Consider the following 111,395-nt stretch of genomic DNA (forward strand, 5'->3'; position numbering starts at 1 on the left):
TGTGGGGGGTGGTGGGGGGCCCCCCGCCCGGCCACCGGGTGCACGCCACGGCCGCGCTGGTGGGTGTGGCTCGCTTTGCGCCCCCCCCCCCCCCCCCCCCGGGGGCCCCCCCCCCCCCCCCCGCCGCCCCACAGCGGTGAGTAGGAGAACACCTCGGGCAGATCGGCGTCGAGGTAGGCCAGGAAGGACTTCACGTCCTCCACGGTGAACCCGCAGGACAGAAGCTCACGGATGTTGCGGACCCTGCGTACCGCGTCGGGCTCGTACCGGCGATAACCCGCCGGCGTACGGTCGGACTCCAGTAGGCCCTGCTCCTCGTAGTAACGCAGGGCACGGGTCGTGGTCCCGGCCTCCGCGGCCAGTTCACCGATCAGCATTGCAGCCACCTCCGAGTCCGACCGTACGGATTCACGCACACGTCAAGGTCAACTCCCCAGCCGGACCACCGTCTTCCCGGTGTACGCGCCGTTCACGAGATCGAGGAGGGACCGCGGTGCGTTGGCCAGCCCATCGATCACCGTCTCGTCGTAGACGATCGCGCCCTCCCGCAGCCAGGTGCGGAACTGCGCGCCGAACTCCGGAGCGCGCTCAAGGTGATCGCCCACGGTGAAGCCGCGGATGGTGAGGCGTTTGCCCAGGACACTGAGGAGGTCGCCAGGCCCGTCGTCGGGACCGGCCTTGCTCTGCCGGTTCAGGGCTCCGCACACGGCGATGCGTCCATGCGGGTTCATGAGCTCGATCGCCGCGCGCAACTGTTCCCCACCCACGTTGTCGAAATAGACGTCGATGCCTCCGGGCGCGGCCTCGCGCAGCCGGTCCGTGATCGGGCCGTCGTGATAGTCGAAGGCCGCGTCGAACCCGAGTTTCCCGGTCAGATAGGCGGCCTTGTCCCGCGATCCGGCGCTGCCGATCACCCGGGCCGCTCCCTTGAGCCGGGCGATCTGGCCGGCCATGCTTCCGGTCGCCCCCGCCGCGCTGGAGACGAAGACGGTGTCGCCGGGCCGTAGTTCCGCCGCGTCCATGAGCCCGACGTAGGCGACCAGTCCGAAACCGAGGTAGGTGGAGGGCGTCGGGTAGGCATCCCGGTCGACGCGGCGGAACAGCCCTGCCTGCGCCACGGCGTACTCGCGCCAGCCGAGCCGGTGCATCACCAGGTCGCCCTCGCGAAGTGACGGATCCGCGGAGGCGGCCACCTCACCGACGGCATCGCCGTACATCACCTCGCCGACCTCGTAGCGGGGCATCGGCAGGCCGGGCTCGCCCGCGATCAGCATGAGCATGCCGGGGTCGAGCGACATGAACAGATTGCGGACCAGGACCTGACCCGGTGCGGGATCGGGGACAGCGACCTCGGTGATCTCGAAGTCGCCTGGAGTGGGCAGGCCCTTGGGCCGTGCGACGAGCCGGACCTCCCGGCCGGTGCGGTGGGTGCCGGAGCGGCCGGAGAATGCTGTGCTCTTCGAAGATGCGTCCATGCCGACGACGCTAGGGATTGACCCATGCGTGAAGGTCAAGCCGTTCGGCCGGTGGCGGCCGGGGCAGGGCCTGCAGGCAGACCCCTGCGGCGTCACATCGACGCTTGACCTCAACCAAACTTGAGCTTCTAGGTTCCTTGTAGAGCCGCAGGAACCGACCCGCGGTGCCTTTCAAGGAGGTTCGCCATGACCGAGCGCACAGCCCACATCGAGATCCCCGACCGGTATCGCTATGCCGTGATCCCGCACATCATGGTCGACGACGCGGCCGCGGCGATCGATTTCTACCAGCGGGCGTTCGGCGCCCGTGAGGACTTCAGGATCGACGCTCCGGGAGGCGGGATTCTGCACGCCGAGATCACTATCGGACGGTCGGTCCTGATGCTGGGCGACGCAAGCGTGGACGAGGCGGAGGCCGCCTCCTTCGCCGCGCCGGCCTCGCTCGGCGGAGGCACGTCCGTCACGCTGCATGTCTTCGTGCCGGACGTCGACAGCCTGGCGGAGCGCGCGGAGGCAGCCGGCGCCGAGATCCTCCAGCCGCCGAAGGACATGTTCCACGGTGACCGCACCGTCATCCTCAAGGACCCTTCGGGTCACATGTGGGTATTTCTGACCCACATGGAAGACGTCTCGGAAGGGGAACTTCGGCGCCGCCTGGCCGCCGCCGGGTGACCGGTCGCCGTGCGCGCGGTGGCCGGACCGAACGCTCAGCCGGGACGCGCGGGTGAGGATCGCCCGTCGGCGCAGCACCGTCAGGAAAACCGCTGCCGGAGCTTGTACTTCAGCACCTTCCGCAAGGTGTCGTTACGCGGCAACGCGGCCACCACCTCCAGCTGCTCCGGCAGTTTGTGCACCGACAACCCCCGCCCCCGCAAGTACGCCGTAACAGCTTCGAGCCTCAACTCCTCCGCCCCCTCGACCTGTTCCACCACCGCACACACCCGCTCCCCCCTCTCCTCGTCCGGCAGCCCGATCACCGCCACATCCGCCACCCCCGCGTGCTCGTGCAGCAGGTCCTCGATCTCCTTCGCCGAGATGTTCTCGCCCTTGCGGATGATCACGTCCTTGAGCCGTCCCGTCAGGACCAGGTGGCCCGACTCGGTCACTTGCCCCAGGTCGCCGGTGATGAAGAAGCCCTCCCCGTCGAACGCTTCTGCCGTCTGGGCCGGATCCAGATAGCCCTGGCACACCGCCTCGCCGCGCAGCCGTACCTCTCCTTCGACGATGCGGATCTCCATGCCCGCAGGCGGCCGCCCCTCCGTCGTGGCCAGGTTCGCCGCCGTGTCGTCGGGCGCGCCCATGGTGATCATGGGTACTTCGGTCATGCCGTAGCCGTGGGTGAGCCGGCAGCCCATCTCGCGTACGACGGCGTGGTAGATCTCCGGCGGCTTGGGCGCCCCGCCCCCGGCCAGCAGCCGCAGACTGGGAATCAGCCGTTGGTCCGGCTGCTTGCGCTGCTCGGTGAGGAACATCGAGTAGAACGCGGTCGAGCCGCCCGCCACCGTCACCCCGTGCCTGCGATACCCCTCCAGCGCATCCGGCAGCGCGAAGTGCTCGAACATCACCGCCGGGAAGCCGTACAGCAGCAGCATCACCGTGTAGTCGGGCCCCGCGATGTGCGCGAAGGGGAAGGCCATCGAGCCGACATCGTCGGCCGACAGATGCAGTGCGTGTGCCAGGCACGCCCCGCCCGCGATCAGGGAACGGTCCGTGTGCAGCACGCCCTTGGGGTCCGATGTGGTGCCCGAGGTCCAGTAGATCCAGCGCACGTCCGTCCCCGACGCGGGCGGCGGCGGCAGCACCGCGGGATCGCCGTCCGGCAGTGTGTCGTAGGCGTCGAGGACCAGCGGCGGTTCCGGCAGCTCCATCGCCAGCCGGTGCGCCATGCCCGCGTGGTCGAAGCCTCGCCAGGTGCCGGGCACGGCGAAGAACGACGCCTTCGACTCCCGTAGCGCGAAGCCGACCTCGCGGTCCCGGTAGAACGGAATGACCGGCGACTGTACGGCTCCGATGCGGGCCAGCGCGAAGGAGAGCAGCGCCGTCTCGATCCGGGTCGGCAGCTGCCAGGCCACCACGCTGCCGGGCCGCACGCCCAGCTCGTAGAGCCCGGCCGCGACCCGCTCGGAGCGCTCCCGCAGCGCGCCGAAGGTGAGACTGCGGTCGTCCTGGATGAACACCGGCCGGTCCGGGGTGAGCGCCGCCCTGCGCTGGACGAGTTCCCAGAGCGTGCGCGATTCGCCCAGGGCGTGTGCGGTCTCGCTCATGCCGTACCCCCTCGTTGCTGACGGACAGTCAGATCGTGCCGAGAGCGTAGGGCTCACCGCCTTGTCGGTCCAGGGGTGCGGAGCTAGCCTGATTTCTGACGGGTCATCAGATTCACTCATCGGATTCAGCACCGGTTCAGCTTCAGATTCAGCACTGGTTCAGCACCGGTTCAGCTTCGGATTCAGCTTCGGATTCAGGGCACGGCGGAGGGGACACCATGACCGAACTTCCTCGGATCGTCAGCGTCGACGACCATGTGATCGAGCCGGCCCACCTCTTCGAGACCTGGCTGCCGGCGAAGTACCGGGACCGCGGCCCCAAGCCGCTCACCGCCGGAATCGGCGAGCTCGCCTACGTCGCCGGCAAGTACCGGATCACGATGGACCCCGACGGCCCGCCCACCGACTGGTGGATCTACGAGGACCTCACGTTCCCGTACAAGCGCAACATCGCCGCCGTCGGCTTCGACCGCGACGACATGACGCTCGAAGGCATCACCCGCGCCGAGATGCGGCCCGGCTGCTGGGACCCCAAGGAACGCCTCAAGGACATGGACCTCAACCATGTCGAGGCGAGCCTCTGCTTCCCCACCTTCCCGCGCTTTTGCGGGCAGACCTTCGCCGAGGCCCACGACAAGGAGGTCGCCCTCGCCTGCGTACGCGCCTACAACGACTGGATGGTCGAGGAGTGGTGCGGCGACAGCGGCGGCCGGCTCATACCGCTGTGCATCATCCCGCTCTGGGACATCGGCCTGGCGGTCGCCGAAATCAGGCGCAACGCCGAGCGCGGCGTGCGGGCCGTGACCTTCAGCGAGATCCCGACCCATCTCGGGCTGCCTTCGATCCACTCCGGGTACTGGGACCCGTTCTTCGCGGTCTGCCAGGAGACCGGCACCGTCGTCAACATGCACATCGGGTCCAGCTCCCAGATGCCCGCCGCATCACCGGACGCGCCGCCCGCCGTGCAGGCCGCGCTCAGCTTCAACAACGCCATGGCCTCGATGATGGACTTCCTGTTCAGCGGTGTGCTGGTGAAGTTCCCGCGGCTGAAGCTGGCGTACAGCGAGGGCCAGATGGGCTGGATCCCGTACGCCCTGGAGCGCGCCGACGACGTGTGGGACGAGCACCGGGCCTGGGGCGGGGTGCGCGATCTGATCCCCGAGCCGCCGTCCACGTACTACTACCGGCAGATGTTCTGCTGCTTCTTCCGCGACAAGCACGGCGTGGCCTCGCTGGACGTCGTAGGCCGCGACAACGCCACCTTCGAGACCGACTATCCGCATGTCGACTCGACCTTCCCGCACACCAGGGAAGTCGCCCTCGACCATGTCAAGGGCCTCGACGACGAGACCGTCTACAAGCTGATGCGCGGCAACGCGATCCGGATGCTCGATCTCGGCCTGGACCGTTGATGGACCTCACGTACACCGAGGAGGAAGAGGACTTCCGGGCGCGGCTGCGCGAGTGGCTGGCCCTCTCGCTGCCGAAGCTGCCCGCGCGGCCCGACCCGCTCGACTGGCCGGGCCGCCGGGCGTACGACACCGGCTGGCAGCGCATGCTGTACGACGCCGGGTACGCGGACGTCCACTGGGAGGCGGCCCCGACCCAGCGGCTGATCTTCCTGGAGGAGACCGAGCGGGCGGGCGCGCCCTACGTCGGCGCGAACTTCGTCGGTCTGCTGCACGCGGGCCCGACCATCGCCGCCGAGGGCACGCCCGAGCAGCGCGGGCGCTGGCTGGACCCGATCCTGCGCGGCGACGAGATCTGGTGTCAGGGCTTCAGCGAGCCGGACGCGGGCTCGGACCTGGCGTCGCTGTGTACGAAGGCCGTGCGGGACGGGGATGCATATGTCGTCACCGGTGCCAAGATCTGGACCTCGCACGCCGAGGTCGCGGACTGGTGCGAGTTGCTGGTGCGTACGGACCCGGATGCGCCGAGGCACCGCGGCATCTCCTGGCTCGCCATGCCGATGGACGCGCCCGGCGTCACCGTCCGGCCACTGCGCACGCTCGCCGGGTCGGCGGAGTTCGCCGAGATGTTCCTGGACGAGGTCCGGGTGCCGGTCGCCAACCGGGTCGGCGCGGAGAACGACGGCTGGCGCGTCACCATGGTCACCCTCTCCTTCGAGCGCGGCACGGCCTTCGTCGGAGAGGTCGTCGCCTGCCGACGCACGCTCGGCGAACTGGCCGCGGCCGCCCGCGAGAACGGCACCTGGGACGACCCGGTGCTGCGCCGGGGGCTGGGCCGTCTGCACGCCGAGTTCTCCGCGCTGTGGCGGCTGATCCAGTGGAATGTCAGCGAGTCCCAGCAGACGGGCTCGGTGCCCGGCGTCGGCGCCTCGGTCTTCAAGCTCCGCTACTCGCACGCCCGCCAGGAGCTGTACGAGGCGGCCGCCGAAGTGCTCGGGCCCGATGCCTTCGACCTGGACCGGCAGTGGGCCGCGGACCGGCTCTCCTCGCTCTCGTACACCATCGCCGCGGGCACCTCGCAGATCCAGCAGAACATCGTCGCCGAGCGGATACTCGGCCTGCCCAAGGGGCGCTGATGGACTTCCGGTTGACCGACGACCAGCGCGCGCTGCAGAGGGGCGTACGGGAGCTGCTGGGCGGGCGCTTCGGGCGGGACGCCCTGCGGGCCGCCGTGGACCGTGAGGGAACGGTGGACCGGCAGCTGTGGCGGGAGCTCGGCGAGGCCGGGTTCTTCTCGCTGCGGCTGCCCGAGGAGAGGGGCGGAGCGGGGCTCGGCCTGCCCGAGGCGGTCCTGGTCTTCGAGGAGGCGGGCCGGGCGCTGCTGAACGGCCCGCTGGTGGCGACCCATGTGGCCGCCGAGTGGATGCCGGAGGCGGCTGACGGCACGTATGTGGTCACCTGTGCGACCCAACTGCGCGCCTTGATACCGCACTTCGCGGACGCGGACGCCGCCCTGGTGATCCATGACACTGGGATGCGCAGGCGAAATCCGAAGGACCTGCCCCATGCCCGGCCGGTGCGTTCCGTGGACCCGCTCACCCCGCTGCACCGAATCTCGCCCGGGCCGAAGGCGCCGCCGCGTCCGGACACGATCCTCCTCACCGCCGCCGAGCAGCTCGGCAGTGCCGCCCGCACCACCGAGACGGCCGTGCGGTACGCCAAGGAGCGCGAACAGTTCGGGCAGCCGATCGGCGCCTTCCAGGCGGTCAAGCATCTGTGTGCCCAGATGCTCGTACGCACGGAGGTGGCCCGCAGTGCCGTCTACGCCGCGGCCGTCACCGAGGACTTCACCGAGATCGCCGGCGCCAAGCTGCTCGCCGACGAGGCGGCCGTCCGCAATGCGCGCGACTGCCTCCAGGTGTACGGAGGAATGGGCTTCACCTGGGAGGCGGACGTCCATCTGCATCTCAAGCGGGCGTGGCTGCGTGGGCAGATGTGGCTGACCGCGGCGGAGGCGGAGGAGATTCAGGCAGATGCCTTGGCCTCAGCACTCTGAAGCGTCACTGTGCGTCGATACCGGGTTGTGTCCTTCGAGCGACTTGTCACGGCCCGGAGTCGGGGCAGTGCTCCGGTACTCTCCGTGGGATGCGAGTGGTTCCGAAGCAGGGTGCTCACGATGTTGCCTGTGCGGCAGCTCCAGGCCCGGGAGAGCGTGCTGTTCGCGCCCGGGGCGTACGGGTTCCGAGCATCGGTTCGACTCCCCGCAACATGCGTCGCACAGTATGCACCACGGGTACTCCTTCGCGCTGGAATATGCCCGAAGCGCTTGTTGCGGTGACTGTACGTCAACCATGCTGTCTCGCAAAGAAGTCACGTTCGGTGACCTGGTCGAGGACCTTGTCGAGGCGCGAGGCGATGTGTCCGCCGGTTCGGATGGTGTGAGCGGTGCAGGTGCTTCAGGTTCAGTTGGAGGTCGGGCCCGACCCGGCAGAGGTGGGACGCGCTCGGAGGTGGGCCCGTTCACGGCTCCTCGGGTCAGGGATAGGGGACGACGAGCCGCTGGCCGACACGCTGATCCTGCTGATTTCGGAACTGGTCACCAACGCGGTCGTGCACACCGGCTGTCCGGCAGTGCTGCGGATGCTGTTCGGCGCGGGGGTGGCGGAGGCCGGGACCGTCCGGGTGGAGGTCGCCGACATCAGCGCCTGCCCGCCCAGGCCGCGGCACGCGGAGGGCGACGACACCAACGGCCGAGGACTTGAGCTCGTCGACGGACTCGCCGACCGGTGGGGCTGGCAGCCGGAGGGCGCGGGCAAGTCCATCTGGTGCGAGGTGGACAGGGGCGCGCCGGAGGTTGTGTACGAGCGAGCGGTGCGCGGTTTCGCCACCGCGCCGTAGGACGCTTCGCCACTGCATCGCAGGACGGTTTTGCCACCGCACCGTAGGGCGGTGCGCCCTCAAAGGATCGCGACCGGGGCAACGGGGGTTCCGGTTCCACCGACGAACGGCTCGGGCATCGCGGACAGCAGGAACGCGTACCGTTTCTCCTGTGCACAGGCTGTGGACAAGTTCTCCAGATTCCAGTTCTGGCCCTGGAGCATCCCCATCTCGACGAGGTCGAGGGCGTGCACGGGCAGCCAGAGGTCCTCGATCTCGGGCGGGAAGATCTCGAAGGTGAGGGTGTCGTTGGCGACGGCGGCGACATCATGGGCATGGAACCACTCGGGGGTACGGACGGACAGCCCCGGGGACGGATATCCGTAGCCGTGTTTGTCGCCGGCGATGCAGACCTGGACCTGTCCGGTCCGTACGAGAACGATGTCGCCGGACCTGATGGTCAGACCGGCGAACTCCGCTGCCTCGTCCAGATCCTCGGGCGTCACCGCATGGTCGCCGGGCAGCCGGTCGAGCCCCTTGGCGCGTGCGACATCGAGCAGCACACCGCGCGAGACGACGTACGGGGCCTTGTCGATGCCGCTGAACCGGGCGCGGGTGTGCGGCGTGATGGTGTCGGCGGGGCGGCCGTTGTAGATCTTCCCCGAGTGCGAGACATGGGTCAGGGCGTCCCAGTGGGTGGCGGCCTGCAGTCCCATGGTCACGGCGTCGTCGCTGGTGGCGACGGTGCCGGGCCCGAAGAGCTCCTGGTTGATCTGGACCATGGTGTGGAGGGGATTGACCCGGCCGGGGATCAGGCCGGTCTGGATGCCGTCCTGGTGGAGGGGCAGCGCGAGGGGTACGCGGCGCCCGCTCCGTACGCAGCCTGCGGCGTCCTTGACCACCGCGTCGGTGATCAGGTTCAGCGTCCCCATCTCGTCGTCCGCGCCCCAACGCCCCCAGTTGTTCACGCGTTTGGCGATCTCGTGGAACTCGGCCGGGAGTGACATCGGGCCTCCTGGGGCTTGTGCTCGAGTATCTGACTGACCGTAGAATCTAACGGTCCGTCAGAAACTGCGGGAAGGGGCCGGGCGTGGGGAACTTCTTGGCAGGCAAGGTCGTCGCCGTGACGGGTGCCGGCCGCGGCATCGGCCGGGCGGTGGCACTGGCGGCAGCGGCACAGGGTGCGCGGGTCGTGGTCAACGACTACGGCGTCTCCATCGAGGGCGGTGAGCCGACGTCGGAGGTCGCGTCGGCGGTCGTCAAGGAGATCGTCGCGGCGGGCGGCGAGGCGGTGGCGGTGGCCGACGACATCTCCACGATGGCCGGCGGCCAGCGTCTGGTGGACGTCGCGCTCGCGGAGTACGGGCGGATCGACGGGGTCGTGTGCGTGGCCGGCATCCTGCGCGAGCGGATGCTCTTCAACATGTCGGAGGAGGAGTGGGACCCGGTGGTCGCCACCCATCTGAAGGGCACGTTCACGGTCTTCCGCGCGGCGTCGGCAGTGATGCGCAAACAGGGCGGCGGAACGCTGATCGGCTTCACCAGCGGGAATCATCAGGGATCGGTCGCGCAGGCCAACTACTCCGCCGCGAAGGGCGGAATCATCTCGCTGGTCCGCAGCGCGGCGCTGGGCCTGAACAAATACGGCGTAACGGCGAACGCGGTCGCGCCGGTGGCCCGTACGCGCATGTCCGCGAACGTCCCGATGGAACTGAAGGAGATCGGCGACCCGGAGGACGTGGCGGCGCTGGTGGTCTATCTGCTCTCCGACCGGGCTCGCGAGGAGCGGATCACGGGCCAGGTGTACACGATCGCGGGCCCGAAGATCGCGGTGTGGGCACAGCCGAGGGAACTGCGGGCGGGCTACGCGGAGGGCGCATGGACCCCGGAGAAGATCGCGGACTTCTTGCCGGGGACGGTGGGGGTGGACCCGATGCCGATGCTGGAACGCCTGGAGGAAATGGCCCGCGCGGCGTCGTCGTCGGACCGCCCCAACGCTTAGCCGGGGCTCCACCCCGTACCCCGGACGGGGACTCCGCCCCCGAACCCGCCCCGACGCCCTGCGGGCGTGGGGGACCCCCAGCGCCTCGAACGCCGGCGGGGCTTGATTTGTTCGGCGGGCCGGATAGTTCGGCCGGCTTACGCCCTGCCCTGGGGCTCCGCCCCAGACCCCGCGCCTCAATCGCCGGCGGGGCTTGATTTTGGCCCCGCTGCCGTTTCGGACTGACCCGAGCAAATCAAGCCCGTCCGGCGATTGAGGACACGCCCGGAGGGCGTCCCGGGGCCTGGGGCGAAGCCCCAGTTACGGGAAGGGGGAACTTCAACTCCTTGGAGGAGACGTGGACTTCGCTTTCGGCCCGTTGGACGAAGCGTTCCGCACGGACGCCCGCGCATGGCTCGACGAACACCTCGGCGGGACCCACGCCGAAGCCGACCGGCCCGGCGGCCCCCGCAGCGAGCTCGAGCGCGGCGCCACCCCCCGCGCCTGGGAGCGCGAACTCGGCGCCGCCGGATGGATCGGGATCGGCTGGGCCGAGCCCGGCTACGGCAACCGGCAAGCCGGCCTCACCCAACAGGTCGTCTGGGCCGAAGAGTATTCCCGCGCCGGCGCCCCCTCCCGCGTCGGGCACATCGGCGAGAACCTCCTCGCGCCCACCCTCATCGCTCACGGCACCACCGCGCAGAAGGACCGCTTCCTGCCCGCCGTCGCGCGCGGCGACGAACTCTGGTGCCAGGGCTACAGCGAACCCGGCGCCGGGTCCGACCTCGCCGGGATCAGGACCGCCGCGGTGCGCGACGGCGACACGTACCGGATCAGCGGGCAGAAGATCTGGACCTCCCTCGCGCAGGACGCCGACTGGTGCTTCGTGCTGGCGCGCACCGAGCCCGGCTCGCAGCGCCACCACGGCCTCTCCTTCCTCCTCGTACCCATGGACCAGCCGGGCCGTGTCGACGTACGGCCCATCCGCCAGATGACCGGCACCAGTGAGTTCAACGAGGTCTTCTTCGACGGTGCCGAGGCCCGCGCCGAGCATCTCGTCGGCGGCGAGGGTAACGGCTGGCGCGTCGCCATGAGCCTGCTCGCCTTCGAGCGCGGGGTGTCCACCCTCGCCCAACAGATCGGTTTCGCCGAGGAGTTGAGCCGGGTGATCGGCCTGGCCGTGGCGAACGGCGCCGCCGACGACCCGGTACTCGAGGAACGCCTCGTCCGCCAGTGGGCCGAACTCCGCACCATGCGCTGGAACGCCCTGCGCACCCTGGGCGGAACCGCCGACCCCGGCGCCCCCAGCGTCGCCAAACTGCTCTGGGGCGGCTGGCACCAGCGCCTCGGCGAGCTCGCCATGGCCGTACGCGGTGCGCGCGCGGCTGTCGGCCCCTGCGACTGGAGCAGCGAGAAGCCGTACGAACTCGACGCCCTCCAGCGCCTGTTCCTCTTCACCCGCGCCGACACGATCTACGGCGGCTCGGACGAAATCCAGCGCAACATCATCGCCGAGCGGGTGCTCGGCCTACCGAGGGAGCCGAGATGAGAGGCGTCGTCTTCGACGGCACACAGCCCCAGGTGGTCGACGATCTGGAGATACGGGACCCGGGACCCGGCGAGGTCCTGGTCGCCGTCGCCGCCGCCGGGCTGTGCCACAGCGATCTGTCCGTGATCGACGGCACGATCCCCTTCCCCGTCCCGGTCGTCCTCGGGCACGAGGGCGCGGGCATCGTCGAGGCGGTCGGCGCGGGCGTCCGCCATGTCGCGCCCGGCGACCATGTCTCGCTCTCCACCCTTGCCAACTGCGGCGCGTGCGCGGACTGCGACCGCGGCCGCCCCACCATGTGCCGCAAGGCGATCGGCCGGCCCGGACAGCCCTTCTCCCGCGGCGGCGAACCGCTGTTCCAGTTCGCCGCCAACTCCGCGTTCGCGGAACGCACCGTCGTCAAGGCGGTCCAGGCCGTGAAGATCCCCGCCGATCTGCCGCTGACCTCCGCCGCGTTGATCGGCTGTGGTGTGCTGACGGGTGTCGGAGCGGTACTGAACCGCGCGAAGGTCGACCGCGGCGAGAGTGTCGTCGTCATCGGGACGGGCGGCATCGGCCTGAACGTCCTGCAGGGCGCCAGGATCGCGGGCGCGTCCACGATCGTCGCCGTCGACTCCAACCAGACGAAGGAGGCGCTGGCGCGGCAGTTCGGGGCCACGGACTTCCTTGGGTCGGCGGAGGGCGTACGGGAGATCCTGCCGACCGGCGCCGACCATGTCTTCGAGTGTGTCGGGCACGTCGCTCTGATCCGGCAGGCGATCGAACTGCTCGACCGGCACGGGCAGGCGATCCTGCTCGGCATGCCTTCGGCGACGGCCGAGGCGTCCTTCGTGCCCGCGGCCATGTTCCTGGACAAGTCCATCCTCGGCTGCCGCTACGGCTCCTCGCGCCCGCAGCACGACATCGCGCTCTACGCCCAGCTGTACGGGCAAGGCCAGCTGCTGCTGGACGAACTGGTCACCGAGACCTACCCGATCGAGGACTTCGCGAAGGCGGCGGCCGACGCGCACCACGGGCGGGTGGCGCGCGGCGTCCTCACCTTCTGACCATCCGTCACGAATTCCCGCTGCCGGTACGGAAGGTGCGCCGGTAGACCGTCGGCGGGACACCGAGCGCCGCCTGGAGATGCTGACGCATCGACTGCGCGGTGCCGAAGCCCGAGTCCCGGGCCACCAGATCGACCGAGAGGTCGCTCGACTCCAGCAGGTGCCGGGCCCGCTCCACGCGCTGCTGCACCAGCCACTGCCCGGGGCTGACGCCGACCTCCTCGCGGAAGCGGCGCGTGAACGTCCGTACGCTCATCGACTCCTGCTCGGCCATGTCGCGCAGCTGGATCGGCTCGTTCAGGCGCCCCAGAGCCCAGGCCCGTGCGGTGGCCGTGGTCGCCAACTGCGGTTCGGGGACGGGCCGGTGGATGTACTGCGCCTGCCCGCCGTCCCGGTGCGGCGGTACGACCGTACGGCGCGCGACCTCGTTGGCGACGGCCGTGCCGTGGTCCCGGCGCACGATGTGCAGGCACAGGTCGATCCCGGCCGCGACGCCCGCCGAGGTGAGCACGTCGCCGTCGTCGATGAACAGGACGTCCGCGTCGACCCTGACGGACGGGAAGAGCCGCTGGAAGTGCTCGGCGGACGACCAGTGGGTGGTGGCGGGGCGGCCGTCGAGGTAGCCGGCGGCGGCCAGGACGTAGCCGCCGGTGCAGATGGCGACCATGCGGGTGCCGGGCCGGATGTGGGCGAGCGCGGCGGCCAGCTCGTCGGTGAGCCGGCCCTCCTCGAAGACGGGGCCCAGCTCGTAGGAGGCGGGGACGACGACGGTGTCCGCGGTGGCCAGCACCTCAGGCCCGTGCTCGACGTGGATGTCGAAGTCGGCGTCCGTACGGACGGGGCCGGGCCGGACCGAACAGGTGACGATCTCGTACAGGGGGTTGCCGTCCGCGTCCTTGGCGCGGCCGAAGATCCGGTGCGGGATGCCCAGCTCGAAGGGGAGCAGCCCGGTCAGCGCCAGCACGACGACTCGATGTCTTACGCCCTCACCCATGGCCCGATCCTATCGAACGCTGTCTCTCGGGCCACTCGCCCGGCGTGAACACGCCACTGGATGCTGTGTGGCGTGACGCAGACAACCGGACTCCCCGCTCAGGAACCCGCCAGGGAACCCGCCCAGGACCCTGCTCAGGACAGCACTCCGATCGCCCCCCGCCGTCACCCCGGCCGGGTCCACCGTGCGTGGTTCGTCGCCGCCGTGGCCTTTGTGACGATCATCGGCGCGGCCGCGTTCCGCTCCCTGCCGGGTCTGCTGATCGACCCGCTGCACAGCGAGTTCCACTGGTCGCGCGGCACGATCGGCCTCGCGGTCTCGGTGAATCTCGCGCTCTACGGCCTGACGGCGCCGTTCGCCGCCGCGCTGATGGACCGCTTCGGCATCCGCCGCGTCGTCGCCGTCGCCCTCACGGTGATCGCCCTGGGCTCTGGCCTGACCGTCTTCATGTCCTCGTCCTGGCAGCTCATCCTCTACTGGGGCCTGCTGGTCGGCCTCGGCAGCGGCTCTATGGCGCTCGCCTTCGCGGCGACGGTCACCAACCGGTGGTTCACCGAACGCCGCGGCCTGGTCACCGGCATCCTCACGGCCGCGTCCGCCTCCGGCCAGCTGATCTTCCTGCCACTGCTGTCCTGGCTGGTGGAGCAGCACGGCTGGCGCCCGGCGTCGATCACGGTCGCCCTCGCCGCGCTCACCGTCGTGCCGTTCGTCTGGCTGCTGCTGCGTGACCACCCGGCGGACGTGGGGCTCGCCCCGTACGGCGCGAAGGAGTTCACCCCGAAGCCCGTACCGGTGCCGGGCGCGGCCCGCCGCGCCGTGACGGTGCTCTTCTCGGCCGCCCGCACGGGCCCCTTCTGGCTGCTGGCGGGCACCTTCGCGATCTGCGGCGCCTCGACGAACGGCCTGATCCAGACCCACTTCGTGCCCGCGGCCCACGACCACGGCATGCCGATCACGGCGGCCGCATCACTCCTCGCGGTGATCGGCGTCTTCGATGTCGTCGGCACGGTCGCATCCGGTTGGTTCACGGACCGCATCTCGCCGCGCCGTCTGCTGGCGGTCTACTACGCCCTGCGTGGCATCAGCCTGCTCTTCCTGCCGATGCTGCTGGCTCCTTCCGTCCACCCGCCGATGGTCTTCTTCATCGTCTTCTACGGCCTGGACTGGGTGGCGACTGTCCCGCCGACGATCGCCCTGTGCCGCGAGCACTACGGCGACGACAGCGCGATCGTCTTCGGCTGGGTGCTGGCCTCGCACCAGGTGGGCGCCGCGCTGGTGGCTTTCGCCGGTGGCCTGGCGCGGGACGTGTTCGGCTCGTACGACATGGTCTGGTACGCATCGGGCGCACTGTGCGCGGCGGCGGCGCTGATGGCGCTGGTGATCCGCCGCCGGCCCGAGTTCCCGTCGCCCGCGGCGGCCGTCTGACCGCGGCCGGGAGGCAACCTGGGGCAGCTTGATCCCCTCTTGCACGCAAGGGGGTGCTTCGATGAGGACGAAGTCGATGACGCGGGCCGTCGCACAGGTGGCGGTGGCCGGACTGTGCTGCGCGGTTCTGGCGGGGTGCGGTACTCAGCAGGCGGCTGGCCGGACGTCCGAGGGGGCGGCGGCGCCCCCGTCCGTGTCCTCGTCCGCCGGGCCGGACTGCACGACGGACGACACGAGTGACGACGAGTGGGACGCGCCGCAGGTGCCGACGGACGAGGACACGGGCGTACCGGAGGAGACCACGGACGAGGACACCGGCGAGCCGCAGGTGCCGACGGACGAGGACACCGGTGTACCGGAGGAGACCACCGACGAGGACGCCGGTGAGCAGCCCGACCGTACGACGGACGACACCGCCGATGACCCCTGCTCGTCCGCGACATGGTTCGTCATGACCCGTGACTTCCGCGATCATCTCGCCGCCCATGGCACCAAGGCGGACGACGGCCTGGCGTTCGACGTGGTGAAGGTCCGCAAGGTGGGAGCGGTCAACCAGGCCGTGGTCACCGTCTCCTACACGGCGGACGACACGCAGAGCGGTCACCGGGTGGCCACCGCGTTCGCGGCCTGGCGCCACGCCGCGTACGGGGACAGGGGCACGCTACGGATCGAGACCGAGGGCGGCCGGCTGATCACCACGGAGGACTGGTAGCCGTACGCCGCCGCCCACGACCAGATCCGGCGGAGGCCGGAGCCGTTGGCGTTGGATTCCCTTGCTCAAGGAACGGGCCGAACCGATTGCTCGACCAGCTGCTCAGCTTGCTCGGTCGAGCGGCTCGAAGCCGATGCTGAGCCGCATACCGAGTGCCGAGGCGAGGCGCTCCAGGAGAGGCAAGGTGGGCACGTCCCGCCCGCCTCGAAGCGCGCGACGGTGGGCTGCTGAAGGCCGGTAGTCTCGGCGAGCTGGGCCTGGGTCATCCCGACGCACGGCCGGCCGGGTCTGCCTGGACCGCTGGGCACGCCCGGTCCGCCGGGCACGCGGGCGGTGGCACACCTCACGGCGCGGGGGTCAGTCCGCCAAGCGCCCGAACTTCCCGCGGTGGAAGAGCAGCGGCGCGCCCTCGTCGACCGCGCCCAGCGCCGCCACCCGGCCCACCACGATCAGATGGTCGCCGCCCGTGTGCACGTTCTGGATCGTGCAGTCGATCCAGGCCGGTGCGGAGTCGAGGCGCGGCGCCCCGGTGACCGGCGCGCGGTCGTACATGACCCCCGTGAACTTGTCCGCACCGCTGACCGCGAAGCCCCGGCACAGCTCGCCCTGTTCCGCGCCCAGGACGTTGACGCAGAAGGCCCCTGCGCGGGCGATGCGCGGCCAGGTCGTCGACGTGCGGGCGACCATGAAGGCGATCAGCGGCGGGTCGAGGGAGAGGGAGGCGAAGGACTGGCACGCGAATCCGGCCGGCCCGTGGTCGTCGTACGCCGTGACGACGGTGACCCCGGTCGCGAAGTGCCCCAGCACACGACGGAATTCGCCCGGCTCGACCGGCAGCCGCTCGTCGTCCCCAACGGCCCGCAGATCGGGCCGCGGGTGGGGGTACCTCCCAGCGGTAGCCGGGGGAGGTTCGAACGGCTCGGTGGCCGCGGGGGCCCCGACCGAGCGGAGGTATCGGACGGCGGTGGCGGCCATCCCTGCGTGTCCCATCACGCCATCCATTGAACCTGACGGTTCGTCAGATTGGAAGGGATGGACCGCTCTGGACACCTGCGGACACCCCCTAGCGCCCCCGGTACTCGGGCGTGCGGTGTTCCACGAAGCTCGCCACCCCCTCATTCGCGTCCCGCGTCGTCATATTGATCTCCTGCGCCGCCGCCTCCGCCGCGAACGCCGTGGTCCGGTCCGCGTCCAGCGACGCGTTCACCAGCTGCTTGGTGAGGGCGATCGCGCGCGTCGGCCCGGCCGCCAGCCGGTCCGCCCACTCGCGCGCCGTCTTCGCCAAGTCGTCGGCCGGGACGACCCGGTTGACGAGACCGAGCAGCTCGGCATCGGACGCCGGCAGCGAGTCGCCGAAGAACATCAGCTCCTTCGCGCGCTGCGGCCCCACCAGCCGCGGCAGCAGGTACGCGCCGCCGCCGTCCGGGACGAGCCCCCGGCGTACGAACACCTCGATGAACGAGGCAGGTTCCGCGGCCAGTACGAGGTCGCAGGCGAAGGCCAGATGCGCGCCGATGCCGGCCGCCGTGCCGTTGACCGCCGCGATCACCGGCTTTTCGCAGTCCAGGACGGCGGAGATCAGCCGCTGCGCGCCGAGCCGGATCGTACGGGCGACGTCTCCCGCCACGCGTTCACCGGCCACCGGCGTCCCACGCAGATCCGCGCCCGCGCAGAAGCCCTTGCCGGTGGCGGTGATCACGACCGCCCGCACGGAGGGGTCCGCGGAGGCGTCCGCGAGCAGCGCGATGATCCGCTCCTGCTGGTCCCGGGTCACCGCGTTCATCGCCTCGGGCCGGTTGAGCGTGATCCACGAGACGCCGTTCTCCACGCGGTGGAGTACGTCCGAACTCATCGGCACACCGCCAGCGCGTCCAGCGCCACCGCGCCCTGCCCCCGCGGCAGCACCATCAAGGGGTTGATGTCCAGCTCGGACAGCTCGTCGCCCAGCTCCAGAGCCATCCGCTGGACCCGCAGTACGACCTCCACCAGCGCGTCCACATCCACCGGCGGCCCGCCCCTGACCCCGTCGAGCAGGGCGCGGCCACGCAGTTCGCCGAGCATCGCGCGTGCCTGGTCCTCGCCGAAGGGCGGCACGCGCACCGCCGCGTCGTGCAGCACCTCGACCAGCACCCCGCCGAGCCCGACCGTCACCGTCGGCCCGAACAGCGCGTCCTGGGTGACACCGACGACCAACTCGACGCCTCGCTCCACCATCTGGCAGACCAGGATTCCGTCCAGGTCGACGCCCTCGTAGCGGGCGATGTCGGTCAGCTCGCGATAGGCGTCGCGGACCTGGCTCGCCGAGGTCAGCCCGATCTTGACCAGGCCGAGTTCGGTCTTGTGGGCGAGCTGCGTCCCGGACGCCTTCATGACGACGGGGTAGCCGACCAGGCCCGCGGCCCTGACCGCCGCCGCCGCGCTGGTCACCAGCTGTTCGCGCGGCACGCGGATTCCATACGCCCGAAGAAGCGACTTGGCCGCGTGTTCGCTGAGCTGCTTGCCGGGACGCATCAGTGCCTGCGCCTTGCGGAAGGAGGGGGACGGGGTGCGCGGTGCCTCGTCGAAGGGCGAGAGGTAGCCGGTCGTGAACCGGTGATGGTCCAGATAGGCACGTACCGCCGTGATGCAGTTGCCGAAGGTACGGAACGTGGCGACCCGCGAGGACCCCAGCAGCGTCTCGCGGTACGCCGCCTCGGTGCCCACCGGCGACCCCCACACCACGCAGACCAGCTTGTCCGTCGCCTCGGCCGCGTCCACCAGGTCCTGCGCCAGTTTGTCGCTCATCGGCGGGAAGGGGCCGGTGATCGGGCAGATCAGCACCCCGACGGCCGGGTCCGCCAGAATCGCGTCGATGATCTTGCGACCGCGCCAGTCGCCCACCGGGTGTCCGCCGTTGTCGACGGGGTTCGCCACGCTCAGATACTCCGGTATCCACGCGTGCAGTTCGGCCTGCTTGGCCTCGGAGAGCCGCGGCAGCCGCAGCCCCGCCGCGGTCGCCAGGTCCGAGAAGTGCGCGCCGGTGCCGCCCGAGATCGAATAGACGACGACCCCGTCAGCCACGGGCGTGCGGGCTCGCGCCAACAGGGCGGCGGTGTCCTGGAGTTCGTCGAGCCCGTCCACCCGGATCACGCCGAACTGCCGCATCGCCGCGTCCACGACCTCGTCCGCGCCGGTCAGTTTGCCGGTGTGCGACGCGGCCGTCCGCGCTCCGGTCTCGGTCCGCCCGACCTTGACCGCGACGACCGGGACCCCGCGCCGGGCCGCGCGGTCGGCGGCGAGCAGGAAGGAGCGTCCGTCCTTGAGCCCCTCCACATAGCAGGCGATGGCCCCGACCTCGGGTCGCTCGGCGAAGTACGAGATGAAGTCGGCGGTCTCCAGATCGGCCTCGTTGCCGGTGGGTGCCCAGTGGGAGAGCCGTACGCCCAGCTCCTGCATGGTGAAGACGGGCCGCCCCTGGTGCCCCGACTGGGTGATGAGCGCGATCGCCGGGCCTTCCAGGTCGTCCCGGAACTTCTCGAAGGCGTTGAGATTGGTGTTCGGCCCGAGCAGCCGCAGCCCCGACCGCTCCACCGCGGCCGCCAGCCGCGCCTGGGCGGCCGCGCCCTCCGCCCCGGTCTCGGCGTACCCGGAGGCGAAGGCGACGGCGAATTTGACCTTGGCCTCGGTGAGTTCCTCGATGACGGGCAGCGGGTCGGCGACGAGCAGCACGGCCAGATCGACCTGTTCGGGCAGATCGCCGATGGAGGGAACGCAGCTCAGGCCGAAGACGCTCGCGCGGGAGGGATGCACGGGATGGAGCCGCGCCCCGACGCGCTCGGCCCAGTCGATGAGCTGCCGGGTGATGCCGGTATTGGGCCGCCCGTCACCGTCGGACGCCCCGACGACGGCGACGGACGCGGGCCGGAAGAACCGGTCGAGATCGGGCACGGGGGCGTACAGCGGCCGCCCGCCGACGTCCAGATCGCCGTCGGTCGCGGTGACCGAGGTCGTGTCATGGACGGCATTGCGGGGGTGCTCGCCGCAGGCCACGACGCGCGCGCGGAGGTCGGAGGTGAGGGTGCCGTGAGTAGATCCAAGCATCGCTGAGCCCCGCTCCTGCTCGTCGGCCAAGTTACTGACGCATAGTCAGATTACAGAACTGACGACCTGTCAGGAACATCCCTGCACACAAAGCCTGGCGGGGACCCGCGGATTCGGCGCCGGGGCGGAACGGGCTCATGCTGATTGACTACCCGCCCGGGGCACGGGGGAGACGGCGCGATTCAGCCCTTGGACAGCGCCTTGGCGATTTTGCGCGCGTCGATCGCCAGCTCGCGGAACATCCCGCTGATCGGGTTCGTGAACCCGGTGAAGTGCAGCCCCGGCGCCTGAGCCGGCGTACGGCCGCCGTGGGTGAGTGGCCTGCCGCGCTCGTCCAGGACGTCCAGGTGGCCGACCAGGCCCTCCAGTGCGCGGCGGTAGCCCGTCGCCGCGATCACCGTGTCCGGGGAGATCCGGGTGCCGTCCGCCAGGACCGCCTTGCCGTCGTCGAAGGACTCCAGTGCGGCGACCGGTTCGACCGTGCCGGAGCGGACCGCGTCGATCAGGCCCACGTCCTGGACCGGGATCGCGCCCTCGCGGACCCGGGAGTACAGGCCGGTGTCCGGGCGTGGCAGGCCCTGTTCGGTGAGGTCGGGGACGGAGATCCGGCTCATGATCCCGCCCGCCCGGTCCACCAGTCGTACCGGCAGCCGGCGGACCAGGATGCCGGTGCGCTGGGCCGGCCAGCCCGCGGTGGAGCGGCGGACGATGTGCGGGATGGTCCGTACGGCGAGGCGGACGCGCGCCGCGCCGCCCTCCACCAGGTCGACCGCGATCTCCGCGCCCGTGTTGCCGACACCGACGACCAGCACGTCCTTGCCGGCGTGCGGCGCGGCGTTGCGGTACTCGCCCGCGTGCAGCAGTTCCCCGGTGTACGTGTCCTGGCCGGGCCAGTCGGGCAGCCGCGGGGTGTGGTTGTAGCCGGTGGCCACCACGACCGCGCGCCCGGTCAGCTGCCGGCCGCCCGTCGCGTGCAGCAGCCAGTCGGAGCCCGACTGCTCGATACGGGAGACCTCGACGCCCGTGACGATCTCCAGCTCGTGGAACTCCGCGTACTTCTCCAGATACCGGATCACGTCGTCCCGGGACACCCAGCGCCCGAACGACCGCGGCATCGCGAGCCCGGGCAGCCCGGACAGCTTCCGGGTGGTGTGCAGGTGCAGCCGGTCGTAGTGGCGGCGCCAGGATGCGCCCACGGACTCGGACTTCTCCAGCACCACGGCCCGTATGCCGTGTTCACGCAGCGCCGCGGCTGCCGCGAGACCTCCCGGGCCGCCGCCGATGACGTACACGGGCCGGTCGTTCGTGAGGTCGATGTCCTGTTCGTCCGCCATGAACCTGAGCGTAATCACCTGATTACATGATGGGTCTCGGTCAAGACGGGAATCGGTTGCGAATCGATCACGCATGCAGGCCTCTTGCGCGCGCACTGCCGCATCCGCTGAACTGACGTACCGTCAGAAAGTGGAGAGAGGGAGTTCCGGATGGAGACCGTCTGGCTCACCGGCGCCGAGTGGCTCGCCGTCCTGCGCATCGGTCTCGGCCTGTGGTGGCTGGAGAGCTGGCGCCACAAGGACAAGAAGGGCTGGTTCGAGCGCGGCACCGGCATCGCCTGGGCGGCGGACGTCGCGGGCAAGCACAAGTGGCCGGCTGTGAAGAACGGCTTCAGGACGGTGGTCGAGCCGCGCCCCAAGGTGATGGCGTACATCGTCGTCTATGCCGAACTCGCTCTCGGCCTCGGTCTGATCGTCGGCTTCCTGACCCCGATCGCCCTCGTCGGCGGGCTGCTCCTCAATCTGCTCTATCTCATTCTGATGATCCACGACTGGGCGGAACAGGGACAGAACGCCATGATGGCGCTCATATCGTTCGTCGCCCTCGCCGCCATGTCCTGGCAGACCTGGTCCCTCGACAGTGCGCTCGGACTCTTCTGATGACCGCGATGCCTGAAGTCGACGACTTCACCCGCCCCTTCTGGGACGCCGCGGCCGACGGGTGGCTGCTGATCCGCCGCTGCCACGCCTGTGGGAAGGCCCACCACTATCCGCGCGAGTTCTGCCCGCACTGCTGGAGCGAGGACGTCGACTGGGAACGGGCGAGCGGCCGCGCCACGCTCTACACCTGGTCCGTCGTGCACCGCAATGATCTGCCGCCGTTCCGTGACCGCGTCCCGTACACCGCCGCGGTCGTCGATCTCGTCGAGGGGCCGCGGATGATGACCGAAGTCGTCGGCTGCCCGGAGAGCGAGCTGGGCATCGGCATGGATCTGGTGGTCGCCTTCAAGGCCGGGGAGGGCGCGGAGATGATACCGGTGTTCCGCCGCCCGGCTCAGGGCCAGAGCAACTCCCGTACCCAGGCGTCCTCTTCGCGCCGGTAGCGCAGCCGGACATGCTGCCTCCGCTCGTCGCCCTGGAAGAACTCCACCTCGTACGGCTGGAGCACGTACAGCGTCCAGGTCGGCACGGGCGCGTCCGGCTCGGTCTGAGCCCGCTCCCACGCTGACCGTGATGCCGTCTCCAACTCCTCCTGGGAGTCGAGGATTTGGCTCTGCCGACCAGTGAGCGCGGCGGCGAGCGCGCCCGTCGAGCGGGCGTGCAGATCGGCTTGGCTCTCCGTGGAGCCGCCCGCCGTCACCCGGCCGCGGACGCGGATCTGGCGGCCCTGCGCGGCCCAGTAGAAGCCCAGCGCGGCCTCCGGGTGCGCGGCCAGCTGCCGGCCCTTCGCGCTGGTGGCGTGCGAGGCGAAGTGCCAGCCGCGCTCGTCCGCGTCGTGCAGCATCAGCGTGCGTACGTCGGGACGTCCCTGCTCGTCCACCGTGGCCAGGGTCATGGTGTGCGGCTCGGTCTGGCCCGCGGTCACTGCTTCGGCGAACCACCGGTGGAAGAGCGGCAGCGGGGCGGCGGGCGCGGCGGCCGGGTCGAAGGCGGGCAGCCTGGTGTCCCAAACCCGCTGTGCGTGCAGGAGCTTGCGGAAGGTGTCCTGCCGATCGTTGTCCATACGGGCAAAGTACTACACTCGCAGTGGTATCAGCCCGGGTGCGCGGCATCAGCCCGGGTGCGGTGATCGAGAGGACGCAGATGAGGCAGAACCTGGCCCGGCGCGCGGCGCTGGTGGACGCGGCCATCGAAGTGCTCGCCCGGGAGGGCGCGCGCGGCCTCACCTTCAGGGCCGTCGACGCCGAGGCCGAGGTCCCCATGGGCACAGCGTCCAACTACTTCACGAACCGCGACGATCTGCTCAACCAGGCCGGCGGCCGGATCTACGAGCGGCTGCGCCCCGACGACGCGACGATGGAGGCCATGTTCACCGGCCCGGCCACCGCCGCGCGGACCGCGGAGCTGGTGCGCGACGTGGTGGAGCGGGTCACGGCCTTCCGCACCGGATACCTCGCCCTCCTCGAACTGCGCCTGGAGGCCACCCGCCGCCCCGAGCTGCGCGCGTTGCTCACCGAGCGCGTCAGCGAGGACGTCGAGGCGAATGTCGCCAACCATCTGGCCTCCGGTCTGCCCGGCGACGCCGACGCGGTCAGGATGATCTATCTGGCGGCCAACTGGCTGGTGGTGGAGCGCCTCACGCTGCCCGACGTTTTCCCGGAGGAGCAGGCGGCCGAGCTGATCACGGCCCTGGTTGAGCGGCTGCTCCAAGACTCCCCCTAGGAGGGCCGTTTCGAGCTCTCCGCAAGGGGGCGGCTGCGCGGGCCACGAGGCCGAGAACGTGCCCCGCGAACAGCCCGAGCGCGAGGCCGAGGAGGTTGTCGACGATGTCCTGCAGGTCGGCGGCGCGCAACAGCCAGGGCACGGCGTACTGCGTCGCCTCGATCCCGAAGGGCAGCGCGGCCGCGGCCACCGCTGACCACGCCGCTGCCTTCCCCGGGCGGATGTGCGCGACGGCAACTCCGAGCGGGACGAACAACGCCACGTTCAGGCTGTTCTGGTTGACGGAGGTCAGTTCGGCGAGCCGAGGGGCGTGCCACTGGGCCGTGTAGCCGCCCTCTGCGTAGCGAAGGCTGTCCAGGTAATGCGAGTTGATGTCCGGCAGCAGAGTGAACGTGGCGATCCCGCCGAGTGCGAGCACCAGGAGGAAGGCGGCGAGCGGGTGGGCCCCGAGCCGTCGGCCAAGTCGGCGGCTGCACAGCAGCCCGGCCAGTGCGGAGAGCAGCGCACCCGGCCAGAAGAGCGGGGTGGCGCGCAGTACTGCCTCGATCATGAATGTTCCTCGATGTTCCTCACGGTGGGCGGCCCGAGGCCACGGGTCAGGAAGGCTTACGGGGCGCTCGGGAAGGCCTACGGGGCGCTCGGGCCGTCGATGGGGCGCCCGTCGGAGTCGTAGGGCCAGGCGTTGGGCGTGCAGCCGTGAAGTCCCTTGATCTGCTGCATCATCACGGGGGCCGGCTTGCCGCGGCCGGCGCAGCCCTGGTGACCCCGGCCGAGACGGTGGCCGACTTCATGGTTGACGATCAGCGCGTGGTACATGTCGGGCTGTCCCTTGTAGTACGGGCTGAGCAGCAGCCACCGCTTGAGGTTGACCACGACGTCCGGACCGCCGCTGCAGTTGACCTCGCCTCCGGTGTCCAGCCCGTACTTGGCGCACAGGGTGTCCGTGGTGTCGGGCGAGGCCAGATGGACCGTGAAGTCGTAGGGCGGCCCGTCGGCGCGCTGGAAGGCGGTGCCGTTCGCGGTCCAGCCCCTGGCGTCGGCCAGGATGTGGTCGACCTCCTTGGCGAAGGTGTCGGGGTCCTGGCCGATGCCGTCCTCCACGTCCACGCCGTAGCGCAACGGCCTGCCTTTGCCGAACAGCTGAGAGCTGCCGGTCGCCCGCGTGAAGGTTTCGCGGCCGCGCTGCGCCACCTTCGGTTCTTGCCCGGCCTGGGCGCCGGTGCCCGGACGTCCCGCCGACGCGGCGGCCTGCTCGCTGCCGTGCTGCTGCCCGGCCATGACGTACAGCGCGAGCCCGCCCAGCACCACGATGCACAAGGTCACGATCCCCCAGCGGGGTTGCTTCCTTTTCCGCCTCTTACGACTCCGGCTTTTCCGACGGCGACTCATGGCCCTGATTCCACAGGCCGGCATGTGAACCCGCGGTGAGCACCTGTGCTCACACCCGCTTCACACCGGCAACGGCATACTGCGCGGGCAGCGCGACGTGGACGGACAGGCCTCCGGCGAGCCCGGGTACGGCGTTCACGCTGCCGCCGTGCGCCTGTGCCACCGCCCGCACGATGGACAGGCCCAGGCCACTGCCGCGCGCCGATCCCACCCGGTCGGTCAGGCGGCGGAAGGGCTCGAAGAGCACCGGGATCTCATGCGCGGAGATCATCGCGCCGGTGTTGGTCACGACGACCTGTGGACCGTGCGTGCCGCGCCGGGTGCCGACCTGCACCCAGCCGCCGCGCTCGTTGTAGCGGACCGCGTTGTCGACGAGATTGCGGACCAGCTGCTCCAGCAGGATCGGGTCGCCGACGGCGGGCGCGGGCCCGAGGGACGGCTCCAGCCGTATCCCGAGCCGTGCGGCCTCCGGCTCGGCGGCCGCGAGGACCGTCGAGCAGACGTCGGCCAGGTCCAGCGGGACGCGGTCGGTGAGCGCGTCCTCGGCACGGGCCAGCGTGAGCAGGGCGTCGATGAGGCGCTCATGGCGGGCGTTGACGGCGAGCAGGTTCTCGCCGAGCTGGTGGATCTCCGCCGGGGCGTCGCGCCGGTTCATCGCCACCTCGACCAGAGTGCGGTTGATGACCAGCGGGGTCTTCAGCTCGTGGGCTGCGTTGGCGATGAAGCGCTCCTGGCCCGCGAAGGCGCTGTCGAGCCGGTCGAGCATGCGGTCGAAGGCGTCGGCGAGGCGCTTGACTTCACCCGGAGGCAGGTCCAGGGCGATACGCCGGTGCAGGGTCCGCCCCGCGATGCGTTCCGCGGTGGAGGTGATCTGGCTGAGGGGACGCAGCAGGTGGCCGGCGGCCAGCCACCCGGCCGTGGTGGCGAGCAGCCCCACGCCAAGGACGGTCAGCCCGCCCTTGGTCAGCAGGTTCGCCCGCATGGATTCCATGATGATGCTCTTGGTCGCCGCGTCGCTGTCGGCGGCGTGGCCGGGCGAGAAGACGATGTCCAGGCTGTACTGCATGCTGTTGCGGACCAGAATGAGCGCCCCCGCGAGGACGGCCGCGGCGGCGATGAAGAACAGCAGGCCGAACACCGCTGTCAGCCGCAGTCGCAGGCTTCCGCGCCAGGACAGATTCGGGTTCGCCGGACTCGGGTTCGGGTTCGGCGGGTTCAGGTCGGGCGGGTTCGGGGGAGCGTCCTTCGGCGTACTCACCGGATGCGGTATCCCACACCGGTGATGGTCTCCACGATCTGAGGTTCGCCCAGTTTGCGGCGCAGGCCGCGGATGGTGACCCGGACGATGGTGGTGAACGGGTCGATGTTCTCGTCCCAGACCCGCTCCAGCAGCATCTCCGCCGAGACCGGGGCGCCCTGCGCGCGCAGCAGTTCCTCGAGCACCGCGAACTCCTTCCGCGACAGCGCCACATGACGGCCGCCGCGATACGTCTCGCGCAGATGCGGGTCGAGCCGGATGCCGGAGCGCTCCAGCACAGGCGGCGCCGCGGGCCGCACCCGGCGACCGAGCGCCCGGATGCGGGCAACCAGCTCGGCGAACGCGAAGGGCTTCGCGAGGTAGTCGTCCGCGCCGATACTGAGCCCGGCGACCCTCTCGGCGACGGTCGTCGAGACGGTCAGCATCAGTATCCGTACGTCGGTTCCCGAGGCGGCGGTCCGTCGGCACACCTCGTCGCCGTGCAGCCTGGGCAGATCACGGTCCAGGAGCATCACGTCGTACTCGTTGACCGACAGCCGTTCCAGGGCCGCCTCCCCGTCGTGCACGACGTCGACGGCGAACGCCTCCTGTCGCAGCCCGTCCGCTATCGCGTCGGCGAGCATCTTTTCGTCCTCCACGACCAGAACACGCATGCCGCCGCTCCGCCCCTCGTCCGCCGTGCCGGGGCGACCGTGCACCCGCACAGCGCCACACACTCTGTTCGAGAAGACGACATGAAGGGGGAGTCCGTTTCATTCGGTGCCCGTACGCCACTGTGTGACTGCCGTTCACCGCGGCCAAGCTGCCCATCCGACGGTGGCCCCCGGGTCCCTCAGTCCCGGCCCAGCACCACCGTCCCGGACGAGCAGAACCAGCCGCCCGTGCCGGACGCCACCGCCAGCCGCGGAGTGCTCCCGTCCGGCTTGTGCACCTGGTGGCCGCCGGCCTCGTCGCGCAGCTGCCGTACGGCTTCGACCAGCAGAAACAGCCCGCGCATTCCTGGATGACAGGCGGACAGGCCACCGCCGTCGGTATTCACCGGCAGTTCGCCGTCCCGCCTCAGCCGGCCCTTTTCGACGAACGGGCCGCCCTCCCCCTTTGCGCAGAAACCGAGGTCCTCCAGCGTCACGAGCGTCATGTAGGTGAAGGCGTCATAGATCTCGGCGATATCCATATCGGCAGGGGTGAGGCCCGAGCGCCCGAAGGCGAGGCGGCCCGAGACCGCCGCCGGGGAGACGGTGAAGTCCTCCCACTCCGACATGGTGGTGTGCGAGACGTACTCACCGGTGCCGAGGATCCACACCGGGTCCTTCGCGGTGTCCGGCACATGGTCCTCCGCGGCGAGCAGTACCGCGCAGCCGCCGTCGCTGCGGATGCAGCAGTGCAGCTTGGTGAACGGATCCGCGATCATCGGCCCGTCCAGCACCTCGTCGACCGTGATCGGCTCACGGAACATCGCGTCCGGATTGGCCGCGGCGTTCGCCCTGGCCTGGACGGCGACTTCCGCGAGCTGTTCCAGCGTCGTGCCGTACTCATGCATATGGCGGCGGGCGGCCATCGCGTACTTGGCGATGAGCGTATGCCCGTACGGGACCTCGAACTGGAGCGGTCCGCGGCTGCCGAAGGAGAGGTTGGAGGTACGCCGCCGAGCCTTGATGTCGGCGTGGGCGGTCGATCCGTAGACGAGGAGGACGGCGTTGGCGTGCCCGGCGGCGATCGCGTCGGCCGCGTGCGCCGCCATGACCTCCCAGGTGGCGCCGCCGACGGCGGTCGAGTCCACCCAGTGCGGCTTGAGGCCCAGATACTCGGCGACCTCGACGGGGGCGAGTGTGCCGAGTCCGGCGGAGCCGAAGCCGTCGATCACCGAGCGCGGCAGGCCGGAGTCGGCGAGTGCGCGGCGGGCGGCCTGGGCATGCAGGGCATAGGGCGTCGGACCGTCGACGCGGCCGCAGTCCGAGAGGGATATGCCGACGACGGCGACCTTGCGCGGAGTGGAAGGCATGAATCTGACGGTACATCAGATAGCGTGGGGCGTATGCCCAGAAGTGCCGCCGAAGATGTTGACGCCTACCTCGCCGAGGTGGCGGAGCAGGACCGGCTGACGGCCCTGATCCGGATCCGGGAGCTGTGCCGTACGCAGCTCGTGGGATACGAGGAGGTGATGGCGTGGGGCATGCCCTGCTATCGCCGCAAGGGTGGTGAGCCGGAGATCGCCTTCGCCAATCAGAAGCAGTACGTCTCCTTCTATCTGATGCGTCCGGATGTGCGGGAGGGCTTCGAGGAGCGGCTGGCCGACCAGGACATGGGGAGGGGATGCCTGCGGTTCCGGCGTACGGAGTCGATCGACTACGAGCTCGTACAGGATCTGCTGCGGGCGACCGCGGCGGCTCCCGGAGATGTTTGCTGAACGCGCCTCTGTGTTTATGGGGTTCCTCCTTCTAATATGACGGACCGTCAGATCGGAGGGGATCCCATGGACACCGCCTTCACCGCGGAACAGGACGAGATCCGCCGCACCCTGCGCGACCTGCTCGCCAAACGGTCCGGCCCGGACGAGGTCAAGGCCGCGGTCCGCACCGCCGCGGGGTACGACCCGCAGCTGTGGGCGCAGCTGTCCGAACAGCTGGGCCTGCCTGGCCTCGCGCTGCCCGAGTCGTACGGGGGCGTGGGCTGCGGCCTCACCGAGCTTGCCCTCGCCTGCGAGGAGACCGGGCGGGTGCTGCTGCCGTCGCCGCTGCTGGCCACGGCGGGGCTCGCGGCACCCCTGATCGCCGCGCTGGGGACGGCCGGGCAGCGCGACGAGCTGCTGCCGCGGATCGCGGACGGCTCGCTGACCTGCGCTCTCGCCGTTCCCGGCGGGGGCCTGGCACTGGCGCTCGGGCTGAGTGGCGACAACAGGTCGGGGGAGTGGGCGGGCGGCGGCCGGGCCGGCGGAGTCCAGGCGCGCCCGGGCGAGGGTGGGTCCTGGCTCCTCTTCGGGGAGGCCGCGCAGGTCCTCGACGGGCACAGCGCGGGGCTGCTGGTGGTGGCGGCGCACACGGGTGGCTTCGCGCGCAGCCGCACGCTGCTCTTCCTCGTCCGGGCGGCGGACGCGGTGGGGCTTTCCCGGGTGCGGCAGACATCGCTGGACGAGACGAGACCGCAGGCCCGTATCGAACTGCGCGACTGCGCCGCAGAGTTGCTGGGCGCGGACGACGCGGCGGACGTGCCGGGGGCGCTGGCCTCGGCAGGGTCGGGCGCCGCGGCCATGCTGGCGGCGGAGGCCGTCGGCGCGGCGGCGAGCGCGCTGGACCGGACGGTGGAGTACGTCGGGGCGCGCGAGCAGTTCGGCCGGGCGATCGGCTCCTTCCAGGCGGTCAAGCACCGGCTGGCGGATCTGTACGTACGCATCCAGGCGGCCCGCTCGGCGGCGTACTTCGCGGCCTGGGACCCGCCGGAGGCCGGCGGCCTGGCGCTGGCGCAGTGCCTGGAGGCGCTGCGGGTGGTTGCGGGGGAGGCGGTCCAGCTGCACGGCGGCATCGGCTTCACGTGGGAGCACGAGGCGCATCTGTACTTCAAACGGGCGGCGGGGGACGAGCTGCTCTTCGGCCCGGCGCACCGGCTGCGCGGGCGGGCGGCGGAGGCGGCGGGCCTGTTCGCGGCGCCGGGGGTGAGGGGCTGATGGCTCCTGGCGTCCGTCTCGTCCAGAAGATCTCCTCGACCCGTGCCTTCGCGAAGATCGCACCGCATTTCGTCCCGGCGTTGGACCGTACGGTGCACCGGCTGACGCGGGGACGGGTGCTGCTGAGCGCGCAGATGCTCCCGGGGGTCGTCCTGACGGCCCGCGGCGCGAAGAGCGGCCTGCGGAGGGTTGCGCCGCTGGCGTGCATGCCGTCGGGGGACGGCTGGGTCCTGATCGGCTCCAACTTCGGCCGCGAGGCTCACCCGTCCTGGACGACGAACCTGCTGGCGCACCCCGATGCGGAGATCAACTGGAGGGGCGAGGCCATCGCGGTCCACGCGCGCCTGCTCAAGTCCGTGGAAAGGGAGACGGTGTGGCGGGAGGCGCTGACGTTCTGGCCGCCGTATGCGACGTACCAGGCCCGGGTGTCCCGCGAAATCCGCGTCTTCCGCCTCACGCGGCGCTAGCGCTTCCCCGCTGGGCTGTGCGGGGCTGTGCGGGGCTGTGCGGGGCTGCGCCCCGCACCCCCGACACTTGGGATGCAGCTGCCGTTCTCGCTCCGTAAGCTCGTGTACGGGAGTGTCGCCGGCGGGCCGAGGTCCATCAGGCGCACGACGCCGTTCGCCTCCGGCTTCTTGAGGTGACGTGGAGCCATTCATGACCACACCGCGGGACCTGTTGATCGTTGCCATAGACATGGCGTCCAGCCGTCCTCTGGAGCGAGGCGATCTGTCGCTCGCGCTCGCGGGAGCCGAGCTGATCGACCTCCTGGATGCCCAAGCCGTCACGCTGGAAGGCGATCACATCGTGCCGGGCTATCGGCCGGCCATAGCTGATCGCCTGTTGGAGGAGGCCGCGTCGTCGTTTGCCCGGCAAGCGCCGTACGAGTCGGTCGACGACTGGCTGTGGCGCAGGGGCCGCGGCCTGTCCGCGGCCTATCTGGCCGTTCTTGAGGCGGAAGGGCAGCTCACTCGTGGACGACGCCGCCGCTGGGGGCTGTTCCGAACCGGTCGCACGGAGCTGGCCGATTCGCCCGATCGCCGCCTGGCGGCGGACCGCTGGACATCGGGTGAGCCCATCCTCGCCGTCCTTGCGGCGGCCGCCGGAATCGACGACAAGCGGACTGAAAACTCCCCGAGCGTGGCCGACGACGCCGTGGCGACAGTGCTCGCCGCCGTCCATGACGCGGTGCGGGAATTGGAGGCCGAACGGCAACGGCGAGCCATCGAGGAGGCGGCCTTCGACAACGTTTGGCGAGGCGAATAGGGACCCCACACACGCGGCGGCGTGGCCGCCGCACCGGGGCACATCGTGCCGCGGAGCCGGCGCTCCCGGGGGTGGGGGCGTCAGCCCCGCGTACCTCTACCCCCGGTTCGAGCAGGGGCGGGGCGGGGGAAAAAGCACCGACGGCGCCCCCCGCAGGGACCGCCGTCGGCATGACAGGACTCGACGCAGGCGCGCGCAGCTACTTCGTCGGCTTCTTGCCGGTGATACCCAGATGCACCAACAGCGCCAGATTCGGCTTCAGTTCAGCCTGCTTCACGCCCCACGTGGTGAACCCCTTCTGATGCGACGCCACCGCCGCCAGCATCGCCACCAGCGCCCCCGCAACCGCCGCCGGACTCACGTCCTTGTCCACCTTGCTCTTGGACTGCAGGTCCTTCACCGCGTCCGAAAGAGAGTTGGTGACCGAGTTCAGGATCTTCATGCGGATCTTGTAGAACCGTTTGTCCCCCTCCGCGGCCCCAAGATCCACCACCCGCAGAATGGCATCATGGCGACGCCAGAAGTCGAGGAAGCCCTCGACCAGTTCCTCCGACGTCTGCCAGCCCGCCTTGCCCACCCAGGAGCGGCCGGAGACCAGTTCGGTCAACCCCGCGCCCTCCTTGGCCATTTCCTCGGCGATCTCGAGGACCGCGCCCTCGACGTCCGGGAAGTACTGGTAGAAGGTCGCGGGCGAAGTGCCCGCCTTCCGGGCCACGTCGATGACTTTGACGTCCCGGTACGGCGAGGAGCTGAGCATCTCGCTGAGGCAGTCCAGCAGCTTCTGCCGCGTCGCCTGGCCGCGTCGCCCGGCCACTCGGCCGTCGACGGTGCGTACTTGTCCTGTCATGCCGTCAGCTTACCGAGGGGTGATCGGCGCGCGATTCGGCCGACTGCAAATGGGGTGCACGAATAGTGTTATCAACAGCCTGTGGATAACTTTCGTGGACAAGTCGACGATTCCTGGTGCCGCCGTCGGCGGGTGGATGCCTCATTGTCCTGACAAATGGACAACCGTTCGACTCGATCCCCTGCGACCCGCGCGCCGCCCCGCTAGCTTGAGTGTGACGGGCACCACACCCGCCGCATCCCGCACATGGAAGGAACCGCATCCATGGCCGCATTCGCAGAGGGCACGCCGTGCTGGGTGGATGCCGCGCTCCCTGACGTGGAGGCGGGCAAGCGCTTCTACGGTGAGCTGTTCGGCTGGACCTTCCGGCACGGTGAAGGGCTGCAGGTCGACGCCTACAGCGACGAAAAACTTGTCGCCGCCCTGGTGCCCAAGAGTGACGGCAGGATGCCCACCGTCTGGGGCGTCTACTTCGCCACCTCCGACGCAACCATCCTGGTCAGGAAGATCAGGGAAGCCGGCGGTCAGGTGATCGTCGACCGGCAGCCCGTCGGCACGTCCGGCACCGTCGTGGTCGCCGCGGATCCGGGTGGTGCGGTCTTCGGGGCCTGGCAGCCGGGCGACCGGGACGGGTTCGAGATGCAGGGCAAGCCCGGCTCCTTCTGCTGGACCGAGGTCTATTCGCGGGACAAGGAACGGGTCGACCCGTTCTACGAGTCAGTCTTCGGCTTCCAGGGGACGGACCTGTCCGACGCCTCCGTCGACTTCCGCATGTGGTCGCCCGCCGGTACGGAGCCGGGGGAGGGCACCGCCATCGGCGGCCGGAGCGTGATAACGGACGCCTTCCCGGCCGAGATGCCCGGCCACTTCCTCATCTACTTCTGCGTCGACGACTGCGACGAGACGGCCGCTGCCGTCACCCGTCTCGGTGGCCGGGTCCAGGCGCCGCCCTTCGATATTCCGTACGGGCGTATCGCCGTGCTCGCCGACAACCAGGGGGCTTCCTTCGCCGTACTCGCCGAGCCGCAGGCGGAGTCCGCGTCGCTGCCGGGACAGGAGTCGGAACCGGAACCGGAGCCGGAGGTGGATCCGGAACCGGAGGCCGAGGCCAGGACGGCCTGAAAAGCGGAAGCGGGCGTCTGGCGGCGCGCGGCTGAACCGTTCCACCTCCCGGCCCGTGCCCGAAAGCGGGTGAGACACCCCGATCCGCCCCCGGGTTCGCAACCGTCGCCCGAGACAGGAAGAATCAGGGTGCGCACCGCTGAGGGTCTCGGTGGTGAGACGCTGCACCGCCGAGGGTCTCGGTGGTGAGACGCTGCACGGGGCTGTGATGAACGGGCTCCATTTCGATCTGGGGCCCGTACGGGGAGGTGGCAGGCAGGTATGGAGCAGCTGACGCAGCATGACCCGAGACGGATCGGTCCGTTCGAGGTACTGGGACGGCTCGGTGCCGGCGGTATGGGGCTGGTCTATCTCGCCCGGTCGGCGTCCGGCCGCCGGGTGGCGATCAAGACGGTGCGCACCGAGCTCGCCGAGGACCAGCTGTTCCGTGTCCGCTTCACCCGTGAGGTGGAGGCCGCCCGGGCCGTCAGCGGTTTCTACACGGCGGCAGTCGTGGACGCCGACCCGCGGGCGGCCGTGCCCTGGCTCGCCACCGCGTATGTGCCCGCCCCCTCCCTCGAGGAAATAGTGAATGAGTGCGGGCCGATGCCGGCCCAGGCGGTGCGCTGGCTGGCGGCCGGCATCGCCGAAGCGCTGCAGTCCATCCATGGCGCGGGCCTCGTCCACCGCGACCTCAAGCCGTCGAACGTGCTGGTCGTGGAGGACGGGCCGCGCGTCATCGACTTCGGTATCGCGTCCGGCGTCTCCAACACCCGGCTGACCATGACCAATGTCGCGGTCGGCACACCCGCGTACATGTCGCCGGAGCAGGCGCGCGACTCGCGCAGCGTGACCGGCGCGAGCGATGTGTTCTCGCTCGGCTCCACGCTGGTCTTCGCGGCGACCGGGCACGCCCCCTTCCACGGCGCCAACCCGGTCGAGACGGTCTTCATGCTGCTGCGCGAGGGCCCGGACGTGGAGGGGCTGCCGGACGAGCTCCGGCCGCTGATCGAGTCCTGCATGAAGATGGAGGCCGGGCTGCGGCCCACGCCCGAGGATCTTCAGGCGCAGCTCGCCCCGCATCTGTTCTCCTCAGGCAGCGACGACAGCGGGACCGCCTCGGCATGGCTGCCGCAGCGGGCCACCGCGATGATCGAGCTGCGTCGCGGCGGGCGGCCCCCTGCCCCCGCCCCCGCGCAGCGCCCCGCCGAGCCCGCTCCCCAGGCACCGCCGCAGCATCCGCCCCGGCCCGGCGCCGACTGGGACTCCGCGCGGCACGGTGGCAGCGACCCGCGTACGGGACAGGCCGCGCCCGCGGCAGCGGCCGCCGGACCGGTGCGGCTGCCCGGCGCCAAGGTCCCGATCGGCCCCGGCCCCCGGGTCGCCGACCCGGGCCGCAGCGCGGTCGCCGAGGCCGGTCCCGCGACCGGCTGGATCCGCCCGCCCGGTGGTCTGAACGGCGACGGGGCCGTGACCAGCCCCCTGCCTCCGCCCGGCCCTGCTCCCGCCCAGGCGCCCGTGCCGCCGCCCGCCTCGCCCCCGGACGGGGCCGCGGGACACTGGCGCCCATGGCGCTTCCGGATGTCGAACGACGTCTGGGGCACGCCCGTCGTCGCCGGGGATCTGCTGTACGTCACTTCCTTCGAGGTGCACGCCCTGGACGTCGGCAGCGGCCGCCGCCAGTTCAAGACCAGGGACGTGGCATGGGCGATGGCCGTCGCCGGCGGCCGTATCCATGCCTCGGACGGGCCGACGCTGTACGCGCTCGACGCGGCCAACGGCCAGGAGCGCTGGCGGCTGGGGACCGACGCATGGGTGTACTCCCTCAAGGTCGACCGCGGCACCGTCCTGACCGGGACGCGCGGCGGCGGTGTACAGGCCTGGGAGGCGTCCAATGGCGAGAAGTTGTGGGAGACCACCGGGGCGCAGTCGGACTTCGAGACCCAGGAGGCCGGGCCCGCGATCTTCGGCGACACCGTGTACGTGTGGAAGGACGCGAGGCTGCGCGCGCTGGAGGCCCGTACGGGCGTCGAGCGCTGGACGTACCCCATCGGCGACGCGGCGTCCTGCGGCAATGTGCCGGTCCGCGTGCATCCCGCGTCCGACGGCTATGTGTATGTCGCGGCCGGCACACGGGTGCTCGCCATCGACATCGCGAACGGCTTGGTCCGCTGGCACTTCGAGTCGCCCGCGGTGTTCCTCTCGCCGCCCGTCTTCGCACCGGGGCCGGCGGTGACGGGCGGCGGCGTCTACCTCGCCGACTACCTCGGCACGGTGTACGCGCTCGACGCCACGACCGGCAAGGACCGCTGGCGTATCGCCACCGAGTCGCGCCAGTCCACCGAACCGGTCCTCGTCGCGGGCGGGAATGTCCATGTCGGCAGCGGCAGCGCGCTCTACACTCTGGACGCCGTGACGGGCACCCCGATGTGGCGCTTCGCCGCGGGCGGCGAGGTCATCGGCGCACCCGTGGTGGCGGACGGCCGGGTCCACTTCGGCTCCGCGGACCATGTGCTCTACACGCTGGACGCGAGCGGCGGCCAGCTCCGCTGGAAGCTGGCGACGGGCGGCGAGATCACGGGCTCTCCGGTGGCCGATGGCGGTGTGGTGTACGCGTGCAGCAAGGACCGCTGTGTGTACGCGCTGGACGCGGTGAAGGGCACGGCGACGGGGAGGGGCGGGGCGCGCTAGCCGGGATGCGGGCAGTCGAGATGCGAGCCGCTCCCTATGGCGACCCGAACCGTCCGGGCGTAGCGTCGTGATCGAGAGCGGCACAGCGAGTCAGGCGTCGGCGGTGGTCCGCACCATCATCGGCTCCATCCCCGCTCTCATCGAGGCGACGGCCGCCGTACGGGCCCCTTCCGTGACTGGTACGACGGCCGTCACGGACGCGAATACCGCGTCCTGGTCTGTTCACCCCCGCTCTGGGACGGACGTGGCGAAGGCGGCGATCAAGCGCTGCTAGGGTGACATGCGCTCGTCAACTCGAGCCGCACATCCACACTTTCAACGGGGGTTGAAACGTGAAGATCCGTCATGTCCGCGCCATTGCCGTCTTCGGCATCGCAGTCGTCGCGCTCACCGGAGCCCGCGGCTCCCACGGCGGCAGCTGCGGAGGCGGCAGCAGCCATGGAAGCAGCAGTAGCAGCAGCGGCGGCGGCACGAGCGGCGGCAGCCACGACAACGACGCCACCACGTCGGGCGGTTCCACCGGCTCCCTGACCGGCGGTGGTTCCAGCGCGCACAAGGCGGAGCGGGACGTCAGGATCGACGAGTGCAAGCTCGACGCCTCGGGCAAGAACCTCACCGCGAAGATCACTGTCACGAACAATGACTCGCTGACGTACGACTACGACGTGAGCATGCAGTTCAAGGGCGACCTCGGCGAGAGCGTCGACATGGCGATCGCCAAGGTGGACGACCTCAAGGTCGCGGCGGGTGCGTCGGAGACGAGCGTGGCGACGACGCCGTACACGGGGTCGGGCGACGGCTCCGAATACAAGAAGTGCGAAGTCATCAGCGCGACCCGCACCGCGGCCTGACCCCAACTGGGGGCTTCGCCCCCAGACCCCCAGTCCTCAATCGCCGGACGGGCTGAGATTCAGCCCCTCCGGCGATTGAGGAGCGGCCGGGGGCGAAGCCCCGGAAAGTCACCGCACCCGGTACTCGCTCCCGCGGCCCGCGAACCGCTCCGCCTGCCGCTCAGGCGACACGTTCCCGAGCGCAATCAAGTGCGGCGCAAGCCCCAGCGCCTGCGTCCTCGCCGGCTCCCGCGACGCCCACACCGCCCGTACCGTCCCCTGCACCGCCTCCGTCGGGTAGGACGCCACCACCTCCGCGGCTCGCACCGCCGCCACCGCCGCCTCGCCCGGGTCGGTCAGTTCCGAGACCAGGCCCGTCTCGTAGGCCCGCTGCGCGGAGATCCGTTCCGCCGTTCCCATCAGCGCCATCCGCGCCACCTCGCCGAACGGCATCCGCTGCGCCAGATGGATCGTCTCGTACGCGCTGACCATGCCGTACGTCGTATGCGGATCGAAGAACGTCGCCTCCCGCGAGGCCACCACGAACTCGCTCTCGCCGAGCAGATAGAAAGCCCCGCCGCAGGCCATCCCCTCCACGGCCGCGATCACCGGCTTCCACAGGTCGTTCGCCTTCGGTCCGATCGCGATCAGCGGATCGTCGATCGTGTACGGGGACGAGGGCTGCGGCACGTCCACCGAGCGGTCGATGCCGGTGCAGAACGCCGTGGTGCCCGCGCCCGTCACCACCACCGCCCGTACGGTGTCGTCGAAGCGGAACCCCCGCCACACCGCCGCCAGTTCGTCCGCCATCCCCAGATCGATCGCATTGTGCTTCTCGGGCCGGTTCAGCGTGACGAGCGCGACCCCGGTCTCCTTGACGGCCTCGACCCGGATGCTCATGCCCGCTCCAGCAGCCAGCGTGGGACCGTGACGCCGCCGTCCGCGAGCGTCGTGAACGCCACCTTCACCCCGGCACCGATGCGCAGCCGCGACGGGTCCACCGAGTTCAGCGGGGCGTCCGGCGCCGCGACCACATTGCCGACCAGACGGATGCGGGGGGCCTCCAGGAGTTCGACGACGACCGCGTTGTACGGGGCCTGGGCGGCGTACGCGGGCAGCAGCGGCGGATGGGGGAGTACGTACGACCAGATGCGGCCGCGGCCGCTCATCCTGCGCCACTGACTGTCGAAGGAGTGGCAGTGCGGGCAGCAGGGCCGGGGCGGAAAGCGCAGCTCGCCGCAGGACGCACAGGCCTGGACGCGCAGTTCGCCCTGTGCGGCGTACTCCCAGAAGGGGGCGCCGTCCTCGTCGACCAGCGGTGTCAGCATCTCAACTCCTCAGCAGAAGGGCCGAAGTGGGCACTCCCTCGCCCGCCGTGACCAGGCAGGTCGTGGCGTCCGGGACCTGCGCGGTGGAGCTGCCGCGCAGCTGCTTCACGCCCTCGTTGATGAGGTTGAAGCCGTGTACGTACGCCTCGCTCAGGCCGCCGCCGCCGGTGTTGACCGGCAGCCGGCCGCCGATCTCCAGCGCGCCGCCCTCGGTGAAGGCCGCGCCCTCGCCCCGCCCGCAGAAGCCATAGCCCTCCAGCGAGAGCGGTATGAGCGGGGTGAACGCGTCGTAGATCTGGGCGACGTCCACGTCCTGCGGGCCGAAGTCGGCCTGCTTCCACAGCTGTCGGGCGGCCGTCCAGGCGGGCCCGGTGAGCGGGTCGTCGTTCCAGTAGTTGACCATCCCGTGGTGCTGGGCGGGCAGGCCCTGGGCGACGGAGTGCACGTACACCGGCGGCCGGCGGCAGTCGCGGGCGCGCTCGGCGCCGACGATCACGCAGGCCAGCGCGCCGTCCGTCTCCAGGCAGTTGTCGAAGAGGCAGAGCGGCTCGCTGATCCAGCGCGAGGTCATATACATGTCGCGGGTCAGCGGCCGTTCGTACATCACCGCGGCCGGGTTCTGGTTGGCGCGGTTGCGGCAGGCGAGGGCGACATTGAAGAGATGGTCGCGGGTGGCGCCGTACTCGTACATATAGCGCCGCGCCAGCATGCCGATCTCGTCGGCGGGGCGCAGCAGTCCGAAGGGGCGGGTCCACTGGCCCGGGGTGGGGAGCTGGACGGCGGTGTTCTTCCAGGGGCGGGGTCCGGAGCCCCTCTTGCGGGAGCGCCAGGCGACCCCCACACTCGCCTGCCCGGTCGTGATCGCCGCGGCGAGATGGGCGATCGTGGCGCAGGAACCGCCTCCGCCGTAGGGGGCCTTGGCGAAGAAGGTCACATCACCGGCGCCGATGGACTTCGCGATCTCGACCTCGTCCGTCTCCTCCATCGTGTACGAGGCGAAGCCGTCGACCTCCGAGGGGTCGATGCCCGCGTCGTCGAGCGCGGCGAGGATGGCCCGGCAGGCCAGGGTCTTCTCGGATTCGGGGAGTTGTTTCGCGAAGGCGGTCTGTCCGATCCCGGCTATCGCGGTTGCGTCCTTGAGGCTCGCCATGTGGGGGAGGGTACAGCTAATCTGACGGGTAGTCAGCTACTGAGTCGGCTACTGCGGGGACGGCAGGAGGGCTTGCGATGCGCGGCGATCTGGAGTGGGGCACCATCCCGAGGCTGGTGCAGAGCGCCGCCGGACGGTACGGGGGCCGGGAGGCCGTCGTCGAGGGGCGCACCAGTGTCTCGTACGGCGAACTCGGCGAGCGCGTCGAGCGCGCGGCCGCCGCCTGCATGGCGTCCGGAGTGGAACCGGGCGACCGGGTCGCCATCTGGGCCCCGAACACCCTCGACTGGATCGTCTCGGCACTCGGCGCGGTCACGGCCGGGGCGGTGCTGGTGCCGCTGAACACCCGCTTCAAGGGCACGGAGGCCGCGTACGTACTCCGGCGCAGCCGTGCAAGGCTCCTCTTCGTCACCGGCACCTTCCTCGGCACCTCGTACGTCGCCTCGCTGCGCCGCGCGGAGGTGGATCTGCCGCACCTGGAGCAGGTCGTGGTCCTCGCGGACAGCGCGCCCGAGGACTACCGCACCTGGAAGGACTTCCTGGCGGGCGGCGACGGCGTCCCGGCGGCCGAGGTACGCACCCGGGCGGACTCGGTGGACCCCTCGGCCCCCTCCGACATCATCTTCACCTCGGGCACCACCGGCAGCCCCAAGGGGGCTGTCATCACCCACGCCCAGACGCTGCGCTGCTACGACGTGTGGAGCGAGCTCGCGGGGCTGCGCGAGGGGGACCGCTATCTGATCGTGAACCCGTTCTTCCACACCTTCGGCTACAAGGCGGGCATCATCGCGTGTCTGACGCGGGGCGCGACGATGGTGCCGCAGCCGGTCTTCAACGTGGACACGGTGCTTGCGAACATCGCCGCCGAGCGCATCTCGGTGCTGCCGGGACCGCCGACGCTGCACCAGTCCCTGCTCGACCACCCGGCCCGCGACCAGCACGATCTGTCCGCGTTGCGTCTCGTGGTCACGGGCGCGGCGGTCGTTCCGCTCCAGCTGGTCGAACGGCTGCACAGCGAGCTGCGGATCGCGACGGTGCTGACGGCGTACGGCCTCTCGGAGGCGAGCGGCATCGTCACGATGTGCCGCCGCGGCGACGCTCCCGCGACGATCGCGGCCACCTCGGGGCGGGCGATCCCCGACACGGAGGTCCGCGTCATGGCTCCGCCCGGCGAACCGGGCGAGGTGCTGGTGCGCGGACACCATGTGATGCAGGGCTACTTCGAGGACCCGCACGAGACGGCGAAGGTCATCGACGAGGAGGGGTGGCTGCACACCGGCGACGTCGGCGTGCTGGACGCGGCGGGCAATCTCCGTATCACCGACCGGATCAAGGACATGTTCATCGTCGGCGGCTTCAACGCCTACCCGGCCGAGATAGAGCAACTGCTGGGCCTGCACCCGGATATCGCGGACATCGCGGTGATCGGTGTCCCCGACACGCGACTGGGCGAGGTGGGCAAGGCGTACGCGGTACGGCACCGGGGCTCGACGCTCACGGCGGACGATCTGATCGCGTGGTCGCGGCGGGAGATGGCGAACTACAAGGTGCCGCGGGAGGTCGAGTTCGTGAGCGAGCTGCCGAGGAATGCGAGCGGCAAGGTGCTGAAGACGGAACTGCGGTCGCGGTCGCGGGCCTGAGGGTGCGGCTCCTTGCCGGGTGCCGCTCTCCCCGGTTCGGATCCGGACATGCCGCGGCCGCGACGGCTCCCCTCCGCGCCGTCGCGGCCGCACCCCGTCCGAGTGGAGTCCGGATCAGCCCTTGGGCGGGGCCGGTGCGTGGTGGTCCATGGTGGTGATGGTGCCGTCGGCCGGCGGGGCCGGCGCGTGGTGGTCCATCGTGGTGACGGTGCCGTCGACGGGCGGCACGGGCGCGTGATGGTCCAACGGGGTGGCGGCACCGTCGACCGGCGGGACCGGCGCGTGGTGGTCCAACGGAGTGACGGCACCGTCGGCGCTGAATCCGCCGACCGGCGGCGCGGGCGCGTGGTGGTCCATCGTGGTGAACTCTTCTGGCTTCTTCTCGGTGTTGCTCATCTTTCTGTCCCCCATGGGATTGCCCGACTTTACCGAAGGTGGCCTTCTGCCCGGCAACTCCCCCGAGGGTCGCCGGACAGAAGGCCGGGGGACCGGCTCACCCCCCGCTGAGGTGTGGGTCCCAGGTGATCCGCCTGCCCCCCGACGCGACGGATCGACTGCTATGGAGCATGTCGGACGAGCATAAACATTCGATGAACGTCCTGGCAGGGAGCTGTCACGCGGGCTGTCACGCCGCACTGAGCGGGGCGAGCAGGCCACGTACCTCCTCGGCCTCCGCTGCACCCGACTGCTCGTGCAGGAACAGCGCCTCGCGCCAGCAGGCACGTGCGCGGTCCGTCTGGCCCAGGCTGTCCAGCGCCCTGCCCAGCGTAGTCAGCACGTTGGCCCGGGTCCGGTCGCCGCCCATGCAGCCGATCGCGAGCGCCTGCTCGGCATGCTGCGCGGCGTGTGCCGGGCGGCGGGCCGAGAGGTGCGCCTGAGCGATTCGGAAAAGCGTGGTCCCCTCCCACAGACGCTGTCGGTTCGTCTCGAACTGCTCCAGTGCCTCGGCCAGCTGTTCCAGCGCCTCGGTGTGGCGGTCGGCCTGAGTGAGCGCAACCCCGAGTGCGTAACGGGCATTGGCCAGCCGGAGCGTGTGCCCGATCCGTTCGTATATCGCGATGCCCTGTTCGGCGAGCGAGATGCCCTGCGTCGTGTGGCCCATGGCGACATGGATGCGTGAGAGGTTGCACAGGGCACTCGCCTCGCACGGCAGGTTGCCGTCGGCTCGGGCCCCCTCCCTCGCACGGCGCAGATGGTCTATGGCCTCGTGGTTGCGCCCCTGGACCAGGGCGATGATGCCGCGGTCGTTGTCCGTCCAGTAGACCGGTGCCGGGTCCTCTGCCGACTCCGCGAGCATCGCGGCCTGCTTGGCTTCCTTGTCCGCCTCGTCGTAGCGGCCCGCGACCAGATGGACATTGGTCAGCGAGGTTCGCGCGCGCCCTTCCGCACGGACGTCGCCGGCGGCGCGCGCTGCGTCGAGTGCCGAGAAAGCCACGGTTTCGTACACCTTGGAGTTGGCGCCGGACTCCGTCAGGTCCTGTGCGGCCCACAGCAGGTCTACGGCACGCCGCAAACGGTCGTCGGTGGTCGACTGCTGCGCGCACGCCAGCAGGCAGTTCGCCTCGGTGTACAGCCAGTCCTGCGCATCGTGCCGGTCCGTGAATGCCAGGCCCTCGTAGGACGTGGGCTCCAGATGGTCGACCACCCGGTCGCCCGGGCGCTCGATCGCGAACACCTTCGCCGCTGTCGCCAGATAGAAGTCGAGCAGTCGCGAAAGTGCCAACTCCCGTTCCACCGGCGGATGTTCGTCGCGCTCGGCGCATGCACGCGCGTAGAGACGCACCAGGTCGTGGTAGCGATACCTGCCGGGCGCCGCCGACTCCAGGAGCGAGGTGTCCACCAGCGCCTCCAGCAGATCTTCGGTCTCCTGAGGCGGCAGGTCGAGTACGGCCGCGGCCGCGGCGAGCGACATGTCGGGGCCGTCGGCGAGGCCGAGCAGGCGGAAGGCGCGGGCCTGGCCCGGTTCCAGCTGGCCGTAGCCGAGTTCGAAGGTGGCCTTCACCGCGAGGTCTCCGGCCTGGAGTTCGTCGAGGCGGCGGCGCTCGTCCGCCAGCTTCGCGGCCAGTACCGAGACCGTCCAGGTGCGCCGCGCCGCGAGCCGCGACGCCGCGATACGGATCGCGAGCGGCAGGAAACCGCACGCCGCGACCACATCGAGGGCCGCCTCCCGCTCCGCGGTGACCCGCTCCTCGCCCACGATCCGGGTGAAGAGCTGCAGCGCCTCCTCCGGCGACATCACATCCAGGTCGACCAGATGCGCCCCCGCCAGGTCGACCATCCTGACCCGGCTGGTGATCAGGGCCGCGCACCCCGCCGTACCGGGGAGCAGTGGCCGGATCTGGGCGGCGTCACGCGCGTTGTCCAGCAGTACGAGGATCCGGCGGCCGTCCAGCGTCGAGCGATAGAGCGCGGCCCGCTCGTCGAGGGTGTCCGGAATGGCCGAGTCCGCGGTGCCCAGCGCGCGCAGAAAGGCGCCGAGCACGGTCTCGGGCTCGGCCGCGCGGTTGCCGGCGCCCTGCAGGTCGACGTACAGCTGACCGTCCGGGAAGTGCGGCCGGGCCTCGTGCGCCACATGGACCGCGAGAGTCGTCTTGCCGACGCCGCCGATGCCCGCGAGCGCCGAGACGGCCATGACGGAGCCCTCGGCGGTGGCGAGCTGGTCGCCCAGTTCGCGTACGAAGGAGGCGCGCCCGGTGAAGTCCGGGACAGTGGCGGGCAGTTGCGCGGGCCGGGTGACCTGGGGGGCCGAGGCCCGCTCCTCGCTCGGGCGGGCCAGCTCCGCGTCGGCCTGCAGAATGCGCTGCTGAAGCTGGGCGAGTTCGGGCCGGGGGTCGACGCCGAGCTCCTCGGCGAGCAGCCGGCGCGTGTCCGCGTACACGGCGAGCGCCTCGGCCTGCCGTCCGCTGCGGTACAGGGCCAGCATCAGCAGCTCACGCAGCCGCTCGCGCAGCGGGTGCTCGGCGGTGAGCGCGGTCAGCTCCGAGACGGCCTCGGCATGGCAGCCGACCTCCAGGTCCAGGTCGAGCCGGGTCTCCAGGAGTTGGAGCCGCCACTCCTCAAGACGGGCGCGCTCGTTCTCGGCGTACGGCCCCGGCACATTGGCGAGCGGCTCGCCGTCCCACAGCCCCAGCGACTTGTTGATCAGCACGCGGGCCTGTCCGCGGTCCCCGGCGGCGCGCGCCTTCTCCGCCCCGGTGGCGAGCTCCTGTGCCACCGCGAGGTCGAGTGAGTCGCGCCTGACCCTGAGCGCATAGCCGCCGGACTCGCTGACCAGGGCCTGCGAGGAGAGGACCTTGCGCAGCCTGGACGCGTACGTACGGACGGCCGCGAGCGCCTGGGACGGCGGGTCCTCGCCCCAGATCGCGTCGATCAGCTCGGAGGCGGTCGCAGTACGGCCGTTGCGCAGCAGCAGCGCGGCCAGCAGGGCACGTTGCTGCGGCGACCCGGACGGCAGGCTCTCCCCGCCGTGCCAGGCACGCACCGGGCCGAGCACACTGAAGCGCAGGTCAATGACGCCGCCCTGCACCGGAGCGCGCTGCTCCGGTACTCGTGGCCCGCTGTCACGGTCCATAGCTGCCCCCTGCCCCCGAACTGCCGGTATCGCCCTCGACAGTCTGCCCTGTGCGGGGCGGCCCCGTCAGCAGCGGGGCACTTCCTCCTCGCCCCCCTGCCCGCGTCCGGTTGTCGGCTAAACCACTTCTGACGATCTTCACCGGTCCGCTCCTCCGCTTCCCCGAGCCTTCTTCGCCTTCAGGGCGTCGAGCAGTTCCGGGGTGTCCATGCACCAGAGGGGTCGCCTGACCATTCCTACTAGCTGACGAACCGTCAGATCAACGCTACGGTGGAGCACATGGAGACCTTCCCGAAGATCATCTCGGTGGACGACCACACGGTTGAGCCCCCCAACGTCTGGCGGGACCGGCTCCCGTCGAAGTACCAGGACATCGGCCCGCGCATCGTCCGTGCGCCGCTGAAGGAAATGACCTTCATGGGCGGCAGGTTCGCCCCTGTGATGGGCGCGAAGGGGGACGAGGGCCCGATGGGCGACTGGTGGGTGTACGAGGATCTGCACCGCCCGTTGACCCGCCTCGACACCGCCGTCGGCTACTCCCGCGACGAGATCAAGCTCGAAGTCATCACGTACGAACAGATGCGTACGGGCTCGTTCAGCGTGCCGGAGCGCCTCGCTGACATGGACGTCAACCACGTCCAGTCCGCGCTCTGCTTCCCGACCTTCCCGCGCTTCTGCGGCCAGACCTTCACCGAGGCCAAGGACCGCGAGCTGGGGCTGCTCGGCGTGCGGGCGTACAACGACTGGATGGTCGAGGAGTGGTGCGGCCCCGAGGCGCACGGCCGCCTCATCCCGCTCACGCTCATCCCCCTGTGGGACGCGGAGCTCGCGGCGGCCGAGGTCCGCCGTAACGCGGCGCGGGGAGTGAGGGCCGTGGCCTTCTCGGAAATCCCTCCGCACCTCGGCCTCCCCTCCGTCCACACGGACGAGTGGGACCCCTTCCTGCGGGCGTGCGACGAGACGGGGACGGTGGTCGCGATGCACATCGGCTCGTCCTCGAAGATGCCGTCCACCTCGGCGGACGCCCCACCGGCTGTCGGCTCGACGATCACCTTCGCCAACTGCTGTTTCTCGATGGTCGACTGGCTGATGAGCGGCAAGTTCGAGCGCTTCCCGAACCTCAGGATCATGTACGCGGAGGGCCAGATCGGCTGGATCCCGTACATCCTGGAGCGCGCGAACGTGGTCTGGGAGGAGAACCGCGGCTGGGGCGGCGTGGCGGACAAGGTCCACCGGCCGCCGTCCGAGCTTTTCGCCGAGCATGTCTACGGCTGCTTCTTCGACGACGCCTTCGGGCTGAAGAACCTGGACGCCATCGGGGTCGCGAACGTCCTGTACGAGACGGACTACCCGCACTCCGACTCGACCTGGCCGAAGTCGAAGGAGGTCGGTCAGTCACAGATGGGCCACCTGGCGCCGGACGTGGTGGAGCGGATCGTGCGCGGCAATGCGATCGAGCTGCTGGGGCTTACGGCGGACGGACTGTGGCCGGGCCCCGGGGCGTAGCCCGGCGCCCTGGGGATACCGCGCCGACCGCGCTCCCAGCGCTCCCGGCGCGTGCGCCCCGGCAGGGACGGTGGTGGGGGTCTCACCGTGACTTTTGTCTGTGCCGCCGCCACCATGTGGGACATGACGCTGCCCCTCGCCGAAGCCGAGAAGATCCTCGCCGACAACTTCGCCCCCTGGGTGCTCGACCTGGGCCTGACCGTCGTCGAGGCCGGTGAACTCCACGCCGTGCTGCGGCTGCCGTGGTCGGACCGGCTGGCCCGCGAAGGCGGCGGAATCTCCGGGCAGGCCCTCATGGCCGCTGCGGACACCGCCACGGTGATCGCCGTGTCCTCGGCGCGCGGTGCCTTCGTCCCCATGACGACCGTGCAGCAGTCCAGTACCTTCCAGCGCGCGGTCGTGGGCGCCGATGTACTGGTCGACGCCCGGATCACCAAGCTCGGCAAGCGGATGGCGTTCGCGGACATCACGATGACGGCCGAGGGCTCCGAGCATGTGGCGGCCCGAGCCTCCACGGTCTACGCCCTGCTCGGCTGAGCCCGGCTGTTTCCTGCCCGAAGGGCCGTTGTCAGTGGCGGGGTGTTCAATCGGAGCATGTCCATCAGGCGTGAGCGTGCCAATGTCGATCCCCTCTCCCACCAGCCTCCTGTCCCCGACAAGGAGCTCGTCGTCAGGGGCGAGGACTGGTACGGCCGTGATCTGTCGGGGCAGAGATTCGCGCGCCACACCTTCTACGACTCCGACTGGACCGAGGTCGTCAACGACGGCGGCATTTTCGACGAGTGCACCTTCTCCGGGATCAAGTTCAACGCATCGCGGCACACCAATGCCGCGTTCACCAACTGCACCTTCAAGGGGTGCACGTTCTTCGACACCCGCTTCGAGCAGTGCAAGACCGTCGGCAGCCTCTTCCAGCGGTGCACCTTCAGCCTCTTCGCGGTGGCAGGCGGGGACTGGTCCTTCGTCGGGCTGCCGGGGGCCGATCTGCGCAAGGCGGTCTTCGAGGGCGTACGGATGAGGGAGGCCGATCTCACGGCCGCCCGGCTGGAGGGGGCGACCTTCGCCCGGGTCGATCTGTCCGGGGCGATGCTGCACGGTGCCAAGCTCACCGGGGCCGATCTGCGTGGCAGCGATCTGTCCTCGCTCGACCCTCTGACCGTCGAGCTCGCCGGGGCGAAGATCGACCTGGAGCAGGCCGCCGTCATGGCCACCGCGCTGGGGTTCGATGTGAGCTGATTCCGGCGCCCTGCGCACACCTCTTGTCTGATGGTTCGTCAGGTACGACGATGACCTCCGTCGTCGTAATTGACGAAGCGTCAGCTCAGGCAGGGAGGCGTCGCGGTGCATGTGCAGGTACTGCCCAAGGGGCGGCTGTCGTACGGGATGCAGCTCCCGGTCCAGTCGCAGAGCACCCTCTACGCCGAGCCGTGGGAGGCCGACACCGGCGCCGAGGATCTTGCCGAGATCGCCAGGACGGCCGACCGTACCGGGTTCGCCTACCTCGCGACCTGCGACCATGTGGCGATCCCGCGGCGGCTCGCCGGTGCGATGTCGACGGTCTGGTACGACCCGGTGGCGACCCTGGCCTTCCTCGCCGGGATCACTGAGCACGTCCTGCTGCTCAGCCATGTCGCCGTCGTGGGGCTGCGGCACCCCCTCGTGACCGCCAAGCAGTACGCCACCGTCGACCATCTCTCGGGCGGGCGGCTGATCCTCGGGGTGGGGGCCGGGCATGTGCAGGAGGAGTTCGAGGCGCTGGGTGCCGACTTCACCGGCCGCGGGCGCGTGCTGGACGAGACGATCGACGCGCTGAAGGCCGCCCTCGGGCCCGATGAGTACCCGCAGTTCAGCGGCGAACGGTTCTCCTTCAGCGGGCTCGGGCAGCGGCCCAGGCCCGTCCAGGAGCGGATCCCCCTCTGGGTGGGCGGCTCCTCGACCGCCGCCGTGCGCCGGGCAGCCGTACGGGGTGACGGCTGGCTGCCCCAGGGTGACCCGCGTACGAAACTCCCTGCCCAGATAGACAGGCTGAAGGCCCTGCGCCAAGAAGCAGGCATCACCGAACCCATCGAGATCGGTGCCATCACCGAGCCGCTGTATGTGGGAGACGCGAGCTGGGACATCGGGCGGCGCACCCTGACCGGCAAGCCCGACGCCATCGCCGAGTCGCTGCGCGCCTACGCCGCGATGGGCGTGCACCAGATCCAGATCCGGTTCCGCAGCCGGAGCCGCACGGAACTCACCGACCAGATGGCGGCCTTCGCCGCGGGCGTTGCTCCGCACCTGAACCGAGGAGAGTGACATGGGAAAGCTCGACGGACGCGTCGTCCTCATCACGGGCGCGGCGCGCGGCCAGGGCGAGCAGGAGGCGCGTCTCTTCGCGGCGGAGGGTGCGAAGGTGGTGCTCGCCGATGTGCTGGACGACCAGGGTGAGGCGCTGGCCAAGGAACTGGACGAGGAGCTGGGTGAGGGCACTGCCGCGTACGTCCGTCTCGATGTGAGCCGGGAGGCCGACTGGGCCGCCGCCGTCGCGGCCGCCAAGGACGCCTTCGGCAAGATCGACGGCCTCGTCAACAACGCCGGAATCCTCCGCTTCAACGAGCTGGTCTCCACCCCGCTGGAGGAGTTCCAGCTGATCACGCAGGTCAACCAGGTCGGCGCCTTCCTCGGCATCCGCAGTGTCGCGCCCGAGATCGAGGCGGCGGGCGGCGGCACGATCGTCAACACCGCCTCGTACACGGCCCTGACGGGAATGGCGGGCGTGGGTGCGTACGCCGCGACCAAGCACGCGATCCTCGGGCTGACCCGGGTCGCCGCGCTTGAACTGGCGGCCAGGAAGATCCGGGTCAACGCGATCTGCCCGGGCGCGGTGGACACCCCGATGAGCAATCCGGACGGCGTGGACCCCGACGCCGTGGCGGAGCTCTACAAGAAGCTCGTGCCGCTGGGCCGGATCGGGCAGCCGGAGGAGGTGGCGAGGCTGGCCCTCTTCCTGAGCAGCGAGGACTCCTCGTACATCACCGGGCAGCCGTTCGTCATCGACGGCGGCTGGCTGGCCGGCGTCGGCCTCTTCTGACTGGTCATCAGGTATTGACGGCGCCTGTGCGCGGTGGAACAGTCGACGGCATCGAGAGATCTGACGGTATGTCAGAAACGTAGGGACGGTGAACCCCCTTGGAATTCGGGCTCTTTGTACAGGGATACGTCGGCAAGCGCGCCGAGACCGACCCGCTCGCCGAGCACAAGGCGCTGATGGAGGAGACCGAGTACGTCATCCAGGCGGACAAGTCCGGGTTCAAGTACGCCTGGGCCTCCGAGCACCACTTCCTGGAGGAGTACTCGCACCTCTCGGCCAACGATGTGTTCCTCGGCTACCTCGCGCACGCGACGGACCGGATCCATCTGGGCTCGGGGATCTTCAACCCGCTGGCGCCCGTGAACCACCCCGTGAAGGTCGCCGAGAAGGTTGCCATGCTCGACCATCTCTCCGAAGGCCGCTTCGAGTTCGGGTCGGGGCGGGGCGCCGGCTCGCACGAGATCCTGGGGTTCATACCGGGCGTGACCGATATGAACTACACCAAGGAACTCTGGGAAGAGACCATCGCCGAATTCCCCAAGATGTGGCTCCAGGAGGAGTACGTCGGCTTCCAGGGCAAGCACTGGTCGCTGCCGCCGCGCAAGGTGCTGCCGAAGCCGTACGGGAAGTCCCACCCGGCGATGTGGTACGCGGCCGGGTCGCCGCCGTCGTACGCCATGGCCGCGAAGAAGGGGCTCGGGGTCCTCGGCTTCAGCGTGCAGAAGGTCTCCGACATGGAGTGGGTGCTGGAGCAGTACAAGACGGCGATCATCGAGGCGGAGCCGGTCGGTGACTTCGTCAACGACAACGTGATGGTGACATCGACGGCGATCTGCGCGCCGACGCACGAGGAGGCGGTGCGCATCGCCGCGGGCGGCGGGCTGCACTATCTCCAGTCGCTGGTCTTCCGCTACCACGACACGTTCCCGCGGCCCGAGGGCTTCCCCGTGTGGCCGGAGACCCTGCCCGAGTTCAACGAGGAGATCATCGAACTCCTCATCGCCGAGGAACTGCTGATCTGCGGCGACCCGGACGAGGTCCTGACCCAGTGCAAGCGGTGGGAGCAGGCGGGGGCGGACCAGCTGAGCTTCGGGCTGCCGATCGGGATCTCGCGGGAGGACACGCTGAGGTCGATCCGGCTGATCGGTGAGCATGTGATCCCGAAGATCGACACGGATCCGGTCCACAGGACGACGAGGTTCCGCGAGGCGTCGGGGTCGTAGGCCGGCCTTTCCCGAACTGGGGGCAAGCCCCCAGCCCCCCGCGCCTCAATCGCCGGAGGGGCTCATTTTGAGCCCGTCCGGCGATTGAGGACACGCGGCCGAAGGTCGCGTTCGTGGGTCCGGGGGCGAAGCCCCCGAGTCCGCGCCGCGCAGCAGGCGCGAGGGGTCTGGGGCTTGTCCCCAGTTACGGGATGGGGGTACCTCCCACGGCCGCCAGGCCGTAGGGGGAGGGCGGGTAGGGGGAAAGCCCCCCGCCCCCAGAGACCGGCGGCGGCCTCCCGGACCGCCGCCCCCCGCCCCGGCCGGAGCCCCCCTCGGCAGCGGCCTGCCGCAGCGGCGCCCCGGCCGGGGCCACGAACCATCCGCGTACGGAAGGGATCCGTCATGCTCGACCACCTCATTCGCGCCGCGACCGTCGTGGACGGCACCGGCGCGCCCGCGTACGTCGCCGACGTAGGGATACGGGACGGCCGCATCGCCCTCATCGCCGCCCCCGGGACCGTCGACGAGGAGGCCGTGACGAGCGAGGACGCGTCCGGGCTCGTCCTCACGCCCGGGTTCGTCGACCCGCACACGCACTACGACGCGCAGCTGTTCTGGGACCCGTACGCCACCCCCTCCATGAACCACGGCGTGACCACCGTCGCCGGCGGCAACTGCGGCTTCACTCTTGCCCCCTTGAACCCCGCCCGGCCCGAGGACGCCGACTACACGCGCCGCATGATGTCCAAGGTCGAGGGCATGTCCCTGGTCGCCCTCGAGGAGGGCGCGCCCTGGAACTGGCACACCTTCGGCGAGTACCTGGACGCGCTGGACGGCCGGATCGCCGTCAACGCGGGCTTCATGGTGGGTCACTGCGCCCTGCGCAGGTATGTCATGGGCCCGGACGCGGTCGGTGGTCAGCCCACTCCCGAGCAACTGGAGGAGATGCTCGGGCTCTTCCACGACGCGATGGAGGCGGGCGCGTGGGGTCTGTCCACCACCCAGTCCTCCACCCACTCCGACGGCGACGGCAAACCCGTCGCCTCGCGCCATGCCGAGCCGGAAGAACTTCTCGCACTGTCGCGCGCCGTCGCCGAGCACGAGGGCACCCAGCTCGAAGCGATCGTCGCGGGCTGCCTCGACCAGTTCAGCGACGCGGAGATCGATCTCTTCGTCGAGATGACCGTGGCCGCCGGACGGCCGCTGAACTGGAACGTCCTCACCATCGACGCCTCCGTCCCCGAGCGCGTCCCGCGCCAGCTGATCCCCGGCGAGCGCGCCCGCCGACGCGGCGGCCGGATCGTCGCCCTCACCATGCCGATCCTCACGCCCATGAACATGTCGCTCGGCACCTTCTGCGCGCTGAATCTGATCCCGGGCTGGGGCGAGATCCTCGGCCTGCCCGTCCCCGAGCGGATCGGAAAACTCCGCGACCCCGCCGTACGCGCCGAAATGCTCCAGCGGGCCGAATCCAAGGAGGCCGGCGTCTTCCGCCGCCTCGCCGACTTCGGCCGCTACGTCATCGGCGACACCTACTCCAAGGAGAACGAGGGCCTCAGCGGGCGGGTGGTGAAGGACATCGCGGCCGAGCGCGGGCAGGACGCCTTCCACTGCCTCGTCGACATCTGCGCCAACGACGAGCTGCGTACGGTCCTTTGGCCCATGCCCACCGACAACGACCCCGCCTCCTGGGAGCTGCGCCGGCAGACCTGGCAGCACGAGGACGTCATGCTCGGCGGCTCCGACGCGGGCGCGCACCTGGACCGGATGTGCGGGGCGCCGTACACCACCCGCTTCATCGGCGACTGTCTGCGCGGCCGCAAGCTCGTCGGCCTGGAGGAGGCGGTGAAGATGCTCACCGACGACCCGGCGCGCCTCTTCGGCCTGCGCGAACGCGGACGTGTGCACGAGGGCTGGCACGCGGACCTGGTCCTGTTCGACCCGGCACGGATCGAGGCGGGCCCGGCGACGCTCGTACACGATCTGCCGGGCGACAGCCCGCGCCTGGACGCGAAGGCGATCGGCATCGTGTCGGTGCGGGTCAACGGCGTCGAGACGATACGGGACGACCGGGTGACGGGCGCGGTGCCGGGCAAGGTGCTGCGCTCGGGCCGCGACACAAGGACGGTGTCAACCAAGTGAAGGGCCAAGTGAAGGGCCAAGTGAAAGGCCAGGCGAAAGGCCAAGCGAACGACCCACAGCGGCTGTACGCACAGCGGCTGTTCATTGCGGGAGAGTGGGTCGAGCCGGACGGCGGCCACTACGAGGTGATCAACCCGGCGACCGAGGAAGTCGTGGGGCTCGCCCCGGAAGCGAGCCGCGAGCAGGTGTACGCCGCGGCCGCCGCCGCCCGCGAGGCCTTCGCCGCCTGGTCGCGCACGAAACCGGAGGAGCGTGCCCGGATCCTCGACGCGGCCGCCGACATCATCCAGCGCGAGGCCGAGCCGTACGCCGCCCTCGCGCGCGCCGAGAGCGGCGCGACCACCGCCACCGCGCGCGGCATGCAGGTCGCGGTGGGCGCGGCCCGCTTCCGGCGGTATGCGAAGGGCGCGCTGGAGCCCGTGGAGCAGGCGCTGCCCCCGCAGATCAACGCCGCGGGCCCGATGGGGAAGGCGGGCGTTCTCGGGGCGCTCGCCGTACGCCGCCCGGTCGGCGTCGTCACCTGCATCACCTCGTACAACAACCCGTGGGCCAACCCGGCCGGCAAGGTCGCGCCCGCGCTCGCGATGGGCAACACGGTCGTCGTGAAGCCCGCCCCGCAGGATCCGCTCTCCGTCTATCGCCTGGCCGAGGCCCTGGCGGAAGCGGGCGCGCCGCCGGGCGTCGTGAACGTGGTGACCGGCTCCGCGCCCGCCGTCGGCGAGGCCGCAGTCGACTCCCCGGACGTCGACATGGTCAGCTTCACCGGCTCGACGGCCGTCGGGCAGCGCATCGCCGAGGTCTGCGGCTGCACTATGAAGCGCCAGTTGATGGAGCTTGGCGGCAAGGGCGCGGCACTCGTCTTCGACGACGCGGACGTGGATCTGGCGGTACTGGGCATCGGGACCACGTTCTCCTTCTACAGCGGTCAGATCTGTACGGCGCCGACGCGCGTGATCGCACAGCGCGGCATCTACGACCTCCTGGTCGAGAAGCTGACCGGCTGTCTGACGTACATGAAGGTCGGCGACCCGGCGGAGCAGGGCACCGTCGTCGGCCCGGTCATCTCCGCGGCCCACCGCGACCGGGTCGAGTCGTACATCGAACTGGGGAAGAAGGAGGGCGCGCGCCTGGTCGCGGGCGGCGAGCGCCCCGCGTACGAGAGGGGCTTCTACGTCGCCCCGACACTCTTCGCGGACTGCACGAACGACATGCGGGTGGTGCGGGAGGAGATCTTCGGCCCGGTGGTCGTGGTCGTGCCCTTCGACGACGAGGAGGAGGGCGTGGCGCTGGCGAACGACAGCGACTACGGCCTGCTCGACTACGTCTGGTCGGGCGATGTGGCGCGGGCGTTCCGGGTGGCGGGTCTGCTGCGGGCCGGGGGCGTCGGGGTCAACACCATCGGCCGCAATATGGAGGCGCCTTTCGGGGGCTTCAAGAGGAGCGGTGTGGGCCGGGACGTGGGGTCGTACGCGCTGCACGCGTACAGCGAGATGCAGGCGGTGGTGTGGCCCGGCTGAGGCCTTCCGCACGCCACAGCCGCGGCGGCACGCCGGTTCGTCTCCCCACCAAGGAGCCGAACCGGCGCTTCGTGCCGGTGATTTCTCCGGCGCTCAGGTACCGAGGAAGATCGGGTTGGTGAAGGCCGCGAGCGGGCCCGGCAGACCCGGGACCACCACCGCATGCCGCACCTCCGCCCGAACGTACGCCGCGTAGGAGGCCGTCGTACGCCACTCCACCGCCCCCGTCCCGGACGCCGCGAGCGCCGCCGTGTGCAGCACGCCCTGGTCGGTCACGAAGCGCACCGAGCAGTCCGGAGCACCCGTGACCTCCAGACGTACCGTCACCGGATCGTCGGCCTCGACGTGGAGTCGCTCGCCGATGCCCGCGTGCTGGCCGCGCCCGCCCGCCGCCGAGAAGTCGAGCGAGACCGCCTTCGACTCGGCGACATAGCTGCGCCCGGCCCGGATGCCGTCCAGGATCGCGTCGCGGGTGAGACTTTCGGCGAGGACGACGGTCTGCGGGGTGCCGACCGGGTCCGGGTGGCGGTGCGCGTCGCTGTTGCCCATCGCCGGAGTCCAGCGCCGTCCGGAGCGTACGGACGCGACCAGTGTGTTGTCCCAGGACTGGAGGGAGACCTCGTCGTCGGGGGTGTATGCGCCGTTCCACACCTCCACCGCGTCCGCCTCGCCGAAGCCGAACTTCCAGTTGCAGCCGATGCAGGTGGCGTGCGGATGGGCCGGGACGACCAGGCCGCCGGCGCGGCGGATCACGCGGGCGTAGTGGCCGAAACGGTTGTCGCGGGCCCGGTAGCGCCAGTCGACGAAGGTCCCCGGGTCGGTGCCGAGCGCGACCACGTGCCCGTTGCGCGTGGTGACCTCCTCACCCGTGAGGATCAGCAGGTCGTCGCCCGCCTGGTCGGCCCAGTGCGGGTGCGCGGCGTGCGTGTTGTGCTCGGAGGTGTTGATGAAGTCGAGCCCCGCGGCGCGGGCGAGCGCGGCGATCTCGGCGGGGGTGCGTTTGCCGTCCGAGTACCAGGAGTGCAGATGGCAGTCGCCGCGGTACCAGTCGCGGCCGCGCCCCTTGGCCCGCTCCGGCGGATAGACCGGCGTCGGGGTCTTGCCGGGCGCGCCGTACCGCAGCGTGATGGTGACTTCGTACACGAGACCCTGCGGCGCGACCGTGTACGGCCCCAGCGCGATGCTCCAGGTGCCGGGACGCACCGGCCCCGGGATGTAGCCGGGCGTCGCGTCGTCCGCGCGGATGAAGAACTCCGTACGAGCGCCGCCCGACCAGCCGCGGAAGCCCTTCCCGCCGAGCTCGGTGCCGCGCTCGTCGAAGATGCCGATGTCGAGGGCGTTGCCCTGGGTGCCGGCCGGGACGACCGGCCGTTCGTAGGTGTACGAGACGCGGAGCTCGCGTACACCGCGCGGGATCTCGACGGGCAGATAGACGAAGTCGGGGGAGCCGGGCGGCAGCGTGCCGCGTACGACCTGGGTGTGTTCGTCCTCGGTGTTCTCGCCGTTGCCCGGGTTCGGGGCGGCGTTCGCGAAGCTCACAGTGCCCAACGTAAGCGCCGCAGCGGCTCCCGTCACGAGCAGTCCGCGTCTACCCATCGCGTGTTGTCCCGCATGTTGTGCCGCGTGTTGTGCCGAGTTTTCGTCGTTGCACATGCCGTCGGCTCCCCAGGGTGTTGAGAAGGACAGGAGTGATGCACTCAAACCCTGGTATTGAGCAGTGAACGGCCGTACAAGGGAAGGGGGTTGGCAGGTTGCGTCGTTGTTGCGGGTACTGCGGGGTGCTTCGCGGACCGCCCGAGAACCTCATGCCCTGGCATGCTCCGCGACCGCCGGCACCCGCCGCACCCGTCGCTTGCCCACCTTGCTGCCCACCAGGCCCAGCAGGAAGGCCACGGGCATCGACACGAGGGCGACCGTCTGGAGCGGGAACCAGTCGAGGTGCCACTCAGGGAAGAGGGACAGGGGGTTTCCGGAGAAGACCGGGCCGGAGATCTGGAGTCCGATGGCGCTGAACAGGCCTCCGTACAGCGTCCAGAGCAGGCCGGTTCGCGTGTAGCCGCTCCAGAACAGTGAGTACACCAGTGCCGGAAGCAGGCAGGAGGCCGCCACTGCCAGGGAGAGAGCCGACAGGAAGAGGACGTTCCATCCCTGGACCCAGACCGCCAGAAAGATGCTCAGTAGTCCGACGCCGGCGGACGCCAGCCGTGCGGCGGCCACCTCTCGGCCCTCGGTTGTGCGTCCACGGCGCAGGACATGCGTGTACAGGTCGTGGGCGACTGCCCCGGCGGCTGCCAGCGTGACGCTCGCCACGACGGCCAGCGTGGTGAGGAACACGGCGGACGAAACCAGAACGACGAGCACTGCCCCGCCCGTGTCGGTGGCCGAGCCGCCCGCCAGCTCGCTGGTGAGCAGCAGCAGGGTGCTGTTGCCTCCCGGATCCGCGGCCATGATCGCCGGGGCTCCGATCAACCCGGCGGCTGCCAGGCCCATCAGCGCCAGGGTGAGGCAGAAGGCGCCGACGATGAAGATGGTGTGGCGCACGGTGCGGCGCGCGGTGGCCGCGTCGGGAGCGGTGTTGATATGCATGGCGACGTGGGGCAGGCACGCCGCTCCCAGCACGATGGTGATCATCAGGCCGATGAAGTCGAGGGTGCCTTCCGGCTCGGTGCTGCTTGCGAACCGGAGGCCGGGACGCATATAGCCGGCGGGACGGCCGCTGCCCACTCCGGCGGCGTCGACCAGGGAGTCGGTGCTCCAGTGGAAACGATGGAGGAGTACGGCCGTCACAGCCAGGGCCGCGCCGAGCAGCACCACCGTCTTGATCGCCTGAATCACGACCGTGCCACGCATGCCGCCGAACACCGTGGCGCAGACGACCAGCAGGCCGATCATGACGACGGCTGTCTGTTCCGCGCCCGGACCGGACACTCCCAGCAGCGTCGTGGTGGTCACTCCCGCACCGGAGAGCTGCACGACCAGGTACGGGACGCAGACGCTCAAGGTCACGACGGCGGCCGCGATTCGCACGGCGGGCCCCGGGGTCCGCAGCGCAAAGGTGTCTCCGAGGGTGTAGCCGACGCGCTCGCGCAGGGGAGTGGCGAGCAGCAGGAGCACCCCGAGTGACAGCAGGGTGCACAGGGCGATGAACAGGCCGTCGTAGCCGAAGACCGCGACGCTTCCCGTGGTCCCGAGCACCGTGGCCGCGGACAGGTACACGCCGGACAGCACGAGAGCCCCCCGCAGGGGACGCAATCTGCGACTGGCTGTGTAGAAGTCGTTGACCCGGTCTCTCTCAGGGCCACTGAGAACGCAGATGAACAGGATGGGGACGATGAACGCCAGGAAGCCCCCGAGGACCAGTGCGCGGGTGTCGGTGTCCAGGAGGTCGGGCGCGGCGAGCAGGATGTCAGTGTTCATCAGTACTGCTCCACGTCCTGCTCGTGCGGGGCGCGTCCGTCCTTGCGGCGGTCGTACCGCGCCGCCGTCCACAGCAGCAGGAAAACCTGGAGGAGGAGCGCCAGCACGCCGACGTTCATCTCTCCCCAGACACGGTTGCTGAGGAAGTCTTCGGCGGAGCAGGCGAGCACCAGATGTACGGCGAGGGCCAGGCCGTTGACAAGCGCGAAGCTCATACCGGGGCGGGGTGGCCGTGGCTGGTGATGTAGGTGGTGGGCGTGCTCGTAGGCCATGGCGCTCTCCTGGACGGGCGTGGGTGGTTCCCTGCGCTCGGGGCTCACCAGAGCACGTGTAACCAGGCCCGTCCATGCGCTGAGCGCGCGCTGTTGTCCGTTCCCAATGCTGCTAGGAGATCGATGTGCTGCTGCCCAATCTCTCGTAGCCGGTGCCGCTGTTGCCGAGTGCGACAGCCGGTCCGAGGAGCAGGTGGGCGTCGAGCGCGAGGGTCAGTTGCACCAGGTCGCGGGGGCGGGCGAGCACCAGTCCGGTGATCTGCTCGAAGCGGCGCAGGCGGTTGAGCACGGTGTTGCGATGGCAGAACATGCGCCGGGCGGCCTGGGCGGCGGAGCCGCCGTTCTCGATCCAGACACGGAGGGTGTCGAGCAGTGTGTCGCGGTCGGCGGGTTCCAGGTCGTACACGGGCCGCAGCACCTGGCGGGCCAGTTCGGCGGACAGGTCGGGACGCGAGATCAGCAGCCCGTCGGGCATGCGGGCGTCGAGCCGCGCGACCTCACCGTCGGCGCGGCACGTGCCGAGGGCGAGGCCGGCCATGTCACGCGCTCGGGGCAGGCTGTCGAGACCCTGGACGACCGGGCTGATTCCGATCCGGAGCCCGGGGCCGGCGTCCAGTCCGGAAGCGAGCGCGTCCAGTGGGAGATCGCCCAGATGGACGACGAGCACGTCGCTCTGTCCGTAGTTGTGGCGCAGGATCCGGATGCCGCGAAGCTCCGGGGTGCTTTCGGGGACGCGCCCGTACGGTGGCGTGGCCTTCAGCACCGCCACCGCGAAACGTCCGTCGAGCGGCAGATCGAGGATGGCCGCCGCGTCCTTGGTGAACTGGGGTTCGTTGCGGCCCTCCAGCAGCGCGGCGAGGATCAGCCGGACTCGTTCTCCGTGCCGGCTGGCGACGCCCTTGGCGACCTGCCGGTAGGCGTCGGCGAGCATGACGGCTTCGCGGTCGTTCTGCTTCCACACCAGCTCGGCCACATGCACGAGCTGACGCATGTTGCCGAGCCCGTCACGCTCCACCGTGCTGACGATTCCGCTCCAGACGGCCGAGCCGGCGACCCGGTAGGCGTGCAGCACCTCGTCGAGGGGGCGGCCCTGTTCCGCTCGTCGTCCGCCGAGCTCTCTGGTGTACCGCTCGACGTCCACGATCCTGCCCGGATCCAGGCTGACCTCCAGCCCGAGCCTGATGCCCAGTCCGACGGTCTGCCGCAGGTCGGGGGGTGCGAGCACGGGGTCGGCGTAGTACGGCACCTCGGCGCGGATCTGGTCCACGACGGAGTCTGCGAGATCCGTGCCGCGGTGCAGGAGGCGGCGGCAGACCCGGCCGAAGAGTTCGAGGGGCTCGAGTGGCCCGAGCGGCTCAAGCGACTCGAGAGGAGGGACGGGACTGGTGTACATGAGCCCTCCAGCGTTGGGAGGCCATCATGCTAAGCGGTTGGTTAGTCCGTGGCGGCGAATAGGCCAAACCGTGATGATTCCGTGCATCAGCCGGTATGGAGCTAGTCGCTGCTCCGCTTCCGGCGGGACAGCAGCAGTGCGACGACGACGAGTAGCGCGATGGCGATGATCAGGCCGATGACCAGCCCGGACCCGAAGCCCTTCTTCTTCTTTTTCTTCTTCTTGCTCTTGCGGCCCTCGCTGACGGTGGTGACGTCCGCCTGGGTGACGGTCGAACCGGCCTCGGGCGCCGCGGCCGGGGCCTTGTGCACCGCGGCGACTGCGGTGGTGCGGGCGGGCGACGAAGCAGATGCGGCGGGCGCACCGGCCAGCAGGGCTCCGGACAGCACAAGTGCCGTGGTGGCGATGCGCAGACGCATCATGATGTGGTTCCTCCCCGTGGTTGCCGGGCTCTCGGCATGTGGCACCGTACGGCATACCGTTGGCCGTCACCAGAGATGACGACGGAGGGTTCCGTATGCGGATCTCGACCACGATCTTCCTCACGGACGAGACGATCACGCCCGTACGACTCGCCCGCGAGCTGGAGGAGCGCGGCTTCGCCGGCCTCTATCTGCCCGAGCACACCCACATCCCGGTGGAGCGGGCGACCCCGTACCCCGCGGGCGGCGAACTGCCTCCCGAGTACGGCCGCACCCTGGACCCCTTCGTCGCCCTCGGCCAGGCCGCGGCGGTCACCTCGCAGCTCGGTCTCGGCACGGGTATCACGCTGATCGCCCAGCACGACCCGATCGACCTGGCCAAGCAGATCGCGACCCTCGACCACCTGTCGGGCGGACGTTTCACGCTCGGCATCGGCTACGGCTGGAACAGGGAGGAGGCCGCGGACCACGGCGTGGAGTGGTCGACGCGGCGGGAGCTGGGGCGGGACCGGATGGCGCTGATGCGCGCGCTGTGGGCGCCCGAACCGACGGCGTACAAGGGCGAGTTCGGTTCCGTACGGGCGTCATACGCCTACCCGAAGCCCACGGGCGGCGCGCCCCGCACCCTCATCGGCGGCGCGGCCGGACCGAAGCTCTTCGCCCACATCGCGGAGCACGCGGACGGCTGGCTCCCGATCGGCGGGCGGGGCCTTTCGGAGTCGGTCCCGGTGCTCCGGGCCGCCTGGGAGTCGGCGGGCCGCGACCCGGAGAAGCTGCAGGTGGTGCCGTACGCGGTCCTGCCGTCGCCGGGGAAGCTGGCGCACTACGCGGAGTTGGGTGCGGAGGAGGTCGTGCTGCAACTGCCGCCGGGGGGCGAGGCGGAGGTGCTGCGGGCGCTGGACGAGTACGCGCAGTACGTGTGATCCCCGGGCGCACCCGGAGCCTGCACGGTCCGCGGCCCGCCCGTCGGAAGCAGGGCAGCGGCGGACAGCGCGGCGAGGACGATGAGGCGTGGCGTCTTCATGCGGCCCGAGCCTGACGAGGGGGCGGGGGTGCGCCGGGGAGCCACGCGGTGGGGCTAGTCCAGAGGGAGCAGCCCCGTGTACGACACGAAAACGGACCAGGCGCCGGGAGCGACAGAGAGCTGGGGACTGTCGATGACCTTGGAGTCGCGGACGCGGATGGCGGTCGGGGAGGTGGCGACCTCGACGCAGGCGCCGCCTTCGCCCCCACTGTGGCTGCTCTTGAACCAGCGGAACTGCTCGGTGTTCATAGCTCTCCCAGCACCTTCTCGATCAGGGACAGAGACTCCCGTGGGGTGAGAGCCCGCGCCCGGATGATCCCATAGCGTTCGGCGAAGACGCGGACTTCTTCCGGATCGGTGATCAGCCGGGAGTAGCCCTGTACCTCTGTGTACGCCACCTGCTGCCGCCCTTTGGGAGCCAACAGAATGAACGCACCGTCCATGTTCGGGTGTTCCTCTTGATCATTTGGCATCACCTGTAGCTCCACGGTCCGAAGCCGTCCAACGTGAAGCAGCCGACGCAACTGGTGCTTGTGAACGGCACGTCCGCCGATCGGGCGCCGCAGTACGGCCTCCTCCAGCACGTAACTGAACGTTGGGGCGGGCCAGCGCTGGAAAATCTGCTGCCTGGCCATCCGGTCGGCCACGCGCTTCTCGATGGTCTCCTCATCGAGCAACGGTCGTCGTTGTGTGAAGATCGCTCGCGCATAGTCTTCAGTCTGAAGCAGACCAGGAACGGCCTGATTGCTGTAGTCATGCAGCCCGACTGACTCCGCCTCAGCCCGCGCATAGTCCCGGAACCAGTCCGGATGCCGCGTCCGCGCCTTGCTCTGGGCCTCCCGTACGTCCTCGACGGCGGCCTTCAGTACGCCACCGGCGGTCAGCAACTCATCCACCCGCTCAAGAAAGTCGGGCTGCGGCGTCCGTACCCCCCGCTCGATCGCCGAGATCAGATCCTCACCACAGTGCGCGGCAACCCCCAACTCACGCTGGCTCAGCCCGGCCTGCTCCCGCAGGACCTTGATCTGCTTGCCGAGAGCCCTGAAGAGATGCGCCGTGCCGTCCACTTCAGCCGGCCGCTCCGGCCGCTCTTCCGTCATGCCGTACCGCCTTCTCGGTCACGGCCGACGTTCCGTACAGCCCGCCGTCCGTACCCGTACAGTTACCCAGAGTCGCGATATCACTCCTGGTCAGGGTACGGCGAACCGGCCACGCTCAGTGACGTGAAAGCTGAAACCACCACCCCCACGACCGATTTCACCCAGCGCTTCACGGCTACACGCCAGGGCGCTCGCCTCGCCCGTCACCTGGCCGTCCATCAACTCGACGGTTGGGGTGTCCCGTACGGGAGCGGCCTCTCTGACTCCGCGGCCCTTATTGTGGCGGAACTCGCGGCAAACGCTGTCACCCACGCCCGCGTCCGGGGCCGCGACTTTGAACTCCGCCTGGCGCTCACCGCGACGACGCTCCGCATCGAGGTCTCGGACGCCCGCGGAGACCGCGAACCCGAGCCAAGCCGGCCCGCCTCCGACTCTGAGACGGGCCGTGGCATTCAACTCGTCGAGGCGCTCGCCGCGACGTGGGGCACGAAGGACCGCGTCATCGGCAAGACGGTCTGGGCGGAACGGTCGCTGTCGTGAGCTCGGCGCCTCGTTGATCCAGTGGATGTGAATCAGCGACGTGCCTTACGACTAACCCGCTGTGTCGCTCATTTGTGAGCGCCTACCCAATCGGCGAAGTGGAGGGCTGTCGCCAGCTGGTTGCAAGGCGGCTATGCCGGATCCCTGCTTACTAGGCGTTTCCGTTGCACCCGAGCATTCTCTCCAGAATGTGGGCATATTCCCTAAAATTCGACTTAGTAACTTCCGGTGACTTTGATGAGGGCATCAAGATGTTAGGGAGAAACGCGACTCGCCACATTCGGAAGATGTCCCGCACCGCTCGCTCATGATCAAGCCCTAGCAAGGCCGCGGCGCTACCCATGGTTTCAATAATCAGCTCTGAGTTCGGCTCCGCGGCACGCCCTTTGGACGAAGCGGCCCCCACCAGCGCATGCATCAAATTGGCCAACTGGAGATCAGTGCCCATGCGAACCATGCGTCGCACGGCGGCGGGCTCTTCCAGATGTGGCGAGAAAGCCTCGATACAACCAGACCACAGGAGCAGCGACGGCACGGTAATTTCGTGATTGCGGTGCCAACCCAACTCATCGACGATTGCCATCGTCTCGGGGTGGAAGCCGCCGATGTCCCGCACTGCAGCCAGGATGCGATCCAGCTCGTCGCGGTGGCTTGTGACAAATTCGCCTACGGAGATCTCCGGTAGAGACTTTGGTCCCGAAGCGGCCACAGTGCCCAGTTCTACGATCCCTCCAAGCGGCCCAAAGATCTCACGCCCCAGTGACGTTTCCGACTCCAGCCACCGTTCTGCCATTAGATTCTCTCGCATTAACTAGAAGTTGCCCATCATGCGCTGAAGGATTGCTTCCCCTTGGGGGTGCGATGTCAAATGCTTGTTAAGATGCCCGGTTTGGGCCGAACTGCTTCTGCTGACCACTCCTCCGCCACGGAGGATGACTCCCGCTTCCTGGTCGACGGAACGCACCAAAGCTGTCACGCGCGCTTGCACAGCTCCCGCGCGATGTCGATGTCTTTCTGGAGTGCGCTGAGCCGGGGAGGGGCTCTGGAGTCGTCGAGGACAACCGTATGCAGGTGATCGCCGACCTGCGGAGGTGCTACATCCGCGGACCACCAGGAGGGATGTTTAACCTGGACGATGAAGCCAGTGATGCTGTCCGCGTCGACTCGTGATCCGACGGGGGCGACGGCCGTGATCGTGACGTCGACTTCCTGGTGATTTCACCAGCCGCGTCAGTGCCTTCGACTGAGCCTCCCGTACGTCCTCGACGGCGGCCTTCAGTACGCCACCGGCGGTCAGCAACTCATCCACCCGCTCAAGAAAGTCGGGCTGCGGCGTCCGTACCCCCCGCTCGATCGCCGAGATCAGATCCTCACCACAGTGCGCGGCAACCCCCAACTCACGCTGGCTCAGCCCGGCCTGCTCCCGCAGGACCTTGATCTGCTTGCCGAGAGCCCTGAAGAGATGCGCCGTGCCGTCCACTTCAGCCGGCCGCTCCGGCCGTTCGTCGGCCATGCCGTACCGCCTTCTCCGGCACGGCCGACGCTCCGTACAGCCCGCCGTCCGTACCCGTACAGTTACCCAGAGTCGCGAGAACACTCCTGGTCAGGGTACGGCGAACCCGCCACGCTCAGTGACGTGAAAGCTGAAACCACCACCCCCACGACCGAGTTCACCCAGCGCCTCAGCGCCACCCGCCGGGGCGCTCGCCTCGCCCGTCACCTCGCGGTCCACCAACTCGACGGCTGGGGTATCCCCCACGGCAGCGACGTCTCCGACTCGGCGGCACAGATCGTCGCCGAGCTGACAGCGAACGCGGTCACCCACGCCCGCGTCCCGGGCCGCGACTTCGAACTCCGCCTGGCGCTCACCACGACGACGCTCCGCATCGAGGTCTCGGACGCCCGCGGAGACCGCGAACCCGAGCCCCGAGCCCCGGTCCCGGACGCGGAGTCGGGCCGAGGTCTCCAACTGGTCGAGGCACTTGCCACGGCCTGGGGCGCCAAGGACCGGACCATCGGCAAGACGGTCTGGGCCGAACTGCTGCTGCAGTGAGTGGGATTGAGACGTGGTGACGACTCGCCGTGCTCGAGTCCCGGGACTTTGCAGTTCGCAGAACCTCAAGGTCTCTACGAAGAGTGTGGATCTCCTGCCCTGGAAACAATAATGGATCCTCTGCTCAGCGTCGCGACGGATTTTCCTGAGAGATGAATTCTCGCTGCATGGGGAGGATCGAAGAACTCCACAAACACTCCGCTGTACCGTTCGATTTGATCCAGAGTTACTTGCAGCTCAGAGTTCTCGGATTTCCGGTCGCTCTCGTCAGTGAAGTTTTGGCCGACACGCGCGACTCCGCCGACACATCTTGCGATACAAATCCCTCCGGACTCGGTCGACTCTTCGACGGAATGAATCTGTATCCTGCTAGCCTCGACCATGCTTGTACGCCTCCGCCACGAATTGTGATATCCCGGTCGTTGAACGAGGCGAGGAATGGAATAGCGTACGCGGCCAGCTCTTCAGCAAGTCGGCGGCCACTGGGCGGGCGCGGAGGTGGCGGTAGCTCCCTTGGCAACGGTCGACGCCTATCCGTCGTAGATGTAACTCCGTCATTGTGCGGTCTCTTCGAAGAGTATTCAGCGGAGGCGACGACAGGCGTTTCACCCTGCAGAGTATTGAGCGATCTCCACCGGTTTACCTCTCTACTGGGCGTGCCGACCTGCGTCGCGGATCAGTCGAGCCAACTCAGTGGATCCTCCTCAGGCATCCCAGTTGTTGTGAGACTGGTAAACGAGACAGGAACGCCTAGCGACGCCAACTCACCCAGGGCCCTGGGGGAAACGAACAACCGCGACCCGGTCTCGACTGTGCCCGCGATTGCTACTTGAACCGCATGACTCGTCTTACGGAGTATCGCTACCCGGTCCAAGCGGGGCGCGAGTTGGGAGACTAGTGAATGAACTTGCTCCTCCAGACCCCCAGCGAAGCTGTCATCGAACGTGTAGGCCCACCAGCTCGGTCCTGAATTGATAACCGGTCCGTGGCTATTCGATGTCGGTTCAGGCAGACCGAGAGTCTTGCTGACGAAGTCTGGGTCAAGTTCTCTCTTTGTGATCGCCAACGACGTATTTACCGATGCCCAGAAATTGGCCGGAATCATGGTGTATCCCTCTCGAGCTGGAGATCAACGCTCATTCAGATTTGGAGTAAGTACGAGAGGGAGACCCAGACGGGAAATTCTCGTCATTTCGGAAGCGGAGAATGACAGCTGCGAGTCATTGTCAGCGTACCCGCCCACCGCGAGCGAGATATCGAACCCTTCAACCTTCATGCTCGCGAGGATACGATCGCAGCCTTCTGCGGCTCTGAGAATTGCATCGAGCTGTTCGGAAAATACCCTCGTGGTGCGCTCGTCGCACTGGAGACGCCATTGCCCATCAGTGTCTCCGCGGGGGTCCCAACGGTCAGGTCCCGGAGGTCGTACGGCCGATGGCTTCAGGCCGAGGCGCGCCGTGATTACGTCGGGGTCGAGGTCGCTCTTCTTGATAATCAGGGTCACATCTGTCAGAACCCATGACTCTCCCACCAGGAAATCCTTACTCATGCATCTACCTGCCACATCGTCAACCATTGCTCACCAATAATGCTACTTGAACTCGCGGCACGCCGCCCAATGTACGTTCCCCATGTCAGGTTTCAACAGGTCACTTAGCATTGTTCGTTGCGCCACTGTTCTTGAATTCTCGTATACGGTAAATCCGCCGGCCCCCTTTGCTTCGGGTGGCGCGAGCGTATAGTTCGGTATTCGATCGCCGGGGCCGAAAGTTTCAACAGCGGCCCCAGGATAAGATCCCCCTTCAACGGCAACGCCGTTGAGTCCGGGAATTCTTTCTCCGTGTGACACGTAGAACGAGAGGTTCGTTCCGGGCGGCACGACCACTTCTCCCGCTCCTACTTCGATGTACCCATGACCGGCAAGTACGGTTTCTCCGTCCGGGCGCCCACCTTTAAGGACTCGACTCGCATAATACCTACCATCATCATCCGGCCATTTGCGAGATACTATCTGCGGATTGCTCTCAGAGACGGCTCGCTTCACTTCGTCGAACGGTGGAAGGTCGGCTCCAGAGCCCCTGCTTGCCAAGTTGTCGAATGGTCCGTGCTTGACGCCGTTCCTCATCCCGGCGCGGATGCCGCCGCGCACAAGCCCCGCGCCCTTGGTGCCGACGAGTTCGGGGACCAGTCTTCCGAGGAACTCGGACGGGTCGCCCTTCGCCGCATCCCATGCGTTCTTCAGCGCGCGGTCCGGGTTGGCGGCCGTGGACGCCAGCCCGGCGAGCGTCATGTTGAGGCCCTTGTAGTACTCCGCCGGGTGGGTCAGGTTGTACGGGTCGATCGGGTTGACCGTGCGGACGAAGTTGAGCAGGCCCGCCGTGCCCTTGACGATGCCGCCGCCGAAGTGCGCGAGCTCGAAGCTCTGGCCCAGGCTGTAGTCCATGAGCTCGAGCTCGAGCTTTTTGCGGCCGGTGGGTTCCTTGGGGGCGTGCGCCATCGCCGCGGTGACGGCCGTCTTCGCGGTCTCGGCGGCTTCGTTGCGGTGGCTGCGGGCCTCCTTGAGGATTTCCTGCGCCCGCTCGCGTTTGGCCGTGCCCGGGTCGGAGAACTCATCGGGCTTGGGCAGCGGGTTGTCGCCGTTGCGTGCGGCGTTGTAGGCGTCGACCTTCTTGTTGTGCGCGTCCACGGCCTTCTTGGAGGCCTCGTCGCCCTCCTTGTACAGGGCGATCGCCTCCTTTGCCTTGCCCTGCGCGCTGGTGATCGCCTTGGAGTACGTCTCAAGAGCCTTGGCGGCGTCCTCAAAGGCATCGGCCGCGTGCAGCCAGTCGGTGGGCAGTGTCTGGAACTTCTCCCGGAAGGTGTCGGCCGCCTCGCCCTTCCAGTTGCTGGAGTCGAGTCTCTTCATCCCGGCGCCAACCAGGTCGAACGCCAACTGGAAGTCCCGCAGGTTCTTCACCGACTCGGCGATCTTCCCGGGGTTGCCGTGGATCAGCTCATTCGCTTCCTCGGTTTGGCCGAGCTGCTGCTCACCGACTTCCGCGCCCAGTGATGAGGCGGTCTCGTCGCCCCAGTCCTCGACCACGTCCGCCAGCTTGTGCTGGCCCATGTGGTCAAGACCTTCACCGACCTTGTCCGTTGCCCAGTCGACACCCTCGCCGACCTTCTCCTTGGCCTTGTCGATCCCCTTGTCGACAAAATCAACGCCCTTGTCGACCCACCCTCCCCAGTCCGGCATCAGCCGTGCTCCCCCCACCGCGGCTGCTCAGCCTGCGCGATCGTTTCCTCCGACGGATCGAACGTCTCGCGCATCTGCTCGTCCATCGCGTCACGAATCTTCGGGTCGATCAGACCCGAGCGCTCCATCGAGTCCATCTGCGCGTCCATCACGTCGTACCCGGTGTTCTTCCAGGTCTGGTTGACCTCCTTCTGGGCCTTGGAGAAGGACTCGGCGCTCCAGTCCGCACCGTCGAACGCGGACTGGGTACTGATCTTGTCCCAGCTCATCGCCTTGACGTCGTCCTCGCTCAAGTGCGGGTTCCCGTTCACCGAGTTCACGCCGATCTTGATCGAGTCCTTGATGTACTGCTCCTGCTCGGCGAACGAGCCGGCCGACAGGCCCACCCCCTGCGCAAAGGCATTCCCGCGCAAGGTCAGCGCTCGTACACCCCACTCCCAGCGATCACAGAACGTCTGAAACTCCGCGGTCAGTCCGCTGTGCCCCAACTCCATCCCCGACAACGCAAGATCCGAGAACCCCCGCCCGGTCGACGCCTCACCGATCATCCCGAGGTCCTTCAACTCGGCATGCGCCAAGTTGATGCCCGCCGCAATGGCGGCCAGCGCCACTGCCGGCGCCGCGAGATCAGGATCGCTTCCGCTCATTCCATCCCCCCGAGGTCTACCGCCGCCGCGTCGGGCACGATGCCCTGCACCGGTGGGAACAACATGCCTTCGTCACTGCCCGCATCGAGTGCCACGCCCGCCGGCCCCGGCAGCATCGGCACCATCACATCCAGCAGCCGCGCGCCGAGGATCGTCTGGTACGTCCACTCCCGCTCGGCGTCTCCCTGCGCACGTGCAAACTGTGCAAGCGCCTCTTCGTCCGAGAAGGCGCAGATCCAGCGAACCCCGCCCTGGTCCGCGGTCCACAGGCTTCCGTACGGGTCGATCGGCACCAGCACGGCGGTGCGCCGGAATTCCCCGAGCAACACTGCAAATTCCCTGCGAGCCACAGCGAGTTGATCCTCGGCGGGAACTGTCGGTGCCGTCCCCGCAGCAGTTGAATCTGGTACCGAATCGGCCAAATCCGTTAGTCTCAAGGGCTGTTCGGGCTCCGATATGCCGTCCCCGTTGCTGGTCATGCGCGGCATGCTGTCACGAACCAGTTTTCGAATGCAATGGAATCAAAGCGATCAAATCGTTGGATATCACTAACACTTGCTGAAGCATCGTCCAGTGACCTCGGTGACGCTTGTGACATCAGCCCTGCCCCTCGCCCGGACGGAGCTCCGGAGGATGGACGCCGGTCAGCGGATCGCCGTACGTCTCCTCGGATTCGTACGCGCAGGGCATCCCGCTGCTCCCGGAGAACCGCTGGTCCTCCGCACGCCAGTTGAAGTGCTGGGTCTCGTTCCCGTCGTCTCCCGACCGGCCGTCCCGCTCCGCCCGCAGGTTCCACTCGTCGCCGGTCTGGGACTCCCCGTACTCCTTGATGCGCCAGCCCGTGTCCTTCAGATGGTCGCGCAGCCTCCGCAACGCAGGCAGGGCCTCCTGCTCGGAGGCCTTGTCGAGGGCCCAGCCGTGGAACAGCCGGTATGCCCCGTCCACCGGTTCATCGGCCATGCCCTCGAGCCCGCCCGGGTAGCAGTCGTCGGTCGAGAGGTAGTTCTCCGTGCCCACCCCGAGCTTCACCACCCCCGGCGGCACGGCGCGGTCGAAGCCCAGCACCTCGTACGCCTCCTGGGAGCGGCTGGTGGCGCGGCGCATCATCTCCTCGGGGGCGACGCGGGGGTAGTCCTCCGGTGTCGCGCGCTCCGCTTGGTACGTGATCACCAGGCCGAGCACGAGCAGCACCGGCATCGCAATCAGCACGATGAACGTCCACCACGCCAGGCCGAGAGCCCTGCGGAGCACCGCCCTCGCGGGGGAGTCGGGCATCTCAAGGTCGTCGATCATAAGACCGAAGCTACGGTCCATCGCGGGGCCCGGACATGCGTGGTTGTGCCCAATATGCCTAGGCATAGGTACTCAGGGGGCCAGCCCTCGGCCGTGCCGCTGCGCCCGAGGCCAGCTATTTCCCCGCCCCCCGCGCTCGTATGCTCGATTCATGACGGATCACCAGCCCGGACGCCCCGTACGGCCCACCGCCAACGCCATGCGCCGTGCCCTCAAGCGCGCCAGGGACGGGGTCGCCCTCGACGTCGCCGAGGCCGCCGTGCTGCTCCAGGCGCGGGGGGACGATCTCGAAGACCTCGCCGCGTCCGCCGCGCGCGTGCGGGATGCCGGGCTGGAGGCCGCGGGGCGCTCCGGTGTCATCACCTACTCGAAGAGCGTCTTCATTCCGCTCACCCGGCTCTGCCGTGACAAGTGCCACTACTGCACCTTCGTCACCGTCCCCGGCAAGCTGCGGCGCGCCGGACACGGGATGTTCATGTCGCCGGACGAGGTCCTGGACATCGCCCGCCGCGGGGCCGCACTCGGCTGCAAGGAAGCGCTCATCACGCTCGGCGACAAGCCGGAGGACCGCTGGCCCGAGGCCCGGGAGTGGCTGGACGCGCACGGGTATGACGACACCATCGCGTACGTACGGGCCATCTCGATCCGCATCCTGGAAGAGACCGGGCTGCTGCCGCATCTCAACCCCGGCGTCATGACCTGGACCGACTTCCAGCGGCTCAAGCCCGTGGCCCCGTCCATGGGCATGATGCTGGAGACGACGGCGACACGGCTGTGGAGCGAGCCGGGCGGGCCGCACTACGGGTCCCCGGACAAGGAGCCGGCCGTCAGGCTCAGGGTGCTCGAGGACGCGGGGCGCTCCTCCGTGCCCTTCACCTCCGGCCTGCTGATCGGGATCGGGGAGACGTACGAGGAGCGCGCGGACTCGCTGTTCGCGCTGCGGCGCATCTCCCGGGCCTACCACGGGATCCAGGAACTGATCATGCAGAACTTCCGCGCCAAGCCGGACACGGCGATGCGCGGCATGCCCGACGCCGAGCTGGACGAGCTGGTCGCCACCGTTGCCGTCGCGCGGCACATCATGGGGCCCTCGGCCTGTCTGCAGGCGCCGCCGAACCTGGTGGCCGGCGAGTACGCGCGGCTCATCGGGGCCGGTATCGACGACTGGGGCGGGGTCTCGCCCCTCACGCCCGATCATGTGAACCCCGAGCGGCCCTGGCCGCAGATCGACGAACTCGCCGAGCAGTCCGCGGCCGCAGGCTTCCGTCTTGAGGAACGCCTCTGTGTCTACCCGGAGTTCGTGCAGCGCGGCGAGCCCTGGCTGGACCCGCGGCTGCTGCCGCATGTCCGGGCGCTGGCCGATGCGGAGACCGGACTGGCCCGCGATGTGAAGCCCGAAGGCCTGCCCTGGCAGGAGCCCGACGAAGGGTTCACCGCGGCCGGTCGTACCGATCTGCACCGGACCATCGACACCACCGGCCGCACCTCCGACCGGCGCGACGACTTCGACGAGGTCTACGGCGACTGGGAGGCCCTGCGCGAGGCCGCCCAGCCCGGCATGGTGCCCTCCCGGATCGACACCGACGTACGAGGGGCTCTCAAGCAGGCCGCGGACGATCCGACGAAGCTCACCGACGACGAAGCCCTCGCCCTCCTCCACGCGGACGGGCCCGCGCTGGACGCACTCACGCGGATCGCGGACGACCTGCGTAAAACGGTGGTCGGCGACGACGTCACCTACGTTGTCACGCGCAACATCAACTTCACCAACGTCTGCTACACCGGCTGCCGTTTCTGCGCCTTCGCCCAGCGGCGTACGGACGCCGACGCGTACACCCTGTCCCTCGACCAGGTGGCGGACCGGGCCGCGCAGGCCTGGGACGTCGGTGCGGTCGAGGTCTGCATGCAGGGCGGCATCCACCCCGATCTGCCGGGCACCGCCTACTTCGACATCGCGCGCGCCGTGAAGACCCGCGTCCCCGGCATGCATGTGCACGCCTTCTCGCCCATGGAGGTCGTCAACGGAGCGACCCGCACCGGGCTTTCGATCCGCGAGTGGCTCACCGCCGCCAAGGAAGCCGGGCTCGACTCCATCCCCGGTACGGCCGCCGAGATCCTCGACGACGAAGTCCGCTGGATCCTCACCAAGGGCAAGCTGCCCACCGCCACCTGGATCGAGGTCGTCAAGACCGCGCACGAGCTCGGCATCCGGTCGAGCTCGACGATGATGTACGGGCATGTGGACCAGCCCCGGCACTGGCTCGGCCACTTCCGGACGCTGGCCCGGATCCAGCAGGAGACCGGCGGGTTCACGGAGTTCGTGACGCTGCCCTTCATCCACACCAATGCGCCCGTCTACCTCGCAGGCATCGCCCGCCCGGGCCCGACCGCCCGCGACAACCGCGCGGTCACCGCCATGGCCCGCGTCCTTCTCCACCCGCACATCACCAACATCCAGACCAGCTGGGTGAAGCTGGGGGCGGAGGGCGCGGCCGAGATGCTCCGCTCCGGTGCCAACGATCTCGGCGGCACGCTGATGGAGGAGACCATCTCCCGTATGGCGGGCTCCAGTTACGGCTCGTACCGCTCCGTCCAGGACCTCGTCGCCATCGCGGAGGCGGCCGGACGGCCGGCGAAGCCGCGTACGACCCTGTACGGCGAGGTGCCCGAGGAGCGGCAGCAGGCCGCGGCCGCGTCGGACGGACATCTGCCGGAGCTGCTGCCCCTGCTGCCAGACTGACCCGCATGGCTGGGAGCGCGCGTCCTTCGATGCAGGAACTCTTCAAGCGCCGGATGCGCTTTGTGGGGCGACGTGACGAACTGGCGCTGTTCCGGGGGAATTTCGACATCCCGCCGGAGGACGAGCGGCACCGGTTCATCTTCCACATCCACGGCAATGCCGGCGTCGGCAAGACCTCCCTCGTGCGCCGACTGGAGGACGCGGCGCGTGAACGCGGGGCGTTGACGGCGTACGTCGACGAGACGGTCAACAGTGTCCCGGAAGCGCTGGCCGCCCTGTGCGACCGGTTCGAGCGGCAGGAACACCCGCTCAAGGGGCTGGCCCGAATGCTGGCGACCTATCGGCAGCGGCGGTACGAGGCTGAGGCACTGGCCCCGGCGCCGGACCCGGCCTCCCAGGAGCCGTCCGCCGCATCGCTCGCCGCCGCCCGCGCGGGTCTCGCCGGGCTCGGGCTCGTCCCGGGGGTCGGGGCGATGGCTGGTGCCGTCGACCCCGCCCAAGTCGCCCAGGGCACCGACAAGCTGCGCGCCGCGCTCAGTGCGCGCTTTCGCAACCACGACGATGTGCAGCTGGTCCTGGATCCGCTCCGGTCCCTCACTCCCGTCCTCGTCGCCGATCTGGAACGGGTCGCGGACCGCGCTCCGTGGATCGCGCTGTTCTTCGACACCTACGAGCGCACGGGGCCTTTCCTCGACGTCTGGCTGCGCGATCTGCTCACGACCGAGCGGTACGGATCGCTGCCCGCGAACGTCGTCGTCACCACCGCAGGTCAGCACCCCTTCGACCCGGTCCGCTGGGCCGACTGCGTCGACTTCATCACCGACCTCCCTCTCGGGCCCTTCACCGAGACCGAGGCACGCCAACTCCTCACCGCCAAGGGTGTGGTGGACGAGACGGTCGTCCGAGAAGTGCTTCAGCTCTCGGGGCGGCTGCCGGTTCTGGTGTCCACGCTTGCGGAGAACCCGGGCGCGGTCGACGACCCCAGCGCCACCGCCGTGGAACGGTTCCTGAAATGGGAGGAGGACACGGTTCGACGCTCGGCCGCGCTCGACGGCGCCCTGCCGCGCCGCCTCGACGAAGACCTGTTCCGGGCCGGAGCGGATGAGGAAGCCGCGGGCCTGTACGGCTGGGTGCGGTCTCTGCCGTTCGTCAGCGAGCGCGGCGGCCGGGCCCAGTACCACGACGTAGTACGGGTCCCGATGCTGCGGCTGCGGCGCACCGGCTCGCCGCAGCGGTGGACCGCTGCGCACACCCGCCTTGCCGAGGTGTTCGCGGCCCGGTGCGCGGAGGCGGGTGACGGCATCTCCACTCTGATGCTGTGGGCGACGGAGCCCTGGCGCGCGGCGCGCATTGAGGAGACGTACCACCTGCTGTGCGCCCGGCCGAGGTCGGCACTGCCGGCTGTGCTGCGTGACGGGGTCGCGGCCTGCCGCGAGGGCGTGGTTGTCGCGCGACGCTGGGCGCGGGCCGTCACCGAGGCAGGTGAGGACAGCGGTACGGACGAGCTGCGCGCCTGGGGGCGTGCGTGCGTCGCTGAGCTCGCCGATGAACGGCGTGGCGCCGTACGGGTGCTGGGCCTGCTGCTCGGCCGTTCGGAGCTGGACACCCGGGGCCGGGCGGACGCATATCTCGCCCGCGGCTGGCAGCTGTTCCGTGTCGAGGCGTACGAGGAGGCGCTCGCCGACTACCGGCAGGGGATCGCCCTCGCCCCGGACGATCCCTGGGCGTATCAGGGACGTGCGATCACCTACCGGGCCATGGGCGAGTTCGGGCGGGCGCTGGACGATCTGGACCGGGCCGAGGAGCTGATCCCCGACTGGTCGGTGGCGGTGCGCGAACGCGGGGAGACCTACCGGCGCGCGGGTCGTCTGGCCGAGGCGACAGCGGAGCTGAACCGGGCGCTCGCGCTGAACCCCGACGACTACCGGGCGCTCGGTAGCCGCGGCCAGGCCAAGTACCAGCAGGGGCAGCAGGCCGAGGCGCTGGTGGACCTGGACCGGGCGATCGAGCTGTGGGACGAGTACGTCTGGGCCCTGGTGCAGCGGGCCCATGTCCGGCTGCGGGTCGACGACATCGAGGGGGCGCTGGCCGACATCGACCGGGCGGACCGCCTGGCACCGGACACCGCGGCGACGGTGGGCGAGCGCGGCGAGGCCTACCGGTTCATGGGCCGCTACGAGGAGGCGATCGCCCACTACGACCGGGCGCTCGAACTCAACCCTGCGTATGCCTGGGCCCTGGGCAGCCGGGCGATGGCGAACGAGGCGCTGGGCAGACGGGCCGAGGCGCTGGCCGATCTCGACCGGGCACTTGTCCTGAACCCGTCCTACAGCTGGGCGGCGGCCCATCGCGAGCGGCTGGCACCGCCCCCGCCTGCTTCGTAGCAGGGCAGGCCCGGATTCGTAGCCGGGCAGGCCCCGGCTACGGCCCCGGTCCGGCGGCGGAGTACCCCGTCCTCTCCGTTCGATTACAGTGCTGCGCCAGGCATACGTTCGACGTCCAGGGAGGGCGTGCGGTGAGCGCAACAGCCACAGCCGTCTGGGGCCGGGCCGAGCAGCAGGATTTCCGTGCCCGCGTGCGCGGCGCCCTGCTCGGTGGTGCCATCGGCGACGCGCTCGGCGTCGGCGTCGCGGCGCTCACCATGGAGGAGATACGCGCGGCCCACGGCCCGGACGGTCTCGCCGACCTCGTGCCCGCGCACGGGCGCCGTGGCGCCGTCACCGCCGCCACGCAGCTGACCCTCTTCACCGTCGACGGGCTGATCCGCGCCCAGGTCCGCCGGGACACCGGCGCCTGGCATCCGCCCACCGATGTGCACCGCGCCTATCTGAGATGGGCCGCGACCCAGCGCGACTGGGGTCCCGACGAGCGCCGCAAGGACAACGGCTGGCTCGCCCGTGAGGAGTGGCTCTACACCCGCCGCGATCCCGCCCCGGCCTGCCTCATCGGGCTCGGCGACGAGACCATGGGCACTCTCGAAGCGCCCAAGAACCCCGCCGCGCGGGACGCGGGCGCGCTGGTGCGTTCCGCGCCGTTCGGGCTGCTGGTGGGCTGGGAGCCGCAGCTGGTGTGCCAGCTGGCCGTGGAGTGCGCGGCCCAGACGCACGGCCATCCCACCGCGTATCTGTCGGCGGGCGCCTTCGCGGTGATCGTGCACGGTCTTGCCCGCGGCGAGACGCTGGACGGCTCCGTGCAGCGGGCGCTGGCGCTGCTGGCCGCGCGCCCCGGGCACCAGCCGGTCACGGACGCCCTGAAGCAGGCGCTCGGCGCCGTACGCCAGGGCATTCCGAGCCCCGCCAGGATCGCCTCGCTCGGCGAGGGGTACCACGCCGAGGACGCCCTCGGCATCGCCGTCTACTGCGCCCTCGTCGGCGAGGACATCCGGCACGGCCTGCGTCTTGCCGTCAACCACGACGGGCCTTCGGAGATCACCGGTGCCGTCACCGGTGCGCTGCTCGGCGCGCTGCACGGCGAGACGGCGCTGCCGCCCGCCTGGCTCTGCGAGCTGGAGGGCCGCCCGACCATCCTGGAGCTCGCCGACGACTTCGCGATGGAGATGACCCAGGGCCCGGCCCTGCACGGCCCCACGGTCGCCTCGCCCGGCTGGCTGGCCCGCTACCCACGCAGCTGACGCGGCGCACCTGAAGATCGGACGAGGGCCCGGCTCCACTCCTGACCACCCCTGGGGAGCCGGGCCCTCGCGCGGGCACAGCGTCAGCCGTCCGCGCCCTCGCGGCCCAGCACCTTCGCCTCCGCGGGCGCCGGCTCGGCAGGCGCCGGCACGGTCGCGGCGCCGAGCCCCGCCCCGCCGGGACCGTCGTCGTCCGAGTTGATACGGGCGATGACCGCGTCCCGCTCGGGGGTGTCCTCCGGCTTGACGATGCCGATGACGATGTAGAGCACGAGCGAGATCGCCAGCGGTACGGAGACCTGGTACTGCAGGGCGACATCGGTCCTGGCCGTGCCGTCGATCTCGTAGTTGAGGAAGAAGAAGGCGATCAGGCCGGCCGCCCAGCTGGTGAGTGCCGCAGTCGGTCCCGACCTGCGGAACGGCCGTAGCAGGCCGAGCATGAACGGGATCGCGATCGGTCCCATCAGTCCGGCCACCCACTTGATCACGACGGTGATGATGTCTTTGAACGTGGGCGAGTTGACCTGGGTCGCGATCGCCATCGACAGCGCCAGGAAGGAGATAGTGGATACCCGGGCGGCGATCAGACCGACCCGCTCCGACCAGCCCCTGGCCTTCTTGGAGAGGACCGGCGCGATGTCCCGGGTGAAGACCGCGGCGATCGCGTTGGCGTCGGAGGAGCACATGGCCATGGTGTGCGAGAAGAAGCCCACGATGACCAGGCCCAGCAGACCGTGCGGCAGCAGCTGTTCGGTCATCAGGGCGTACGAGTCGGAAGCGTCCGGCTTCTTCGCCTCCACGAGCAGCGGGGCGCACCACATCGGGAAGAAGAGGACCAGCGGCCACACGAACCACAGGATCGAGGAGAGCCGCGCCGAGCGGGTGGCCTCACGGGCGTTGGCGGTCGCCATATAGCGCTGCGCCTGGTTCCACATGCCGCCGTTGTACTCGAAGGTCTTGATGAAGAGGAACGCGAGCAGGAACGTCACGGTGTACGGCCCGGCGGTGGCGTCCGTGTGGCCCTGCAGCTCCGGCTTGTCCCACACCGTCCACAGGGTGCTGAAGCCGTCGAGCTTGCCCATGACCGCGATCAGCATCGCGAGACCGGCCAGCAGCTGGATGATGAACTGCCCGAGCTCGGTCAGGGCGTCCGCCCACAGGCCGCCGATCGTGCAGTAGACGCCGGTGATGACACCGGTGATGAGGATGCCCTGGTTGAGCGACATGCCGGTGAAGACGGACAACAGGGTGGCGATGGCGGCCCACTTGGCGCCCACGTCCACGATCTTCAGCAGTACGCCGGACCAGGCGAGGGCCTGCTGCGTCTTCAGGTTGTAGCGGGTCTTCAGATACTCCAGCGGTGAGGCGACATGCAGCTTGGAGCGCAGCCGGTTCAGCCGCGGGGCGAAGAGCTTCGCGCCGATGAAGATGCCGATGGCGATCGGGAGCGACCAGGTCACGAAGGACGTGACACCGTACTTGTAGGCGATGCCCGCGTAGCCGGTGAACATCACCGCGCTGTAGCCGGACATGTGGTGCGAGATGCCCGACAGCCACCAGGGCATCTTGCCGCCGGCGGTGAAGAAGTCGCTTACGTTGTCGACGCGTTTGTGGGACCAGAGTCCGATCGCGACCATCACACCGAAGTAGCCGATGAGCACGGTCCAGTCGAGACTGTTCATGTGCCCCCTCCTGGGGTCCGCCTTGTGAACGCCGTTCATGGTGTGGCCATGCGAGCGGTCACGACAACGACCCGAAGGGTCAAGAGCGAGTAAAATTGTTCGAGTTGTTGACCTCTATTCACATATGTAGTCAACGTGAGGGTGGAAAAGGGCCGCACGGGGGGATTGTCCGTGCGGCCGGTGGAAGGGCCCGAGGTGGCAGGGGAGTTGAGTACGAGGTGGGAGGGGAGCTCCGTACGAGGTGACGGGGGGCTGCGTACGAGGTGGCGGGGGAGTCGAGCCCTGGACGGCGAGCGCTACCGCATCAGTTCACCGGCGTTGACCAGCAGCGACTGACCCGTGATCGCCCGGGCCCGGTCGGAGGCCAGGAAGGTCACCGCCTCCGCCACATCTGTGTCCGTGGCCAGTTCGGGCAGCGCCATCCGCTCGGTGAGCCGCCCGAGCACCTCGTTCTCCGGTACGCCCTCGGTGTGCGCTGTGAACTGGACGTACGCCTGGACGGGCGGCCCCCACATCCAGCCGGGCAGCACGGTGTTCACCCGGATCCGGTCCGGACCGAGCTCCCGCGCCATCGAGTACATCGCCGAGGTCAGCGCGCCCTTGGACGCCGCGTACGCGGCCTGCCACACCTGTGAGGGCGCGGCCACCGCCGACTGCGTGCCGATGATGACCACCGAGCCGCCCCGCTCCTTCAGCGCCGGCAGACAGGCCCTGGTCATCCGCAGCGTGCCCAGCAGATTCACATCGATGACGCCCTGCCAGGTCTCGAAGTCGGCGTCCGCCAGGCCCCCGAAGTAGCTGTCCCAGGCGGCGACATGGGCCACCGCGTCGATCCGCCCGAAGCGCTCCAGTGCGAGCGCCGCCAGGGCCTGGCACTGCGTCTCGTCCGTGATGTCGGTGGCGCGGTATGCGGTGCGCGTGCCGTCCGGGTCGATTTCGCCGGCCGACTTGGCGAGATTCTCCTCGGTTCGCGCGCCGAGGACCGCGTTGCCCCCGTCCCGTACGACCGTCGCCGCGATCTGATGCCCGAGTCCGGCCCCTACGCCGGAGACGATCACTGTCTTCCCCTGCAGCAGCATGGCGCGCTCCTTCGGCACAGGTCCGTTCGGCACAGGTCCGTCATACGGTCCGACCTGTCTCTGACGGTGCGTCAGAGTACGGGCCGGGTGCCGAGGAGGGAAGGCCGGCGTCAGTACACGTCCGCTCGACAGGGCCGTCCCCCCTCTCCCCAACTGACGCATCATCAGATACACCGGAGGGATGACAGAAGACACGCGCAGCGAGGTGTACGCCGAACTGGCGGGCGTGGGGCCGTACGGCGTGCGGCCGGGTCACGCCCTGATCACCCTGGTCGAACCGCATCCCGGCCATGAGTACGCGTACAACCGCTGGTACGAGGACGACCACTACTACGCGGGCGCGATGGCGATGCCCTGGATGTACGCGGGACGGCGCTGGGTCGCCACCAGAGACCTCCAGGAGCTGCGCTACCCGGAGAAGTCGGCGGTGGCCCGGCCCGTCACGGCAGGCTGCTACATCTCCACGTACTGGATCACCGAAGGCCGCTACGCCGACCATATGAAGTGGACCGTCGGCATCAACAAGCGGCTGAACCGGGACGGGCGCGTCTACCAGGACCGTACGCATGTCTTCACGGCGTTCCAGGACCACGAGGCGACCGTCTACCGCGACGGCGCGGCAGGACCGCGCGACTTTCACGCGCTGGACCATCCGTACGCGGGCCTGGTGGTCGAGGTGATCGACGCCGACGGGCCCGAGCAGCGCGCGGAGTTGCTGGAGTGGCTGCGTACGAGGCATCTGCCGAAGCGGCTGGCCGGCTCGTGCGCGGCGATGGTGACCGTCTTCAGGCCGACGCCGCTGCCGGGCGACCGGATGAGCTATGTGAAGCAGGTGGAGGGCGTGGACACCCGGCTGACACTGCTGTGGTTCCTCGAGGAGGACCCGAGGGAGCGCTGGGAGTCTACGTTCGCCGGACTCGACGCAGCGGTCGTCGAATCGGGGCTCGGGCGGGTTGAGCTCGTGGCTCCCTTCATCCCGACGGTTCCCGGAACCGACCGCTACGTCGATCAACTGCGTTGAGACGGGCGCGGGTCCGCAGCGCGGCGGTGGCTTGACGGAAGCGGGTGGGGGATGGCCGTGGGGGCATGGCCGAGCCCCCTCGGCCGGGACGGCGGACCAGTCGAGAGGGCTCCGGTGGGTGGTGCGCTGTTCAATGGTGCTCTGTGCTGCGTTCGTTCGTGGTGCTTTTCGCTGAACTCTCTGGCGGGCTCTTCGGCCTTTTGTTCAGCCGAGATCGAACGCGCCCTGTGCCACTTCGTTCACGAAGGCGTTCCACGACTGGGGAACGAATGTGATCGACGGCCCGGCGGGGGCTTTGGAGTCCCGCACGGCAATCGCCGCCACGACGGGGGACTTGACCTCTACGCAAGCGCCGTTTCCACCGGAGTACGAGGACTTCGTCCAGGATTCCGTGGCACCCTCAATGATTGCCATGTTTGCTCCGCTTCGGCGAGTGGTGTGATGTGCGCCAACGTTCTTGCTGGCGTGATCGAAGGTACTCGTCACCCTTGGCGCCTGAGGCGGGCGTTCACTCGACCGGATGGCATATTCCACACGGGTCTTCCGCCGCGAGGGGGCGCGGGTGTACCGTACGGCCTCCCTCGCGGCCGGCACCCTTCTGAGGGCCTTTTTGCAGGCCTTTCTGCAAGCCTGACGGCGCGCCTTTCAGCGGGCGTACTCCTTGGCGATGTCCGCGATGAACTGCCTGGTCTGGTCCACATTCAGGGCCTGGGCGCGCAGATGCTCGTACATGACGCTGTACCTCTGCACGTCGTTGGCCTTCTCCAGATACAGATCGCTCGTCACACCCTCGATGTAGACGACGCTGGAGTCGGAGGCGTCCGGGAACTCGAGGATCGCGTACTGGCCGAGAATGCCCGGGTGGGCGCCCATGTCGAAGGGCAGCACCTGCACGGTGACATGCGGCAGTTGGGACAGCTCCACCAGATGCTCGAGCTGCTCGCGCATCAGCTGCTTGTCGCCGACGAGACGGTGCAGCGCCGCCTCGTCGATCACCGCCCACAGCCGCAGCGGGTGTTCAGCCTCTTTGATCCGCTCCTGGCGGCGCAGCCGGACGCTGACCCGTTTCTCGACGTCGGAGCTGCCGCTCTCGGGCAACGCACCGGCGATCAGCGCCTCGGCATAGCGCTGGGTCTGCAGCAGGCCGGGGACGACCTGGGGTTCGTACACCCGCAGGCTCGCGGCATCGGTCTCCAGACCGATGTAGACGCTGTACGGAATGTCGCCGAAGGCGTGCCACCAGCCCTGCTGGCGGGAGTCCTTGGCCATCTGCATCAGCGAATCGACGATACGGTGGTCCTCGACCTCATAGACCCCGCACAGATCGCGGACGTCGCGCTGGCTGATGGAGCGACGGCCGTTCTCGAGGCGGCTGATCTTCGACTGCGAGACAAGCAGGCGCTCCGCCACCTCTTCGGCCGTCATGCCCTTGAGCTCCCGAAGCCGGCGCAGCTCCTGGCCCAATCGGCGTCGCCTGACGGTGGGGTTGACGTTGGACGCCACGGAAACTGCACCTCCGGCTGCGTAGCTGAGCGTATCTACCGCTCAGCAGACTGCCACCAATGGTCGTGGCTCCGCTGCGAAATGGCTACACAGACGACATACGCGAACGCGCGGGGCAGCGGTGAGGCTGCCCCGCGCGTTCTGTGCGGCTCCCGGACCGGGCCTTGGGGACGTCGGTGCGGCGGTTCTGCGGGTGGTGCTGGTTCTGCGGTTGCTGCGGTTTCTGGTGGTGCTGGTGCGTCAGTGCGCGGCGACGCGGGCCATGCTTCCGTGGCGTGGCTGCATGGCGGCCGCCACGGCTGCCGGCTGTCGGCTGCCGTTCACAGCGGTGGGATTACGGCGGGGCTGAGCGGCCGCACCGTTCTGAACGTCCATCACGGCGTGCGCCACGAGTCCGCCCATCGGGTCGTGCCTGATGAGATCCCGCAGCCGGGACCTCGAGGAACGCCCTTCGTTCCCGGGGTAGAGGTGCTTGCCGAGTCCGACCGCGTGGGCCAGCGCGGCGAGCGCCGCGGTCCGCGGGTCCGGCGGTACGCCGGTGCGGATCGCACTGTCCAGCCGGGCCCTGATGTCCCGGCTGATCGCCGTGTCCGTCGCCTGGTAGCGAGTCGTCGGCAGCACTCCGCACATCTGGCCCGCCACGGCATGCACCATGCCGCACCGCTCCAGATGCGAGAGATAAATCTGGCGCAGCCCCAGTCGGGGCCCGCCAATCCAGTGGACTGCCCGTACCGGACTGCCGCGTCTGCGCAGCAGCTCCAGTGCGGAGTCCAGAGTCGGATCTCCGGTCGGCCGTGGCATCACCACGGCGATACGATCCCCGTCTGGGGCTATCCGTCCTGCCAGAGCCAGCTCTACTAGCTGGGCTCCGGCCAGGCCGAGGTCGAGCGACTGCGGCTGCGCTGTGGTACCCGTGGTCGGGTCCAGAGCAAGCAGCAGTAGCTCCTCCGGAAGTGTTCTGCGGCTCCTGCCCATCCATGCCTCCCCGCGTGGATGAATGACAGGGTGACCCCTCTCACATTCATCTGTCGAGAGCGCCTGGGTGGTTTCTATGGGAACCGGCAGGTATGTCGTTCTCGTCTAGGCACCGGGACAGCGGTCTCACACAGGACACTGATAGATGGTTCGGACAACACGGGCTGTCGCGTGACGGCGCCCGTGTTGTCGCGTAGATACGTACGTACGGTGCATGGCGCATGACTCATGGAGGAGGCACGGTGGCGGGCGAGTCCCCCGACAAGTCGGAGCAGCGGAAGTCGTCGGGGGAGACGACTTCGGGTGAGCGCGACCCGCGGCTCGCCGTGTTTCGCCAGGCGTCGCCGCCCAAGGTCGACCAGCCGACGGCGATCTTCAAGCTCCCGCCGGAGCGGGGTTCGGCCCCGGATCCGGGCACGGAGACGGGCTCGGTGGAGAACGACGCTCGGCTGCGGGCGGCGGTGGCGGCCTGGGTCGCGAGCGGCGACGGCGACGCGAAGCCCACGCCTGAGGAGCCCGTCGCTGCGGGTGCGCCGGCTGCGGGGGACTCGTCGGACGGCGGGGACGCGGAGGACGTGGACGCGGCTGCATCGGACGTGGACGCGCCTGACGCGCCTGACGCGGAGGACTCGTCGGACGAGGGTGCGTCGGACGTGCACGACGCCGCGGGTGCTCCGGAGACGGCGGACTCGGCCGTCGAGGGTGCGTCGGACGCCGAGGCGCCTGACGCCGTGGCTGCGGATGCCGACGTGTCGGAGGTTGCGCCGACGGATGCCGATGTGCCGGATGCGGAGGTTGCGGACGCGCCTGACGCGGAGGACCCGTCGGACGCGGCTGCGTCGGACGCTGAGACCCCGGACGAGGCCGCTGAAGCCCCCTCGGACGCCGCGGGCGGAGCGGGAGGCTCCGAGGATGCCGGCGGGCCTGTCGCGGAGGCCCCTGACGCCGAGGACGCGTCCGCTGCCCCCGAGGAGGACGCAGGTGCCTCCTCCGACGTCGAGCCCGCGCCGGAGGGCGAGACGGGCACCGACACCGACGACGGGGCCGACGGGGCCGACGAGACCTCCGGCGACGGGGGCGCCGCAGCCCCTGCCGCGGAAGCCGACAAGGCCCCCGGCGAGGACGCTCCCGCGGAGGCCAAGGACGAGGCCTCCGCCAAAGCGCAGCCCGCGCCTGCCGGTAAGACCACCGGCGCCGACGACGCGCCCACCCCCGCCGCGCCGCCGTCCGCCAAGGACAGCGCGTCCGCAGATGCAAAGCCCACCCCGCCGGCCAAGGACAGCGCCTCCGCATCCGCGGACGCAGAGCCCACCCCGTCCGCCAAGGACAAGCCGGTCGATCAGCCCACCGCCGTCTTCAAGACCCCCCGGCGGCCCGCCGTCGACAACCCCACCACCGCCCTCAAGCTGCCCCCGGCATCCCGCCCCGAGGCCCCCGCCGGGCGGAGCAGCACCTTCGTGCCGCTGCGGGGCGAAGGTACAGCGACACCCGCTCCCAGCAAGCCCGAAGCCAAGCCCGAAGCCGCCCCTGCGGCCCCTGCGGCCCCCGCGTCGCTCACCGAGGCCGAGCGGACCAAGCAGCAGCCCATGCCGCCGCTCCCGCCGCTCGACCTGCTCGCCGAGCTGACCAACACCCCGCCCCCGCCCCAGACCCCCGTCCGCACGGTCATCCGGCGGGTCAAGATCTGGACGCCCCTCGTTCTCCTGCTCCTGATCATCTTTGCGGTCGTACAGGTTCTGCGCCCGCTCCCCGACCCCAAGCTCGACCTCTCCGCCGCGTCCACCTTCACCTTCAAGGGCGGAAAGCTCAGCCTGCCGTTCCCGGACGAGGGCCAGGGCGCCGTCGAGGTCGAGGGCGTCGGCAGCATCGGCACGTACGGCGCCCAGAAGCCCGCACCGCTCGCGAGCGTCGCGAAGACGATGACGGCGTACGTGATCCTCCGGGACCACCCGCTCAAGGGGCAGGAAGTCGGTCCGAAGATCACCGTCGACCAGCAGGCGGCCGACGAGTCGAACAACAAGGACGAGTCGCGGGCGAACTTCTCCAAGGGCCAGCAGTTCACCGAGAAGCAGATGCTGCAGTTGCTGATGATTCCCTCCAGCAACAACGCCGCGCGTCTGCTCGCCCGCTGGGACGCCACGTCCGAGGCCGAGTTCGTCAAGAAGATGAACGACGCCGCCAAGGACCTCGGCATGACTGACTCCACCTACACGGACCCCAGCGGCCTGAAGTCCACCACCATGTCCACCCCGCAGGACCAGCTCAAGCTGGCCAAGGCGGTCATGCAGAACGACGTGTTCCGGAAGATCGTGGACACGACGCTGACGACGATCCCCGGCATCGACGGGACGATCCGCAACAACAACGACAAGGCCCTGCTCGAGCCGGGAGTGGGCGGTATCAAGACCGGCTCCTCCACCCCGGCCGGCGGCAATCTGCTCTGGGCCGCCAACGTCGAGGTCGACGGCAAGGTACGCCGCATCGTCGGTGTCGCCATGGGCGCCCAGAAGGCCACCATTCTCGACGACAAGCTGAACCTGGCGATCGACTACAGCATCGCCATGATCAAGGCCGCCCAGCAGGGCGTCACCTCCGCGACCGTCGTCAAGAAGGGCGATGTCGTCGGTTACGTGGACGACGGCCTCGGCGGCCGCACCGCAGTCGTTGCCACGAAGGAACTCAAGGCCGTCGGCTGGGGCGGTCTCGACGTCACGATCGAGCTCACGGACGGAGCAGAGACGGTTCCGCACTCCGCGAAGGCAGGCACCGTCGTCGGCGAGCTCTCCGTGGGCGCGGGCACCGGCAAGGTGACCGCCCCGGTCGCGCTCCAGCAGGACCTGACGGAACCTGGATTCGGCGCCAAGCTGACCCGGCTCGGCTGAGCCTGCACGGCGCGGGCGTCCCGGGGCCTCCGGGACGCCCGCGTGCTAGCGTCCCGGGCAACTCAAAGGCGCCGGGACAGCGTCTTCGAGTGTGGAACGTCAGTGTGAGCACAACCGCAAGCAGCACGTCGGAGGTTGGGCAGGCCGGGGGACAACGGCACAGCCGGGGAAGACGGGGAGAGCCGCAGTGACCACCGCTGAGCCGACACAGGCGGGCGCCACCAGCCCCGACACCGGGCTGCGAATACGGCCCCCCGTGCCCGGCCGCGCCGATCCCGGCCCGCTCGCCGACGTCCGCGACCGCCTGACCCGTCACCCCGTGCTCGTCGCGACCGCCCTCGCCGCGCTCACCCACCTGCTCTGGTTCTTCTTCTTCGCGAACAGCGGCGGCGACATCGCGGCCCAGGACGCCTGGGCCGAGTTCGTCGGCCGTCACCCGGACTCCGCGTACAACCTCGCCTGGTACGGCGGGATGCACCCGGTCTCGTACAGCGTCGTCTCGCCGTATCTGATGTCGCTGATCGGCGTCCGTTCGACGATGATGGTCGCCGGTACGGTCTCGGCCGCCCTGACCGCGCTGATCGTGGTCCGCGTCCGTGCCGTCCGTAACCCGCTGGCCTGCGCGCTCGCCGGTGTCTTCGCCTTCCTCTGCAACGCCCTGTCCGGCCGGGTGACCTTCGGCCTCGGCATGATGTTCGCGCTGGGCGCGGTCGCCGCGGTCTTCTGCTGGCCGCACCGTCTGAGGAGGAAACGCTGGGCGAAGGCGGCGGCCGCCGCCCCGCTCGCCGGCCTGGCCACCGCGTCGAGTCCGGTCGCCGGCCTCTTCCTCGGCGTCGTCGCGGCGGCACTCTTCCTGAACCGGCGCAGACCAGGCGCGTACGCCCTCGGCGTCGCCCCGGTCGTGGTCGTGGCACTGTCCGCCTGGCTCTTCCCGTTCTCCGGTACGCAGCCGATGTCGTTCTGGTCGACCTCGCTGCCGTTCCTCTTCGGGGTCTTCGTCCTCGTACTCGTACCGAACCAGTGGCGCACGGTCCGCACCGCCGCGGCGGTCTACACCCTTGGCACCCTGCTGACCTGGGCGATCGACTCCCAGATCGGCTCGAACGTCTCGCGGCTGCCCATGCTCTTCGCGGGTGTGGTGCTGCTGGCGGCACTGCCGTACACCGTGCCGAAGTCCCGTAAGTGGTACGCGCTCGTCATCGCCTTCGCCGGCCTGAACTTCTGGATCGGCTTCAAGGCCGTGGACGACATGGTGCGTACGGCTCCGGCCGCGTCCTGGAGCCGTGAGCTCGCGCCGCTGGTCAACCGGTTGCAGCAGCTGCGCGCCGAGCGTGGCCGGGTCGAGGTGGTCCCCGCCAGCAGCCACCGTGAGGCGTCCGCGCTCGCGCCGTACGTCAATCTGGCCCGCGGCTGGAACCGGCAGGCGGACATGAAGCGCAATCCGCTCTTCTACGACGACGACCAGACGCTGACCTCGGCGGGCTACCGCGACTGGCTGGACCGCTGGGCGGTCCACTATGTGGTGCTGCCGAAGGGTTCGCCCGACTCCAGCGGGGCCAAGCAGGAGGCGCGACTCGTCCGCGAGGGGCAGCCGTATCTGACGCGGGTCTGGGGCGACGTGAACTGGCAGCTGTTCGCGGTGAAGGACCCGATTCCGCTCGCCGACCCGCCGGCGACCGTGGCCCACGCGGGCGCGGGCGAGCTCACGATCGAGGTGAAGAAAGCGGGCCGGGTGCTGATCCGGGTGCCGTACTCGCCGTGGCTGAGCATCGTCGACCAGCAGGGCAAGAAGGTGAAGGGCCCGCAGGAGACGCAGGAGTCGAAGGAGCGCGAGGACGGGCCCAAGGCCTTCACCAATCTCCACGGCTGTCTGCTGAAGGCGGAGGAGGACACGGAGGGGGACGAGTGGACCGAACTGCTGGCGCCCGCGCCGGGGGTGTACCGGCTGGCGGCTCCGTACCAGCTGCCGCGTGGTACTCCGTGCCCGGATGAACTCCGCTGAACCGTTACCGGCGTTAACGCCTACCTCGGTCCCGGCTGCTGCTGCATAGTGGACAGGCTTGGCATACCGAGTAGTTGGTCTAGTGGTTCAGGTGTGGCATGGGATGCGAATGGTGCGTTAGTGGCAGTGCCCCGACAGCACGTCGGGCGGTGGCGACGTCGTGAAAGACGGGTCCCAGGGCGGCTTTTGGGTGAAGGGCGAGACGATTTCAGGACGTCTATCCCTTTTCTCCCGAACCGGAAAGATCATCCTGGCCGGGTGGGTTGTGCTGACCGTCCTTGCACTGGTCGTCTCGGCGATCACGCTGATCGGGGGTGAATCGAGCTCGGCGAACGCCTCCGACGACCCCGGCTCCGACTTCGACCCGGGCGACCTCGGCGGCCCGCCGCAGCGCATCGCCCCCACGGACGAGCCCGGCACCTCGCCGTCCGATTCCTCACCGCCGTACTCCGCCTGGGCGGGCCCCGGTTGCGCCGGCGGCGGCCTCTACCGCGAGACCGGCCGCTTCAGCGACGGCTTCGACGGCTGGTACAAGGTGAGCACGGGCGGGCACAAGGGGGACGGCTGCGACGGCAGCTTCACCTCGGTCCCGATGTCGGGCAGCGCGACCAAGGACGGCAACGGCAGGGCGACGTGGTCCTGGTATGTGGGCAGCGGCTATACGACCTGCTCGGTGGCGGTGGTCGTCCCCAAGCCCCCCCGCGACCAGGACGTGGCGGGCGATCCGACGACGTACCACGTCCTGGCGGACCCCGACGACGAGGACAGCACGATCAGGTCCTTCGAGGTCAACCAGACGTTGTTGCGCGGCCGCGGCCTGACCCTGGCGAAGATCCCGGTCCGCAACCAGCAGTTGGCGGTCCAGCTGGTCGACCGCGGCAAGGACTTCGGCGGTGGCCGCGAAGGGGCACACCACGCGGCGGCGCAGATGCGGGCGGAGTGCACTCCCTGACGCTGCGCGCCCCGACGCTGCGCGGCGGCAGCCGGCACCCCTAACGCTGCGCGGCGGCAGCCGGCACCCCTAACGCTGCGCGGCGGCCGCCTCGGCCTGCACGGCCTCGTCGCAGGTGCCGCACTTCAGCAGGTCCCACCTGGGCGCGTGCCAGGCGGTGGGATCGGGAGCGGTGTGCACGGCCTTCTCCATCCCGGCCGCCGTACGCCCGCACATGGTCCGGGCCTCTTCCCACCCCGTGCAGCCGGGATCGGGCCAGCGAACCGCATGCACGCGGACGGGCTGACGGATGTCGTGCCCGCTCGGCCCGAAGTGCTCGTGTTCCTCTGCTTGGTCCTGTATCGCTGTGGCGTACTGGCTCATGGGCAGACCCTAGGCCCGAAGTGGGCTCCGTAACCCCGGCTTTGCGCAAGGAGATCTCCCTCGCACAGGATGCCGTGCCCCTCCGGAGTACTCCGAACGGCTCCGCGTGATGTGTCCCTGGGGGTTCACTCCCTCCCGGGAGTGCGATGTTTCGGTGACTTCCCGTGTTGGATCGGAAGCGGAGAGTGGCTGGCGGGGCTAGCGTGACGTCAACCGTTGTGTGATCGTCGGGCCGCTCCGCGCTGTGCCGTGCCGAAGGAGCGGGCTGCCATGGCCGAAAAGGGTATGCCCATGCACTTCGTTTCCAGCCGCACTCGCCTCCGCAGGGCCGTCGTAGCGACGTGCGGGGCAGCGGCGCTGCTCGCTCCGTGCGCGATCGCCGGCTCCGGTGCCGCTGCCGCCGAGCCGAATCCCCCCGGGGGTGGCCACTCCCGTGAAGGCGCGGTCATCACTCTGACGACCGCCAAGGTGGGCGCGCCCGGCAATCCCTCGGTCGGCATTCTCCCGTTCACGGACGCCGTCTACGAGTCGTGCGCCGATGCCCCTCAGTCCTCGACCGAGTGTCTGACGGTCGGCGGCGTCAGTTACCCGTACGAGATCGGGAAGCTCGAGGTCACCGTCGCGCAGTGGGTGGCGTTCCTGAACACCGTCGATCCCGAGGGACGCAATCGCCTCGATCTCTATGACGACACCGAGAGCTCGTCGGCGTGGCCGAAGTACGGCCAGATCAACCTCTCCGCCCGGGCGGGCAACGGCCGCCACTACTCGGTGGCCTTTCCGGAATGGGCGAACAAGCCGTACGGTTTCGCGAACTTCCTGCGGGCCGCGCGCTTCGTCAACTCGCTCTACAACGGTCGGGTGATCTCCAGGCAGACCGGCCGCAACGGGGGCTTCAGCTACGTGACCTACCAGGTCAGACTGTCGGCACGGACCGACCGCGGGATGTACGACCTGGACCGGCGGAATGCGACCCGAGCCCATGATTCCGGCTTCGTCGTGCCGAGCCAGGACGAGTGGATCAAGGCGGCCTACTACGACCCGAGCGGCGGCGGCACCTTCTCCTACTGGAAGTACCCGACCAACCCGGGAGTCTTCGGCGACGGCGACGCGACCGCCCCGAACCCCACCGTCCTCAACCCCACGACCGGCGATGTCACCAACGCGGCGACCCAGCCACTGGCCTCGTTCCACGCCGCCAACCAGCCGGCCCCGAGCTGGTGCCCGGGCCAGCTGGATCCCGAGGCCTGCGCCACGGTCAACCCGATCGGGCTGGACCCCTTCATCTACGCCGACCTCTACGAAGGCAGCCTCAGCACGGTCGGCCGGGCGAGGACCACCTCGCCGTGGGGCACGCTCGACCAGGGCGGTAACGCGGTCGAATGGACCGACACGATCACGCCGCCCCCCTCCGGAGGGAACTCCGTGCGGGTCTGGCGGCGGCTGCACGGCGGAATCTCCAACGCCCCGGCCTACCAGCTGTGGCCCTCCGCGGTTGGACCGCAACCGCAGGACAACGTCTTCTACAACCACACGTATCCGTGGCTGGGCATCCGGATCGGGGTGATCGGGGACCTGAAGCTCGGCAAGTCCTGAGCCAGGACGGCGTGCAGCCGCTGCTGGAGCTTGTCGGTGTACACCCACTCGGCGAGGGCTGAGGAGTGGGCGGGCGGCCGCAAGTCGAAAGCCTTTCTGTCCTGTTGGGCAGGAGGGCTTCCGGTCTGCCGCGCCTTCCTGAGGGGCAGCCTCCCGGGAATGCCCCGCGATGCCGTTCTCAGGAACTCTCGACGAAGCGGACGGACCAGGCGTAGCCGCTCAAGCTGTCGTGTGGGACTCGCCGGACCTCTCTGACCTGGCAGCCGTCGTGCGCGTACTTGCGGGCGAACCGGTCGAGGCGCTGCGCCTCGGTGAGATCGTCCATGGACAGCGGTGCTCCGACGACGAGGTCTTCGTGAAGGACTGTCTCCGGCGAGGCATCGTCCGAGCAGGCCGGGCAATGATGCGTTTTGGGTAGGGGCATGGGATCAGTGTCCTCCTCACCTGGACGCCCCAACGTCCACAGCGCACTTGACCGCACCGCGCGGGCCCGCAGGTTCCGTCCGGTTGCCGCCGATCTGCCTCCCTTCTCGGGCGATTCCCTCGACAGGCAATCCGCGGGGAACGGACTTACGGTCGAGCAGTAACGCTGCACCGGGATGCGGGCCCTCTTCCGCCCGCTGATCCTCGTCACGAGACCAAACAGGAGACCACCCGCCATGGCCACAGCATCTGAAACCCCCGTACTGGACACCCTCGCCGCGATGACGGTCGACTCGGTTGAGCGGTGCGGGCTGACCCCGGACATGTTCATGCTCACCCGCATTGCGGCCCTCGCCGCCTCGGACGCTCCGCCGATCTCGTACGTCGCCAACATCGACCCCGCCATCCAGGCCGGCATGACCGCCGACCAGCTGCAGGATGTCCTGGTCGCCATCGCCCCCATCGTGGGCACAGCCCGGGTCATGACGGCAGCCGGCAACATCGCCAAGGCGCTCGGTGTCGCGATCGCGGTTGCCGACGCCGACGCCGAGGCCCAGGGCCGAGCGTAGAGACGCAGCCCAGGGACTGGAGCCACCAGCCGCGCCCGGCATCGACGATCGGCGCGGCCGACAGCTGAGAGGACATGGCGCCATCCCGTGCCCCGCTCGGACATCCCTGGTGGCTGCATCTCGGGAAGTGGGCTTTGTGGCGCGTGCGTGGCACGGCCGCGATCACGCGAAAGGGCCAGTTCGAGGGGATCAACCCGCTGAACTGGCCCTCGGTCGTGTGCCCCCGGCAGGATTCGAACCTGCGACACCCGCTTGAGGAGTTTTCCCCGGGCGAGTCTGTGACCTTCGGAAACGTCGGCTGTGGGGTGCCTGGCCTGGGAAAACACCCCTCAGCAGTTCTCACGTGTTTACGGGGTTTCCCAGCCTCATGTGTGCTGGATCCGTTCTGGCGGGGCTGCCCGAGAGACGGTCACCGGCCCGCCCTGAAAGGCAGATGCGGGAAGTCCTACCGCTCGTGCGGCGATTGGAAGCGGTGGGCGGCTTCCAGCCCGCGCACCTGCCGCTGGTAGTCCGGCGCGAGCTCGTCCACGGCCACGTCCTTCCGCCAGTGCGGCACCACCGGAGCGTCGCCGTGCAGCGGCTGATGCAGGCCGTCAGCGACACCTGACACGCCAAGCAGAAGGTCCTGACGTCCCGACCCGACCCATGCGTCCCACTGAACACCCGCGCCTGGACGTGCTCCAATGCGCCCTTTACGATCTGCGCAATATATGGCGATATCGCGGAGGGCTTTTCCGATGGTGCGGTCGGCTTCCTTGAGCGATGCACGTGTGCGCGCGGTGACCGAGGCGCTGAGGCCGTACGCGTGGCGGGGGCTAACCCCCGACATGGTCAGCCGTCTCGCGCTCGCTGCGATCAACGGACATGGAGCGGCCGACGGGGCACCGGTGACCCGCCATGACGTGCGGATCGGGGTACTCGTGGATGTCCTCGCGGGCTGCCGGTGGCGCTCGTTGACGGCCGGCGCCGTGAGCCGCCAGTTGGTGACCGCTCTGGACACGTGGCGCCACGAGAGCCAATGGCTTGAGATCGAGTTGCGCTGGCTGCTGGACGGAGACGGCTGAGCCACGCCGCAGTACCGTGCTGAGGCGTGGCTGAGGGGCGCCGCCTTACGTCTCGGGCTTGCCCAGGGGACCGAGCCTGCGGCGCACGGGGCTCTCGGGTACGGGTGTGCCCTCGCGCAGGTCGCGGGTGGCGGCCTCGGTCTTCTCGTACCAGCGGCCGTACCGCTCGGCGAGGGCCACGGCCGAGACGCCGTGCAGGAGGACGCTGAGGCCGACGGTGATCGCGACGACCCTGCCCAGCAGTTCCACTCCGGGGACATGTTCCTCCACCACGAGCAGCGCCAGTACGACGGAGGCGAGGCCGCGCGGCCCGAACCACCCGATGTACGCCACCGTGGGGGGCCGCAGTCCGCTCCCGGCGAGCGAGAGGGCCACCGGAAGCATCCTGACGACGGAGAGGCTGAGCACCGCGTACAGGAGGATCTGCCAGCTCAGGTGCTCCAGGGCAGGACCGAGCAGCACCGCCCCGAAGACCAGAAGGCTGATCGACGCCAGGAGTCCGCCAAGATTCTCGGCGAACTCGGCCGTGCGGTCCGGGTCCTCCTCCTCGACGCCGGCCCGGTATCGGCGCAGGGCGAACCCGAAGGCGAATCCGGCGACCCACGAGGCGATGAAGCCGCTGCCGTCCGTCACGACGGCGAGTTCGTATGAGGCGACTGCGACAGCCAGCAGGCAGACCTGCCGCCACTCCCGCGTGACCCATCCCCTGGCCCGGGACCATTGCAGCAGCCGGCCGCCGAGGCCACCGACCAGCAGACCCAGCGCGGTGCTCAGCACCAGGGCGCGCCAGAAGACACCCGCCACGCCCTCTTCCGCATAGTGCGTGCCCGGGATGGCTGCCAGGAACAGGACGAAGAAGGGCAGCACCATGCCGTCGTTCAGGCCGCTTTCGACGTTCAGCCCGTGACGTACGAGTGCCGGGACGCGGGGATGTGAGATGGCAGTCTTTCCGAGGGCGGCGTCGGTGGGGGCGAGGACGGCGCCGACGAGTGCGAGTTCCCACACCGTCAGCCCCGGCAGCAGAGGCCAGGCAAGCAGCCAGCCCGCCCCGATGCTCAGCGGCAGTCCGATGCCCAGGAGACGGCCGGGCAGGAAGCCGCCGGTCTGCAGGTCCCGTCTGCGGATCGTCATGGCATCGGTGAACAGGACGAGCGTCAGGGCGACTTCGAGAAGCGCGATGATCGGTGCGGGGTCGCGCTCCAGGTCGACGAGGTCGAGCACGGCCGGTCCGAGGAGGATCCCCGAGCCGACGAACACGATCGCCGACGACAGCGGCGTCGAGAACAGCCGGCGCGAGCACAGGGCGTACGTGGCGGTGACGCCCGCCATCGCCGCGCCGGCCCAGGCGCCACCGCTCATGTTCCGGCCCTCCGGATCCACTCGCCGAACATTCCGGCAGACTGTCGACTCCTGTGCCCCTGCGGCAGCCCCGTCCTTCCGCGTGTACGCGCCGATGGCCTCCTTCTACAGGTCGGCGAAGGACTGCGCGCTGAAGTCGACGAGAACACGCCGGGTGGTGCCGCCGGGCAGTGGAACGGCGGGGTGCACTCGCTCCGGACCAGCCGGCGGCTGTCACGGCCGAGCAAGGGGCCCTCACCCGCCGGGGCGACGACCTGGCCCCTCGTACGGCGCGGGCGCGGAGACGACGCGCTGCGTGTATGACGGGCAAGGACCTCATCCGTAGAGCAGGGGGGCACCGCCCCAGGCGGTTGACCACGTTTGGTCCGAACGGCCCACCTGGGTGGGCCGTCTCGCCGTGGAGCGGCGGAAATGGAGGCAGGCCGATCCCTCAGGAGCCCTGGAGTCCCCATGACCAGCCCGCACGAGCCGTCCGAGCCCGATGCCGCCCCCGAGGGGAACGCCGGTGACGCGGCGAAAAATGGGCGCAGGCACGGCTCGGCGGCCGCACGGATCACGCGGAACACCGTCTCGGCGGTGCTCATCGTGCTCACCTGCATCCTGGTGCCGGTCGCGCTGCTCACGGTGTGGGTGCACGACATCGCTCTGGACACCGACCGGTATGTGGCAACGGTCTCGCCGCTGGCCTCGGATCCGGCGATCGAGGACGCGGCGGTCAAGCGCATCACCCATGCCGCCGACGTACGGGTGAACGGCAGCCAGGCCGCCGCGGACATCGCCGCCTGGCTGCAGTCGCAGGGGCTGCCACCACGCGCCGCGCAGGCCGTGAAGGGGCTGGGCCCGCAAATCGACTCCGCGGTCAACGACACGGTCGAGAAGGTGGCCACCCGCTTCGTACAGAGCGACCGCTTCGAACGGATCTGGACGAACGCCAACCGGCGCGCCCACGCCGCGGTCGTGCACGCCCTCACCGGCGAGGGCCGTGGTGCCGTGGGGGTGGACGGCGGGACGGTCACCCTCGATGTCGGCGAAGCCGTCGACCAGGTCAAACAGGCGCTCGTGGATGCCGGGGTGTCCCCGGCGTCCAAGATCCCCGACGTCGACAAGCAGATGGTGCTCTTCCAGTCCGACCAGCTGGAGAAGATCCGCAAGGGCGCCCATCTGCTGGACGTGATCGGGAACTGGTTTCCCGTGATCGTCGTGGTGATCGGCGCGTGCGGTGTGCTGCTGGCTCACCGGCGCCGCCGTGCGCTGGCCCGTACGGCTCTCGGCGCGGCCTTCGCCTGCCTGGTCGTGGCCATCGTCCTGGTCATCGCCCGCCGCTACTACCTGGACCACCTCCCGCCCCAGGTTCAGTCGGAGGCCGCCGCGGCTGCCGTCTTCGACACGCTGGTGCACTTCCTGAGGGTCAGCCTGCGCACGGCGATCGTGCTCGGTCTGGTCATCGCGCTCGGCGCCTACCTGATCGGCCCCGGACGACTCCCGCGCGCCATCCGGGGCACATCCGAGCGCGCCGCGGACTCCACGGCACAGTGGGCCTACGCCCACCAGGTCCACACCGGCCGGGTGGGGACCTGGACCCAGGCCCACCGCCGGTGGATCGCCCTGGCCGCCCTGCTGATCGTGGCCCTGGTCTTCGCGCTCTGGAACCACCCGACGGCTCTGACCATCCTGCTCCTGGTCGTCATCCTGCTGGCCGTGCTCGCACTGCTCGCCCTCCTCGCTGCCACCGGCCGCGCCACGAACGACGCCGAGCGGATGGCACAGCGGCCGGAGGCCGGCGAGTGACGTCCTGTCACCCGAGTCACCCGCCCTTCGGGGCGCGCCCAGGACAGAGCGGATCCGCACCCCACGCGTGGGGGGACGGCTACTGGCGGGCCATGTGCATGCGCATCTCGCTCGGGGCGTCGACGATCAGGTCGCCGGACAGGTCGACGGTGACAGTGTGAAGGGTGCCGGTGAACCGGAACGGTGCCCGGTAGTCGGGGGTGACGGCCGATCCCGGGTTTGCGCCGCAGGCCATACCGCCTGGATTGAAGGCGATGGGGGTGGTGACGGGCATGTCGGTCTCGCCGACCAGGCGGCCGTCGATGTACAGCTGTGCCCGGCCGGGTGCACCCTTGCCGTGGGCGATGTCCGGCGCGCCGGTGGGCTCGAACTCGAAGCGCAGCGTGTGCCGTCCCTCGGGCACGGTTTCGCTCGAACCCACGTGGTACAGGGCCCGCTGGACGTAGTTGTGGGCGTAGTGCAGGTGGCCGTCCTTGACATAGAGCGACCAGCCGCCGGCGTTGGTGCCCTGGCAGAGCAGGACGCCCTCCGCTCCGCCGGGCGGGATCTCGACGTCGGCGGTGACGCTGTGCGGGCGATTGAGGACCCGGGGGGCCACCGCGGCCGGCAGGACTTGGGTGCCGGGGCGGAGGGTGTAGCTGGTCCGGTCCTCGGTGATTTGCGGGCGCTCGATCATCACGCGCTCAAACGCGCTGCCGTCGATCGGCAGCACGTTGTACTTGCCGGCCTCCACGTACCACAGGGCGATCATCTCGATCAGTTTGCTGCGGTGCTCTTCGGCCAGGTTCCTGGTCTCGGCGACGTCCTCGTCGACGTGGTACAGCTCCCAGTGGTGGGCGTCGAGGTCGTCCAGGTCCGCCATGGTGATCGGCGCGCCGAACGGTCGCTCGGCCTCGGCGAAGGAGGGTCCGGGCCAGGGGCAGACCGCCCGCCATCCGCTGTGGTCGATCGCCCGGTGGCCGAACATCTCGTAGTACTGGGTGCGGTGGCGACTCGCCACGGAGGCATCGTCGAAGGTGTGGGCGAAGCTGACCCCGTGCAGGGGCGACTGGGTCACGCCCCGGATGGTTGCGGGCGGTTCGACACCGAGCACCTCGAGGACGGTGGGCACCATGTCGATGACGTGCGCGAACTGGTCGCGGACCTCACCGCGGGCCCGGATACCGTCGGGCCAGTGGACGAGGAAGGGGTCGCTGACGCCGCCGCGGTAGGTCTCCCGCTTCCAGCGCCGGAAGGGGGTGTTGCCCGCCCAAGTCCAGCCCCAGGGGTAGTGGTTGAACGTCTTCGGGCCGCCCAGTTCGTCGATCCTGGCCAGGCTCTCCTCCAGCGACTCGGGGGCGTTGTTGAAGAACTGCAGCTCGTTGGTGGTACCGGTCACCCCGCCCTCGGCACTCGCTCCGTTGTCGGAGACCACCATGATCAGCGTGTTGTCGAACTCGCCGGTCTCCTTCAGGAAGTCCAGCAGCCGCCCGACGTGGTGATCCGTGTGGCTGAGGAACCCGGCATAGACCTCCATCATCCGCGCGGCCAGGCGCCGCGCGTCCGCGGACAGCGACTCCCACGCGGGCACGTCCGGATCGTGCGGGGACAACTGCGCGTCCGCCGGCACGACGCCGAGCTGCTTCTGCCGGTCGAAGGTGTGCTCGCGGTAGGCGTCCCAGCCGTCGTCGAACCGCCCCCAGTAAGGGTCCGCCCACTCCTTCGGCACATGGTGGGGGGCATGCGTCGCGCCGGGGCACAAGTGGAGGTAGAACGGCTTGTCCGGGGCGACCTGCTTGGCGTCGGCGATGAACGACATCGCCCGCTCGACCAGGTCCTCCGTCAGGTGGTAGCCCTCCTCCGGCGTCGCCGGCGGCTCGACCTGGTGGTTGTCGTACACCAGGTCCGGATACCACTGGCTGGAATCGCCGCCAAGGAACCCGTAGAACCGCTCGAAGCCCCGCCCCAGCGGCCACCGGTCGTAGGGCCCCGCGGCCGACTCCTGTTCCGAGGGCATCAGGTGCCACTTGCCGACCATGTACGTGTTGTAGCCGTGCTGCAGCAGCATCTCCGACAGGAACCCGTTCTCGGGCGGGATCTGCCCGTTGTAGCCGGGATAGCCAGTGGCCAGTTCCGTGATCGCCGCCATCCCGTTCGCGTGGTGGTTGCGGCCCGTCACGATGCACGAACGCGACGGCGAGCACAGCGCGGTGGTGTGCATGTTGCTGTACAGCAGCCCGCCCGCGGCCAGCGCATCCAGATTCGGCGTCTCGATCGGGCTCCCGTAACAGCCGAACTGCCCGTACCCGGTGTCGTCCAACACGATCATCAGCACGTTCGGTGCACCCGGTACCGCCCGCAACGGCTGCGGCCAAGCCGGGCTCGACTCGTCCGTCGTCCGCCCCACCACCCCTGGAAACCCCTGCCCCGGCCTGTACTCACTCCACGACGTCTGCGACATTCCGGCCTCCGTCCCACCAGTCGGCGCGAACACCGGTGATGTGCATGCGGCTGTCACAACAGAGCCCTGTCGCCGACAAGGGATCCCGATCGGATGGCCGGACAGGAGGCCCTGTCGCCGACCGTCGGCTGGGGTGAGCCCCGGCACTTCCACGCTAGGCCGCCACCGTCACCACGGCGACCGGGGGCGCGGTATCCGGTCCTCGCTGTGAGCGATGACCAGTACCACGGCGTGCTCGGGCACAGTGGCGGGCTGTCCGGCCAGGCGACGGGCGGCCGGAAGCTCAGCCCGCGCTCGGTCCGCAAGGCGTACGTCATCCTCAGCCAGGTCCTCGGCCACGCGGTCAAGTCCCGTCGACTGGGGGCCAATCCGGCTGTCGGAGTGCCCCTGCCAAAGGCGGTCCCGACCGACCACGTTTACCTCGACGACATGGAGGTCGAGGCGCTGGCCAACGCGGCAGGCGTCTACCGCGTGTTCATCCTGCTGCTGGCCTACACAGGTCTGCGCTGGGATGAGGCGTCCGCCTGAAGGTGGGACGGGTCGATCTGGACGCCTGCCGGGCGCACATCGTCGAGGCGTACGTCGAGGACAACGGCAAGCTCTACGTCGACACCCTCAAGAACCGCGAGCTTCGGTCCGTACCGATCCCGCGGTTCCTGGCCGAGACTGCGGGCCCGCAACTTCCGTCAGCGGTTCTTCGCGCCGGCGGTTGTAAAGGTCTGGGCTGGGGCACCTCAAGGTCACCCCGCACAAGCTGCGCCACACGGCGGCCTCGCTTCCCATCGCCAGCGGCGCGGACGTCAACGTCGTACAGACGATGCTGGGCCACAAGTCCGCGGCGCTGACCCTGGACACGTACGGGCACCTCTTCCCGGACCGCCTCGACGAGGTGTCCAAGAAGATGCACAAGCGGCGTTCCAAGCAGCCGGCCAAGGCGAAGGCCAAGCTGGAGAAGGCTGAGCGGATGGCTCGCGAGGCAGCCGAGGTGGTGGCCGCCCTGGAGGAAGGCGTCGCGTGATGTGTGCCTAATCCGTGCCGGGGAGCCGTAACCGAAGGGGCCGCCCCACCGCAACAGTGCGGTGGGACGGCCCCTTGCGACTCCCACTTGGCATCAGGTCAGCCGCGGCCGGCGGCCTTCCTCCCAGGCCCGGTCAATCGCAGCAGCGGCCGCATCCCCGGCCAGCCGCTTGATCTCCTCGGGCACCCCCCGCTCGTCGCGGACGAAGAGCCGGCCACCGACGATCTGGGTGGTTGTCATCCAGCCGAGACGACGCCCCGCTCCCCGGGCAGCACGCCGGACGTCCTCGAGATCGCCCATCTCCGCAAGATCGTCGCCGCTCAGGATCAGCTGCCCGTAGTAGCCCTTGTACTGCGGTTTGAGTGCGGCCCGCATCAGCGACTCAAGGCGGTCGGTCAACTTCTCGTACCGGCGCCGGGCCAGCTCGTCCTTTGATGGGCATCTCGCCACAGCTCCCCACGGCATGTGTGCCATATGTGTGCTGCAAGCGCAGGAGCCCCCCCGTCCGCTGGACGGGAGGGCTCCTGAACTGGTGTTTCTCTGTGCCCCCGGCAGGATTCGAACCTGCGACACCCGCTTTAGGAGTTCGATCGGGTGCGCCTCATAGAGCACTTGGCCGCGCATGGCCCGGCCGCTCACGACCGCCCAACGCCGTTCCTGTCTGCTGTCGTTGATGTCACCTGGTGAGGTCAGGTTGGACGGCCTCATGGAACGTGTTGAGGTCGAGCTGCTCACGGACGCTGGGAACAACGCTGTGGTGCGCCTGCCCGGTCGACGGTTCCCCGGTCTACTGATCCAGGGCGACTCGCTTTCCATCCTTCGCGGCGATGTCGCTGAGGTGGTGGAAGCCTTCGACCAGGGCGACGTAGACGCGGCCCGCGAAACCGCCGGCCTCCTCCTGGCCGACATCGACGCGCTGCTGACGCGCTACTCCGCTGCGCTGGACGCACATGAGATCGCTAGGCCGTACTGACGTCACGAGTAACCTGAGCTTGGCCATCCGCCGGGCGATCCGTTAACCCTGTCCGGAATCTCAGGGCACCTCGCAGTTCGCCTTCAGAAAAGCGCTGGCAGCTTGTCGGCTTTTTCCAGTGCTTCCTCGAGTGACCAGGTGGCATGGATCTGCGTGGTGGTCCACTGGATCAGCCTGCTCTGCATGATGAACTCCCGGACCGGCTCGATGTCCGGCGACTCGACCACCGCCACGATGACGTGATCGGGGCCGTACACCCTGACGGTTATGATCTCCACCCCCAGCTTCTGCGCCAGGGTGGGTAGCTCCTTGGATCCTTCCCGCATCAACTCGCGGGTCTGCGCATTGGAAGTAGGGCACAGATTCGGGGCGTGCTCGGACACGACGACGAATTGCATCGCGATTCCTCCTCCGTTATGTTGCCCTGTTTTTCCTGGTTTGTTACATCATCTCTCGGACGTGCACGGGCCGCGACTGACAGACGGCTGAAACCACGTGCTTCAGAGGCTCGGCTGGCCCTGCCTGCCGAGATAGCTCTTCTGGTCTATTTTGAGCGGCCCTCCCTCCCTTATCGGGCACGGATCGGGCACGGGCTAGTGCTTCTGCGCGATGGTGATGACCACGTCTGCTCGGACCGTGAACACCTTGTCGTTGTCCGCCTTGAAATCTATGAAGTCGCCTTTGACCTCGTACTCGTCAGCACTCACTTCATGCTGCTTTACGGGCGGAACACTCGGAACCCTGTATTCGACCTTGTAGGTGGCCATGGCGAACCTCCTAAGTCGATTGTCCCTCTGTGTGCACTTCGACCGCCCCAGCCCCGGAGGGTTTCCTACATACGGGCCGCAGTTGAGCTGCGGTCCCTTGCTGACGGCTGCGGGCGTGGCTCCTCGCGTCGTGATGGAGATCCTGGGCCACAGCCAGATCAGCATCACGATGGATGTCTACACGCACGTCGTCCAGGACACTCAGCGCGAGGCCATCAGCCACATGGACAGGCTGCTGAAACGCCGACGCTGATGTCAGACCTGGATGTCAAAGGCCACCTACCAAGATCGGTAGGTGGCCTTTTGGCTGGTGCCCCCGGCAGGATTCGAACCTGCGACACCCGCTTTAGGAGAGCGGTGCTCTATCCCCTGAGCTACGAAGGCGGAGGACCCCGGTGAGGTCCGGCGACCAGCCTAGCGGATACGGACTCCAACCTTGCAAGGTTTCCGTTCCTGCAGGTCAAGCCGTGGTCGGCGGTCGAGCATCCACCTGGCTTGCACGTGGTTTCCGCTCGCCCTTCCGCGCGACTTAGCGTGGACACATGCGCGGGGACCCGGTGACGCTGTTCCTCTGCGGCGACGTCATGCTCGGGCGCGGTGTCGATCAGATCCTTCCCCACCCCGGTGACGCGACCCTGTGGGAGCAGTACACCGCTGACGCCCGGTCCTATGTGGAGCTCGCGGAGGCCGCGAACGGGCCCGTCCCGCGACCCGTCGGGTACTCCTGGCCCTGGGGCGATGCCCTGGAGGTGCTCGATGAGGCCACGGTCGATGTCCGGGTGGTGAATCTGGAGACGAGCGTCACGCGGTGCGACGACTTCGCGGCGGGCAAGGCGGTGCACTACCGGATGCATCCGGCCAACCTGCCCTGCCTGGTCGCCGCCCGGCCCGACGTTTGTGTGCTCGCCAACAACCATGTGCTGGACTTCGGCCGCCGGGGGCTTCAGGAGACGCTCGACTCCCTGGCCGGCGCGGGTCTGCGGGCGGTGGGGGCTGGGCGGGACGTGGACGAGGCGCGGCGGCCCGCGGTGGTCGCCGTTCGCGGTGGTGCGCGGGTGCTGGTCTTCTCCTTCGGGATGGCGTCCAGCGGTATTCCGCGGAGCTGGGCCGCGGGTGAGGGCCTGGCCGGTGTCGACTTCGTGGCGGCGACGTCGGACGCCGCGGCAGCCTCGGTCGTCCGCCGGGTGCGGCGGGTGAAGCGACCGGGCGACGTGGCGGTCGCCTCCGTCCACTGGGGATCCAATTGGGGGTACGGAATCCCCAGAGGTCAGGTCCGTTTCGCGCATGCGCTGATCGACGGTGGTGTCGATGTCGTGCACGGGCACTCGTCGCACCATCCCCGCCCCCTGGAGCTGTACCGCGGAAAGCTCATCCTGTACGGCTGCGGCGACTTCATCGACGACTACGAAGGCATCAGCGGCTACGAGGAGTTCCGGGACGATCTGCGGCTGTTGTACTTCGTCTCGGTGGAGCCGGACACCGGCAGCACCGCCGGCGTACGGATGGCAGCAATGCAGTCCCGGCGGATGCGGCTCCGGCGCGCCTCGGGCGAAGACCGCGAGTGGCTGCGGGCGACGCTCGACCGGGTCAGCCGGGGCTTCGGGGTGCGCGTCGGACTGGAGGCCGACGGTGGGCTCTCCGTGGCCGGTACATGAACCTTGACGGGACCGGAAACGGGGAATAGCGTCCCGCTCGTACTGAGCAAGCGCTTAGAGAGGGCGACCGTGCCGCACCCCGATTCGCCCGCCCGCCGCGCGGACACCCCTGAAGCCGTCCTCACCGCCCCCGGCGCCCCGTTCGCCGTCGTCCGTGGGGAGGACGGCGGGCTGCTGTACGCCGACGGACCGCGCACCCTGCGGGAATTCGTCGAGGTCACATGGGCCTTCGGAGACCGGCCGTTTCTCCTCGCCGAGAGCCGGGCGTACAGCTATCGCGAGTTCTTCGCCGCCGCGTCCGCGCTCGCCCGGCGGCTCGTCGACGAGTACGGGCTGCGGCCGGGCGACCGGGCCGTCGTCGCCATGCGCAATCACCCGGAGTGGCAGATCGCCTTCTGGGCCATCCAGTTGGCGGGGCTGGTCGCCGTACCGCTCAATGCCTGGTGGACGGAGGGCGAGTTCGCGTACGCCCTCGACGACTGCACCCCGAGGGTGCTGCTCGTCGACGGGGAGCGGCTGCCGCGCATCGACGACTGGCGCAGGCGCCACGGCGTCCCTGTCGTCGTGTTTCATCACGAGGGTGAGCCCGGCGAGGGGGTGGAGCGGTACGAGGACTTCGAGGCCCCGGATCCGATGGCCGCGCCCCCCGACGTAGAGGTGCGCGCCGAGGACGACGCCACCATCATGTATACGTCCGGGACCACCGGGCGGCCCAAGGGCGCCGTCGCCACCCAGCTCGCGCAGGCCGGGGCCGCGCTCAATCCGCGGTATCACGCCGCCGCTGCGGCCCTCGCGCGCAGGGTGATACCGGGTCAGGGGCCCGCGCCGGTGGCGCTGATGACGTTCCCGTTCTTCCATGTGGCCGCGTTCACCACGCTGTACGCGACGATGGCCGCCGGCGGGACGCTCGTACTGATGCGGAAGTGGAACGCCGAGCGGGCCCTCGCGCTCATCGAGCGGCACCGCGTCACGCAATACTCCGGCGTGCCGACCACCGCGCTCCAGCTGCTGGACGCCGCAGAGCGGACCGGGACGCACATGGAGTCGCTCACGCACCTCAACACGGGTGGAGCCGCCGCGCCGCCCGATCTCGTGGCGCGGCTCACGGCCCGGTACGGAGAGCGGATCGAGCCGCGCAATGGCTACGGTCTCACCGAGACCAGCGGCGGCGTGCTCGCCAACTTCGGGGCCGGGTACCGGGAGAACCCGGGCAGCGTGGGCCGGGCCACCCCGGCCACCGAGGTGCGGATCGCCGGGCCGGACGGCGAGGCGCTGCCCGATGGAGAGGTCGGGGAGCTGTGGCTGCGCGGGCAGTCCCTGGTCCGCGGTTACTGGCGCGACGAGAAGGCAACCGCCGCCGCCTTCCACGACGGCTGGTTCAGGACCGGCGACCTCGCGACCCGGCGCGAGGGCTGTGTGACCATCGTCGACCGGCTCAAGGACATGGTCATCCGCGGCGGTGAGAACGTGTACTGCGTCGAGGTGGAGGCCGTCCTGCACGCCCACACGGACGTCGTGGACGCCGCCGTACTCGGTGTGCCGCACCAGGAGCTCGGGGAGGAGGTCGCGGCCGTCGTGCAGCTGCGCCCGGGGGCCACCGTCACCGTGGACGAGCTGCGGGCCCATGTCGGCAGCACTCTCGCGGCATTCAAGGTGCCCGCCCATGTCCTCGTACGGGACGAGCCCATGCCCCGTAATCCGACCGGGAAGATCCTCAAGCGGGAGCTGCGGGGCCCCGTACAGGAGAGGGTCAGGAACGCGTGACGCGCACCCGGAAGGTGCCGCCCTTGCCCTCGCGGATCACCGCGATCCGTATGCCGTTCTTCCGGTCGACGAAGGACTGCCCCGGTCGGTACGGCGCGTCCGACAGCTCCGCGTGCACGTTGGGGCGGCGGGTGCACCCCCCGCTGCCCCGGTTGCTGTCCGAGACCGTCACCGGACCCTGCCCGGTGTCCACGTCGGACTTCACCCGGTAGATCAGCACGCCCGGTTCGCACACGGCCTCGTCGTTGCCCGCGCGCGTGCGCACTTCGACCGCGTACCCCATGTCCGTCGTCAGCGGCACGATCGCCATCTTCGCGCCACCCGCGACGGCCAGCGGCGTCAGCACGTACTCCGTGGTGCCCGGCGCGGACGCACAGCCGATCTGGTCGGCGTCCAGCCAGCCCAGCTTCCATTTGTGCCAGCCCAGCAGGTCGTTGTTGGCGCCCCAGTCCTCGGACATGATGTCCCAGTGGCCGACCGCGCCTCCGCCCTCGGCGGTGTAGAGGTCGGGCAGACCGAAGACATGGCCGTTCTCGTGGGGCAGTACGCGATAGCCCGTCTCGGAGTATGACCCGGAACCGTCGTCCTGACGGCTGTAGACGAAGGACGTGTTGGCCAGCGGCACGCCGTCCGCCAGCGGGGCGTCGTCGTTGCCGGAGAAGGTCACCGAGAGCACGGTGTCCAGCGCCGAGGGACCCGCGTTGGGCGTGACCAGGATGTTGACCAGGTCGTACGCGCTGAAGTCCACCTTCGCGTCGGCCGTGGCCGCGATGTCCTGGACGAGCCGCCGGTAGCCCGGTTCATAGGGAGAGCCGCGCTCTATTCCGTACGCGGAAAACGGCATCGGCATCCGCAGCCAGTCGGTGATCGGGGCATGCGCGCGGTAGCTGAGGCGTCCGTAGGAACTTGTCCGGAACCAGTCCGCGGTCTGCGGGAAGAACTCCGCGAGCCGGTCGAGCGCCCGCCCGGTACCCGGCGCGTCCGGGAAGTCGATCATCAGGTTGAGGGCGCGGATCTCGCCGGTGGAGCGCGAGTAGCCGGGCGGCGTCGGCATGCCCTCCGACATCTGGACACCCAGCGTCGATGCGATACGGCACGGCCCGAGCCCGGTTTCGTCGAGGGCCACCGGTCCGGCCGAGGAACGGGTGGAGGCGGGGAGAGTGCCGCTCGCCGTCGTGAGGGCGGCGAGCGGGAGAGCTGCGAGGGCGGCGAGTGAGGCGATCCGGCGGGACCTGGAGCTGCTGCGTATCCGGTGGCGCGTCGGCTGCGGTGACTCCATGCACCCGCCTTCGGTCCGCGGCAGCAGGCTGTGCCCTGGCTGCACTCTGTGCGATCAGCCTGTGACGGGTGGCGACGGGGCGCGCGCCGGGGTGGGCCGGTCGTGGGTTTTTCGGACCGATATGTGTGATGCAGATCACAACCAGCGGAGGAAATAACCGGGGATCGTTTCCCCGTTTGCATAGTCGCTGCGGCGAAACGGGGAAACCGTCCCCGATACGCCGGACAAACCCGTTCGTGCGGGATGCGACGGGATACGAGAGGACGTGGAGTCGTGAGCACCGCTGCCGCCCCCGAAGCGCGCCGCGCCCCCCGGCCGCGGGCCGACGCCCTGCGGAACCGGGAGCGCATCGTGACGGCCGCGCGCGAGATGTTCGTGGAGTTCGGGCCCGACGTCCCGCTCGACGAGATCGCGCGCCGCGCGGGTGTCGGGAACGCCACGCTCTACCGCCACTTCCCGGAGCGCGCCGAGCTCATCCGCGAGGTCGTCCTCTCCGTGATGTCCCGTACCTGCGCACAGGCGGAGCAGGCGGCGGCCGAGGAGGCCGACCCCTACACCGCCGTGCGCCGCTTCGTCCACGCCGCGGCCGACGAGCGGATCGGGGCGATGTGCCCGATGCTCTCCAGCGACTTCGACAGGGACCACCCCGAAATGCTCGCCGGCCTCGACCGTCTCGAAGGGGTCGTGCAGGGCCTCGTGGACCGGGCGCAGTCGGCCGGCCGGATGCGCGACGACGTCGGCATCGGCGATCTGCTCGTCGCCCTCTCCCAGCTCACCCGGCCGCTGCCGGGCACCGCGTGCCTGGACATCGACCGGTTCACACACCGCCATCTGGAGCTGTTCCTGGACGGCCTCGAAGCGCCCGCGCGCTCCGAACTGCCGGGCTCGGCCGCGACCCTGGAAGACATGCGCACCGATTAATTCAGTTGGATTCGCAGGTCCTCCCTGACAACTCTTTGACAGCGACTGCTCGAAGACGAACCACGATTCGTCGACCACGATTCGTTGACCACGAACTCCTGACCGCCAACTCCTGACCACGACTCTCTGCCCCGTCCGCTGTGACCTCTCCGCACCCCTAGGTGGCTACTCCCATGTCAAAAACAGCTGATAACCCCGATATATCGCTTCCGGACCCCAGTCGCTGGAAGGCCCTGGTCTTCATCGCCCTGGCCCAGCTGATGGTGGTGCTGGACGCGACGATCGTGAACATCGCGCTCCCGCACGCCCAGTTGGACCTGGGCATCTCCGACGGGAACAAGCAGTGGGTCATCACGGCCTACGCCCTGGCCTTCGGTGGACTCCTGCTCTTCGGCGGGCGCATCGCCGACCTGTGGGGCCGTAAGCGCACCTTCGTCGTCGGACTGCTCGGCTTCGCGGCCGCTTCGGCGCTCGGTGGCGCCGCCACGGGTGAGGCGATGATGTTCGGCTCCCGGGCCCTGCAGGGTGCCTTCGGTGCGCTTCTCGCGCCGGCCGCGCTCTCGCTGCTCGCGGTGATGTTCACCGACGCCAAGGAGCGCGCCAAGGCCTTCGGCATCTACGGCGCGATCGCCGGTGGTGGCGGCGCCGTGGGCCTGATCCTCGGCGGTGTCCTGACCGAGTACCTCAACTGGCGCTGGACGTTCTTCGTCAACATCCCGTTCGCGATCATCGCGGCTGCGGGTGCGTACTTCGTCATCCGTGAGCCGGCCGGCACCCGCAACCGCTCCACGCTCGACATCCCCGGCGTGGTCCTGTCCACCCTGGGCCTGGTCACGCTCGTCTACGGCTTCACGCGCGCCGAGTCCGCCGGCTGGTCCGACGGTCTGACCGTGAGCATGTTCATCGCATCCGCGGTGCTGCTCGCCGGATTCGTCTTCACCGAGTCCAAGGTCAAGTCGCCGCTGCTGCCGCTGCGCGTCCTGACCGAGCGCAACCGCGGCGGTGTCTATCTGTCGCTGGGCCTCGCAATCATCGCGATGTTCGGGCTCTTCCTCTTCCTCACCTTCTACCTGCAGATCGTGAAGGACTACTCGCCGGTCATGACCGGCTTCGCCTTCCTCCCGATGATCGCGGGCATGATCACCGGCTCGACGCAGATCGGCGCCCGGCTGATGACCCGGGTCGCGCCGCGGCTGCTGATGGGTCCGGGCTTCCTGGTCGCCGGTACCGGCATGCTGATGCTGACCCAGCTGGAGATCGGGAGCTCGTACGTCGGCCTGATCCTGCCGGCGCAGGTGCTGCTGGGTCTGGGCATGGGTACGGCCTTCATGCCCGCCATGTCGCTGGCCACGCACGGCGTGCGTCCCGAGGACGCCGGTGTGGCGTCCGCGATGGTCAACACCTCGCAGCAGGTCGGCGGTGCCATCGGTACGGCGTTGCTGAACACCATCGCCGCTTCGGCCACGACCGCGTACATCACCTCGCACGCGGCGGGAGCCACCAACCAGAAGCTGCTCCAGGCGCAGGCCATGGTGCACGGCTACTCGAACGCCATCTGGTGGGCGGTCGGCATTCTCGTGACCGCCGCGACGATCGCGTTCACACTGATCAATACCGGGCGTCCGGAGGCCGGTTCGGTCACCGCCGCCTCGGGTGACGGTGTCGAGGACGAGGTCAAGATCCCCGTCGTCGCACACTGACGAACGCCGCGTCGCACACTGAGGTGCGTGAGGTCTGCTGAGAGGTCATTGAGCGGACAGGGCCCCGCCCGGGGAGAAACGCTGAACCCGGGCGGGGCCCTTCGCGTGCCGTGCAACGACCAGGGGTAGCGCCGGCAGGGTCAGCGCAGCCAGGGGTAGCGCCGGCAGGGTCAGCGCAGCAAGGATCAGCGGAGCCAGGGCAGGTCCGCGCCCGAGTCCTGCGGCTGGAGCCCCTCGGCCAGGATCCGCATGATCTCGCCGAGCTGTCCGACCTGCTCGGCCGTGAGCCGGTCGAACATCGCCTGGCGTACCGCCTCGACATGACCGGGAGCCGTGTGCTCCAGGACCTTGAAGCCTTCGTCCGTCAGCACCGCGTTCTGCCCGCGCTTGTCGGAGGGACAGTCCTCGCGGCGCACCCAGCCGTTCTTCTCCAGCCGTGCGACGGCGTGCGAGAGCCGGGACCGGGTGATCTTGGCGTCGATGGCCAGTTCCGTCATCCGCATGCGGCGGCGCGGGGCCTGGGAGAGCTGGACGAGCAGGCCGTAGTAGATGTGCGGCATCCCGGCGTCGCGCTGCAGCTGGCGGTCGAGGTGGTCCTCGAGGAGGGTGGTGGCGTGCAGATAGGCGCGCCACGCGCGCTGTTCGTCCTCGCTGAGCCAGCGCGGCTCGCGCTCGCTCCCGCCGGTGGATGCCGTATTCATGTATCCCACTCTACGACCTATTCTTGAAAGTTGAACTATATGGAGTTAGGGTCAATATCAGCTTGAAAGTTCAAGTAGATCGGGAGCCGTCATGAATGCCACCTCAGCCGCGGAGCGCATGCCCGCCCTCTATCTCTCCCATGGCGCCCCGCCCCTCGCCGACGACCCCGTCTGGCCCGGCGAGCTCGCCGCCTGGTCCGCGGACCTGCCGCGCCCCCGCGCGATCCTGATGGTCTCCGCCCACTGGGAGGAGGCCCCGCTCGCGATCGGCGCCACCGAGCCCATGCCTCTGGTGTACGACTTCTGGGGCTTCCCCGAGCACTACTACCAGGTACGGTACGACGCGCCCGGTGCGCCCGAACTCGCCGAGTCCGTACGGAAGTTGCTGGGCCGCACCGGTACGCCGGTGCAGGATGTCCCGGACCGCGGCCTCGACCACGGTGCGTATGTCCCGCTGGTGGAGATGTTCCCGGGTGCCGACATCCCCGTACTGCAGATCTCCATGCCCACGCTCGACCCGCAGAAGCTGATGGAGATCGGGCGCAGGCTCGCGCCGCTGCGGGACGAGGGCGTGCTGATCGTCGGCAGCGGCTTCTTCACGCACAACCTGGCCGCGCTGCGGCATCAGGGGACTCCCGGCTGGTCGGCGGAGTTCGACGACTGGGGGCGGCGGGCGCTTGCGGCGGCGGATGTGGACGCGCTGCTGGACTTCGAGAACAAGGCCCCGGCCGGACGGCTGGCTCATCCGCGGACCGAGCACTTCGCGCCGCTGTTCGTCACGCTGGGAGCGTCTGCGGACGAGCTCAAGAGCGGGCGGAGTGTGATCGACGGTTTCTGGATGGGCCTGGCGAAGCGTTCCCTTCAATTCGGCTAGCGGGAGGGGCTGTTGAGCCCGCTCGGCGCGGGGATCGGCGCGGGTTGAGCGCGCCGTGGTGGCGCCGTGGTGGTGCCGTGGTGGTGCCGTGACGGGCTTGCGGATCGGCTTGATGATCAGTGCGCCTGGGCCCCGGGGCCCAGCTTCTTCTCGTACCAGGCGACGTCCCAGTACTGGCCGAACTTCCTGCCCACTTCTTCGTACGTGCCGATGTGGCGGAAGCCGAAGCGGGCATGCAGCCGGGCCGAGGCCTCGTTCGGCTGGGCGATCCCGGCGTAGGCGCGGTGGAGGTCCTCGCCCTCCAGCGCCTCGAACAGTGCCTTGTAAAGCAGCGTGCCGATGCCGCGGCCCGCGGCTTCGGGCGCGCAGTAGACGCTGACCTCGACGGAGGTGGAGTACGCGGGCTTTGGCCGGAACGGGCTGCTCGTCGCGTAGCCCAGAATCCCGGCGCTCGGGGATGTGTCCACAAAACGGACATCCTGAGCAACCAGAAGGCGGTGTGGGCCGTCTTCAGGGTAGGAGTGCAGCCATGGTCGGCGCTGCTCGGGCGTGAAGGCGGAGGTGTCGAATGTGATGGCCGTCTCGCGCACGTAGTGGTTGTAGAGCTGCGTGAGGGCCTCGAGATCGGCCTCCGTGCCCGCTCTGACCTGCACATCTGTGTGTTCCTGCGGCACTCTTCCTCCCCTGTGGCCGGACAGGGTACTGCAAGATCACGAAAATCGTTGGACCGCGCGGGAATTCTGTCCCGATTCCAGTCGTTGTTTCCATCGGATGCAGGGCACCCGAGAGGGTGTCGCGACCTACTCATGTAAGGGAGCTCGCATGGCAACCCGTGCCGTCGCCCGTCGTCAGTCCTCCTCCAGTGGGACCGGCCGGGCAAGCAGCGTTCGCGCCGTGGGCGGGGAGATCGCCGACCGCGACCTGGTCGGCATGTATCTCGACGAGATCGCGCGTACGCCGCTGCTCGATGCCGCCAAGGAAGTAGAGCTGTCGCAGACGATCGAGGCGGGTGTGTACGCCCGGCAGATCCTCGACGGAGAAGTGGAGAGCGACGCGGGCGGCGCGACGCGCGAAGAGCTGGAAGCGCTGGTCGCCGAGGGGGAGCGCGCGAAGGACATCTTCATTCGCTCCAACCTCCGCCTGGTGGTGGCCGTGGCGCGGCGCTATCCGCGCAGCGGGCTGCCTCTCCTCGACCTGATCCAGGAGGGCAACGCCGGTCTGGTCCGTGCGGTCGAGAAGTTCGACTACGCCAAGGGCTTCAAGTTCTCGACGTACGCCACGTGGTGGATCCGGCAGGCGATCACCCGTTCCATAGCCGACCAGTCCCGCACGATCCGGCTCCCCGTCCACCTGGTGGAGGAGCTCGGACGGATCCGACGTGTCCAGCGCGAGTTCAACCGTGAGAACGGGCGGGATCCGGAGCCGGCGGAGGTCGCGCAGGAGCTCGGCTCGACGCCGGCGCGCGTGACGGACGTGCTCGACTGGGCGCGGGACCCGGTCAGCCTGAACATGTCGGTGGACGATGCGGGTGAGACGCAGTTCGGCGACCTGCTGGAGGACACGTCCGCGATCTCGCCGGAACAGTCGGTGCTTTCGCTGCTGCGCAGCGAGGGGCTGGACGACCTGATCGGCAAGCTCGACAACCGTACGGCGTCGATCATCCGGATGCGGTACGGCATCGAGGACGGACGTGAGCGCACGCTGACGGAGGTCGGCAAGGAACACGGCCTGACGCGCGAGCGGATCCGCCAGATCGAGAAGCACGCGCTGCTCGAGCTGAAGCGGATGGCACGCGACACGGGCTTCGACGCGGCGGCGTAACGACGCCACGTCGACCAGAGCTGGGCCCCGGCACCCTCCCCCCCGGTGCTGGGGTCCTTTCTTGTCCTGTGGCGGCCCTCAAACTCCTGGCCGAGCCACCGCACCCCGCACCCCGGCCCCCGCACTCCGCCCCCGAGGACGCGTTACCGCGTCACCCCGTCGCGCGGCTCAGGCGCGCGCCCAGGTCCGTCACGTACTCCACCAGGCCGGGCGGGCCGTGCACCGTGAACTCGCAGTCCACCAGGGCCAGTCGGAGCGCCAGCCACTCCAGCGAGTCCGCCGTCCTCGTCCGCAGGCGGCAGGTGTCCTCGCCCGTCGGGGTCGGCGCGCCCAGGGTGTCCGGGAGACGAGCGGCGACGAAGGACGCCGGGGCTTCGAAGGTCACGTCCACCTCGTGTTCCGGCTGGCGGGACATCGAGTGGCCGAGCAGTTCCGTCGCGCTCGCCGTCGGCAGCTCCCGCGGTGCGAACCGCGCCCCCGTCGCGAACGGCTCGGACACCCGGTCCACCCGGAACGTACGCCAGTCCTCCCGGCCCATGTCGTACGCGACCAGATACCACCGGCGGCCCGTCGAGACCAGGCGGTACGGCTCCACCTGGCGCTGTGTCTCCGCGCCGTCCCCCGCGCGGTAGCCGAAGCGCAGCCGCTCACGGCCCGTCGCCGCCCCCGCGATCACCGTCAGCGTCTGTGGGTCGATCGTCGCGCCGTCGCCGCGGGTCAGCGGGATCGTCGCCGCCTGCAGCGTGGTGACCCGGTGCCGCAGCCGGGACGGCAGCACCTGTTCCAGCTTGGCGAGCGCCCGTACGGAGGCTTCCTC

Annotated in this window: 103 protein-coding genes, 1 tRNA gene and 1 pseudogene (1 of these 105 cut by a window edge); 53 read left to right on the forward strand and 52 right to left on the reverse strand. The window is 69.5% G+C overall.

Annotated elements, in window-relative coordinates; genetic code table 11:
- Together ACI2LP_RS13210 and ACI2LP_RS13215 are read right to left on the reverse strand one after the other, a co-directional pair.
- Nucleotides 1-416: MerR family transcriptional regulator (locus ACI2LP_RS13210; RefSeq protein WP_404724621.1), on the reverse strand; the 416-nt coding region annotated here is incomplete at its 3' end.
- A 9-nt stretch (nt 417-425) separates the two neighbouring features.
- Nucleotides 426-1,475 carry an NADP-dependent oxidoreductase gene (locus ACI2LP_RS13215; protein ID WP_404724622.1) on the reverse strand — a complete coding sequence of 350 codons (1,050 nt, stop codon included), beginning with the start codon at nt 1,473-1,475 and terminating at the stop codon, nt 426-428.
- Between the two features lie 186 nt (nt 1,476-1,661).
- On the opposite strand from ACI2LP_RS13215, the gene ACI2LP_RS13220 reads away from it, so the two are divergent.
- Complete coding sequence (locus ACI2LP_RS13220; protein WP_404724623.1) at nt 1,662-2,147, forward strand: VOC family protein; 486 nt, start codon at nt 1,662-1,664, stop codon at nt 2,145-2,147.
- 80 nt (nt 2,148-2,227) lie between these two features.
- Here ACI2LP_RS13220 and ACI2LP_RS13225 read toward each other — a convergent pair whose 3' ends face one another.
- Complete coding sequence (locus tag ACI2LP_RS13225; protein WP_404724624.1) at nt 2,228-3,739, reverse strand: class I adenylate-forming enzyme family protein; 1,512 nt, start codon at nt 3,737-3,739, stop codon at nt 2,228-2,230.
- Between the two features lie 218 nt (nt 3,740-3,957).
- Here ACI2LP_RS13225 and ACI2LP_RS13230 point away from each other — a divergent pair, with 218 nt between their 5' ends.
- The 4 genes from ACI2LP_RS13230 to ACI2LP_RS13245 all read left to right on the forward strand — a co-directional run bounded on the left by ACI2LP_RS13230 (nt 3,958) and on the right by ACI2LP_RS13245 (nt 8,046).
- Nucleotides 3,958-5,151, forward strand: a complete 1,194-nt coding sequence (locus ACI2LP_RS13230; protein WP_404724625.1) for an amidohydrolase family protein — start codon at nt 3,958-3,960, stop codon at nt 5,149-5,151.
- Complete coding sequence (locus tag ACI2LP_RS13235) at nt 5,151-6,284, forward strand: acyl-CoA dehydrogenase family protein (RefSeq protein ID WP_404724626.1); 1,134 nt, start codon at nt 5,151-5,153, stop codon at nt 6,282-6,284. The genes ACI2LP_RS13230 and ACI2LP_RS13235 overlap by 1 nt, the downstream gene beginning before the upstream one ends.
- Nucleotides 6,284-7,204: an acyl-CoA dehydrogenase family protein gene (locus tag ACI2LP_RS13240; RefSeq protein ID WP_404724627.1), complete on the forward strand. Its 921-nt coding sequence runs from the start codon at nt 6,284-6,286 to the stop codon at nt 7,202-7,204. Before ACI2LP_RS13235 ends, ACI2LP_RS13240 begins: the two co-directional genes overlap by 1 nt.
- 389 nt (nt 7,205-7,593) lie before the next feature.
- Nucleotides 7,594-8,046, forward strand: coding sequence for an ATP-binding protein (locus tag ACI2LP_RS13245; protein WP_404724628.1), 453 nt, complete (start codon nt 7,594-7,596; stop codon nt 8,044-8,046).
- 59 nt (nt 8,047-8,105) lie between these two features.
- On the opposite strand, the gene ACI2LP_RS13250 is transcribed toward ACI2LP_RS13245, so the two are convergent.
- A complete protein-coding gene (locus ACI2LP_RS13250; RefSeq protein ID WP_404724629.1) occupies nt 8,106-9,032 on the reverse strand; it encodes a cyclase family protein in 927 nt (308 codons plus the stop codon).
- Nucleotides 9,033-9,115: 83 nt separating this feature from the next.
- On the opposite strand from ACI2LP_RS13250, the gene ACI2LP_RS13255 reads away from it, so the two are divergent.
- The 3 genes from ACI2LP_RS13255 to ACI2LP_RS13265 all read left to right on the forward strand — a co-directional run bounded on the left by ACI2LP_RS13255 (nt 9,116) and on the right by ACI2LP_RS13265 (nt 12,601).
- Nucleotides 9,116-10,027 (forward strand): SDR family oxidoreductase, encoded by a 912-nt coding sequence (locus ACI2LP_RS13255; RefSeq protein ID WP_404724630.1) that lies wholly within the window; start codon nt 9,116-9,118, stop codon nt 10,025-10,027.
- A 337-nt stretch (nt 10,028-10,364) separates the two neighbouring features.
- The gene (locus tag ACI2LP_RS13260; protein WP_404724631.1) at nt 10,365-11,555 is read left to right on the forward strand and encodes an acyl-CoA dehydrogenase family protein; all 1,191 of its coding nucleotides are present in this window, start codon (nt 10,365-10,367) and stop codon (nt 11,553-11,555) included.
- A complete protein-coding gene (locus ACI2LP_RS13265) occupies nt 11,552-12,601 on the forward strand; it encodes a Zn-dependent alcohol dehydrogenase (RefSeq protein WP_404724632.1) in 1,050 nt (349 codons plus the stop codon). Before ACI2LP_RS13260 ends, ACI2LP_RS13265 begins: the two co-directional genes overlap by 4 nt.
- Before the next feature lie 7 nt (nt 12,602-12,608).
- On the opposite strand, the gene ACI2LP_RS13270 is transcribed toward ACI2LP_RS13265, so the two are convergent.
- A complete protein-coding gene (locus tag ACI2LP_RS13270) occupies nt 12,609-13,595 on the reverse strand; it encodes a GlxA family transcriptional regulator (protein ID WP_404724633.1) in 987 nt (328 codons plus the stop codon).
- Between the two features lie 60 nt (nt 13,596-13,655).
- Here ACI2LP_RS13270 and ACI2LP_RS13275 point away from each other — a divergent pair, with 60 nt between their 5' ends.
- Both ACI2LP_RS13275 and ACI2LP_RS13280 read left to right on the forward strand, forming a co-directional pair.
- Nucleotides 13,656-15,020 (forward strand): MFS transporter, encoded by a 1,365-nt coding sequence (locus ACI2LP_RS13275; protein WP_404724634.1) that lies wholly within the window; start codon nt 13,656-13,658, stop codon nt 15,018-15,020.
- A 61-nt stretch (nt 15,021-15,081) separates the two neighbouring features.
- Nucleotides 15,082-15,732 (forward strand): hypothetical protein, encoded by a 651-nt coding sequence (locus tag ACI2LP_RS13280; protein WP_404724635.1) that lies wholly within the window; start codon nt 15,082-15,084, stop codon nt 15,730-15,732.
- A gap of 357 nt (nt 15,733-16,089) precedes the next feature.
- Here ACI2LP_RS13280 and ACI2LP_RS13285 read toward each other — a convergent pair whose 3' ends face one another.
- The 4 genes from ACI2LP_RS13285 to ACI2LP_RS13300 all read right to left on the reverse strand — a co-directional run bounded on the left by ACI2LP_RS13285 (nt 16,090) and on the right by ACI2LP_RS13300 (nt 21,146).
- Nucleotides 16,090-16,707: a flavin reductase gene (locus ACI2LP_RS13285; RefSeq protein WP_404724928.1), complete on the reverse strand. Its 618-nt coding sequence runs from the start codon at nt 16,705-16,707 to the stop codon at nt 16,090-16,092.
- An 88-nt stretch (nt 16,708-16,795) separates the two neighbouring features.
- Nucleotides 16,796-17,584: an enoyl-CoA hydratase/isomerase family protein gene (locus ACI2LP_RS13290; RefSeq protein WP_404724636.1), complete on the reverse strand. Its 789-nt coding sequence runs from the start codon at nt 17,582-17,584 to the stop codon at nt 16,796-16,798.
- Nucleotides 17,581-19,812 carry an acetate--CoA ligase family protein gene (locus tag ACI2LP_RS13295; protein ID WP_404724637.1) on the reverse strand — a complete coding sequence of 744 codons (2,232 nt, stop codon included), beginning with the start codon at nt 19,810-19,812 and terminating at the stop codon, nt 17,581-17,583. The genes ACI2LP_RS13290 and ACI2LP_RS13295 overlap by 4 nt, the downstream gene beginning before the upstream one ends.
- Nucleotides 19,813-19,994: 182 nt before the next feature.
- Nucleotides 19,995-21,146 carry a flavin-containing monooxygenase gene (locus ACI2LP_RS13300; RefSeq protein WP_404724638.1) on the reverse strand — a complete coding sequence of 384 codons (1,152 nt, stop codon included), beginning with the start codon at nt 21,144-21,146 and terminating at the stop codon, nt 19,995-19,997.
- A gap of 150 nt (nt 21,147-21,296) precedes the next feature.
- On the opposite strand from ACI2LP_RS13300, the gene ACI2LP_RS13305 reads away from it, so the two are divergent.
- On the forward strand, nt 21,297-21,746 hold the full coding sequence (locus ACI2LP_RS13305; RefSeq protein ID WP_404724639.1) for a DoxX family protein: 450 nt from the start codon (nt 21,297-21,299) through the stop codon (nt 21,744-21,746).
- Entirely contained in the window at nt 21,746-22,189 is a 444-nt protein-coding gene (locus ACI2LP_RS13310; RefSeq protein WP_404724640.1) for a Zn-ribbon domain-containing OB-fold protein, read from the forward strand. The genes ACI2LP_RS13305 and ACI2LP_RS13310 overlap by 1 nt, the downstream gene beginning before the upstream one ends.
- On the opposite strand, the gene ACI2LP_RS13315 is transcribed toward ACI2LP_RS13310, so the two are convergent.
- A complete protein-coding gene (locus ACI2LP_RS13315) occupies nt 22,141-22,809 on the reverse strand; it encodes a pyridoxal 5'-phosphate synthase (protein ID WP_404724641.1) in 669 nt (222 codons plus the stop codon). The two genes, ACI2LP_RS13310 and ACI2LP_RS13315, sit on opposite strands and share 49 nt — an antisense overlap.
- An 80-nt stretch (nt 22,810-22,889) precedes the next feature.
- Between ACI2LP_RS13315 and ACI2LP_RS13320 the strand changes: the two genes are divergently transcribed.
- On the forward strand, nt 22,890-23,468 hold the full coding sequence (locus tag ACI2LP_RS13320) for a TetR/AcrR family transcriptional regulator (RefSeq protein WP_404724642.1): 579 nt from the start codon (nt 22,890-22,892) through the stop codon (nt 23,466-23,468).
- Here ACI2LP_RS13320 and ACI2LP_RS13325 read toward each other — a convergent pair.
- From ACI2LP_RS13325 to ACI2LP_RS13345, 5 genes are all read right to left on the reverse strand, one after another.
- On the reverse strand, nt 23,428-24,018 hold the full coding sequence (locus ACI2LP_RS13325) for a VanZ family protein (RefSeq protein ID WP_404724643.1): 591 nt from the start codon (nt 24,016-24,018) through the stop codon (nt 23,428-23,430). The two genes, ACI2LP_RS13320 and ACI2LP_RS13325, sit on opposite strands and share 41 nt — an antisense overlap.
- A 77-nt stretch (nt 24,019-24,095) precedes the next feature.
- Nucleotides 24,096-24,791: a DUF3152 domain-containing protein gene (locus ACI2LP_RS13330; RefSeq protein ID WP_404724644.1), complete on the reverse strand. Its 696-nt coding sequence runs from the start codon at nt 24,789-24,791 to the stop codon at nt 24,096-24,098.
- A gap of 115 nt (nt 24,792-24,906) precedes the next feature.
- Nucleotides 24,907-26,115, reverse strand: coding sequence for a sensor histidine kinase (locus tag ACI2LP_RS13335; protein WP_404724645.1), 1,209 nt, complete (start codon nt 26,113-26,115; stop codon nt 24,907-24,909).
- A complete protein-coding gene (locus tag ACI2LP_RS13340) occupies nt 26,112-26,768 on the reverse strand; it encodes a response regulator transcription factor (protein ID WP_404724646.1) in 657 nt (218 codons plus the stop codon). Before ACI2LP_RS13340 ends, ACI2LP_RS13335 begins: the two co-directional genes overlap by 4 nt.
- A 179-nt stretch (nt 26,769-26,947) precedes the next feature.
- The gene (locus ACI2LP_RS13345) at nt 26,948-28,117 is read right to left on the reverse strand and encodes a thiolase C-terminal domain-containing protein (protein WP_404724647.1); all 1,170 of its coding nucleotides are present in this window, start codon (nt 28,115-28,117) and stop codon (nt 26,948-26,950) included.
- A 33-nt stretch (nt 28,118-28,150) separates the two neighbouring features.
- On the opposite strand from ACI2LP_RS13345, the gene ACI2LP_RS13350 reads away from it, so the two are divergent.
- From ACI2LP_RS13350 to ACI2LP_RS13365, 4 genes are all read left to right on the forward strand, one after another.
- On the forward strand, nt 28,151-28,522 hold the full coding sequence (locus ACI2LP_RS13350) for an iron chaperone (protein WP_404724648.1): 372 nt from the start codon (nt 28,151-28,153) through the stop codon (nt 28,520-28,522).
- Nucleotides 28,523-28,588: 66 nt separating this feature from the next.
- Entirely contained in the window at nt 28,589-29,776 is a 1,188-nt protein-coding gene (locus ACI2LP_RS13355) for an acyl-CoA dehydrogenase family protein (RefSeq protein WP_404724649.1), read from the forward strand.
- Nucleotides 29,776-30,243 carry a nitroreductase family deazaflavin-dependent oxidoreductase gene (locus ACI2LP_RS13360; protein WP_404724650.1) on the forward strand — a complete coding sequence of 156 codons (468 nt, stop codon included), beginning with the start codon at nt 29,776-29,778 and terminating at the stop codon, nt 30,241-30,243. Before ACI2LP_RS13355 ends, ACI2LP_RS13360 begins: the two co-directional genes overlap by 1 nt.
- A gap of 190 nt (nt 30,244-30,433) precedes the next feature.
- On the forward strand, nt 30,434-31,042 hold the full coding sequence (locus tag ACI2LP_RS13365) for a GPP34 family phosphoprotein (protein WP_404724651.1): 609 nt from the start codon (nt 30,434-30,436) through the stop codon (nt 31,040-31,042).
- A gap of 199 nt (nt 31,043-31,241) precedes the next feature.
- Here ACI2LP_RS13365 and ACI2LP_RS13370 read toward each other — a convergent pair whose 3' ends face one another.
- Complete coding sequence (locus ACI2LP_RS13370; RefSeq protein WP_404724652.1) at nt 31,242-31,889, reverse strand: TetR family transcriptional regulator; 648 nt, start codon at nt 31,887-31,889, stop codon at nt 31,242-31,244.
- Nucleotides 31,890-32,153: 264 nt separating this feature from the next.
- Here ACI2LP_RS13370 and ACI2LP_RS13375 point away from each other — a divergent pair, with 264 nt between their 5' ends.
- The 3 genes from ACI2LP_RS13375 to ACI2LP_RS13385 all read left to right on the forward strand — a co-directional run bounded on the left by ACI2LP_RS13375 (nt 32,154) and on the right by ACI2LP_RS13385 (nt 36,532).
- Nucleotides 32,154-33,011, forward strand: coding sequence for a VOC family protein (locus tag ACI2LP_RS13375; protein WP_404724653.1), 858 nt, complete (start codon nt 32,154-32,156; stop codon nt 33,009-33,011).
- A 261-nt stretch (nt 33,012-33,272) separates the two neighbouring features.
- On the forward strand, nt 33,273-35,681 hold the full coding sequence (locus tag ACI2LP_RS13380) for a PQQ-binding-like beta-propeller repeat protein (RefSeq protein WP_404724654.1): 2,409 nt from the start codon (nt 33,273-33,275) through the stop codon (nt 35,679-35,681).
- Between the two features lie 332 nt (nt 35,682-36,013).
- Complete coding sequence (locus ACI2LP_RS13385) at nt 36,014-36,532, forward strand: hypothetical protein (RefSeq protein WP_404724655.1); 519 nt, start codon at nt 36,014-36,016, stop codon at nt 36,530-36,532.
- A 108-nt stretch (nt 36,533-36,640) separates the two neighbouring features.
- Here ACI2LP_RS13385 and ACI2LP_RS13390 read toward each other — a convergent pair whose 3' ends face one another.
- Genes ACI2LP_RS13390 through ACI2LP_RS13400 form a run of 3 tightly spaced genes read right to left on the reverse strand, consistent with a single transcriptional unit; the run spans nt 36,641 to nt 38,989 of the window.
- Complete coding sequence (locus ACI2LP_RS13390) at nt 36,641-37,411, reverse strand: enoyl-CoA hydratase/isomerase family protein (RefSeq protein WP_404724656.1); 771 nt, start codon at nt 37,409-37,411, stop codon at nt 36,641-36,643.
- Complete coding sequence (locus ACI2LP_RS13395) at nt 37,408-37,839, reverse strand: Zn-ribbon domain-containing OB-fold protein (protein WP_404724657.1); 432 nt, start codon at nt 37,837-37,839, stop codon at nt 37,408-37,410. The genes ACI2LP_RS13390 and ACI2LP_RS13395 overlap by 4 nt, the downstream gene beginning before the upstream one ends.
- A 1-nt stretch (nt 37,840) precedes the next feature.
- Nucleotides 37,841-38,989, reverse strand: a complete 1,149-nt coding sequence (locus tag ACI2LP_RS13400) for a lipid-transfer protein (RefSeq protein WP_404724658.1) — start codon at nt 38,987-38,989, stop codon at nt 37,841-37,843.
- A gap of 77 nt (nt 38,990-39,066) precedes the next feature.
- Between ACI2LP_RS13400 and ACI2LP_RS13405 the strand changes: the two genes are divergently transcribed.
- Entirely contained in the window at nt 39,067-40,629 is a 1,563-nt protein-coding gene (locus ACI2LP_RS13405; protein WP_404724659.1) for a FadD3 family acyl-CoA ligase, read from the forward strand.
- Nucleotides 40,630-40,743: 114 nt separating this feature from the next.
- Here the strand turns inward: ACI2LP_RS13405 and ACI2LP_RS13410 are convergent, their stop codons facing one another.
- Together ACI2LP_RS13410 and ACI2LP_RS13415 are read right to left on the reverse strand one after the other, a co-directional pair.
- On the reverse strand, nt 40,744-41,025 hold the full coding sequence (locus tag ACI2LP_RS13410; protein WP_404724660.1) for a hypothetical protein: 282 nt from the start codon (nt 41,023-41,025) through the stop codon (nt 40,744-40,746).
- Between the two features lie 229 nt (nt 41,026-41,254).
- Nucleotides 41,255-44,200: an AfsR/SARP family transcriptional regulator gene (locus ACI2LP_RS13415; protein WP_404724661.1), complete on the reverse strand. Its 2,946-nt coding sequence runs from the start codon at nt 44,198-44,200 to the stop codon at nt 41,255-41,257.
- A 279-nt stretch (nt 44,201-44,479) separates the two neighbouring features.
- Between ACI2LP_RS13415 and ACI2LP_RS13420 the strand changes: the two genes are divergently transcribed.
- From ACI2LP_RS13420 to ACI2LP_RS13455, 8 genes are all read left to right on the forward strand, one after another.
- Complete coding sequence (locus ACI2LP_RS13420; RefSeq protein WP_404724662.1) at nt 44,480-45,706, forward strand: amidohydrolase family protein; 1,227 nt, start codon at nt 44,480-44,482, stop codon at nt 45,704-45,706.
- Nucleotides 45,707-45,829: 123 nt separating this feature from the next.
- Nucleotides 45,830-46,243, forward strand: a complete 414-nt coding sequence (locus ACI2LP_RS13425; RefSeq protein ID WP_404724663.1) for a PaaI family thioesterase — start codon at nt 45,830-45,832, stop codon at nt 46,241-46,243.
- A gap of 57 nt (nt 46,244-46,300) precedes the next feature.
- Nucleotides 46,301-46,942: a pentapeptide repeat-containing protein gene (locus ACI2LP_RS13430; RefSeq protein WP_404724664.1), complete on the forward strand. Its 642-nt coding sequence runs from the start codon at nt 46,301-46,303 to the stop codon at nt 46,940-46,942.
- 147 nt (nt 46,943-47,089) lie between these two features.
- Nucleotides 47,090-48,004, forward strand: coding sequence for an LLM class F420-dependent oxidoreductase (locus tag ACI2LP_RS13435; protein WP_404724929.1), 915 nt, complete (start codon nt 47,090-47,092; stop codon nt 48,002-48,004).
- Between the two features lies 1 nt (nt 48,005).
- Nucleotides 48,006-48,779 carry an SDR family NAD(P)-dependent oxidoreductase gene (locus tag ACI2LP_RS13440; RefSeq protein ID WP_404724665.1) on the forward strand — a complete coding sequence of 258 codons (774 nt, stop codon included), beginning with the start codon at nt 48,006-48,008 and terminating at the stop codon, nt 48,777-48,779.
- Nucleotides 48,780-48,877: 98 nt separating this feature from the next.
- A complete protein-coding gene (locus ACI2LP_RS13445) occupies nt 48,878-50,002 on the forward strand; it encodes an LLM class flavin-dependent oxidoreductase (protein ID WP_360867715.1) in 1,125 nt (374 codons plus the stop codon).
- Between the two features lie 384 nt (nt 50,003-50,386).
- Nucleotides 50,387-52,126 (forward strand): amidohydrolase family protein, encoded by a 1,740-nt coding sequence (locus ACI2LP_RS13450; protein WP_404724666.1) that lies wholly within the window; start codon nt 50,387-50,389, stop codon nt 52,124-52,126.
- 20 nt (nt 52,127-52,146) lie between these two features.
- Nucleotides 52,147-53,643, forward strand: coding sequence for an aldehyde dehydrogenase family protein (locus tag ACI2LP_RS13455; protein ID WP_404724667.1), 1,497 nt, complete (start codon nt 52,147-52,149; stop codon nt 53,641-53,643).
- Nucleotides 53,644-53,736: 93 nt separating this feature from the next.
- Here ACI2LP_RS13455 and ACI2LP_RS13460 read toward each other — a convergent pair whose 3' ends face one another.
- From ACI2LP_RS13460 to ACI2LP_RS13480, 5 genes are all read right to left on the reverse strand, one after another.
- Nucleotides 53,737-55,296, reverse strand: a complete 1,560-nt coding sequence (locus tag ACI2LP_RS13460; protein ID WP_404724668.1) for a CehA/McbA family metallohydrolase — start codon at nt 55,294-55,296, stop codon at nt 53,737-53,739.
- Nucleotides 55,297-55,446: 150 nt separating this feature from the next.
- Nucleotides 55,447-57,060 (reverse strand): cation acetate symporter, encoded by a 1,614-nt coding sequence (locus ACI2LP_RS13465; protein ID WP_404724669.1) that lies wholly within the window; start codon nt 57,058-57,060, stop codon nt 55,447-55,449.
- Nucleotides 57,060-57,275 carry a hypothetical protein gene (locus ACI2LP_RS13470; protein WP_404724670.1) on the reverse strand — a complete coding sequence of 72 codons (216 nt, stop codon included), beginning with the start codon at nt 57,273-57,275 and terminating at the stop codon, nt 57,060-57,062. Before ACI2LP_RS13470 ends, ACI2LP_RS13465 begins: the two co-directional genes overlap by 1 nt.
- Before the next feature lie 169 nt (nt 57,276-57,444).
- Nucleotides 57,445-58,725 carry a PucR family transcriptional regulator gene (locus tag ACI2LP_RS13475; RefSeq protein WP_404724671.1) on the reverse strand — a complete coding sequence of 427 codons (1,281 nt, stop codon included), beginning with the start codon at nt 58,723-58,725 and terminating at the stop codon, nt 57,445-57,447.
- Between the two features lie 101 nt (nt 58,726-58,826).
- On the reverse strand, nt 58,827-59,147 hold the full coding sequence (locus ACI2LP_RS13480; RefSeq protein WP_404724672.1) for a hypothetical protein: 321 nt from the start codon (nt 59,145-59,147) through the stop codon (nt 58,827-58,829).
- 95 nt (nt 59,148-59,242) lie between these two features.
- Between ACI2LP_RS13480 and ACI2LP_RS13485 the strand changes: the two genes are divergently transcribed.
- Nucleotides 59,243-60,070 (forward strand): LLM class F420-dependent oxidoreductase, encoded by an 828-nt coding sequence (locus ACI2LP_RS13485; protein ID WP_404724673.1) that lies wholly within the window; start codon nt 59,243-59,245, stop codon nt 60,068-60,070.
- Between the two features lie 155 nt (nt 60,071-60,225).
- Here ACI2LP_RS13485 and ACI2LP_RS13490 read toward each other — a convergent pair whose 3' ends face one another.
- Nucleotides 60,226-60,420 (reverse strand): DUF397 domain-containing protein, encoded by a 195-nt coding sequence (locus ACI2LP_RS13490; RefSeq protein ID WP_404724674.1) that lies wholly within the window; start codon nt 60,418-60,420, stop codon nt 60,226-60,228.
- Nucleotides 60,417-61,271, reverse strand: a complete 855-nt coding sequence (locus ACI2LP_RS13495; RefSeq protein WP_404724675.1) for a Scr1 family TA system antitoxin-like transcriptional regulator — start codon at nt 61,269-61,271, stop codon at nt 60,417-60,419. Before ACI2LP_RS13495 ends, ACI2LP_RS13490 begins: the two co-directional genes overlap by 4 nt.
- A gap of 123 nt (nt 61,272-61,394) precedes the next feature.
- Between ACI2LP_RS13495 and ACI2LP_RS13500 the strand changes: the two genes are divergently transcribed.
- A complete protein-coding gene (locus ACI2LP_RS13500; RefSeq protein WP_404724676.1) occupies nt 61,395-61,811 on the forward strand; it encodes an ATP-binding protein in 417 nt (138 codons plus the stop codon).
- Nucleotides 61,812-61,962: 151 nt separating this feature from the next.
- Here the strand turns inward: ACI2LP_RS13500 and ACI2LP_RS13505 are convergent, their stop codons facing one another.
- Both ACI2LP_RS13505 and ACI2LP_RS13510 read right to left on the reverse strand, forming a co-directional pair.
- Nucleotides 61,963-62,604 (reverse strand): hypothetical protein, encoded by a 642-nt coding sequence (locus tag ACI2LP_RS13505; protein WP_404724677.1) that lies wholly within the window; start codon nt 62,602-62,604, stop codon nt 61,963-61,965.
- Nucleotides 62,605-62,934: 330 nt separating this feature from the next.
- Nucleotides 62,935-63,324, reverse strand: coding sequence for a multiprotein-bridging factor 1 family protein (locus ACI2LP_RS13510; protein ID WP_404724678.1), 390 nt, complete (start codon nt 63,322-63,324; stop codon nt 62,935-62,937).
- A 123-nt stretch (nt 63,325-63,447) separates the two neighbouring features.
- Between ACI2LP_RS13510 and ACI2LP_RS13515 the strand changes: the two genes are divergently transcribed.
- Entirely contained in the window at nt 63,448-63,864 is a 417-nt protein-coding gene (locus tag ACI2LP_RS13515; RefSeq protein ID WP_404724679.1) for an ATP-binding protein, read from the forward strand.
- Nucleotides 63,865-64,993: 1,129 nt separating this feature from the next.
- Here the strand turns inward: ACI2LP_RS13515 and ACI2LP_RS13520 are convergent.
- The 5 genes from ACI2LP_RS13520 to ACI2LP_RS13540 form a co-directional block, all read right to left on the reverse strand.
- Nucleotides 64,994-65,413 carry a DUF4279 domain-containing protein gene (locus ACI2LP_RS13520; RefSeq protein WP_404724680.1) on the reverse strand — a complete coding sequence of 140 codons (420 nt, stop codon included), beginning with the start codon at nt 65,411-65,413 and terminating at the stop codon, nt 64,994-64,996.
- Between the two features lie 42 nt (nt 65,414-65,455).
- Complete coding sequence (locus tag ACI2LP_RS13525) at nt 65,456-67,099, reverse strand: putative T7SS-secreted protein (RefSeq protein ID WP_404724681.1); 1,644 nt, start codon at nt 67,097-67,099, stop codon at nt 65,456-65,458.
- Complete coding sequence (locus ACI2LP_RS13530; protein WP_404724682.1) at nt 67,099-67,746, reverse strand: hypothetical protein; 648 nt, start codon at nt 67,744-67,746, stop codon at nt 67,099-67,101. The genes ACI2LP_RS13525 and ACI2LP_RS13530 overlap by 1 nt, the downstream gene beginning before the upstream one ends.
- Complete coding sequence (locus ACI2LP_RS13535) at nt 67,743-68,225, reverse strand: SseB family protein (RefSeq protein ID WP_404724683.1); 483 nt, start codon at nt 68,223-68,225, stop codon at nt 67,743-67,745. The genes ACI2LP_RS13530 and ACI2LP_RS13535 overlap by 4 nt, the downstream gene beginning before the upstream one ends.
- Before the next feature lie 118 nt (nt 68,226-68,343).
- Nucleotides 68,344-69,039, reverse strand: a complete 696-nt coding sequence (locus ACI2LP_RS13540) for a hypothetical protein (RefSeq protein ID WP_404724684.1) — start codon at nt 69,037-69,039, stop codon at nt 68,344-68,346.
- 151 nt (nt 69,040-69,190) lie between these two features.
- On the opposite strand from ACI2LP_RS13540, the gene ACI2LP_RS13545 reads away from it, so the two are divergent.
- The 3 genes from ACI2LP_RS13545 to ACI2LP_RS13555 all read left to right on the forward strand — a co-directional run bounded on the left by ACI2LP_RS13545 (nt 69,191) and on the right by ACI2LP_RS13555 (nt 75,410).
- Nucleotides 69,191-71,779, forward strand: coding sequence for a bifunctional FO biosynthesis protein CofGH (locus ACI2LP_RS13545; protein ID WP_404724685.1), 2,589 nt, complete (start codon nt 69,191-69,193; stop codon nt 71,777-71,779).
- A gap of 5 nt (nt 71,780-71,784) precedes the next feature.
- Nucleotides 71,785-74,163, forward strand: a complete 2,379-nt coding sequence (locus ACI2LP_RS13550; protein WP_404724686.1) for a tetratricopeptide repeat protein — start codon at nt 71,785-71,787, stop codon at nt 74,161-74,163.
- A gap of 131 nt (nt 74,164-74,294) precedes the next feature.
- A complete protein-coding gene (locus ACI2LP_RS13555; protein WP_404724687.1) occupies nt 74,295-75,410 on the forward strand; it encodes an ADP-ribosylglycohydrolase family protein in 1,116 nt (371 codons plus the stop codon).
- An 83-nt stretch (nt 75,411-75,493) separates the two neighbouring features.
- Here the strand turns inward: ACI2LP_RS13555 and ACI2LP_RS13560 are convergent, their stop codons facing one another.
- Both ACI2LP_RS13560 and ACI2LP_RS13565 read right to left on the reverse strand, forming a co-directional pair.
- Entirely contained in the window at nt 75,494-77,092 is a 1,599-nt protein-coding gene (locus ACI2LP_RS13560; RefSeq protein WP_404724688.1) for a sodium:solute symporter family protein, read from the reverse strand.
- A gap of 296 nt (nt 77,093-77,388) precedes the next feature.
- A complete protein-coding gene (locus ACI2LP_RS13565) occupies nt 77,389-78,171 on the reverse strand; it encodes an SDR family oxidoreductase (RefSeq protein WP_404724689.1) in 783 nt (260 codons plus the stop codon).
- 181 nt (nt 78,172-78,352) lie between these two features.
- Between ACI2LP_RS13565 and ACI2LP_RS13570 the strand changes: the two genes are divergently transcribed.
- The gene (locus tag ACI2LP_RS13570) at nt 78,353-79,192 is read left to right on the forward strand and encodes a hypothetical protein (RefSeq protein ID WP_404724690.1); all 840 of its coding nucleotides are present in this window, start codon (nt 78,353-78,355) and stop codon (nt 79,190-79,192) included.
- Between the two features lie 204 nt (nt 79,193-79,396).
- Here ACI2LP_RS13570 and ACI2LP_RS13575 read toward each other — a convergent pair whose 3' ends face one another.
- The 3 genes from ACI2LP_RS13575 to ACI2LP_RS13585 all read right to left on the reverse strand — a co-directional run bounded on the left by ACI2LP_RS13575 (nt 79,397) and on the right by ACI2LP_RS13585 (nt 81,670).
- On the reverse strand, nt 79,397-79,606 hold the full coding sequence (locus tag ACI2LP_RS13575; RefSeq protein WP_404724691.1) for a DUF397 domain-containing protein: 210 nt from the start codon (nt 79,604-79,606) through the stop codon (nt 79,397-79,399).
- Between the two features lie 231 nt (nt 79,607-79,837).
- Nucleotides 79,838-80,695 carry a helix-turn-helix domain-containing protein gene (locus tag ACI2LP_RS13580; protein ID WP_404724692.1) on the reverse strand — a complete coding sequence of 286 codons (858 nt, stop codon included), beginning with the start codon at nt 80,693-80,695 and terminating at the stop codon, nt 79,838-79,840.
- A gap of 240 nt (nt 80,696-80,935) precedes the next feature.
- Complete coding sequence (locus ACI2LP_RS13585) at nt 80,936-81,670, reverse strand: GPP34 family phosphoprotein (RefSeq protein ID WP_360867630.1); 735 nt, start codon at nt 81,668-81,670, stop codon at nt 80,936-80,938.
- Nucleotides 81,671-81,891: 221 nt separating this feature from the next.
- On the opposite strand from ACI2LP_RS13585, the gene ACI2LP_RS13590 reads away from it, so the two are divergent.
- The 3 genes from ACI2LP_RS13590 to ACI2LP_RS13600 all read left to right on the forward strand — a co-directional run bounded on the left by ACI2LP_RS13590 (nt 81,892) and on the right by ACI2LP_RS13600 (nt 87,506).
- The gene (locus tag ACI2LP_RS13590) at nt 81,892-84,552 is read left to right on the forward strand and encodes a serine hydrolase (protein WP_404724693.1); all 2,661 of its coding nucleotides are present in this window, start codon (nt 81,892-81,894) and stop codon (nt 84,550-84,552) included.
- A gap of 187 nt (nt 84,553-84,739) precedes the next feature.
- The gene (locus ACI2LP_RS13595; protein WP_404724694.1) at nt 84,740-86,554 is read left to right on the forward strand and encodes an MFS transporter; all 1,815 of its coding nucleotides are present in this window, start codon (nt 84,740-84,742) and stop codon (nt 86,552-86,554) included.
- Between the two features lie 265 nt (nt 86,555-86,819).
- Nucleotides 86,820-87,506, forward strand: coding sequence for an adhesin (locus tag ACI2LP_RS13600; RefSeq protein ID WP_404724695.1), 687 nt, complete (start codon nt 86,820-86,822; stop codon nt 87,504-87,506).
- Nucleotides 87,507-87,575: 69 nt separating this feature from the next.
- Here ACI2LP_RS13600 and ACI2LP_RS13605 read toward each other — a convergent pair whose 3' ends face one another.
- Nucleotides 87,576-87,869, reverse strand: coding sequence for a hypothetical protein (locus ACI2LP_RS13605; RefSeq protein WP_404724696.1), 294 nt, complete (start codon nt 87,867-87,869; stop codon nt 87,576-87,578).
- A gap of 270 nt (nt 87,870-88,139) precedes the next feature.
- On the opposite strand from ACI2LP_RS13605, the gene ACI2LP_RS13610 reads away from it, so the two are divergent.
- Nucleotides 88,140-89,462, forward strand: coding sequence for a hypothetical protein (locus ACI2LP_RS13610; RefSeq protein ID WP_404724697.1), 1,323 nt, complete (start codon nt 88,140-88,142; stop codon nt 89,460-89,462).
- A 178-nt stretch (nt 89,463-89,640) separates the two neighbouring features.
- Here ACI2LP_RS13610 and ACI2LP_RS13615 read toward each other — a convergent pair whose 3' ends face one another.
- Nucleotides 89,641-89,886 (reverse strand): hypothetical protein, encoded by a 246-nt coding sequence (locus ACI2LP_RS13615; protein WP_404724698.1) that lies wholly within the window; start codon nt 89,884-89,886, stop codon nt 89,641-89,643.
- 235 nt (nt 89,887-90,121) lie between these two features.
- Between ACI2LP_RS13615 and ACI2LP_RS13620 the strand changes: the two genes are divergently transcribed.
- Nucleotides 90,122-90,454, forward strand: a complete 333-nt coding sequence (locus tag ACI2LP_RS13620) for a carboxymuconolactone decarboxylase family protein (RefSeq protein WP_404724699.1) — start codon at nt 90,122-90,124, stop codon at nt 90,452-90,454.
- A gap of 445 nt (nt 90,455-90,899) precedes the next feature.
- Here ACI2LP_RS13620 and ACI2LP_RS13625 read toward each other — a convergent pair whose 3' ends face one another.
- Nucleotides 90,900-91,064 carry a hypothetical protein gene (locus ACI2LP_RS13625; protein ID WP_404724700.1) on the reverse strand — a complete coding sequence of 55 codons (165 nt, stop codon included), beginning with the start codon at nt 91,062-91,064 and terminating at the stop codon, nt 90,900-90,902.
- Nucleotides 91,065-91,209: 145 nt separating this feature from the next.
- Here ACI2LP_RS13625 and ACI2LP_RS13630 point away from each other — a divergent pair, with 145 nt between their 5' ends.
- A complete protein-coding gene (locus tag ACI2LP_RS13630) occupies nt 91,210-91,518 on the forward strand; it encodes a hypothetical protein (RefSeq protein WP_404724701.1) in 309 nt (102 codons plus the stop codon).
- Nucleotides 91,519-91,563: 45 nt separating this feature from the next.
- Here ACI2LP_RS13630 and ACI2LP_RS13635 read toward each other — a convergent pair whose 3' ends face one another.
- Nucleotides 91,564-92,877, reverse strand: a complete 1,314-nt coding sequence (locus tag ACI2LP_RS13635) for a cation:proton antiporter (RefSeq protein ID WP_404724702.1) — start codon at nt 92,875-92,877, stop codon at nt 91,564-91,566.
- 450 nt (nt 92,878-93,327) lie between these two features.
- Here ACI2LP_RS13635 and ACI2LP_RS13640 point away from each other — a divergent pair, with 450 nt between their 5' ends.
- Nucleotides 93,328-94,665, forward strand: a complete 1,338-nt coding sequence (locus tag ACI2LP_RS13640) for a hypothetical protein (RefSeq protein WP_404724703.1) — start codon at nt 93,328-93,330, stop codon at nt 94,663-94,665.
- Between the two features lie 79 nt (nt 94,666-94,744).
- Here the strand turns inward: ACI2LP_RS13640 and ACI2LP_RS13645 are convergent, their stop codons facing one another.
- Nucleotides 94,745-96,973, reverse strand: a complete 2,229-nt coding sequence (locus tag ACI2LP_RS13645) for an arylsulfatase (protein ID WP_404724930.1) — start codon at nt 96,971-96,973, stop codon at nt 94,745-94,747.
- A gap of 339 nt (nt 96,974-97,312) precedes the next feature.
- On the opposite strand from ACI2LP_RS13645, the gene ACI2LP_RS13650 reads away from it, so the two are divergent.
- Both ACI2LP_RS13650 and ACI2LP_RS13655 read left to right on the forward strand, forming a co-directional pair.
- Nucleotides 97,313-97,633 carry a hypothetical protein gene (locus ACI2LP_RS13650; RefSeq protein WP_404724704.1) on the forward strand — a complete coding sequence of 107 codons (321 nt, stop codon included), beginning with the start codon at nt 97,313-97,315 and terminating at the stop codon, nt 97,631-97,633.
- A gap of 289 nt (nt 97,634-97,922) precedes the next feature.
- A complete protein-coding gene (locus ACI2LP_RS13655) occupies nt 97,923-98,123 on the forward strand; it encodes a hypothetical protein (RefSeq protein ID WP_404724705.1) in 201 nt (66 codons plus the stop codon).
- Between the two features lie 93 nt (nt 98,124-98,216).
- On the opposite strand, the gene ACI2LP_RS13660 is transcribed toward ACI2LP_RS13655, so the two are convergent.
- Complete coding sequence (locus tag ACI2LP_RS13660) at nt 98,217-98,573, reverse strand: hypothetical protein (protein ID WP_404724706.1); 357 nt, start codon at nt 98,571-98,573, stop codon at nt 98,217-98,219.
- Between the two features lie 256 nt (nt 98,574-98,829).
- On the opposite strand from ACI2LP_RS13660, the gene ACI2LP_RS13665 reads away from it, so the two are divergent.
- On the forward strand, nt 98,830-99,096 hold the full coding sequence (locus tag ACI2LP_RS13665) for a DUF6959 family protein (RefSeq protein ID WP_404724707.1): 267 nt from the start codon (nt 98,830-98,832) through the stop codon (nt 99,094-99,096).
- A gap of 83 nt (nt 99,097-99,179) precedes the next feature.
- On the opposite strand, the gene ACI2LP_RS13670 is transcribed toward ACI2LP_RS13665, so the two are convergent.
- A complete protein-coding gene (locus ACI2LP_RS13670; RefSeq protein ID WP_324984675.1) occupies nt 99,180-99,494 on the reverse strand; it encodes a hypothetical protein in 315 nt (104 codons plus the stop codon).
- Between the two features lie 457 nt (nt 99,495-99,951).
- Between ACI2LP_RS13670 and ACI2LP_RS13675 the strand changes: the two are divergent.
- A pseudogene (locus tag ACI2LP_RS13675) lies at nt 99,952-100,116 on the forward strand (site-specific integrase); the annotation flags it as partial.
- A gap of 55 nt (nt 100,117-100,171) precedes the next feature.
- Here the strand turns inward: ACI2LP_RS13675 and ACI2LP_RS13680 are convergent.
- Nucleotides 100,172-100,247: transfer RNA gene (locus ACI2LP_RS13680), tRNA-Arg, on the reverse strand.
- 158 nt (nt 100,248-100,405) lie between these two features.
- Between ACI2LP_RS13680 and ACI2LP_RS13685 the strand changes: the two genes are divergently transcribed.
- Both ACI2LP_RS13685 and ACI2LP_RS13690 read left to right on the forward strand, forming a co-directional pair.
- Nucleotides 100,406-101,518: a CapA family protein gene (locus ACI2LP_RS13685; RefSeq protein WP_404724708.1), complete on the forward strand. Its 1,113-nt coding sequence runs from the start codon at nt 100,406-100,408 to the stop codon at nt 101,516-101,518.
- Between the two features lie 69 nt (nt 101,519-101,587).
- A complete protein-coding gene (locus ACI2LP_RS13690) occupies nt 101,588-103,282 on the forward strand; it encodes a class I adenylate-forming enzyme family protein (RefSeq protein ID WP_404724709.1) in 1,695 nt (564 codons plus the stop codon).
- Here ACI2LP_RS13690 and ACI2LP_RS13695 read toward each other — a convergent pair.
- Nucleotides 103,269-104,561, reverse strand: coding sequence for a M6 family metalloprotease domain-containing protein (locus ACI2LP_RS13695; protein WP_404724710.1), 1,293 nt, complete (start codon nt 104,559-104,561; stop codon nt 103,269-103,271). The genes ACI2LP_RS13690 and ACI2LP_RS13695 overlap by 14 nt on opposite strands.
- Nucleotides 104,562-104,834: 273 nt before the next feature.
- On the opposite strand from ACI2LP_RS13695, the gene ACI2LP_RS13700 reads away from it, so the two are divergent.
- The gene (locus tag ACI2LP_RS13700; protein ID WP_404724711.1) at nt 104,835-105,482 is read left to right on the forward strand and encodes a TetR/AcrR family transcriptional regulator; all 648 of its coding nucleotides are present in this window, start codon (nt 104,835-104,837) and stop codon (nt 105,480-105,482) included.
- A 173-nt stretch (nt 105,483-105,655) separates the two neighbouring features.
- On the forward strand, nt 105,656-107,182 hold the full coding sequence (locus ACI2LP_RS13705) for an MFS transporter (RefSeq protein WP_404724712.1): 1,527 nt from the start codon (nt 105,656-105,658) through the stop codon (nt 107,180-107,182).
- Nucleotides 107,183-107,367: 185 nt separating this feature from the next.
- Here ACI2LP_RS13705 and ACI2LP_RS13710 read toward each other — a convergent pair whose 3' ends face one another.
- Complete coding sequence (locus ACI2LP_RS13710) at nt 107,368-107,892, reverse strand: MarR family winged helix-turn-helix transcriptional regulator (RefSeq protein ID WP_404724713.1); 525 nt, start codon at nt 107,890-107,892, stop codon at nt 107,368-107,370.
- Nucleotides 107,893-107,974: 82 nt separating this feature from the next.
- Here ACI2LP_RS13710 and ACI2LP_RS13715 point away from each other — a divergent pair, with 82 nt between their 5' ends.
- Nucleotides 107,975-108,757 (forward strand): dioxygenase, encoded by a 783-nt coding sequence (locus tag ACI2LP_RS13715; RefSeq protein WP_404724714.1) that lies wholly within the window; start codon nt 107,975-107,977, stop codon nt 108,755-108,757.
- 116 nt (nt 108,758-108,873) lie between these two features.
- On the opposite strand, the gene ACI2LP_RS13720 is transcribed toward ACI2LP_RS13715, so the two are convergent.
- Nucleotides 108,874-109,431 (reverse strand): GNAT family N-acetyltransferase, encoded by a 558-nt coding sequence (locus ACI2LP_RS13720; RefSeq protein ID WP_404724715.1) that lies wholly within the window; start codon nt 109,429-109,431, stop codon nt 108,874-108,876.
- Between the two features lie 148 nt (nt 109,432-109,579).
- On the opposite strand from ACI2LP_RS13720, the gene ACI2LP_RS13725 reads away from it, so the two are divergent.
- On the forward strand, nt 109,580-110,578 hold the full coding sequence (locus tag ACI2LP_RS13725) for an RNA polymerase sigma factor RpoD/SigA (protein ID WP_404724716.1): 999 nt from the start codon (nt 109,580-109,582) through the stop codon (nt 110,576-110,578).
- A gap of 151 nt (nt 110,579-110,729) precedes the next feature.
- Here ACI2LP_RS13725 and ACI2LP_RS13730 read toward each other — a convergent pair whose 3' ends face one another.
- Nucleotides 110,730-111,395, reverse strand: the 3' portion of a protein-coding gene (locus ACI2LP_RS13730) for a helix-turn-helix transcriptional regulator (protein WP_404724717.1). 291 nt of this gene lie beyond the right edge of the window; only the last 666 of its 957 coding nucleotides appear in the window; its start codon lies off the right edge, out of view; it ends in the stop codon at nt 110,730-110,732.

Source organism: Streptomyces sp. NPDC019890 (genome assembly GCF_044903445.1).
In the GTDB taxonomy this organism is placed as follows: Bacteria; Actinomycetota; Actinomycetes; order Streptomycetales; family Streptomycetaceae; genus Streptomyces.

Excerpts from the sequence above, each read along its gene's own strand:
- ACI2LP_RS13215 (WP_404724622.1), bottom strand. The coding sequence starts at position 1,475 with ATGGACGCATCTTCGAAGAGCACAGCATTCTCCGGCCGCTCCGGCACC.
- ACI2LP_RS13220 (WP_404724623.1), top strand. The coding sequence starts at position 1,662 with ATGACCGAGCGCACAGCCCACATCGAGATCCCCGACCGGTATCGCTAT.
- ACI2LP_RS13225 (WP_404724624.1), bottom strand. The coding sequence starts at position 3,739 with ATGAGCGAGACCGCACACGCCCTGGGCGAATCGCGCACGCTCTGGGAA.
- ACI2LP_RS13230 (WP_404724625.1), top strand. The coding sequence starts at position 3,958 with ATGACCGAACTTCCTCGGATCGTCAGCGTCGACGACCATGTGATCGAG.
- ACI2LP_RS13235 (WP_404724626.1), top strand. The coding sequence starts at position 5,151 with ATGGACCTCACGTACACCGAGGAGGAAGAGGACTTCCGGGCGCGGCTG.
- ACI2LP_RS13240 (WP_404724627.1), top strand. The coding sequence starts at position 6,284 with ATGGACTTCCGGTTGACCGACGACCAGCGCGCGCTGCAGAGGGGCGTA.
- ACI2LP_RS13250 (WP_404724629.1), bottom strand. The coding sequence starts at position 9,032 with ATGTCACTCCCGGCCGAGTTCCACGAGATCGCCAAACGCGTGAACAAC.
- ACI2LP_RS13265 (WP_404724632.1), top strand. The coding sequence starts at position 11,552 with ATGAGAGGCGTCGTCTTCGACGGCACACAGCCCCAGGTGGTCGACGAT.
- ACI2LP_RS13270 (WP_404724633.1), bottom strand. The coding sequence starts at position 13,595 with ATGGGTGAGGGCGTAAGACATCGAGTCGTCGTGCTGGCGCTGACCGGG.
- ACI2LP_RS13275 (WP_404724634.1), top strand. The coding sequence starts at position 13,656 with ATGCTGTGTGGCGTGACGCAGACAACCGGACTCCCCGCTCAGGAACCC.
- ACI2LP_RS13280 (WP_404724635.1), top strand. The coding sequence starts at position 15,082 with ATGAGGACGAAGTCGATGACGCGGGCCGTCGCACAGGTGGCGGTGGCC.
- ACI2LP_RS13285 (WP_404724928.1), bottom strand. The coding sequence starts at position 16,707 with ATGGCCGCCACCGCCGTCCGATACCTCCGCTCGGTCGGGGCCCCCGCG.
- ACI2LP_RS13290 (WP_404724636.1), bottom strand. The coding sequence starts at position 17,584 with ATGAGTTCGGACGTACTCCACCGCGTGGAGAACGGCGTCTCGTGGATC.
- ACI2LP_RS13295 (WP_404724637.1), bottom strand. The coding sequence starts at position 19,812 with ATGCTTGGATCTACTCACGGCACCCTCACCTCCGACCTCCGCGCGCGC.
- ACI2LP_RS13300 (WP_404724638.1), bottom strand. The coding sequence starts at position 21,146 with ATGGCGGACGAACAGGACATCGACCTCACGAACGACCGGCCCGTGTAC.
- ACI2LP_RS13305 (WP_404724639.1), top strand. The coding sequence starts at position 21,297 with ATGGAGACCGTCTGGCTCACCGGCGCCGAGTGGCTCGCCGTCCTGCGC.
- ACI2LP_RS13310 (WP_404724640.1), top strand. The coding sequence starts at position 21,746 with ATGACCGCGATGCCTGAAGTCGACGACTTCACCCGCCCCTTCTGGGAC.
- ACI2LP_RS13315 (WP_404724641.1), bottom strand. The coding sequence starts at position 22,809 with ATGGACAACGATCGGCAGGACACCTTCCGCAAGCTCCTGCACGCACAG.
- ACI2LP_RS13320 (WP_404724642.1), top strand. The coding sequence starts at position 22,890 with ATGAGGCAGAACCTGGCCCGGCGCGCGGCGCTGGTGGACGCGGCCATC.
- ACI2LP_RS13325 (WP_404724643.1), bottom strand. The coding sequence starts at position 24,018 with ATGATCGAGGCAGTACTGCGCGCCACCCCGCTCTTCTGGCCGGGTGCG.
- ACI2LP_RS13340 (WP_404724646.1), bottom strand. The coding sequence starts at position 26,768 with ATGCGTGTTCTGGTCGTGGAGGACGAAAAGATGCTCGCCGACGCGATA.
- ACI2LP_RS13345 (WP_404724647.1), bottom strand. The coding sequence starts at position 28,117 with ATGCCTTCCACTCCGCGCAAGGTCGCCGTCGTCGGCATATCCCTCTCG.
- ACI2LP_RS13350 (WP_404724648.1), top strand. The coding sequence starts at position 28,151 with ATGCCCAGAAGTGCCGCCGAAGATGTTGACGCCTACCTCGCCGAGGTG.
- ACI2LP_RS13355 (WP_404724649.1), top strand. The coding sequence starts at position 28,589 with ATGGACACCGCCTTCACCGCGGAACAGGACGAGATCCGCCGCACCCTG.
- ACI2LP_RS13360 (WP_404724650.1), top strand. The coding sequence starts at position 29,776 with ATGGCTCCTGGCGTCCGTCTCGTCCAGAAGATCTCCTCGACCCGTGCC.
- ACI2LP_RS13365 (WP_404724651.1), top strand. The coding sequence starts at position 30,434 with ATGACCACACCGCGGGACCTGTTGATCGTTGCCATAGACATGGCGTCC.
- ACI2LP_RS13370 (WP_404724652.1), bottom strand. The coding sequence starts at position 31,889 with ATGACAGGACAAGTACGCACCGTCGACGGCCGAGTGGCCGGGCGACGC.
- ACI2LP_RS13375 (WP_404724653.1), top strand. The coding sequence starts at position 32,154 with ATGGCCGCATTCGCAGAGGGCACGCCGTGCTGGGTGGATGCCGCGCTC.
- ACI2LP_RS13380 (WP_404724654.1), top strand. The coding sequence starts at position 33,273 with ATGGAGCAGCTGACGCAGCATGACCCGAGACGGATCGGTCCGTTCGAG.
- ACI2LP_RS13390 (WP_404724656.1), bottom strand. The coding sequence starts at position 37,411 with ATGAGCATCCGGGTCGAGGCCGTCAAGGAGACCGGGGTCGCGCTCGTC.
- ACI2LP_RS13395 (WP_404724657.1), bottom strand. The coding sequence starts at position 37,839 with ATGCTGACACCGCTGGTCGACGAGGACGGCGCCCCCTTCTGGGAGTAC.
- ACI2LP_RS13400 (WP_404724658.1), bottom strand. The coding sequence starts at position 38,989 with ATGGCGAGCCTCAAGGACGCAACCGCGATAGCCGGGATCGGACAGACC.
- ACI2LP_RS13405 (WP_404724659.1), top strand. The coding sequence starts at position 39,067 with ATGCGCGGCGATCTGGAGTGGGGCACCATCCCGAGGCTGGTGCAGAGC.
- ACI2LP_RS13410 (WP_404724660.1), bottom strand. The coding sequence starts at position 41,025 with ATGAGCAACACCGAGAAGAAGCCAGAAGAGTTCACCACGATGGACCAC.
- ACI2LP_RS13415 (WP_404724661.1), bottom strand. The coding sequence starts at position 44,200 with ATGGACCGTGACAGCGGGCCACGAGTACCGGAGCAGCGCGCTCCGGTG.
- ACI2LP_RS13420 (WP_404724662.1), top strand. The coding sequence starts at position 44,480 with ATGGAGACCTTCCCGAAGATCATCTCGGTGGACGACCACACGGTTGAG.
- ACI2LP_RS13425 (WP_404724663.1), top strand. The coding sequence starts at position 45,830 with ATGACGCTGCCCCTCGCCGAAGCCGAGAAGATCCTCGCCGACAACTTC.
- ACI2LP_RS13430 (WP_404724664.1), top strand. The coding sequence starts at position 46,301 with ATGTCCATCAGGCGTGAGCGTGCCAATGTCGATCCCCTCTCCCACCAG.
- ACI2LP_RS13435 (WP_404724929.1), top strand. The coding sequence starts at position 47,090 with ATGCAGCTCCCGGTCCAGTCGCAGAGCACCCTCTACGCCGAGCCGTGG.
- ACI2LP_RS13440 (WP_404724665.1), top strand. The coding sequence starts at position 48,006 with ATGGGAAAGCTCGACGGACGCGTCGTCCTCATCACGGGCGCGGCGCGC.
- ACI2LP_RS13450 (WP_404724666.1), top strand. The coding sequence starts at position 50,387 with ATGCTCGACCACCTCATTCGCGCCGCGACCGTCGTGGACGGCACCGGC.
- ACI2LP_RS13460 (WP_404724668.1), bottom strand. The coding sequence starts at position 55,296 with ATGTGCAACGACGAAAACTCGGCACAACACGCGGCACAACATGCGGGA.
- ACI2LP_RS13465 (WP_404724669.1), bottom strand. The coding sequence starts at position 57,060 with ATGAACACTGACATCCTGCTCGCCGCGCCCGACCTCCTGGACACCGAC.
- ACI2LP_RS13470 (WP_404724670.1), bottom strand. The coding sequence starts at position 57,275 with ATGAGCTTCGCGCTTGTCAACGGCCTGGCCCTCGCCGTACATCTGGTG.
- ACI2LP_RS13475 (WP_404724671.1), bottom strand. The coding sequence starts at position 58,725 with ATGTACACCAGTCCCGTCCCTCCTCTCGAGTCGCTTGAGCCGCTCGGG.
- ACI2LP_RS13480 (WP_404724672.1), bottom strand. The coding sequence starts at position 59,147 with ATGATGCGTCTGCGCATCGCCACCACGGCACTTGTGCTGTCCGGAGCC.
- ACI2LP_RS13485 (WP_404724673.1), top strand. The coding sequence starts at position 59,243 with ATGCGGATCTCGACCACGATCTTCCTCACGGACGAGACGATCACGCCC.
- ACI2LP_RS13490 (WP_404724674.1), bottom strand. The coding sequence starts at position 60,420 with ATGAACACCGAGCAGTTCCGCTGGTTCAAGAGCAGCCACAGTGGGGGC.
- ACI2LP_RS13495 (WP_404724675.1), bottom strand. The coding sequence starts at position 61,271 with ATGACGGAAGAGCGGCCGGAGCGGCCGGCTGAAGTGGACGGCACGGCG.
- ACI2LP_RS13505 (WP_404724677.1), bottom strand. The coding sequence starts at position 62,604 with ATGGCAGAACGGTGGCTGGAGTCGGAAACGTCACTGGGGCGTGAGATC.
- ACI2LP_RS13510 (WP_404724678.1), bottom strand. The coding sequence starts at position 63,324 with ATGGCCGACGAACGGCCGGAGCGGCCGGCTGAAGTGGACGGCACGGCG.
- ACI2LP_RS13520 (WP_404724680.1), bottom strand. The coding sequence starts at position 65,413 with ATGAGTAAGGATTTCCTGGTGGGAGAGTCATGGGTTCTGACAGATGTG.
- ACI2LP_RS13525 (WP_404724681.1), bottom strand. The coding sequence starts at position 67,099 with ATGCCGGACTGGGGAGGGTGGGTCGACAAGGGCGTTGATTTTGTCGAC.
- ACI2LP_RS13530 (WP_404724682.1), bottom strand. The coding sequence starts at position 67,746 with ATGAGCGGAAGCGATCCTGATCTCGCGGCGCCGGCAGTGGCGCTGGCC.
- ACI2LP_RS13535 (WP_404724683.1), bottom strand. The coding sequence starts at position 68,225 with ATGACCAGCAACGGGGACGGCATATCGGAGCCCGAACAGCCCTTGAGA.
- ACI2LP_RS13540 (WP_404724684.1), bottom strand. The coding sequence starts at position 69,039 with ATGATCGACGACCTTGAGATGCCCGACTCCCCCGCGAGGGCGGTGCTC.
- ACI2LP_RS13545 (WP_404724685.1), top strand. The coding sequence starts at position 69,191 with ATGACGGATCACCAGCCCGGACGCCCCGTACGGCCCACCGCCAACGCC.
- ACI2LP_RS13550 (WP_404724686.1), top strand. The coding sequence starts at position 71,785 with ATGGCTGGGAGCGCGCGTCCTTCGATGCAGGAACTCTTCAAGCGCCGG.
- ACI2LP_RS13560 (WP_404724688.1), bottom strand. The coding sequence starts at position 77,092 with ATGAACAGTCTCGACTGGACCGTGCTCATCGGCTACTTCGGTGTGATG.
- ACI2LP_RS13565 (WP_404724689.1), bottom strand. The coding sequence starts at position 78,171 with ATGCTGCTGCAGGGGAAGACAGTGATCGTCTCCGGCGTAGGGGCCGGA.
- ACI2LP_RS13570 (WP_404724690.1), top strand. The coding sequence starts at position 78,353 with ATGACAGAAGACACGCGCAGCGAGGTGTACGCCGAACTGGCGGGCGTG.
- ACI2LP_RS13575 (WP_404724691.1), bottom strand. The coding sequence starts at position 79,606 with ATGGCAATCATTGAGGGTGCCACGGAATCCTGGACGAAGTCCTCGTAC.
- ACI2LP_RS13585 (WP_360867630.1), bottom strand. The coding sequence starts at position 81,670 with ATGGGCAGGAGCCGCAGAACACTTCCGGAGGAGCTACTGCTGCTTGCT.
- ACI2LP_RS13590 (WP_404724693.1), top strand. The coding sequence starts at position 81,892 with ATGACTCATGGAGGAGGCACGGTGGCGGGCGAGTCCCCCGACAAGTCG.
- ACI2LP_RS13605 (WP_404724696.1), bottom strand. The coding sequence starts at position 87,869 with ATGAGCCAGTACGCCACAGCGATACAGGACCAAGCAGAGGAACACGAG.
- ACI2LP_RS13610 (WP_404724697.1), top strand. The coding sequence starts at position 88,140 with ATGGCCGAAAAGGGTATGCCCATGCACTTCGTTTCCAGCCGCACTCGC.
- ACI2LP_RS13615 (WP_404724698.1), bottom strand. The coding sequence starts at position 89,886 with ATGCCCCTACCCAAAACGCATCATTGCCCGGCCTGCTCGGACGATGCC.
- ACI2LP_RS13620 (WP_404724699.1), top strand. The coding sequence starts at position 90,122 with ATGGCCACAGCATCTGAAACCCCCGTACTGGACACCCTCGCCGCGATG.
- ACI2LP_RS13635 (WP_404724702.1), bottom strand. The coding sequence starts at position 92,877 with ATGAGCGGTGGCGCCTGGGCCGGCGCGGCGATGGCGGGCGTCACCGCC.
- ACI2LP_RS13640 (WP_404724703.1), top strand. The coding sequence starts at position 93,328 with ATGACCAGCCCGCACGAGCCGTCCGAGCCCGATGCCGCCCCCGAGGGG.
- ACI2LP_RS13645 (WP_404724930.1), bottom strand. The coding sequence starts at position 96,973 with ATGATCGTGTTGGACGACACCGGGTACGGGCAGTTCGGCTGTTACGGG.
- ACI2LP_RS13655 (WP_404724705.1), top strand. The coding sequence starts at position 97,923 with ATGCTGGGCCACAAGTCCGCGGCGCTGACCCTGGACACGTACGGGCAC.
- ACI2LP_RS13665 (WP_404724707.1), top strand. The coding sequence starts at position 98,830 with ATGGAACGTGTTGAGGTCGAGCTGCTCACGGACGCTGGGAACAACGCT.
- ACI2LP_RS13670 (WP_324984675.1), bottom strand. The coding sequence starts at position 99,494 with ATGCAATTCGTCGTCGTGTCCGAGCACGCCCCGAATCTGTGCCCTACT.
- ACI2LP_RS13685 (WP_404724708.1), top strand. The coding sequence starts at position 100,406 with ATGCGCGGGGACCCGGTGACGCTGTTCCTCTGCGGCGACGTCATGCTC.
- ACI2LP_RS13695 (WP_404724710.1), bottom strand. The coding sequence starts at position 104,561 with ATGGAGTCACCGCAGCCGACGCGCCACCGGATACGCAGCAGCTCCAGG.
- ACI2LP_RS13705 (WP_404724712.1), top strand. The coding sequence starts at position 105,656 with ATGTCAAAAACAGCTGATAACCCCGATATATCGCTTCCGGACCCCAGT.
- ACI2LP_RS13715 (WP_404724714.1), top strand. The coding sequence starts at position 107,975 with ATGAATGCCACCTCAGCCGCGGAGCGCATGCCCGCCCTCTATCTCTCC.
- ACI2LP_RS13725 (WP_404724716.1), top strand. The coding sequence starts at position 109,580 with ATGGCAACCCGTGCCGTCGCCCGTCGTCAGTCCTCCTCCAGTGGGACC.